This is a genomic window from Pseudomonas sp. Q11 (assembly GCF_024494355.1).
Classification (GTDB): domain Bacteria; phylum Pseudomonadota; class Gammaproteobacteria; order Pseudomonadales; family Pseudomonadaceae; genus Aquipseudomonas; species Aquipseudomonas hefeiensis.
In genome coordinates this window covers 1-107,687 of the sequence record NZ_JAKNQY010000022.1, presented here as the reverse complement: position 1 = coordinate 107,687, position 107,687 = coordinate 1, and the positions used below count along the sequence as shown (strand labels likewise).

The 107,687-nt window shown below is 60.5% G+C and carries 96 protein-coding genes and 1 pseudogene; 70 read left to right on the top strand and 27 right to left on the bottom strand.

The features are described 5' to 3' along the window. The first annotated feature begins 313 nt into the window (after positions 1 to 313). From dsbC to MA884_RS21080, 5 genes are all read left to right on the top strand, one after another. A complete protein-coding gene (dsbC, locus tag MA884_RS21100; protein ID WP_092402674.1) occupies positions 314 to 1,045 on the top strand; it encodes a bifunctional protein-disulfide isomerase/oxidoreductase DsbC in 732 nt (243 codons plus the stop codon). Positions 1,046 to 1,177: 132 nt separating this feature from the next. Continuing rightward, positions 1,178 to 2,482, top strand: a complete 1,305-nt coding sequence (locus tag MA884_RS21095; RefSeq protein WP_047227506.1) for a homoserine dehydrogenase — start codon at positions 1,178 to 1,180, stop codon at positions 2,480 to 2,482. A 146-nt stretch (positions 2,483 to 2,628) separates the two neighbouring features. After that, on the top strand, positions 2,629 to 4,038 hold the full coding sequence (thrC, locus tag MA884_RS21090; RefSeq protein WP_256232333.1) for a threonine synthase: 1,410 nt from the start codon (positions 2,629 to 2,631) through the stop codon (positions 4,036 to 4,038). A 120-nt stretch (positions 4,039 to 4,158) separates the two neighbouring features. After that, the gene (locus MA884_RS21085) at positions 4,159 to 5,529 is read left to right on the top strand and encodes a transporter substrate-binding domain-containing protein (protein ID WP_256232332.1); all 1,371 of its coding nucleotides are present in this window, start codon (positions 4,159 to 4,161) and stop codon (positions 5,527 to 5,529) included. A gap of 186 nt (positions 5,530 to 5,715) precedes the next feature. Then, on the top strand, positions 5,716 to 6,003 hold the full coding sequence (locus MA884_RS21080) for a DUF3509 domain-containing protein (RefSeq protein WP_256232331.1): 288 nt from the start codon (positions 5,716 to 5,718) through the stop codon (positions 6,001 to 6,003). A 323-nt stretch (positions 6,004 to 6,326) separates the two neighbouring features. On the opposite strand, the gene MA884_RS21075 is transcribed toward MA884_RS21080, so the two are convergent. Further along, on the bottom strand, positions 6,327 to 7,526 hold the full coding sequence (locus MA884_RS21075) for a CaiB/BaiF CoA-transferase family protein (protein ID WP_256232330.1): 1,200 nt from the start codon (positions 7,524 to 7,526) through the stop codon (positions 6,327 to 6,329). A 148-nt stretch (positions 7,527 to 7,674) separates the two neighbouring features. Here MA884_RS21075 and MA884_RS21070 point away from each other — a divergent pair, with 148 nt between their 5' ends. The 3 genes from MA884_RS21070 (at position 7,675) to MA884_RS21060 (ending at position 11,570) form a co-directional block, all read left to right on the top strand. After that, positions 7,675 to 8,217 (top strand): YaeQ family protein, encoded by a 543-nt coding sequence (locus tag MA884_RS21070; protein ID WP_256232329.1) that lies wholly within the window; start codon positions 7,675 to 7,677, stop codon positions 8,215 to 8,217. Positions 8,218 to 8,407: 190 nt separating this feature from the next. Then, positions 8,408 to 10,117 carry a single-stranded-DNA-specific exonuclease RecJ gene (gene recJ / locus MA884_RS21065; RefSeq protein WP_256232328.1) on the top strand — a complete coding sequence of 570 codons (1,710 nt, stop codon included), beginning with the start codon at positions 8,408 to 8,410 and terminating at the stop codon, positions 10,115 to 10,117. 346 nt (positions 10,118 to 10,463) lie between these two features. Continuing rightward, the gene (locus tag MA884_RS21060; RefSeq protein ID WP_256232327.1) at positions 10,464 to 11,570 is read left to right on the top strand and encodes an NADH:flavin oxidoreductase/NADH oxidase; all 1,107 of its coding nucleotides are present in this window, start codon (positions 10,464 to 10,466) and stop codon (positions 11,568 to 11,570) included. 204 nt (positions 11,571 to 11,774) lie between these two features. Here MA884_RS21060 and MA884_RS21055 read toward each other — a convergent pair whose 3' ends face one another. Then, a complete protein-coding gene (locus tag MA884_RS21055) occupies positions 11,775 to 13,400 on the bottom strand; it encodes a glucan biosynthesis protein D (RefSeq protein WP_256232326.1) in 1,626 nt (541 codons plus the stop codon). 365 nt (positions 13,401 to 13,765) lie between these two features. Between MA884_RS21055 and MA884_RS21050 the strand changes: the two genes are divergently transcribed. From MA884_RS21050 to MA884_RS21040, 3 genes are read left to right on the top strand one after another with little or no spacing between them, the layout of a single operon-like run. Then, entirely contained in the window at positions 13,766 to 13,951 is a 186-nt protein-coding gene (locus MA884_RS21050; protein ID WP_214915667.1) for a hypothetical protein, read from the top strand. Positions 13,952 to 13,986: 35 nt separating this feature from the next. Continuing rightward, positions 13,987 to 14,280 (top strand): AbrB/MazE/SpoVT family DNA-binding domain-containing protein, encoded by a 294-nt coding sequence (locus tag MA884_RS21045; protein ID WP_189674082.1) that lies wholly within the window; start codon positions 13,987 to 13,989, stop codon positions 14,278 to 14,280. After that, positions 14,280 to 14,681, top strand: coding sequence for a type II toxin-antitoxin system VapC family toxin (locus tag MA884_RS21040; protein ID WP_139051081.1), 402 nt, complete (start codon positions 14,280 to 14,282; stop codon positions 14,679 to 14,681). Before MA884_RS21045 ends, MA884_RS21040 begins: the two co-directional genes overlap by 1 nt. Positions 14,682 to 14,737: 56 nt before the next feature. On the opposite strand, the gene MA884_RS21035 is transcribed toward MA884_RS21040, so the two are convergent. Beyond that, positions 14,738 to 16,162: a gamma-aminobutyraldehyde dehydrogenase gene (locus MA884_RS21035; RefSeq protein ID WP_256232325.1), complete on the bottom strand. Its 1,425-nt coding sequence runs from the start codon at positions 16,160 to 16,162 to the stop codon at positions 14,738 to 14,740. Positions 16,163 to 16,357: 195 nt separating this feature from the next. Here MA884_RS21035 and MA884_RS21030 point away from each other — a divergent pair, with 195 nt between their 5' ends. The 15 genes from MA884_RS21030 to MA884_RS20960 all read left to right on the top strand — a co-directional run bounded on the left by MA884_RS21030 (position 16,358) and on the right by MA884_RS20960 (position 32,965). Continuing rightward, positions 16,358 to 17,071, top strand: a complete 714-nt coding sequence (locus MA884_RS21030; RefSeq protein WP_256232324.1) for a tellurite resistance TerB family protein — start codon at positions 16,358 to 16,360, stop codon at positions 17,069 to 17,071. A gap of 272 nt (positions 17,072 to 17,343) precedes the next feature. Then, complete coding sequence (locus MA884_RS21025; RefSeq protein WP_256232323.1) at positions 17,344 to 18,966, top strand: methyl-accepting chemotaxis protein; 1,623 nt, start codon at positions 17,344 to 17,346, stop codon at positions 18,964 to 18,966. Further along, the gene (locus tag MA884_RS21020) at positions 18,966 to 19,502 is read left to right on the top strand and encodes a chemotaxis protein CheW (RefSeq protein WP_256232322.1); all 537 of its coding nucleotides are present in this window, start codon (positions 18,966 to 18,968) and stop codon (positions 19,500 to 19,502) included. The genes MA884_RS21025 and MA884_RS21020 overlap by 1 nt, the downstream gene beginning before the upstream one ends. Next, positions 19,499 to 20,764, top strand: coding sequence for a protein-glutamate O-methyltransferase CheR (locus MA884_RS21015; RefSeq protein ID WP_256232321.1), 1,266 nt, complete (start codon positions 19,499 to 19,501; stop codon positions 20,762 to 20,764). The genes MA884_RS21020 and MA884_RS21015 overlap by 4 nt, the downstream gene beginning before the upstream one ends. Then, a complete protein-coding gene (locus tag MA884_RS21010) occupies positions 20,761 to 21,432 on the top strand; it encodes a chemotaxis protein CheW (protein WP_256232320.1) in 672 nt (223 codons plus the stop codon). The genes MA884_RS21015 and MA884_RS21010 overlap by 4 nt, the downstream gene beginning before the upstream one ends. Continuing rightward, positions 21,429 to 23,690, top strand: a complete 2,262-nt coding sequence (locus tag MA884_RS21005; RefSeq protein ID WP_256232319.1) for a hybrid sensor histidine kinase/response regulator — start codon at positions 21,429 to 21,431, stop codon at positions 23,688 to 23,690. Before MA884_RS21010 ends, MA884_RS21005 begins: the two co-directional genes overlap by 4 nt. Next, positions 23,687 to 24,697 (top strand): chemotaxis response regulator protein-glutamate methylesterase, encoded by a 1,011-nt coding sequence (locus MA884_RS21000; protein ID WP_256232318.1) that lies wholly within the window; start codon positions 23,687 to 23,689, stop codon positions 24,695 to 24,697. Before MA884_RS21005 ends, MA884_RS21000 begins: the two co-directional genes overlap by 4 nt. 45 nt (positions 24,698 to 24,742) lie before the next feature. Then, entirely contained in the window at positions 24,743 to 25,744 is a 1,002-nt protein-coding gene (locus MA884_RS20995; protein WP_256232317.1) for a diguanylate cyclase domain-containing protein, read from the top strand. Between the two features lie 291 nt (positions 25,745 to 26,035). Further along, positions 26,036 to 27,131, top strand: a protein-coding gene (gene prfB, locus MA884_RS20990; protein ID WP_107321555.1) for a peptide chain release factor 2 whose coding sequence is annotated in 2 segments (ribosomal slippage) — positions 26,036 to 26,107 and positions 26,109 to 27,131 — 1,095 coding nt in all. Because the reading frame shifts where the segments join, the coding sequence is not laid out codon by codon here. 109 nt (positions 27,132 to 27,240) lie between these two features. Beyond that, entirely contained in the window at positions 27,241 to 28,743 is a 1,503-nt protein-coding gene (gene lysS, locus MA884_RS20985) for a lysine--tRNA ligase (protein ID WP_256232316.1), read from the top strand. A 102-nt stretch (positions 28,744 to 28,845) separates the two neighbouring features. After that, entirely contained in the window at positions 28,846 to 29,562 is a 717-nt protein-coding gene (locus MA884_RS20980; protein WP_256232315.1) for a TetR family transcriptional regulator, read from the top strand. Positions 29,563 to 29,716: 154 nt separating this feature from the next. Beyond that, complete coding sequence (locus MA884_RS20975) at positions 29,717 to 30,271, top strand: hypothetical protein (RefSeq protein ID WP_256232314.1); 555 nt, start codon at positions 29,717 to 29,719, stop codon at positions 30,269 to 30,271. A gap of 36 nt (positions 30,272 to 30,307) precedes the next feature. Further along, a complete protein-coding gene (locus MA884_RS20970; protein WP_256232313.1) occupies positions 30,308 to 31,585 on the top strand; it encodes a flavohemoglobin expression-modulating QEGLA motif protein in 1,278 nt (425 codons plus the stop codon). Between the two features lie 148 nt (positions 31,586 to 31,733). Beyond that, the gene (locus MA884_RS20965; RefSeq protein ID WP_256232312.1) at positions 31,734 to 32,639 is read left to right on the top strand and encodes an alpha/beta hydrolase; all 906 of its coding nucleotides are present in this window, start codon (positions 31,734 to 31,736) and stop codon (positions 32,637 to 32,639) included. Then, positions 32,636 to 32,965, top strand: coding sequence for a hypothetical protein (locus MA884_RS20960; protein WP_256232311.1), 330 nt, complete (start codon positions 32,636 to 32,638; stop codon positions 32,963 to 32,965). The genes MA884_RS20965 and MA884_RS20960 overlap by 4 nt, the downstream gene beginning before the upstream one ends. Before the next feature lie 208 nt (positions 32,966 to 33,173). On the opposite strand, the gene MA884_RS20955 is transcribed toward MA884_RS20960, so the two are convergent. The 3 genes from MA884_RS20955 to MA884_RS20945 form a co-directional block, all read right to left on the bottom strand. After that, entirely contained in the window at positions 33,174 to 33,962 is a 789-nt protein-coding gene (locus MA884_RS20955) for an OmpA family protein (protein ID WP_256232335.1), read from the bottom strand. 51 nt (positions 33,963 to 34,013) lie between these two features. Next, entirely contained in the window at positions 34,014 to 34,427 is a 414-nt protein-coding gene (locus tag MA884_RS20950; RefSeq protein ID WP_095974827.1) for a DUF4398 domain-containing protein, read from the bottom strand. A 368-nt stretch (positions 34,428 to 34,795) separates the two neighbouring features. Then, complete coding sequence (locus tag MA884_RS20945) at positions 34,796 to 35,140, bottom strand: pilin assembly protein (protein ID WP_256232310.1); 345 nt, start codon at positions 35,138 to 35,140, stop codon at positions 34,796 to 34,798. Positions 35,141 to 35,329: 189 nt separating this feature from the next. Between MA884_RS20945 and ppc the strand changes: the two genes are divergently transcribed. The 7 genes from ppc to MA884_RS20910 all read left to right on the top strand — a co-directional run bounded on the left by ppc (position 35,330) and on the right by MA884_RS20910 (position 42,769). Further along, positions 35,330 to 37,960, top strand: coding sequence for a phosphoenolpyruvate carboxylase (gene ppc / locus MA884_RS20940; protein ID WP_256232309.1), 2,631 nt, complete (start codon positions 35,330 to 35,332; stop codon positions 37,958 to 37,960). A gap of 291 nt (positions 37,961 to 38,251) precedes the next feature. Continuing rightward, the gene (gene adk, locus MA884_RS20935; RefSeq protein ID WP_256232308.1) at positions 38,252 to 38,902 is read left to right on the top strand and encodes an adenylate kinase; all 651 of its coding nucleotides are present in this window, start codon (positions 38,252 to 38,254) and stop codon (positions 38,900 to 38,902) included. Between the two features lie 93 nt (positions 38,903 to 38,995). Beyond that, positions 38,996 to 39,673: a tRNA (adenosine(37)-N6)-threonylcarbamoyltransferase complex dimerization subunit type 1 TsaB gene (tsaB, locus tag MA884_RS20930; RefSeq protein WP_256232307.1), complete on the top strand. Its 678-nt coding sequence runs from the start codon at positions 38,996 to 38,998 to the stop codon at positions 39,671 to 39,673. Positions 39,674 to 40,030: 357 nt separating this feature from the next. Further along, positions 40,031 to 40,339 carry a hypothetical protein gene (locus tag MA884_RS20925; RefSeq protein ID WP_256232306.1) on the top strand — a complete coding sequence of 103 codons (309 nt, stop codon included), beginning with the start codon at positions 40,031 to 40,033 and terminating at the stop codon, positions 40,337 to 40,339. Continuing rightward, positions 40,339 to 41,199 (top strand): DUF72 domain-containing protein, encoded by an 861-nt coding sequence (locus MA884_RS20920; protein WP_256232305.1) that lies wholly within the window; start codon positions 40,339 to 40,341, stop codon positions 41,197 to 41,199. Before MA884_RS20925 ends, MA884_RS20920 begins: the two co-directional genes overlap by 1 nt. Positions 41,200 to 41,232: 33 nt before the next feature. Then, a complete protein-coding gene (locus tag MA884_RS20915; RefSeq protein WP_256232304.1) occupies positions 41,233 to 42,054 on the top strand; it encodes an oxaloacetate decarboxylase in 822 nt (273 codons plus the stop codon). Positions 42,055 to 42,070: 16 nt separating this feature from the next. After that, the gene (locus MA884_RS20910; protein WP_256232303.1) at positions 42,071 to 42,769 is read left to right on the top strand and encodes an extensin family protein; all 699 of its coding nucleotides are present in this window, start codon (positions 42,071 to 42,073) and stop codon (positions 42,767 to 42,769) included. Between the two features lies 1 nt (position 42,770). Here the strand turns inward: MA884_RS20910 and MA884_RS20905 are convergent, their stop codons facing one another. After that, on the bottom strand, positions 42,771 to 43,391 hold the full coding sequence (locus MA884_RS20905; protein ID WP_256232301.1) for an energy transducer TonB: 621 nt from the start codon (positions 43,389 to 43,391) through the stop codon (positions 42,771 to 42,773). Positions 43,392 to 43,483: 92 nt separating this feature from the next. Between MA884_RS20905 and MA884_RS20900 the strand changes: the two genes are divergently transcribed. After that, positions 43,484 to 44,263, top strand: coding sequence for a class I SAM-dependent methyltransferase (locus tag MA884_RS20900; protein WP_256232299.1), 780 nt, complete (start codon positions 43,484 to 43,486; stop codon positions 44,261 to 44,263). Between the two features lie 250 nt (positions 44,264 to 44,513). Here the strand turns inward: MA884_RS20900 and MA884_RS20895 are convergent, their stop codons facing one another. Beyond that, positions 44,514 to 45,158: a TetR/AcrR family transcriptional regulator gene (locus tag MA884_RS20895; protein WP_256232297.1), complete on the bottom strand. Its 645-nt coding sequence runs from the start codon at positions 45,156 to 45,158 to the stop codon at positions 44,514 to 44,516. Positions 45,159 to 45,252: 94 nt separating this feature from the next. Between MA884_RS20895 and MA884_RS20890 the strand changes: the two genes are divergently transcribed. Together MA884_RS20890 and MA884_RS20885 are read left to right on the top strand one after the other, a co-directional pair. Continuing rightward, positions 45,253 to 46,353: an efflux RND transporter periplasmic adaptor subunit gene (locus MA884_RS20890; RefSeq protein WP_256232295.1), complete on the top strand. Its 1,101-nt coding sequence runs from the start codon at positions 45,253 to 45,255 to the stop codon at positions 46,351 to 46,353. 6 nt (positions 46,354 to 46,359) lie between these two features. Next, positions 46,360 to 49,425 (top strand): efflux RND transporter permease subunit, encoded by a 3,066-nt coding sequence (locus MA884_RS20885; protein WP_256232294.1) that lies wholly within the window; start codon positions 46,360 to 46,362, stop codon positions 49,423 to 49,425. 136 nt (positions 49,426 to 49,561) lie between these two features. Here MA884_RS20885 and MA884_RS20880 read toward each other — a convergent pair whose 3' ends face one another. The 3 genes from MA884_RS20880 to plsB are packed head-to-tail and all read right to left on the bottom strand — an operon-like array spanning position 49,562 to position 53,236. After that, positions 49,562 to 50,251 (bottom strand): DUF4197 domain-containing protein, encoded by a 690-nt coding sequence (locus MA884_RS20880; RefSeq protein ID WP_256232292.1) that lies wholly within the window; start codon positions 50,249 to 50,251, stop codon positions 49,562 to 49,564. Between the two features lie 33 nt (positions 50,252 to 50,284). Next, positions 50,285 to 50,683, bottom strand: coding sequence for a YbaY family lipoprotein (locus MA884_RS20875; protein WP_256232290.1), 399 nt, complete (start codon positions 50,681 to 50,683; stop codon positions 50,285 to 50,287). A gap of 51 nt (positions 50,684 to 50,734) precedes the next feature. After that, positions 50,735 to 53,236 (bottom strand): glycerol-3-phosphate 1-O-acyltransferase PlsB, encoded by a 2,502-nt coding sequence (plsB, locus tag MA884_RS20870; protein ID WP_256232288.1) that lies wholly within the window; start codon positions 53,234 to 53,236, stop codon positions 50,735 to 50,737. A 226-nt stretch (positions 53,237 to 53,462) separates the two neighbouring features. On the opposite strand from plsB, the gene MA884_RS20865 reads away from it, so the two are divergent. Beyond that, entirely contained in the window at positions 53,463 to 53,672 is a 210-nt protein-coding gene (locus MA884_RS20865) for a cold-shock protein (protein WP_003184959.1), read from the top strand. A 183-nt stretch (positions 53,673 to 53,855) separates the two neighbouring features. Here the strand turns inward: MA884_RS20865 and MA884_RS20860 are convergent, their stop codons facing one another. The 3 genes from MA884_RS20860 to dapE form a co-directional block, all read right to left on the bottom strand. After that, positions 53,856 to 54,233, bottom strand: coding sequence for a hypothetical protein (locus MA884_RS20860; RefSeq protein WP_047227549.1), 378 nt, complete (start codon positions 54,231 to 54,233; stop codon positions 53,856 to 53,858). An 83-nt stretch (positions 54,234 to 54,316) separates the two neighbouring features. After that, positions 54,317 to 55,126: a putative RNA methyltransferase gene (locus tag MA884_RS20855; protein WP_256232286.1), complete on the bottom strand. Its 810-nt coding sequence runs from the start codon at positions 55,124 to 55,126 to the stop codon at positions 54,317 to 54,319. Continuing rightward, entirely contained in the window at positions 55,126 to 56,277 is a 1,152-nt protein-coding gene (dapE, locus tag MA884_RS20850) for a succinyl-diaminopimelate desuccinylase (protein WP_256232285.1), read from the bottom strand. The genes MA884_RS20855 and dapE overlap by 1 nt, the downstream gene beginning before the upstream one ends. A gap of 371 nt (positions 56,278 to 56,648) precedes the next feature. Here dapE and tcdA point away from each other — a divergent pair, with 371 nt between their 5' ends. Beyond that, the gene (gene tcdA / locus MA884_RS20845; protein ID WP_256232284.1) at positions 56,649 to 57,467 is read left to right on the top strand and encodes a tRNA cyclic N6-threonylcarbamoyladenosine(37) synthase TcdA; all 819 of its coding nucleotides are present in this window, start codon (positions 56,649 to 56,651) and stop codon (positions 57,465 to 57,467) included. A 168-nt stretch (positions 57,468 to 57,635) separates the two neighbouring features. Here tcdA and MA884_RS20840 read toward each other — a convergent pair whose 3' ends face one another. The 6 genes from MA884_RS20840 to MA884_RS20815 all read right to left on the bottom strand — a co-directional run bounded on the left by MA884_RS20840 (position 57,636) and on the right by MA884_RS20815 (position 62,403). Next, positions 57,636 to 58,040: a SufE family protein gene (locus tag MA884_RS20840; RefSeq protein WP_256232283.1), complete on the bottom strand. Its 405-nt coding sequence runs from the start codon at positions 58,038 to 58,040 to the stop codon at positions 57,636 to 57,638. Continuing rightward, entirely contained in the window at positions 58,037 to 59,242 is a 1,206-nt protein-coding gene (locus tag MA884_RS20835) for an aminotransferase class V-fold PLP-dependent enzyme (RefSeq protein ID WP_256232282.1), read from the bottom strand. The genes MA884_RS20840 and MA884_RS20835 overlap by 4 nt, the downstream gene beginning before the upstream one ends. 179 nt (positions 59,243 to 59,421) lie before the next feature. Beyond that, a complete protein-coding gene (gene dapD, locus MA884_RS20830; protein ID WP_256232280.1) occupies positions 59,422 to 60,456 on the bottom strand; it encodes a 2,3,4,5-tetrahydropyridine-2,6-dicarboxylate N-succinyltransferase in 1,035 nt (344 codons plus the stop codon). A gap of 32 nt (positions 60,457 to 60,488) precedes the next feature. Continuing rightward, positions 60,489 to 60,851 carry an ArsC family reductase gene (locus MA884_RS20825; protein ID WP_256232279.1) on the bottom strand — a complete coding sequence of 121 codons (363 nt, stop codon included), beginning with the start codon at positions 60,849 to 60,851 and terminating at the stop codon, positions 60,489 to 60,491. A gap of 872 nt (positions 60,852 to 61,723) precedes the next feature. After that, positions 61,724 to 62,095, bottom strand: a complete 372-nt coding sequence (locus MA884_RS20820) for a type II toxin-antitoxin system HigA family antitoxin (protein ID WP_116831564.1) — start codon at positions 62,093 to 62,095, stop codon at positions 61,724 to 61,726. A gap of 5 nt (positions 62,096 to 62,100) precedes the next feature. Continuing rightward, the gene (locus MA884_RS20815; protein WP_256232277.1) at positions 62,101 to 62,403 is read right to left on the bottom strand and encodes a type II toxin-antitoxin system HigB family toxin; all 303 of its coding nucleotides are present in this window, start codon (positions 62,401 to 62,403) and stop codon (positions 62,101 to 62,103) included. Positions 62,404 to 62,951: 548 nt separating this feature from the next. Between MA884_RS20815 and MA884_RS20810 the strand changes: the two genes are divergently transcribed. Then, on the top strand, positions 62,952 to 63,314 hold the full coding sequence (locus MA884_RS20810) for a DUF6124 family protein (protein ID WP_256232275.1): 363 nt from the start codon (positions 62,952 to 62,954) through the stop codon (positions 63,312 to 63,314). 322 nt (positions 63,315 to 63,636) lie between these two features. On the opposite strand, the pseudogene MA884_RS20805 reads toward MA884_RS20810, so the two are convergent. The 4 genes and pseudogenes from MA884_RS20805 to map form a co-directional block, all read right to left on the bottom strand. Beyond that, positions 63,637 to 63,938: pseudogene (locus tag MA884_RS20805) on the bottom strand (Fis family transcriptional regulator). A gap of 92 nt (positions 63,939 to 64,030) precedes the next feature. Then, positions 64,031 to 65,230 (bottom strand): succinyldiaminopimelate transaminase, encoded by a 1,200-nt coding sequence (gene dapC / locus MA884_RS20800; protein ID WP_256232274.1) that lies wholly within the window; start codon positions 65,228 to 65,230, stop codon positions 64,031 to 64,033. Positions 65,231 to 65,352: 122 nt separating this feature from the next. After that, positions 65,353 to 68,055: a [protein-PII] uridylyltransferase gene (locus MA884_RS20795; protein WP_256232273.1), complete on the bottom strand. Its 2,703-nt coding sequence runs from the start codon at positions 68,053 to 68,055 to the stop codon at positions 65,353 to 65,355. Between the two features lie 42 nt (positions 68,056 to 68,097). Then, positions 68,098 to 68,880, bottom strand: coding sequence for a type I methionyl aminopeptidase (gene map / locus MA884_RS20790; protein ID WP_047227560.1), 783 nt, complete (start codon positions 68,878 to 68,880; stop codon positions 68,098 to 68,100). Between the two features lie 376 nt (positions 68,881 to 69,256). On the opposite strand from map, the gene rpsB reads away from it, so the two are divergent. The 23 genes from rpsB (at position 69,257) to ispD (ending at position 95,506) form a co-directional block, all read left to right on the top strand. Then, entirely contained in the window at positions 69,257 to 69,994 is a 738-nt protein-coding gene (gene rpsB / locus MA884_RS20785) for a 30S ribosomal protein S2 (protein WP_003198231.1), read from the top strand. A gap of 191 nt (positions 69,995 to 70,185) precedes the next feature. Then, positions 70,186 to 71,052, top strand: coding sequence for a translation elongation factor Ts (gene tsf / locus MA884_RS20780; RefSeq protein WP_256232270.1), 867 nt, complete (start codon positions 70,186 to 70,188; stop codon positions 71,050 to 71,052). Between the two features lie 213 nt (positions 71,053 to 71,265). Continuing rightward, positions 71,266 to 72,009 carry a UMP kinase gene (pyrH, locus tag MA884_RS20775; RefSeq protein WP_003184915.1) on the top strand — a complete coding sequence of 248 codons (744 nt, stop codon included), beginning with the start codon at positions 71,266 to 71,268 and terminating at the stop codon, positions 72,007 to 72,009. Beyond that, complete coding sequence (gene frr / locus MA884_RS20770) at positions 72,006 to 72,563, top strand: ribosome recycling factor (protein WP_256232269.1); 558 nt, start codon at positions 72,006 to 72,008, stop codon at positions 72,561 to 72,563. Before pyrH ends, frr begins: the two co-directional genes overlap by 4 nt. Before the next feature lie 13 nt (positions 72,564 to 72,576). After that, entirely contained in the window at positions 72,577 to 73,332 is a 756-nt protein-coding gene (gene uppS / locus MA884_RS20765; RefSeq protein WP_256232268.1) for a polyprenyl diphosphate synthase, read from the top strand. Then, positions 73,332 to 74,138, top strand: a complete 807-nt coding sequence (locus MA884_RS20760) for a phosphatidate cytidylyltransferase (RefSeq protein ID WP_047227564.1) — start codon at positions 73,332 to 73,334, stop codon at positions 74,136 to 74,138. The genes uppS and MA884_RS20760 overlap by 1 nt, the downstream gene beginning before the upstream one ends. After that, positions 74,135 to 75,325, top strand: a complete 1,191-nt coding sequence (ispC, locus tag MA884_RS20755; RefSeq protein WP_256232267.1) for a 1-deoxy-D-xylulose-5-phosphate reductoisomerase — start codon at positions 74,135 to 74,137, stop codon at positions 75,323 to 75,325. The genes MA884_RS20760 and ispC overlap by 4 nt, the downstream gene beginning before the upstream one ends. 52 nt (positions 75,326 to 75,377) lie before the next feature. Beyond that, positions 75,378 to 76,730 carry an RIP metalloprotease RseP gene (rseP, locus tag MA884_RS20750; protein ID WP_256232266.1) on the top strand — a complete coding sequence of 451 codons (1,353 nt, stop codon included), beginning with the start codon at positions 75,378 to 75,380 and terminating at the stop codon, positions 76,728 to 76,730. A gap of 74 nt (positions 76,731 to 76,804) precedes the next feature. Beyond that, entirely contained in the window at positions 76,805 to 79,180 is a 2,376-nt protein-coding gene (gene bamA / locus MA884_RS20745) for an outer membrane protein assembly factor BamA (RefSeq protein WP_256232264.1), read from the top strand. Between the two features lie 45 nt (positions 79,181 to 79,225). After that, positions 79,226 to 79,729 carry an OmpH family outer membrane protein gene (locus MA884_RS20740; protein WP_047227567.1) on the top strand — a complete coding sequence of 168 codons (504 nt, stop codon included), beginning with the start codon at positions 79,226 to 79,228 and terminating at the stop codon, positions 79,727 to 79,729. A 3-nt stretch (positions 79,730 to 79,732) separates the two neighbouring features. Then, positions 79,733 to 80,788, top strand: coding sequence for a UDP-3-O-(3-hydroxymyristoyl)glucosamine N-acyltransferase (gene lpxD / locus MA884_RS20735; protein WP_256232262.1), 1,056 nt, complete (start codon positions 79,733 to 79,735; stop codon positions 80,786 to 80,788). Between the two features lie 108 nt (positions 80,789 to 80,896). Next, positions 80,897 to 81,337, top strand: a complete 441-nt coding sequence (fabZ, locus tag MA884_RS20730) for a 3-hydroxyacyl-ACP dehydratase FabZ (RefSeq protein ID WP_135843925.1) — start codon at positions 80,897 to 80,899, stop codon at positions 81,335 to 81,337. Continuing rightward, positions 81,334 to 82,110, top strand: a complete 777-nt coding sequence (gene lpxA / locus MA884_RS20725; RefSeq protein ID WP_256232261.1) for an acyl-ACP--UDP-N-acetylglucosamine O-acyltransferase — start codon at positions 81,334 to 81,336, stop codon at positions 82,108 to 82,110. The genes fabZ and lpxA overlap by 4 nt, the downstream gene beginning before the upstream one ends. Positions 82,111 to 82,112: 2 nt before the next feature. Further along, positions 82,113 to 83,243: a lipid-A-disaccharide synthase gene (gene lpxB / locus MA884_RS20720; protein WP_256232259.1), complete on the top strand. Its 1,131-nt coding sequence runs from the start codon at positions 82,113 to 82,115 to the stop codon at positions 83,241 to 83,243. A gap of 11 nt (positions 83,244 to 83,254) precedes the next feature. Further along, positions 83,255 to 83,908 (top strand): ribonuclease HII, encoded by a 654-nt coding sequence (gene rnhB, locus MA884_RS20715; RefSeq protein ID WP_256232334.1) that lies wholly within the window; start codon positions 83,255 to 83,257, stop codon positions 83,906 to 83,908. A 162-nt stretch (positions 83,909 to 84,070) separates the two neighbouring features. Further along, positions 84,071 to 87,592 carry a DNA polymerase III subunit alpha gene (gene dnaE / locus MA884_RS20710; RefSeq protein WP_256232257.1) on the top strand — a complete coding sequence of 1,174 codons (3,522 nt, stop codon included), beginning with the start codon at positions 84,071 to 84,073 and terminating at the stop codon, positions 87,590 to 87,592. 151 nt (positions 87,593 to 87,743) lie between these two features. After that, positions 87,744 to 88,691 carry an acetyl-CoA carboxylase carboxyltransferase subunit alpha gene (locus MA884_RS20705; protein ID WP_256232255.1) on the top strand — a complete coding sequence of 316 codons (948 nt, stop codon included), beginning with the start codon at positions 87,744 to 87,746 and terminating at the stop codon, positions 88,689 to 88,691. Between the two features lie 131 nt (positions 88,692 to 88,822). Continuing rightward, the gene (tilS, locus tag MA884_RS20700; protein WP_256232254.1) at positions 88,823 to 90,124 is read left to right on the top strand and encodes a tRNA lysidine(34) synthetase TilS; all 1,302 of its coding nucleotides are present in this window, start codon (positions 88,823 to 88,825) and stop codon (positions 90,122 to 90,124) included. Between the two features lie 298 nt (positions 90,125 to 90,422). Next, a complete protein-coding gene (locus tag MA884_RS20695; RefSeq protein WP_256232253.1) occupies positions 90,423 to 92,054 on the top strand; it encodes a CTP synthase in 1,632 nt (543 codons plus the stop codon). A gap of 4 nt (positions 92,055 to 92,058) precedes the next feature. Next, positions 92,059 to 92,904, top strand: coding sequence for a 3-deoxy-8-phosphooctulonate synthase (gene kdsA / locus MA884_RS20690; RefSeq protein WP_256232251.1), 846 nt, complete (start codon positions 92,059 to 92,061; stop codon positions 92,902 to 92,904). Between the two features lie 159 nt (positions 92,905 to 93,063). Next, complete coding sequence (eno, locus tag MA884_RS20685; protein ID WP_256232250.1) at positions 93,064 to 94,353, top strand: phosphopyruvate hydratase; 1,290 nt, start codon at positions 93,064 to 93,066, stop codon at positions 94,351 to 94,353. 170 nt (positions 94,354 to 94,523) lie between these two features. Next, entirely contained in the window at positions 94,524 to 94,802 is a 279-nt protein-coding gene (gene ftsB / locus MA884_RS20680) for a cell division protein FtsB (RefSeq protein ID WP_256232248.1), read from the top strand. Further along, the gene (ispD, locus tag MA884_RS20675) at positions 94,799 to 95,506 is read left to right on the top strand and encodes a 2-C-methyl-D-erythritol 4-phosphate cytidylyltransferase (protein WP_256232247.1); all 708 of its coding nucleotides are present in this window, start codon (positions 94,799 to 94,801) and stop codon (positions 95,504 to 95,506) included. The genes ftsB and ispD overlap by 4 nt, the downstream gene beginning before the upstream one ends. Before the next feature lie 135 nt (positions 95,507 to 95,641). Here the strand turns inward: ispD and MA884_RS20670 are convergent, their stop codons facing one another. Continuing rightward, the gene (locus tag MA884_RS20670) at positions 95,642 to 96,538 is read right to left on the bottom strand and encodes a LysR substrate-binding domain-containing protein (protein WP_256232246.1); all 897 of its coding nucleotides are present in this window, start codon (positions 96,536 to 96,538) and stop codon (positions 95,642 to 95,644) included. Positions 96,539 to 96,644: 106 nt separating this feature from the next. Between MA884_RS20670 and MA884_RS20665 the strand changes: the two genes are divergently transcribed. The 8 genes from MA884_RS20665 to rpoS all read left to right on the top strand — a co-directional run bounded on the left by MA884_RS20665 (position 96,645) and on the right by rpoS (position 103,915). Continuing rightward, positions 96,645 to 97,757: an S-(hydroxymethyl)glutathione dehydrogenase/class III alcohol dehydrogenase gene (locus MA884_RS20665; protein ID WP_256232245.1), complete on the top strand. Its 1,113-nt coding sequence runs from the start codon at positions 96,645 to 96,647 to the stop codon at positions 97,755 to 97,757. Positions 97,758 to 97,839: 82 nt separating this feature from the next. Further along, on the top strand, positions 97,840 to 98,694 hold the full coding sequence (gene fghA / locus MA884_RS20660) for an S-formylglutathione hydrolase (RefSeq protein ID WP_256232244.1): 855 nt from the start codon (positions 97,840 to 97,842) through the stop codon (positions 98,692 to 98,694). Between the two features lie 92 nt (positions 98,695 to 98,786). Next, positions 98,787 to 99,260, top strand: coding sequence for a 2-C-methyl-D-erythritol 2,4-cyclodiphosphate synthase (gene ispF / locus MA884_RS20655; RefSeq protein WP_256232242.1), 474 nt, complete (start codon positions 98,787 to 98,789; stop codon positions 99,258 to 99,260). Then, a complete protein-coding gene (gene truD, locus MA884_RS20650; protein WP_256232240.1) occupies positions 99,257 to 100,315 on the top strand; it encodes a tRNA pseudouridine(13) synthase TruD in 1,059 nt (352 codons plus the stop codon). The genes ispF and truD overlap by 4 nt, the downstream gene beginning before the upstream one ends. After that, positions 100,303 to 101,052 (top strand): 5'/3'-nucleotidase SurE, encoded by a 750-nt coding sequence (surE, locus tag MA884_RS20645; RefSeq protein WP_047227585.1) that lies wholly within the window; start codon positions 100,303 to 100,305, stop codon positions 101,050 to 101,052. The genes truD and surE overlap by 13 nt, the downstream gene beginning before the upstream one ends. A 41-nt stretch (positions 101,053 to 101,093) precedes the next feature. After that, a complete protein-coding gene (locus MA884_RS20640) occupies positions 101,094 to 101,729 on the top strand; it encodes a protein-L-isoaspartate(D-aspartate) O-methyltransferase (RefSeq protein WP_171061419.1) in 636 nt (211 codons plus the stop codon). A 226-nt stretch (positions 101,730 to 101,955) separates the two neighbouring features. Next, the gene (locus tag MA884_RS20635) at positions 101,956 to 102,801 is read left to right on the top strand and encodes a peptidoglycan DD-metalloendopeptidase family protein (RefSeq protein WP_256232239.1); all 846 of its coding nucleotides are present in this window, start codon (positions 101,956 to 101,958) and stop codon (positions 102,799 to 102,801) included. A gap of 106 nt (positions 102,802 to 102,907) precedes the next feature. Continuing rightward, entirely contained in the window at positions 102,908 to 103,915 is a 1,008-nt protein-coding gene (gene rpoS, locus MA884_RS20630) for an RNA polymerase sigma factor RpoS (RefSeq protein WP_057451681.1), read from the top strand. Positions 103,916 to 104,409: 494 nt separating this feature from the next. Here the strand turns inward: rpoS and fdxA are convergent, their stop codons facing one another. Together fdxA and mutS are read right to left on the bottom strand one after the other, a co-directional pair. Beyond that, positions 104,410 to 104,733, bottom strand: a complete 324-nt coding sequence (gene fdxA / locus MA884_RS20625) for a ferredoxin FdxA (RefSeq protein ID WP_256232238.1) — start codon at positions 104,731 to 104,733, stop codon at positions 104,410 to 104,412. 142 nt (positions 104,734 to 104,875) lie between these two features. Then, the gene (gene mutS / locus MA884_RS20620; RefSeq protein WP_256232237.1) at positions 104,876 to 107,443 is read right to left on the bottom strand and encodes a DNA mismatch repair protein MutS; all 2,568 of its coding nucleotides are present in this window, start codon (positions 107,441 to 107,443) and stop codon (positions 104,876 to 104,878) included. Between the last annotated feature and the right edge of the window lie 244 nt (positions 107,444 to 107,687).

The following is a 107,687-nucleotide window of genomic DNA, read 5'->3' as shown; positions in this document are numbered from 1 at the left end:
CCCAAACTTATGAACACCCGAGAACCCATGTGGGAGCCCAGCTTGCTCGCGATGACGTGGGCACATTCAGCATGGATGCAAGCTGACCGAGCGCCATCGCGAGCAAGCTCAGCTCCCACAGAGGATGTGTGGTGAGTCCAGGATCTGTGAGCGCCCGTTCCCACAACAAGGCATTCGCCAAATGCCTTGTATCACCGGCATTCGGCCACGCGGGCCTTATGTGGTAGGCTTTGCCGGTTTGCACAGTGGGCGGTTGGAACCCGAATCTGCCGGTCGGCGTTCCCCGTCCCCTTTGTCCGTCTCAGGAGCTCCCATGCGTTTGATCCAGATGTTCACCGCCGCCGCCATTGCGTTGGCCAGTACCGTTGCCATCGCCGACGACGCGGCCGACAAGGCTATCCGCAAGAGCCTGGAAAACCTTCAGATGGAGGTGCCGATCGAAACCATCACCGCCAGCCCCATGTCCGGCCTGTATGAAGTCAAGCTCCAGGGAAGTCGTGTGCTCTACGCCAGCGCCGACGGTCAGTACATCGTCCAGGGCAACCTGTTCGAGCTCAAGGGTGGCAAGCCGGTCAACCTCACCGAGAAGACCGAACGCCAGGGCATTTCCAAGCTGATCAACGGCATTCCGGTTGCCGAAACCGTGGTTTACCCGGCGGTCGGCGAAACCAAATCCCACATCACTGTGTTCACCGACACCACCTGCCCGTATTGCCACAAGCTGCACGCCGAAGTGCCGGAACTGAACAAGCGCGGCATTGAAGTGCGCTATGTGGCGTTTCCGCGCCAGGGACTGGGCTCGCCGGGTGATGAGCAACTGCAGGCGGTCTGGTGCTCCAAGGACAAAAAAGCGGCCATGGACAAAATGGTCGATGGCAAGGAAATCAAGGCCGCCAAGTGCGAAAATCCGGTTTCCAAGCAGTTCGCCCTCGGTCAGTCCATCGGTGTGAACGGTACGCCGGCCATCGTTTTGGCGGACGGCCAGGTCATTCCGGGCTACCAGCCGGCGCCACAAGTCGCCAAACTGGCCCTTGGCGCCAAATGATCATGGGCAGTGCGTTTATGAAGATCACGGCTCGGCGAAAACCTTCGTCGGGCCGTTAAACACAAAGTCGCGTTGCTGCGCGGCTGTATTTCACGGCCGACCTTGCGTCGGCCGTTTCATGGGGAGTCAAGAGTGAATCCGGTCAAAGTAGGCATCTGTGGGTTAGGTACCGTCGGTGGCGGCACCTTCAACGTACTTCAGCGCAACGCCGAGGAAATTGCTCGTCGTGCCGGGCGTGGAATCGAAGTGGCACAAATTGCCATGCGCACGCCAAAGCCTCAGTTCCAGACGACCGGTATTGCGATTACCAACGATGTCTTCGAAGTGGCCACGAACCCTGAGATCGACATCGTCATAGAGCTGATGGGCGGCTATACCGTTGCCCGCGAGCTGGTACTCAAGGCCATCGAGAATGGCAAGCATGTGGTCACCGCGAACAAGGCGCTTATCGCTGTTCACGGTAATGAGATTTTCGCCAAAGCGCGGGAAAAGGGCGTGATCGTTGCGTTCGAAGCCGCCGTGGCCGGTGGCATTCCGGTGATCAAGGCGATCCGCGAGGGCCTTTCGGCCAACCGCATCAACTGGGTCGCCGGGATCATCAACGGCACTGGCAACTTCATTCTTACCGAGATGCGCGAAAAGGGTCGCACCTTCGAAGACGTGCTCGCCGAGGCCCAGGCCCTGGGTTACGCAGAAGCCGATCCGACCTTTGACGTGGAAGGCATCGACGCGGCGCACAAGCTGACGATCCTGGCGTCCATCGCCTTTGGTATTCCGCTGCAATTCGATAAGGCCTACACCGAAGGCATCACCAAGCTGACCACCGCTGACGTGAACTACGCTGAAGCCTTGGGCTACCGCATCAAGCATCTGGGCGTGGCCCGTAGCACCGCCAGTGGCATCGAGCTGCGGGTTCACCCGACCTTGATCCCGGCCGATCGCTTGATCGCCAACGTCAACGGCGTGATGAACGCCGTGATGGTCAATGGCGACGCCGCGGGCTCCACCCTGTTCTACGGTGCTGGCGCCGGCATGGAGCCGACCGCTTCCTCGGTGGTGGCCGACCTGGTGGATGTGGTGCGCGCGATGACCTCCGACCCGGAGAACCGTGTACCGCACCTGGCTTTCCAGCCAGACTCGCTGTCGGATCATCCGATTCTTCCGATCGAAGCATGCGAAAGTGCCTACTACCTGCGGATCCAGGCCAAGGACCACCCAGGGGTACTGGCCCAGGTGGCGAGCATCCTTTCGGAGCGCGGCATCAACATCGAGTCGATCATGCAGAAGGAAGTCGAGGAACACGACGGCCTGGTGCCGATGATCCTGCTGACCCACCGAGTGGTCGAGCAGCGCATCAACGACGCGATCACCGCGTTGGAGGCTCTCCAGGGCGTTGTCGGGCCGGTGGTCCGTATCCGCGTCGAGCATTTGAATTGAAGCAGCTACAAGCGCCAAGCTAAAAGCTGCAAGTTAAATCAATACAGCTGCAAGCCATGAGCTGCAAGTTACAAATAAAAGCCCGGCTGCTTTTAACGTGTAGCTTGCAGCTTGACGCTCGAAGCTCAAACCAAAGGTTTGCCCCCATGCGCTATATCAGCACCCGCGGCCAGGCACCGGCCCTGAATTTCGAAGATGTCCTGCTGGCCGGCCTGGCCACGGACGGCGGCCTCTATGTGCCGGAAAACCTGCCGCGTTTCACCCAGGAAGAAATCGCCTCGTGGGCCGGCTTGCCGTATCACGAACTGGCCTTCCGGGTCATGCGCCCGTTTGTCACCGGCAGCATTCCGGACGCTGACTTCAAGAAAATCCTGGAAGAGACCTATAGCGTCTTCTCCCACAACGCCATCGCACCGCTGCGTCAGCTCAACGGCAACGAATGGGTAATGGAGCTGTTCCACGGTCCGACCCTGGCCTTCAAGGACTTCGCCCTGCAATTGCTCGGTCGTCTGCTGGACTACGTGCTGCTAAAGCGTGGCGAGCGTGTCGTGATCGTTGGCGCCACCTCCGGCGACACCGGTTCGGCCGCTATCGAAGGCTGCAAGCACTGTGAGAACGTCGACATTTTCATCCTGCACCCGCACAACCGTGTCTCGGAAGTGCAGCGTCGGCAGATGACGACGATTTTCGGCGATAACATCCATAACATCGCCATCGAAGGCAACTTCGATGACTGCCAGGAAATGGTCAAGGCCAGTTTTGCCGACCAGAGCTTCCTCAAAGGTACGCGGCTGGTTGCGGTGAACTCGATCAACTGGGCGCGGATCATGGCCCAGATCGTTTATTACTTCCACGCGGCCCTGCAACTGGGCGGCCCGACCCGTTCGGTGTCGTTCTCGGTGCCTACCGGTAACTTCGGCGATATCTTTGCCGGTTACCTGGCGCGCAACATGGGGCTGCCGATCAACCAATTGATCGTCGCCACCAACCGCAACGACATCCTGCACCGTTTCATGAGCGGCAACCAGTACGTCAAGGAAACCCTGCACGCCACGCTGTCGCCGTCCATGGACATCATGGTGTCGTCGAACTTCGAGCGTTTGCTGTTCGACCTGCACGGTCGCAATGGCGCGGCGATTGCCGGCCTGATGGACAGCTTCCGACAGGGCGGTGGTTTCAGCGTCGAGCCTGAGCGCTGGACCGAAGCGCGCAAGCTGTTTGACTCGCTGGCGGTGGACGATGCGCAAACCTGCGAGACCATTGCCGAGGTGTTCGAACAGAGCGGCGAACTGCTCGACCCGCATACGGCCATCGGTGTGAGAGCCGCCCGTGAATGCCGTCGCAGCCTGGATATCCCGATGGTGATTCTGGGTACTGCCCATCCGGTGAAGTTTCCGGAAGCAGTGGAGAAGGCAGGCGTAGGAAAAGCGCTTGAACTACCCGCACATCTTTCTGATTTGTTTGAGCGAGATGAGCGTTGCACCGTGTTGCCCAATGACTTGAAAGCCGTTCAGGCCTTTGTCAGTCAGCATGGCAACCGCGGCAAGCCGCTCTGAGCGCTGAAACCTGTCACATTTTGAAGCCCGTCTCCTGACGGGCTTTCTCGTTTCTGCATGCCAAACTGGTCGGGTTTTCGCCCTTGGAGGGACGGGCGAGTAATCTCGAAGGAAATGCAGATGTTGTTTTTTATCAGACGCAAACCAGCCCTGAGCTGGATGATGGGCCTGGTCCTGGTGTACTGGGCGCAGGGGGCGGGGGCGGCGCAGTTGGCGGCCTATAAAGCGCCACCGTTCGATTCCGGCGAACGGTTGGTGCTGGATCCGCAGGAATTGAAGTGGATCAAGGAGAACCCGCAGGTCATCGTGGCTTCGATGCAATTTCCGCTGTACCTGTTCAAGAATGAGCTTGGGCAGTGGAACGGCCTGAACCACGACATTCTCCAGCGTATTGCGCAAATGACCGGCCTTGAATTCGTGCATCGGGAGTCGTTTTCCCCCGATCAATTACTGGCGATGCTAGAGAATGGCGAGGCCGACATGACGACCACGCTGGCGATGAACGACGAGCGCAGGAATTTCCTGAATTTCAGCCATGCATTTGGCGGTTCTGGCTGGGTATTTGTCGGACGTGACGGGGATTTCGCTCCCCACTCGCTTGAGCAGCTCAATGGCAAGATCCTGGCGTTGCCGGCACGGCATGCGTTGGAGGCGGAAATCAGGCGCGACTACCCGGCCATCGAACTGCGCACGGTCAAGACTTACGGGGAAGCGAGGGCGCTGGTGGAGAGTCGGGAAGCCCACGCCACCATCGAAAATGAAACCGGGGTGCACCTCTACCCGGCGGGACAGTTGCGCGTAGGAAGAAGCCTGGAAGGTAAGTGGGAACCGGACTATCTGGCCGTGCGCCAGGACCTGCTTCCATTGCTGAGTATTCTGAACAAGGCCTTGGAGGCTTTTCCTGCCGAGGAAATGCGTGCGTTGCGTTCCAAGTGGATGGCAGGTATCGCCCCCCGCCAGGCGCCATCGGTCTGGCTGCGGGTGTCCCGTTGGGGTTATTGGTGTGTGATCGTGGTCGTGTTGTTCGGCCTGCTGTCCCTGCTTTGGAACCGCCGCCTGCAGATACAAATCGATCAGCGCCTCAAGGCCGAGGCTGTCCTCAATGATCAGTTGATGCTCCAGAGAGCCTTGATGGATGCCATGCCCGATCCGATTTTCATCCGTGACCTGGAAGGGCGCCTGATCATGTGCAATAAAAGTTACGAAGAGAAGTTCGCGACGCGCTTTGAAAAGCTGCGGGGAACACGGCTGACGGATTCCGCGGTGTTCCCGCCGGCCACCGCCGCGTTGCTGCACGCAGAGGTCATGGAGCAGCTGCGAACGGGGCAGTCCCGGTTCGTCGACCGTCAATTGATGTTCGGTGGTGGATTACGGGATATCTATCATTGGTCGGTGCCTTTTTATGGGGCCGATGGGCAGTTGCGCGGTCTCTTGGGCGGCTGGATTGATGTCGGTCGCCGGTGGAGGCGTGCCGAGCAGTTCCTGGCTTGACGCTGACAGCTCGCTAGGAAAACTCCTTCACACGATGTCTGTTGCTCCCCTGTCATATTGGGCGCGCATGCTCGGTTGAACAGGTTTGGGGCGCACCGGCTCGGTGCGCTAACGAACTTTCTGCTGCGGCTCACGGTCATCTACTGTGAACAAGCAGTTGTTTTCAGACTATTAAAGGGTGAGCGAATGGAAAGTATCAGCCTATTGCTGGGTGAGGCTTTGAGCCCGTATCAGGTCACGCTGACTCCCTCTGGCGCCAAGGGCGAATGCCTGGTCACGCTGAAGAATGCCTCTGGGGCGATCATGGTCGAAAGGATGTTCAACCAGGCTCAGTTGACCGACAAGCGTCAACTGACGGATGTGGTCGATGGACTGCATCGCGATGTACTGATTGCCGAAGGTCGCCTTGAGCCCTGTGTGATAGCCGCGCTGCGTAATCTGGCGCGTGACAAGGTCATGGTTATCCCGAATTGAATGGTCTTTCGTGGGAACCTTCCTACGTCCCGATGAGTCAGACCTGTTACCAGCAAGATCAAGCATTGTGCTCCGGTGCTTGTCGCTTGTGGTACGGACCATGAATGGTCACGTTTAACCCCGAGTTGTCTCCCCACTTCTCGGGGTTTCTTTTTGCCTGGCGTTTAAGGTTTCAGCGTGCTCTGCCGCTGGGCCTTTGTGGGAGCGAGCCTGCTCACGATAGCATCGGGTCAGTAGACTTGATGTTGACTGACCCACCGCAATCGCGAGCAGGCTCGCTCCCACGCTCGTTCTTCAGTGGGCACAGACTTTCGCTCACCGCATCAAATGGCGCCGTCGCTACGCAATTGGGCGATCTGCTGCGCATCGTAGCCAAGTTCCCCGAGCACTTGGGCATTGTGCTCACCCAGTGCCGGCCCCACCCATTCGGACGTGCCCGGAGTGTCGGAAAGTTTCGGTACGATGCCAGGCATCTTGAACGCCTTGCCGTCCGGCAGATTGGCCTGCAGAAACATTTCGCGGGCCAGGAACTGCGGGTCGCTGAGCATATCCTCGGCGCTGAAGATTCGGCTGGCCGGCACTTCCGCCTGGTTCAAGTGCTCGATAACGGTATCGAGCGGGAGTGAGTTGACCCAGCGATCAATGACCCCGTACAGCTCATCGCGGCGGCTGTCGCGACCATCATTGCTGGTCAGTTGCGGGTCATTGGCCAAGTCGTCACGGCCGATGACCTGCATGAAGCGCTTGAAGATCGCATCGCCGTTGGCGCCAATTTGCACGTGCTTGCCGTCGGCACTGGTGTGGATGGACGATGGGGTGATACCCGGCATGATGTTGCCGGTGCGCTCACGGATGAAACCGAACACGTCGAACTCCGGCACCATGCTTTCCATCATGGCGAAAATCGCTTCGTACAGCGCCACGTCCACCACTTGCCCGGTTCCGCCGTTGACCTCGCGATGACGCAGCGCCATCAGTGCACCAATCACGCCCCAGAGGGCGGCGATCGAGTCGCCGATGGAGATCCCGGTGCGCACCGGTGGCCGGTCTTCGAACCCGGTGATGTAACGCAGACCGCCCATGGATTCGCCCACCGCGCCAAACCCGGGCTGATCTTTCATCGGACCGGTCTGGCCGAAGCCCGAGAGCCGCACCATGACCAATTTCGGGTTCAACGCATGCAGCACATCCCAGCCCAGGCCGAGTTTTTCCAGCACACCGGGGCGAAAATTCTCGATCAGGATGTCGGCTTCGCCAATCAGCTTTTTCAGAATCGCCAGACCGTCGGGGTGCTTGAGGTTCAGGGTCAGGGATTTCTTGTTACGCGCCTGAACGAACCACCACAAGGACGTACCTTCATACAGCTTGCGCCATTTACGTAACGGGTCCCCGCCATCGGGCGATTCGACCTTGATCACCTCGGCCCCGAATTCTCCACATATCCGCGAGGCAAAAGGTCCGGCGATCAAGGTGCCGAGTTCGATGACTTTGACGCCCGCAAGGGGTTTGGCAGTAAGCGACATGATGAATCCTGTAGAACAAAAGGCAGAACGAATAGAGCGTTTTATCATAGGCCAGCGTCAGTCGCCGCAGGTTGATGGTCGGCAATTCGTGGAATGCCCGCCTCATCGGTTAGACTTGCCGCCTTTCCTCGTATCAAGAAGCCCGTTCATGGCCCAGCCGTCCACGACCTATAAGTTTGAACTGAACCTCACCGACCTCGACCGTAGTGTGTACGAGAACGTGAAGCAGACCATCGCCCGTCATCCTTCGGAAACCGAGGAGCGTATGACCGTGCGCCTGCTGGCCTACGCTTTCTGGTACAACGAGCTGCTGGCATTTGGCCGAGGTCTGTCGGATGTCGATGAACCTGCGCTGTGGGAAAAAAGCCTGGATGACCGTGTGTTGCACTGGATTGAAGTTGGCCAGCCCGATGCCGACCGCCTGACCTGGTGCTCGCGCCGCACCGAACGCACCAGTCTGCTGGCCTATGGCAGCCTGCGGGTTTGGGAAGGCAAGGTGATCCCGGCGGTAAAAAACCTCAAGAACGTCAACATCGCCTCCGTGCCCCAGGAAGTGCTGGAGACACTCGCTAAGGACATGCCCCGCGTGATCAAGTGGGATGTGATGATCAGCGAGGGGACGATTTTTGTGACCGATGACCGTGGCCAGCACGAAGTCCAGTTGCAATGGTTGCTGGGTGAGCGCGGCTGATCCCGCCGGGCCCTGTAGGAGCTGCCGAGCGAAGCGAGGCTGCGATCTTTCCCCTGGCGCTTGAGTCTCAAGTGAAAGATCAAAAGATCAAAAGATCAAAAGATCGCAGCCTTCGGCAGCTCCTACAGGGCCGAGCAGGAGCAGCAAGTAATCAAAACTCCACAGTTTATAGAGAAATCTCCATCACCCCATGCGCATAGAACCCCGCCAGTTACCCGACACCCTGCCATTCCTCGGTGACCTGCCGCCCTTGTTGACGCGCCTGTATGCGGCCCGTGGCGTGCAGTCCGAGGCTGAACTGGACAAGAGCCTGGCGCGCTTGATTCCTTATCAGCAACTCAAGGGCATCGACGCGGCGGTGGATCTGTTGGTGGTGGCGCTGGAGCAACGCCAGCGCATCCTGATCGTTGGCGACTTTGATGCCGATGGCGCGACGGCCAGCACGGTGGGCATGTTGGGGCTGCGCTTGCTCGGTGCGGCCCATGTCGACTATCTGGTGCCCAATCGCTTCGAGTACGGCTACGGGTTGACCCCGGAAATTGTCGAGGTTGCCCTGACCCGCGAACCGCAGTTGCTGATCACCGTGGACAACGGCATTTCCAGCGTCGAAGGTGTGGCGGCGGCGAAAGCGGCGGGGCTCAAGGTACTGGTTACCGACCACCATTTGCCAGGCCTTGAACTGCCGGCGGCCGATGCCATCGTCAACCCGAACCAGCCGGGCTGTGAATTCCCGAGCAAGGCATTAGCCGGTGTCGGCGTGATCTTTTATGTGTTGATGGCATTGCGGGCGCGTCTGCGCAGCCTTGGCCGGTACGTCAGCAGCCCGCAGCCAAACATCGGCGAACTGCTGGACCTGGTGGCACTGGGCAGCGTGGCGGATGTGGTGCCACTGGACGCCAATAACCGGATCCTGGTGCATCAGGGCCTGGAACGCATTCGTGCAGGGCGCGCCCGCCCCGGCATCAAGGCCATCCTGGAAGTGGCCAGGCGCGATCATTCTCGTATCACCTCCACGGACCTCGGGTTTATCCTCGGCCCGCGTCTGAACGCCGCCGGGCGTCTGGACGACATGAGCCTGGGCATCGAATGTCTGCTCACTGACGACCCAGCCTTGGCGCGGGAGATGGCGGCGCAACTGGACGGCATGAACCAGGATCGCAAATCCATCGAACAGGGCATGCAGCGTGAAGCGCTGGCCCAGCTCAAGGACCTGCCGGTGGAGTCGATGCCGTTCGGGTTATGCCTGTTCGATCCGCAGTGGCACCAGGGCGTCATCGGTATCCTCGCCTCGCGGATGAAAGAGCGTTATTTCCGCCCGACCATTGCTTTTGCCGATGCCGGTGACGGCCTGCTCAAGGGCTCGGGGCGCTCGGTGCCGGGGTTTCATATTCGCGATGCCCTGAGTGTAGTGGCGGCGCAACATCCAACGCTGATCAGCAAGTATGGCGGCCACGCTATGGCGGCGGGGCTGACGTTGGCGCAAGAGAATTTTCCATTGTTCGCCGAGGCGTTCGACGCTGAAGTGCGCCGGCAGTTGCGTGAAGAAGACCTGACCGGGCGCCTGTTGTCGGACGGTACCCTGGCGGTGGAAGAATTCCATCTGGAGCTGGCCCGGGCGCTGCGTCACGCCGGGCCCTGGGGCCAGCATTTTCCGGAGCCGATGTTCCACGGCGTGTTCCAGTTGGTCGAACAGCGCGTGGTGGGCGAACGGCACCTCAAGGTCGTCCTCAAGAGCGAATGCGGTTCGGTGAAGCTTGACGGCATTGCCTTTGGCGTCGATCGCGATATTTGGCCAAACCCCACCGTGCGCTGGGTCGAACTGGCCTACAAACTCGACCTCAACGAGTTTCGCGGCCAGGAAACGGTGCAACTGATGATTGCCCATATCGAACCGCGGTAGATACTCCCCTATCTTGCGTTCGTACTCTGTGGCGAGGGAGCTTGCTCCCGCTGGACGCGCCAGCGTCCCCTTGCGATGTGATGGCTGGAATGCCGGGGCTGCTTCGCAGCCCAGCGGGAGCAAGCTCCCTCGCCACAGGGGTACGCCATTGCGTCACACCGTCGATTTTTAAGTTCTGAACCCTCCCGCCTCTCGGGTTGTCGACTAGGCTCTAAGCACTGCTTGATAGCCCTTGTGACGTCTTGTCGGATTTCTTTGCCCGCGGGGGCGGGTGTTGCACCTTTTGTCACTCGTCGACTTTTCAAACAGAACCCTGGAGCCTGCCCACTGATTCGAGAGGTGCCCCATGAGTCTGCTGCTGGAACCCTATACCCTTCGCCAATTGACCCTGCCCAATCGCATCGCGGTGTCGCCGATGTGCCAGTATTCGAGCGCCGATGGTCTGGCCAATGACTGGCACCTGGTACACCTCGGTAGCCGCGCCGTGGGCGGCGCCGGCCTGGTGTTCACCGAAGCCACTGCGGTCACTGCCGACGGCCGCATCACCGACCAGGACTTGGGGTTGTGGAACGAGGAACAGATCGGCCCCCTGCAACGCATCACCCGCTTTATCACCGCCCAAGGGGCCGTGCCGGGCATACAACTGGCCCACGCCGGACGCAAGGCCAGCACCTGGCGACCCTGGCTCGGCAAGCATGGCAGCGTAAAACCGGAGGAGGGCGGCTGGGTCCCGGTCGGCCCATCGCCGATTGCCTTCGATCCGCAGCACACCCAGCCGATCCAACTGGACGAGGGGCAGATTGCCGGTGTCATCCAGGCGTTCGTGGAGGCGGCCAAACGTAGCCTGACGGCCGGATTCAAAGTCGTGGAAGTCCACGCAGCCCACGGCTATCTGCTGCATCAATTCCTGTCTCCCTTGAGCAATCAGCGGCGCGATCAATACGGCGGCTCGTTCGAGAACCGCATCCGACTGGTGCTGCAAGTAACCGAAGCGGTCAGGGCCGTATGGCCTGAGGAGTTGCCGGTGTTCGTGCGTGTATCGGCCACTGACTGGGTCGAGGATGGCTGGAACCCGGATGAAACCGTGGAGCTGGCGCGGCGATTCAGGGCGCTGGGGGTGGACCTGATCGATGTGTCATCGGGCGGCACCGCCGCGAATGCGGAAATTCCCACCGGTCCCGGTTATCAGACGCGCTTTGCCGAAAGGGTGCGCAAGGAGTCGGAAATCGCCACCGGCACTGTCGGCATGATTACCGAACCGGCCCAGGCCGAGCACATCTTGCGGACCTGCCAGGCCGACATCATTTTCCTGGCCCGCGAACTGTTGCGCGACCCGTACTGGGCGTTGCATGCCGATGATGACCTGGGGGGACGCAAAGCCACGTGGCCGGCGCAGTACCAGCGGGCCACGCATCGGGAACAGCCGATTCATGAATCGGATTTGCGCGATTAAGGGTTAGCTTGAAACAAAAAGCCCCGGTTTTTTAGGCCGGGGCTTTTTATTTATTGGGCTGGAGTATTCGATGGCTGTACCGGCCTCATCGCGAGCAGGCTCGCTCCCACAGTGGATGTGTGTTGTTCACAGAACTTGTGATCTACACCCTACCCTGTGGGAGCGAGCCTGCTCGCGAAGACGTCATCCCTGACGCTACCAAACTTAGGGATACTTACGCTTATCCGGCGCCGGCGGGAAGTACTGGTACAGCCAGGTCTCGCTCAAGGTCCGGTCCTTGGTACGCAGGAACAGGCGCATCTCCACCGGGTCCACGCGGTCATCGGTCGGGTACCAGTCGAAGGTGATGCGGTAACCCTTGATCGCGTCGAGCACCAGCACGTTGAAGTCCTTCACCTCGCCGTGGGAGCAGGTCACCACCGGTTCGATGCCGGTGCCGGGGGGGAGCTGGTCGAGGCCGCCGCCGTTGAAGTCCACGGCAAAGCGCCGGGCCCAGACGGTTGGGTAGTGTTCTCCCGGTGCCCAGCCTTCGATGAAACCGCCCATGCCTGAGCGGGTCGCATTGACCTGGGCCAGCTCGGTGCTCACTGGTGGCAGGGCGCTCCAGTAGAGCTTGTAGCCATAGTTGAGCGACTCACCGGCGGCGACCGGCTTTTTCGGCGTCCAGAATGCGACGATGTTGTCCAGGGTTTCACCGGTGGTAGGAATCTCCAGCAGATCGACCGAGCCTTCGCCCCAGGCCGTTGTCGGTTCGACCCACAGGCTCGGGCGCTTGCTGTACCAGTCCACGGTGTCCTGGTAGCTGGCGAAGTCGTGGTCGGTCTGCACCAGGCCGAAGCCTTTCGGGTTGTTGTCGGCGAAGGCGTTGAACTGCAGGGTGGCGGGGTTGTTCAGCGGACGACAAATCCACTCGCCATTGCCGCGCCACATCGCCAGCCGGTCGGAATCGTGAATTTGCGGGTGGATGGTGTCGCACATGCGCCGTTCAACGGTGCCGCAGCTGAACATGCTGGTCATCGGTGCGATACCCAGTTGCTCGATGGCGGTACGGGCGTTGATGTGGGCATCGATCTCCATCACGACGCGGGTAGGCTGGCAATCGATGTCAAAACGATAGGCGCCGGTGGCGCTGGGCGAGTCGAGCAGGGCGTAGACCACGAAACGGGTACTGTTTTTGTCCGGGATTTCGAACCAGAACTTGGTGAAGTCCGGGAACTCCTCCCGCTTCTTGGCGTAAGTGTCGATGGCCAGGCCCCGGGCTGACAATCCGTACTGGCCGGTGTTGTCCACGGCGCGGAAATAACTGGCTCCCAGAAACGAAACGATGTCGTGCCGGTCCAGCTCCGGCGCCTTGAACACCCGGAACCCTGAGAAGCCCAGATCACCGGTCAACTGCGAAGTGTTGACCGTGGTTTTTTCATAGTTGAACAGCTCCGGGCGGAAGTGCACTTCACGGGCCATGCGGGTCTTGGCGTTGACGCTGTACATGCGCACCGGTTGCTTGAAGCCCATGCCGACGTGGAAAAACTGCACGTCCAACTGACCGTCCAGCTCATTCCACAGCGAGTGGTTGGCGTCGTAGCGAATGGCGTTGAATTGCAATGGGGACATCATCGCCAGTGTCGGCGGCAAGACTTGCTTGGTGTCGACGTAACGGCTCTTGGCCAGTTCCCGGGCCTGTTCTTTCAACCCATTAAAATCGAAAGGACGGGCCTCGCCGTCGGCGGTCCGGTCAGCAGCCCAGGCACGCGCGGCCATGAGCCCTGAGGCCGAAAGCCCGGTGTAGGCCGCGAAAGCCATGGAAGCCTTGAGCAGATTCCTGCGGTGCATAAATACAACCTTTCTGGAAACAATCCCGAGCCTTTCCTGGCAGCAGAGACTGGTAAAGAAGTTCGGACATGCCTTTGGCCAAACGCAACGGACGTTAGAACAGATGCCTGAGAGCTGGATCGGTTCACCGAGGCGCAAAATCATAGGGGATACGTAGGCCGGGAGAGAGAGGAAAGCGTGGTTTAGTTAAATTTCCTTACAGATATTTCCTTTTTTATCGGGTCATTCTGCCATTTTTGACTAATTACTCTAAAACTCCCTTTTCACGGTGTGAATCATCCCTATCCTTTAGCGAGATAGACGTTGAACCCGTGGATTCAGAAGGTGCTATCAAGTTAATTCGACGTACAGAAGGACAAGGCTCAATGACAAAAATACAGGGCATCACCGAATTGCTGGGGATCCTTCCATGCTTGACGAACGCGCGCAGGACACGGCCGCTCAGCATGGACGAACTAAGACTGGTGGAACGCTACCGGGAACTGTCGGAAAACGACCGGATCGCCATGCGTTGCCTGATGGATGCGATGCGCAGTGTTTCAAGGTTTTGAATGAGTGCGGATCAGCGGCGGTTGCGCCCTTAAGCATGAAGTATTACTTTTCTGGAAAAGGTAATACTTCGAAGGAGAACATTGTGTCGACAACGATGACGAGTAAGGGGCAGGTCACCATCCCTAAGCCAATTCGCGATGCGCTGCACTTGATTCCGGGTTGTGCAATCGAGTTTAGTGTCAACGCGCAGGGTGAGGTGGTGCTCCATGCCGGTAAACCCCAAGCAGCGAAGAAAACAGTCCATGATCGCTTCGAAGCCGCCCGTGGTAAGGCGGATATCAAATGGCGCACGGATGAGCTGATGGCGCTCTTGCGTGGTGAAGATTAATGATACTGGTCGACACCAACGTTTTGATTGATGTCCTGGAAAACGATCCCGTTTGGGCTGATTGGTCTATCCAGCAACTGCGTGCCCAATCTCAAGCCCATGACCTTGTCATCAACCCGATTATCTATGCCGAACTGTCTCAGACTTTCTCCACCTTTGAAGCGTTGGATGAGGTTGTTACTGAGCTCGGGCTGCTGATGCAGGAAGTACCTCGACCGGCATTGTTCCTCGCTGGGAAGGCTTTTGTGCGTTACCGGAAGGTAGGGGGCGGAAAAAATAACGTGCTGGCCGATTTCTTTATCGGCGCCCATGCGGCTGTGAATGGCCTGCCTTTGCTCACTCGTGATGCCAAACGCTACCGAAGTTATTTTCCCTCAGTGGCGTTGGTAGTGCCGTCATGACACTTGAACCGCCACGACCAGACTCTGCCGTCCGGCCGTGGTCATCAATCTTTGGCTCAATGCTTGAACATCACATGCCGCACCACCGTGTAGTCCTCCAGCCCATACATGGACATGTCCTTGCCATAGCCGGAACGTTTCTGACCGCCATGGGGCATTTCGCTGACAAGCATGAAGTGGGTGTTCACCCAGGTGCAGCCATATTGCAGGCGTGCCGCCAGGCGATGGGCGCGGCCGATGTCGGCGGTCCAGACTGAAGACGCCAGGCCGTAGTCCGAGTCGTTGGCCCAGGCCAGCACCTGGGCTTCGTCGATGAACGGTGTAACGGACACCACCGGCCCAAAAACCTCGCGCCGCACGATTTCGTCGTCCTGCTGGGCGTCGGCCAACACCGTCGGCTCAAAGAAGAACCCATTGCCGTCCACGGCCTTGCCCCCGGTAATCAGGCGTATATGCGACTGAGCGATGGCCCGTTCGACGAAGCCGGCCACGCGGTCGCGGTGCTGGGCGGTGATCAGCGGGCCCATCTCGGTGTCCTGCGCGGTCTGCAACCCGTACTTGATGCTGGCCACCGCCGCGCCGAGTTTCTCGACGAATTTGTCGTAGATGCCTTGTTGGGCATAGATACGGCAGGCAGCGGTGCAGTCCTGGCCGGCATTGTAGAAACCGAAGGTGCGGATGCCCTCCACGGCCGCGTCAATGTCGGCATCGTCGAAAATGATCACCGGGGCCTTGCCGCCCAGTTCCATGTGGGTGCGTTTGACGCTGTCGGCGGTGCTGGAAATGATGTTCGCGCCGGTGGCGATGGAGCCGGTCAGTGAAACCATGCGCACTTTTGCGTGGCTGACCAACGGTTGGCCGACTGTCTGCCCACGGCCGAACAGCACGTTGAGTACACCCGCGGGGAAAATTTCCGACGCCAGTTCCGCCAGGCGCAACGCCGTCAACGGGGTCTGTTCCGAGGGTTTGAGCACCACGGTGTTACCGGCGGCCAGGGCCGGGGCGATTTTCCAGGCGACCATCATCAGTGGGTAATTCCACGGCGCGATGGAGGCGATAACCCCCACCGGGTCGCGGCGGATCATCGACGTGTGCCCCGGCAGGTATTCGCCACCCGCCGAGCCGCTCATGCAACGGCTGGCGCCGGCAAAGAAACGGAACACGTCGGCAATTGCCGGGATCTCGTCGTTCAGCACGGCGTTCAAAGGTTTGCCGCAATTATCCGATTCAAGCCTGGCCAGTTCTTCGCCGTGGGCTTCGATGGCATCGGCCAGCTTGAGCAGGAGCAGGGAGCGGTCCCTGGGCGGTACCTGGGACCAGCTTTGGAAGGCACTGTCCGCCGCGCGCACTGCGGCATCGACCTGGGCTTCACTGGCTTCGTTGATTTCCACCAGCACCCGGCCCAGCGCGGGGTTGAACACGGCCTGGCCGGGTCCGTCGCCGTTTACCAGGTGGCCATTGATCAGCAGTTTGGTTTGCATGTCCACGCCCTCGTCAAAGCTGTTTTTGCTGCGTTTTTCAGTTGGTTCGAGTCTATATCGTTTTATCGGATTCGCCGCAGCGACAGGAAAATTGGCAAGCAACATCTCGAAGCACTCTCACCGACAGGCGCGGGCACTTTCGAACTAGGCTGATTGCCTTAATGATCCGGTTACCCGAATGCGTGGAGGCAGCAAATGAACACCCGTGGATTGCTCGATCAGCTTCTAAAGTCCGGTCAGGAAATGTTGCAGAACAAGGCTGGCGGCTCCCAAGGCAAGTCATCCGGCGGCCTGGGTGGTTTGCTCGGCGGTGGCGCCGGCAATCTGGGCGGGATGCTCTCCGGCGCGGGTGGCGGGGCGCTGGCCGCCGGAGCCATGGGCCTGTTGCTGGGCAACAAGAAGGCTCGCAAGTTTGGCGGCAAGGCCCTGACCTACGGGGGGCTTGCGGCATTGGGCGTGATCGCCTACAAGGCCTATGGCAATTGGCAAGCCCAGCAGGGCAGTGCGCCGAAAACCGAACCGCAGACGCTGGATCGTCTCCCTCCGGCCCAGGTCGAACAGCACAGCCAGGCGATCCTCACGGCCCTGGTGGCGGCGGCCAAGGCCGATGGCCATGTCGACGAGCGGGAAAAGCAGTTGATCGAAGGCGAATTTACCAAGCTCGACAACGATCAGGAACTGCAACACTGGCTGCACGCCGAACTCAACAAGCCCCTGGACCCCACCGACGTCGCCCGGGCCGCCAGCACGCCGGAAATGGCCGCCGAGATGTACATCGCCAGCGTGATGCTGGTTGATGAGGAAAATTTCATGGAAAAATCCTACCTCGATGAACTGGCGCGCCAGCTCAAGCTGGAGCCCGGCTTGAAGACCGAGCTGGAGACGCAGGTTCGGCAGGCTGCTCTTTGAGTCAGGCCTGACCCCAGGGTAAACATCACCCCCCTGTGGGAGCGAGCCTGCTCGCGATAGCGGTATATCAGTCGACACTATTATTGACTGATGCACCGCCATCGCGAGCAGGCTCGCTCCCACAGGGGTTTTGCATTAACCGCCACATCGATGGCTGGCTTGAGCTTATTGAATAACTGAGCGAATCGCTAAACTCCTCCCGCACCGCCATACAGCCCCAACACCGCCCTCGGCTATACTCCCCAGCATTTCAAAATGCCCGAGGTTGTACTGTGAAGAACTGGACGTTGCGCCAACGCATCCTGGCGAGTTTTGCGGTAATCATCGCCATTATGCTGCTGATGGTGGTCGTCACGTATTCGCGGTTGTTGAAGATCGAGGCCAGTGAAGAAAAGGTGCGTACCTACGCGGTGCCAGGGGTGTATTACAGTTCCATGATTCGCGGCGGCTGGGTCGACAGCTACGTCAAGACCCAGCAGATCGTCGGCCTCTCGGGCCAGCGGGAAATCACTGCCGAGGACAAGGCTCTCTACCAGGGTTACGAGCAGCATCTGCGTGAGGAAATCCAGCACTATCAAAAGCTGATCCAGGACCCTGCCGACCAAGTCTCCTTCGATGAGTTCGAGGTCAATCATCAGGACTTCAACAAAGCCCTGGCGAAGGTTCTGGACCTGTATGAACGCAAGGATTATGAAGGTGCGCAGCTGGCGCTGGAGAAAGAGCTGACGCCGGCATGGCTTGGTGGGCGCGGGCATTTGAACCAGATCATCGAGCGCAACCGGGAACTGGCGGAAAAAGCTGCCCTGACCATCAGTCAGTCGGTAACCGCCGCTGAGGTTGCCATGGGGCTGTCGTTTCTCGTGGCGGTGCTCATTGCCATGCTCTGTGGCCTGTTGCTGATGCGCGCAATCATGGCGCCGATGAACCGCATTGTGGAAATCCTCGGCATCATGCGCAGCGGCGACTTGAGCGGGCGCCTGAACCTTGCCCGTAAAGACGAGTTCGGCGCCGTGGAAACCGGTTTCAACGACATGATGGCCGAACTGACCTCCCTGGTATCCCAGGCCCAACGCTCTTCCGTGCAGGTCACCACTTCGGTGACCGAGATCGCTGCCACCTCCCGCGAGCAACAAGCCACGGCCACCGAAACCGCCGCTACCACTACGGAGATTGGCGCGACCTCTCGGGAAATCGCCGCCACGTCCCGGGATCTGGTGCGCACCATGACCGAAGTTTCCAGTGCTGCTGACCAAGCCTCGGTGGCGGCCGGTTCCGGCCAGCAAGGCCTGGCGCGCATGGAAGAAACCATGCACTCGGTGATGGGCGCGGCGGATCTGGTTAACGCCAAGTTGGCGATCCTCAACGAGAAGGCCGGCAACATCAACCAGGTGGTGGTAACCATCGTCAAGGTGGCCGACCAGACCAACCTGTTGTCCCTCAATGCCGCCATCGAGGCCGAGAAGGCGGGTGAGTACGGTCGTGGTTTTGCCGTGGTCGCCACTGAGGTGCGACGCCTGGCGGATCAGACGGCCGTGGCGACCTACGACATCGAGCAGATGGTGCGCGAGATCCAATCCGCGGTATCCGCCGGTGTGATGGGCATGGACAAGTTCTCCGAAGAAGTGCGCCGTGGCATGGCCGAGGTGCAGCAGATCGGCGAGCAACTGTCGCAGATCATTCATCAGGTGCAGGCGCTGGCGCCGCGGGTGTTGATGGTCAACGAAGGCATGCAGGCCCAGGCCACCGGCGCCGAGCAGATCAACCACGCGCTGGTGCAACTGGGCGACGCCAGCAGTCAGACCGTGGAATCCCTGCGCCAGGCCAGTTCCGCCATCGATGAACTGAGCCAGGTGGCCGTGGGGCTGCGCAGCGGCGTCTCGCGTTTCAAAGTCTGATGAGCGAGTTCGAGGCCAGACGTGGCGCCGCGCCGGCGGCCCGTCAGTCGTTGTTCCTGGTGTTTTGCATCGGCAACGAACGCTACGCCCTGCAAGCCATCGATGTGGTGGAAGTGCTGCCGCGCCTGCCCCTCAAACCGATTGCCCGGGCACCATCCTGGGTAGCGGGCGTGTTTGCCTGGCGCGGCGCGGTGGTGCCGGTGATCGATCTGTGCACGCTGACCTTCGGTCAGAGCGCCCAGGCGCGTACCAGTACACGGCTGGTGCTGGTGCGCTACCGCCCCGACGCGCAGCAGGCGGGGCAGGTTCTGGGGCTGATTCTGGAACAGGCCACCGATACCTTGCGTTGCGATCCGGCGGATTTCCGGCCGTACGGCGTGGACAACCGGCAGGCGCCGTACCTGGGCCCGGTGCGCGAAGACGCGCAAGGCCTGTTGCAATGGGTACGGGTCAATGACCTGCTCGACGAGTCGGTCCGCGCCGTGCTGTTCCCCACGCCGCCGTTGAACTTCGATGACATCGAGGGCCGGCCATGAACAGCGACCAGCGTTTTTTCGATTTCCTCAAGGAACGCATCGGCCTGGATGTCACCTCCGTCGGCACCGCCATCATTGAGCGTGCCGTGCGTCAGCGCATCATTGCCGTGCCAGGGCGAGCCGCGGATCAGTACTGGCAATGCCTGCAACATTCGGCCCAGGAGCAGCAGGCGCTGATCGAAGCGGTGATTGTCCCGGAAACCTGGTTCTTCCGTTATCCCGAATCCTTCGCCACCCTTGCCCGGCTGGCCGTCAAGCGCTTGGCTGAGATCAAACATCTGCGTGCGCTGCGCATCCTCAGTTTGCCGTGCTCCACCGGCGAGGAGCCTTATTCCATCGCCATGGCCTTGCTCGACGCGGGCCTGGGGCCGCATCAGTTCAAGGTGGACGCGCTGGATGTCAGTCCGCTGTCGATAGAACGTGCCAGGCACGCGCTTTATGGCAGAAACTCTTTCCGTGGCGCCGACCTTGGCTTTCGCGAGCGACATTTCAACGCCGAGGCAGAGGGTTATCGCCTCAGCGAGCGGGTGAGTGAACAGGTGCGTCTGCAAGTGGGCAACCTGCTGGATCCGGCGCTGCTGGTGAACGAGTCCCCTTACGATTTTGTGTTCTGCCGCAACCTGCTGATCTATTTCGACCAGCCAACCCAGCAGCAGGTATTCGAGGTGCTCAAGCGCCTGACCCACCAGGACGGCGTACTGTTTATCGGCCCCGCCGAGGGCAGTTTGCTGGGGCGGTTGGGCATGCGTTCGATCGGGATTGCCCAGTCGTTCGCCTTCAGTCGCCAAGGCGCCCCGCAGCCACAACCGCTGCCCGCGTTGATGTCGACTCCGCTGCCGCTTAGCCGGGTCGCGCCCCAAGTCATCCCTCCAGTGGTCCGGCCCCGGCCGTTCGCAGCAAACGTGACCCCGATCACTGAGCCGAAAACCAGCGATGCCGTTACCTTGCTGGCCAATATCGCGGCGCTGGCCAACGCTGGCAAAAGCGCCGAAGCCCGAGCGGCCTGTCAGCAGTACTTGCGCAGCCATGCGCCGGCGGCCCAGGTGTTCTATTGGCTGGGGCTGCTGAGCGACATGGCCGGCAGTGCGCTTGAGGCCCAGGGTTTTTATCGCAAGGCGCTTTATCTTGAACCGCAACACGCCGAGGCCCTGGTGCATCTGGCGGCGCTGTTGGCTTCTCAGGGAGACGCGGCCGGAGCCCGTCGATTGCAGGATCGCGCCGCTCGCAGCGGGCGCACGGCTGACAGTGAGCGTAAACAATGAGCGGTTCGGCTGATTACCACCTGACCCATGACGATGCCCGGGCCATCGACGATTGCTGGAATCGCATCGGGGTGCACGGCGATAAATCCTGTCCGTTGCTGGCCGAGCATATTCATTGCCGAAATTGCTCGGTGTATTCGGCGGCTGCTACCCGCTTGCTCGACCGCTACACCTTGCAGCACGTCGACCGGGACCTGGCCCACGCGCCGCTGGACACCGAGATCGTCACACGCTCGCTGTTGATGTTCCGTCTGGGCGAAGAGTGGCTGGCCCTGACCACCCGCAGTCTGGTGGAAGTGGCGCCGTTGCAGCCGATTCATTCGCTGCCCCACCAGCGTTCGCGGGCGTTGCTGGGCGTGGCGAATGTGCGCGGGGCACTGGTGGCCTGCCTGTCGCTGGTGGAACTGCTGGACCTGGAGCCCGGTGGGACGACGGCTCCCGGCGCACGGGTCATGCCGCGCATGTTGATCGTCGCGGCCCAGGGTGGTCCGGTGGTGGTGCCGGTGGACGAGGTGGATGGCATTCACGCCATCGATGAGCGTGTCCTGGCCGCTGCCTCGCCTTCGGCGGCCAAGTACACCCGCGGTGTATTGCAGTTCAAGGGCCGCAGCCTGCGCTGGCTGGACGAAGAACAGTTGTTGTCCGCCGTGACCCGGAGCCTGTCATGACCCCTGACCAGATGCGCGACGCCTCGTTGCTGGAGTTGTTCAGCCTGGAAGCCGAAGCCCAGACCCAGGTGCTCAGCGCCGGCCTGCTGGCCCTGGAGCGCGATCCGACCCAGGCCGATTACCTTGAATCGTGCATGCGCGCGGCCCATTCCCTCAAGGGCGCGGCGCGGATCGTTGGAGTGAACGCCGGGGTCAGCGTGGCGCATGTCATGGAGGATTGCCTGGTCAGCGCCCAGGAGCGCCGCCTGGTCCTGCGCGCCGAGCACATCGACGCCTTGCTGCAAGGCACCGACCTGTTGACGCGAATTGCCACGCCGGGCAACAGCGTCGGAGCCCAGGACGTCGATGCGTATGTGGCGTTGATGGGGCAACTGCTCGATCCTGCCGCTGCGCAGACGTCTGTCGTGGCACCGCGAGGCGAGATGCAAGCCGAGCCCGTTCGCGTTGAGCAGGCCGAGGCAGAGCCGCTCGCGCCAACGGAACCGCTCCCCAAAGGTAAGCGGGTGATCGAAGGTGGCGAGCGGGTCTTGCGGGTCACCGCCGAGCGCCTCAATAGCCTGTTGGACCTGTCCAGTAAATCCCTGGTGGAAACCCAGCGCCTCAAACCCTGGCTGGCGGCGATGCAACGGCTCAAACGCCAGCAGGGCAATGGCTTGCGGGCCTTGGAGGCGCTGAGTGTGCACCTCAAGGAGCATGCTTTGAGCCTGCAGGCCGAGGAAGCGCTCAACGACGCCCGCCGCTTGTTGGCCGAAACCCAACAGTTGCTGGCGCAGAAAACCGCGGAGCTGGACGAGTTCGCCTGGCAGGCCAGTCAGCGAGCCCAAGTGTTGTACGACACGGCGCTGGCCTGTCGCATGCGACCGTTTGCCGATGTGCTGTCCGGCCAGACGCGGATGGTCCGTGACCTGGGTCGCAGCCTGGGCAAACAGGTGCGCCTGGAGATTGACGGCGAGAAAACCCAGGTCGATCGCGATGTGCTGGAAAAACTCGAAGCGCCGCTGACCCATTTGCTGCGCAACGCCGTGGACCACGGCATCGAATCCCCGGAGCAACGCGTGCTGGCCGGCAAGCCCGCCGAAGGCCTGATCCGTTTGCGCGCGTCCCATCAGGCCGGCTTGCTGGTGCTGGAACTGGCGGACGACGGCGCCGGTGTGGACCTGGAGCGGGTGCGGCGCAGCGTCGTCGAACGCGGGCTTTCCCCTGAGCAGACCGCCGCCAATTTGAGCGAAGAGGAACTGCTGACGTTCCTGTTCCTGCCCGGCTTCAGCCTGCGCGACACTGTCACTGAAGTGTCCGGACGTGGTGTCGGCCTGGATGCTGTCCAGCATATGGTCCGCCAGTTGCGCGGCGCGGTGGTACTGGAGCAGACGGCGGGCGAGGGCAGCCGCTTCCATCTTGAGGTGCCGCTGACGCTCTCGGTGGTGCGCAGCCTGGTGGTGGAAGTCGGCGAGGAGGCCTACGCCTTTCCCCTGGCCCACATCGAGCGCATGTGCGATCTCGCCCCCGAGGACATCGTGCAGGTCGAAGGTCGTCAGCACTTCTGGCACGACGGGCGGCATGTCGGGCTGGTCGCCGCCACTCAGTTGCTCAATCGCCCAGCATCGCAGAACAGCGGCCGGGCGCTCAAAGTCGTGGTGATCCGCGAGCGCGAGGCGATCTACGGCGTGGCGGTAGAACGGTTCATCGGCGAGCGCACCCTGGTGGTCCTGCCCCTGGACGAACGCCTGGGCAAGGTCCAGGACATCTCCGCCGGGGCCTTGCTGGACGATGGTTCGGTGGTGCTGATCGTCGATGTCGAAGACCTGCTGCGCTCGGTGGACAAGTTGCTCGACACCGGGCGCCTGGAACGCATCGCCCGCCAGAACCAGACGCAGGCCCCACGCAAGCGAATCCTGGTGGTGGACGATTCCCTGACCGTACGCGAGCTGCAACGCAAGCTGTTGCTCAATCGTGGTTATGACGTGGCGGTGGCCGTGGACGGTATGGACGGCTGGAACGCGCTGCGAGCGGAGGATTTCGACCTGCTGATCACCGACATCGACATGCCGCGCATGGACGGCATCGAGTTGGTGTCGCTGTTGCGGCGCGATAACCGTCTGCAGTCGCTGCCGGTGATGGTGGTGTCCTACAAGGACCGCGAAGAAGATCGTCGCCGTGGCCTGGATGCCGGCGCTGACTATTATCTAGCCAAGGCCAGTTTCCATGATGACGCCTTGCTTGATGCGGTCGTCGAATTGATCGGAGGAGCACGCGCTTGAAGATCGCCATCGTCAATGACATGCCCCTGGCGGTCGAAGCCCTGCGCCGTGCCCTGGCGTTCGAGCCGGCGCACCAGCTGGTCTGGGTGGCCGCCGACGGTGCCGAGGCGGTTCAGCGCTGCGCCGAATACACCCCGGACCTGATTCTGATGGACCTGCTCATGCCGATCATGGATGGCGTGGAGGCGACCCGGCGGATCATGGCCGAAACCCCGTGCGCCATTGTGATTGTCACCGGTGACAGCCAGCAGAACGTTCACCGGGTGTTCGAAGCCATGGGGCATGGCGCGCTGGACGTGGTTGATACACCTGCCCTGGGCGTCGGCAATCCCGCGGACGCGGCGGCACCGCTGCTGCGCAAGATCACCAACATCGGCTGGCTTATTGGTGAGCATAACCCCCGTGAACGCTCCGTACCGGCTGCGCAGCGGGTTTCGGTGTCACGCAATAGCCTGGTGGCCATCGGATCGTCGGCGGGTGGGCCGGCGGCGCTGGAGATCCTGCTCAAGGGCCTGCCACGTCATTTCGCCCCGGCCATTGTGCTGGTCCAGCATGTGGACGAGGTGTTTGCCGCAGGCATGGCCCAATGGCTCAGTAGTGCGTCGGGCCACAAGGTCCGCCTGGCCCGGCATGGCGAACCGCCGCAAAGCGGTACGGTGCTGTTGGCCGGCACCAACCACCATCTTCGCCTGTTGAAAAACGGCACCCTGGCCTACACCGCTGAACCGGTCAACGAGATCTATCGACCCTCCATCGACGTGTTTTTCGAGAGTGTCGCCCACTTCTGGAGCGGTGACGCGGTCGGCGTTTTGCTCACTGGCATGGGCCGCGACGGTGCCCAAGGGCTTAAACTCATGCGCCAGCAGGGCTATCTGACCATCGCCCAGGACCAGCAAAGCAGTGCGGTGTACGGCATGCCCAAAGCGGCCGCGGCCATCGACGCGGCGGCTCAAATTCTTGCGCTGGACCACATGGCGCCACGGTTGGTGGAGATTTTTACCCAATGAACCCCCTCGGCAACCTTGTCCACAGCCGTATTCAGGTGAGCTCCCATGAATGATTTACAGCTCGACGATTTCAAGCGCGACGAGAACGCGGCCATGGTCCTGCTCGTCGACGACCAGGCGATGATCGGCGAGGCGGTGCGACGCGGGCTGTCGAACGAAGAAAATATCGACTTTCACTTTTGCGCCGACCCGCACCAGGCCGTCGCCCATGCGGTCCGCATCAAGCCCACGGTGATCCTCCAGGACCTGGTGATGCCCGGTCTTGACGGCTTGAGCCTGGTGCGCGAATACCGTAACCATCCGGCGACCCGGGATATTCCGATCATTGTCCTGTCCACCAAGGAGGAACCGCTGGTCAAAAGCGCGGCGTTTGCCGCCGGGGCCAACGATTACCTGGTCAAGTTGCCGGACAACATCGAGCTGGTGGCACGCATTCGCTATCACTCGCGGTCCTACATGATGCTGTTGCAACGCGACGCGGCCTATCGCGCCCTGCGGGTCAGCCAGCAGCAATTGCTCGACACCAATCTGGTGCTGCAGCGGCTGATGAATTCCGACGGCCTGACCGGGCTGTCCAACCGTCGACACTTCGATGAATACCTGGAGCTGGAGTGGAGAAGGGCGCTGCGGGACCAGTCCCAGCTCTCGCTGTTGATGATCGACGTGGATTACTTCAAGTCCTTTAATGACAATTTCGGCCATCTGGAAGGGGACGAAGCCCTGCGCAAGGTCGCCACGGCGATCCGTGATGCGTGCAGTCGTCCCTCCGACCTGCCGGCCCGTTACGGCGGTGAAGAGTTCGCCCTGGTACTGCCCGGCACCTCGCCTGGCGGCGCCCGATTGATGGCAGAAAAACTGCGCCAGAGCGTCGTCGCCCTGAACATCCCCCACATCACGCCTCATGAGGGGGCGAACCTGACGGTCAGCGTCGGCGTCTCGACCTTCACGCCACAGCAGGGTGGCGATTGCCGGCAACTGATTTCGGCGGCGGACAAAGGGCTGTACATGGCCAAGCACAATGGGCGTAATCGGGTGGGGATCGAATAGTTCGTCCGGCCGGCCGGAGAGTTCTTGTGGCGAGGGAGCTTGCTCCCGCTGGGCTCTGTAGGAGCTGGCGAAGCCTGCGATCTTTTGATTTTTGATTTTTCACTTGAGACTCAAGTGGCTGGGAAAAGATCGCAGCCTCGCTTCGCTCGACAGCTCCTACAGGCCCAGCGGGAGCAAGCTCCCTCGCCACAAGGAATTGGTGTTCCTAAAGCCGCCAGGCGGGCTGCCGCTGACGCTTGATTACGTTATACTCGCCGGCTTTCAAAAGTTCGCCAACGAGTGCTGCCCGCCATGGAAATCAACCCGATCCTGAACACCATCAAGGACCTGTCCGAGCGCTCCGAAACTATTCGGGGGTATCTTTGACTACGATCAAAAGCATGAGCGTCTGACCGAAGTCAATCGCGAGCTTGAAGATCCGAATGTCTGGAACAACCCGTCGTACGCCCAGGAGCTGGGCCGCGAGCGCGCTGCGCTGGCGCAGATCGTCGAGACCCTGGACGAAATGTCCAGCGGCCTGGCCGACTGCCGCGACCTGTTGGACATGGCTGTCGAAGAAAACGATGAAGGTGCCGTCGGCGATGTCGTCGCCGAGCTGACACGCCTCGAGGAGGCGTTGGCCAAGCTGGAATTCCGGCGCATGTTCAGTGGCGAGATGGACGCCAACAACGCCTACCTGGACATCCAGGCCGGTTCCGGCGGCACCGAAGCCCAGGACTGGGCCAACATCCTGCTGCGCATGTACCTGCGCTGGGCCGACAAACGCGGCTTCGACGCGACCATCATGGAACTGTCGGCCGGTGAAGTCGCCGGGATCAAGGGTGCCACCGTACACATCAAGGGCGAATACGCCTTTGGCTGGCTGCGTACCGAGATCGGCGTGCATCGCTTGGTGCGCAAAAGTCCGTTCGACTCCGGTAACCGTCGTCACACGTCGTTCTCGGCGGTGTTCGTTTCGCCGGAAATCGATGACAACATCGAAATCGACATCAACCCGTCGGACCTGCGCATCGACACCTACCGTTCCTCCGGGGCCGGTGGACAACACGTTAACACCACCGACTCGGCCGTACGGATTACCCACGTACCGACCAACACCGTGGTCAGTTGCCAGAACGAACGCTCCCAGCACGCGAACAAAGACACCGCGATGAAAATGCTGCGGGCCCGTTTGTACGAGCAGGAAGTGCAGAAGCGCAACGCGGCGTCCCAGGCACTGGAAGACACCAAGTCGGACATCGGCTGGGGTCACCAGATCCGTTCGTATGTACTCGACGCCTCGCGGATCAAGGACCTGCGCACCAGTATCGAACGCAGCGACTGTGACAAGGTGCTCGATGGCGACATCGACGAATACCTGATCGCCAGCCTCAAACAAGGGCTGTAACGCGACACCCATGCGGCGGGCAGGCACGCTTCCACCCAGGAGCGAGGCCTGGCCGCAAACTCCGGCCCGGGGCCGGGGGCAACGAACCTGTGATGGAATCTTTAAAGACATGAGCGACCTAGAACTCGACCCGCAAGCCCTGCAACAGGAAGAAAACTCCCTGATCGCCCTGCGCAAGGAAAAGCTTGCTGCCGAGCGCGCCAAGGGCCAGGCCTTCCCCAACGACTTCCGCCGCGACGCCTACTGCGATGCCTTGCAGAAACAGTACGCGGACAAAACCAAGGAAGAGCTGGCCGAGGCGGCGATTCCAGTCAAGGTTGCCGGTCGTATCATGCTCAACCGTGGTTCGTTCATGGTGATCCAGGACATGACCGGTCGCATCCAGGTCTACGTCAACCGCAAGACCCTGCCGGAAGAAACCCTGGCCGCCGTCAAGACCTGGGACCTGGGTGACATCATTGCCGCCGAAGGCACCCTGGCCCGTTCCGGCAAGGGCGACCTGTACGTCGAAATGACCAGCGTGCGCCTGCTGACCAAGTCCCTGCGTCCGCTACCGGACAAGCACCACGGCCTGACCGACACCGAGCAACGCTATCGCCAGCGTTACGTCGACCTGATCGTCAACGAAGAGGTGCGCCAGACCTTCCGCGTGCGCTCGCAGGTCATCGCTCATATCCGTAGCTTCCTGATGAAGCGTGACTTTCTCGAAGTCGAAACGCCGATGCTGCAGACCATCCCCGGCGGCGCGGCGGCCAAGCCGTTCGAAACCCACCACAACGCCCTGGACATGGAAATGTTCCTGCGTATCGCCCCGGAGCTGTACCTCAAGCGCCTGGTTGTGGGTGGCTTCGAGAAAGTCTTCGAGATCAACCGCAACTTCCGTAACGAAGGCGTTTCGACCCGGCACAACCCCGAGTTCACCATGCTCGAGTTCTACCAGGCTTACGCCGACTACGAAGACAACATGGACCTGACCGAGGAACTGTTCCGCGAGCTGGCGCAACTTGTGCTCGGTACTACCGACGTGCCGTACGGCGACAAGGTGTTTCATTTCGGCGAACCGTTCGTGCGCCTGTCAGTGTTCGACTCGATCCTCAAGTACAACCCGGACATCACCGCGGCCGACCTGCAAGACATCGACAAGGCTCGCGCCATCGCCAAGAAGGCCGGTGCCAAGGTGCTCGGCTTCGAGGGTCTGGGCAAGCTGCAAGTGATGATTTTCGAGGAGTTGGTCGAGCACAAGCTGGAGCAGCCGCATTTCATCACCCAGTACCCGTTCGAAGTGTCGCCGCTGGCCCGTCGCAATGACGAGAATCCAAGCGTGACCGACCGTTTCGAGCTGTTCATCGGTGGTCGCGAAATCGCCAACGCCTACTCCGAGCTCAACGACGCAGAAGATCAGGCAGAGCGCTTCATGGCCCAGGTGGCCGACAAGGACGCCGGCGACGACGAGGCCATGCACTACGATGCCGATTTCGTTCGCGCCCTTGAGTACGGCATGCCGCCGACGGCCGGTGAAGGCATCGGCATCGATCGCCTGGTGATGTTGCTGACCAACTCACCGTCGATCCGGGATGTCATTCTTTTCCCGCACATGCGGCCCCAAGCGTAAGTGTTTCAATTAAAAAGCCGCCTCGAACAGGCGGCTTTTTATTGCCTGTCTGGTACAAACGTATCAAGTGGTTACTTTTGAAATAGTGAGGAAAGACCTGTCGTGAATCGTGCAATGGCTCCAGAAGGTGCAGCGGGCGTCGCCACTGCTGTCGCTGAAAGTGTTCAGTACCAGGGTCGCAAGGCCAGCCGACAGGGCAGTGAACAGCGTCGCCAGGAGATTCTCGATGCGGCCATGCGCATTGTGGTGCGCGATGGTGTGCGGGCGGTGCGCCACCGTGCGGTGGCCGCCGAAGCGGGTGTGCCGTTGTCGGCCACGACTTATTATTTCAAGGACATCGATGACCTGCTCACCGATACCTTCGCCCAGTACGTGGAGCGCAGCGCGGCGTTCATGGCCAAGCTGTGGACCAACAATGAAGGCCTGCTGCGGGAGATGGTTGCCTACGGAGACGGCAGCACTGAATCGCGCTCGCAGCTGGCGGACGACATCGCCCGGATGACCGCCGACTACGTGCAGCATCAATTGCACAGCCGGCGCGAATACCTGATGGCGGAACAGGCATTTCGTCAGGAAGCGCTGCTCAACCCGCGCCTGGCGGAGCTGGTGCGTTCTCACCAGCAGATCCTGTTGCACGGCACTTGTCAGTTTTTCCAGGTTTTGGGCTCGCGCGAACCCCAGCAGGATGCCAAAGTGTTGACGGCTATTATCGGACGGATGGAATATCAAGGCTTGCTCAATGGCGCCGAGCCGGTAGCGGCAGAAGAAATGCTCGGCATCCTGACCCGCTACATGCATTTGGTGCTGGCGTCGGTTTAGTTTTTCAGGAGCACCACATGTGGCGAGGGAGCTTGCTCCCGCTGGGCTGCGTAGCGGCCCCTTTTGTGAGCGCTGCGCACTCAAGCGGGAGCAAGCTCCCTCGCCACAAAGGCTCCTCACAAAGACTAGGCGTCGTATGCCATAGGGAGTTCAAATGAAAGCCTGGCGTGCCGTTGTAATGGCCGTGTCGTTGCTGCTGCTCAGTGGCTGCCTGGTGTCCTTCAAGGCACCGTTGCCCGACAGCGAAGCCGCGCCCAAAGGCCTGGTCGGCCACTGGACCAGCACCAACGCCTGGGGCGAGCCGCTCAACCTGGAGTTGGCCGAAGTGGGCCCGCGCCGTTATCAAGCCATCACGTACTTCAGGGCCAAGCCTCTGGAGCGCGAAGCCATCCCGGTGACCGTCTCCCGTCACGGCAGCCGCTGGTATCTGTCGGCCAAGGTGCCAGCCCGCTATGGAGGGCATTTTGTGATCGCCGGTTTCGAACTGACCGACAAGCAGGAACTGGTGATCTACAACCTGGATATGGATCAGATCAACCAGGCCATCGGCCAGAAGATCCTCAGCGGCCAGCCGAACCAGAGCGAAGAAGGTGATGGCGTGCTGGTGGACAGCGACATGGATACGGTTTTCCGTTACCTCGACGACCCGGCCAACTCCGATGTGTTCTCGGAGGCCGTGCGCTACCAGCGGTTGGTCAAATCCCAATAATTGCAACAAGCGGACGTTTTTTCACAGGAGTTCCGGGTGGACGATTACCAGCAGACGATACGCACCTTGTCCGATCGCATTGTGCTGGCGCAAACGCCGATTCGCATTCTCGACGCAGTAAAGTGGGACGAGAACATCCGCAAGGGTTTCCTCAAGGCCAAGGGCAAGGAAATGCCCGCCGTGGACCGCGACTACTACCTCAACCGGCCGCTGGCTTTCGATTCCAGCAAAGTGAAGCTGGAATTCCAGAACATCGAACGCGACATCACCCGTCAGCTTGGGCAGTTCAACCCGGTCGGCCAGATCATGCGTCGCATGTGCAAGGAATACCGCATGGTGGTGCGCATGCTCGAAGCGCGTGGCACCGAGGATTTCGGGCTGATCTCCCAGGAGTTGTACGGCGCTGCCTCCGATGCGTTCCATGCCGGCGACCCGACCCTGGCTGATCTGGGCTTGATGCTGTCCGATTACCTGAACAACATCGACGGTCGTGGTGACCTCAAGGACGAACCGAAGATTCTGACCGCCCAGGACGCTGTCAGCCTGCTGCAGCATCGACTCAACCGGGTCTTTGGCGAAGCCGAGGAAACCATCCGGGTGTTCGAGTCCGACGGGATCGTGGCCGATGCTGCGGCCGGCGCCGACTACATCAAGATCCGTACCGATGCGATGTTCAACGACCGTGACGTTCGGGCCCTGGAAGTCCATGAAGGCCTGGTACACGTGGGCACAACCCTCAACGGCCTGAATCAGCCGATCTGCACCTTCCTGTCCAAGGGCCCACCCTCGTCCACCGTGACCCAGGAAGGCCTGGCGATCCTGATGGAGATCATCACCTTCGCCTCTTACCCCAGTCGCCTGCGCAAGCTGACCAATCGCACCCGCGCCATTCACATGGTGGAGGAGGGGGCAGACTTTCTGCAGATATTCGAGTTCTTCCGTGAGCAAGGCTTTGAGATGGGCGAAAGCTACGGCAACGCCAGCCGGGTTTTCCGTGGCTCGGTGCCGACCGGTCTGCCATTCACCAAAGACTTGTCCTACCTCAAGGGCTTCATCATGGTTTACAACTACATTCAGCTGGCCGTACGCAAAGGCAAGCTGGAGCAGGTGCCGCTGTTGTTCTGCGGCAAGACTACCCTTGAAGACATGCGCACGATGCGCCAACTGGTGGACGAAGGCCTGGTCGTGCCGCCCAAGTACCTGCCGGAACAGTTCCGCGACATGAACGCGCTGTCGGCCTGGATGTGTTTCTCCAACTTCCTGAACCACCTGAGCCTGGACCGGATCGAAGCGGATTATTCCAATATCCTCTGAATACAATGTGGTTGAAAATGTGGGAGCGAGCCTGCTCGCGATAGCGGTAGAACGGTCAGCATCCATGTTGACTGGAACATCGCAATCGCGAGCAGGCTCGCTCCCACAGGGGACGGTGTTTCATTTATTTTTTGCGAGGTTTCACCGGATGCGAACCCTCGGCATCTTATGCCTGCTGCTGACCCTGAGCGGTTGCAGTTCCCTGCTGTTCTACCCCGAACGCGGCCTGCCTTTTACCCCGGAACAGGCCAAGCTCGACTACCGCGACGTCACCCTGACCACCGCCGACGGTGTCAGGCTCCACGGCTGGTGGCTGCCGGTCAAACAAGGGGTGGAGGTCAAGGGCACCGTACTGCACTTGCACGGCAACGGCGGCAACCTGGCCTGGCATCTGGGGGGGAGCTGGTGGTTACCGGAGCAGGGCTACCAAGTGTTGATGGTGGATTACCGCGGTTACGGCCGGTCCGAAGGCGAGCCGAGCCTGCCGGCGATCTATCAGGACATCGACGCAGCATTCAAATGGCTCGACCAGGCGCCTCAGGTTCAAGGCAAGCCGCTGGTGTTGCTCGGCCAGAGCCTGGGTGGCGCGCTGGCGGTGCATTACCTGGCCGATCATCCCGAGCGTCAGCAGCAACTCAAGGCCCTGGTGCTCGATGGCGTGCCCGCCAGTTATCGCGATGTGGGGCGTTTCGCCCTGAGTACTTCATGGCTGACCTGGGCGTTGCAGGTGCCGCTGTCCTGGCTGGTGCCGGACGGTGACAGTGCAATCGGCTCGGTGGCGCAGCTGAAGGGCGTACCGAAATTGATCTACCACAGCCTCGATGATCCCATCGTGCCTCTTTCCAACGGCATCCGTCTGTATCAAGCTGCGCCGCCACCCCGGGTCCTGCAACTGACTCGCGGTGGACACGTGCAGACATTCGCCGACCCGGTCTGGCGGACGGTGATGCTGCGCTATCTCGACGACCCCTGGCACTTCGACGGTCTGCGCCGCCTGGGCGAGATCCCGAATTATCCGAAATCATCCGTTGAATCTTCAGAGAGCCCGCAATGAGCGAAGAACGTAACGCCATCCCCCTGGTCATCACCGGTATCTGCAGCATCCTCGGCACCGTCGCGGTGCTCTGGTACTACGGCTACCTGCACTTCGCCAAACCCGAGGATGCGTTGCTGCTCAACGAGTTCACGATGCTCAAGACCGTGCCGGGCGAAGATTACAAAGTCGCCCTGGAGCCTGCACCGCAAGTCGCCCAATGCATCGATGGCGTGCTGGTGCTGTTCGACACCGAACAGAAAGGCCTGACCGGCGTGCTGATCAATGAGAAGAAGCGTGCGGTGCGGTGCATGGGGCAGGAGACGCCGCAGAAGCTTGAGCCGTAGGCCATTTCAAGAACGCCACAATTTCCCCCTGTGGGAGCGAGCCTGCTCGCGATAGCGGCGGGTCAGCCAATGCAGATGCAACTGATCCACCGCTATCGCGAGCAGGCTCGCTCCCACAAGGTATGTGTTCAGCCCCGAAATAGTGTTTGGCATGAAAAAGCCCCGCCTGATCAAGTCAGGCGGGGCTTTTTCAGTTGCAGTCAGCCGATCAGTTGGCGCTCATGGTCGAGCGCGGGGCGACTGGCTGGTTGTCGTTGGAGATGGTCACCTCCACCCGACGGTTCATCGCACGGCCCGAGACGCTGGTGTTGTCCGCCACCGGGAATTCCTTGCCGTAACCCTGGGTCACGATGCGCGCCGGGTCGACGCCCATTTTCACCAGAGCCATTCGTACGGAGCTGGCGCGGCGCTCGGACAGCGACTGGTTGTAGGAATCCGAACCGGTGCTGTCGGTGTAGCCTTCGACAATCACCTTACGGTCGGGGTTTTCCTGGAGGAACTGCGCCAGCTTGTTCACGTTGACCAGGCCGCTGGAACGCAGATCGGACTTGTTGGTGGCGAACAGCACGTCACCGAAGGTCACCAGCGTACCGCGTTCGGTCTGCTTGGCGTTGAGGCTGTCTTGCAGTTGCTTGATCTGCGCGTTACGGGCTTCAAGAAGTGCACGGGCGCGTTCGTCACCGGCGTTTTTCAGCTCGGCTTCGGCGGTGCGCAGGGCGATGGTCTGCTTGGCCACTTCCACGCGCTGGTTGGTCAGGTAGGCCAGTTGGTCAACCTTGGCTTCGTCTTCCTTGTCCATGTAGGCCTTGTCGGCCTTGGCCAGGAAATCGGCGGCGTCCTTGGTTTCCAGGGCGGCAACTTTGGTCGCTGCCGGGTCGGCTTGCAGGCCGTTATAGTTGGTCCGGGCCTGTTCCAGATTCGCGTTCGGATCGGTGGAGCACGCGGCCAGCGATACGCAGGCGGCCAGCAGGGCGGGGATCATCAAATGTTTGTGCATCATAGTCTGTCGTCCTTTTATCAATGAGAAGTACGTCGTGGCGTGAACGGCTTACTGAACCTTGTTCATGCCTTCCTGACGCAGTTCCTGAACCCCTTTCTGGGAATCCTTGAGCGCCTGTTCGGCCTTGGCGGCCTGGGCCTTGCGCTCGGCGACGCGGGCGTCCCACTCGGCCTGCTCGGCCAGACGCTTGGCTTCTTCATAGTTCTTGTCGTGCATCGCGATCTCGGCCTGCTTGAGCTTGTCCTGGGCCGACTTCATTTCCACGGCGGCGAATTCGGTACCGCCGGCGCTGACGGCGCTGTTGACCGCCGATTGGGTCACTGCGTACTGCTCCGAAGGCGGGTTGCCGGCGCAACCGGCGAGAATGAAGCTGCTACCGATAGCCAGGGCAGCCAACTTCAGGCCGCGCAGGCCAGTGGACGAGGGTTTGGCAGTGCAGGTATTCATAGGCTTCAACTCCATTGGAAAACTCCTGAAAAAACTACAGATCCATGCTGGGACCGAAGCTGTGACGTCTGTTCCGGCGCTGGCGCCAGGGCGTGTTTATTTAAACGACCGTTCCAGTATGGTTACTCGGTGTGACCCGAGGCGTTTTTCAAAAGTTCAGCGAGGGATGGCCAATCGCCAAAAGAATTACTGACTGATTGGTCAACGCCAGAAAAGCTGAACTTTCAAGACGCGCAGCGGTATTCGCGGCCTGGGAGGCATGCGTTTTTTTGTGGGGGGGGGGGACGCGTGTAGGAACTGCCTAAGGCTGCGATCTTTCGCTTGAGGCTCAAGCGTCAGGGGAAAGATCGCAGCCTCGCTTCGCTCGACAGCTCCTACACGAATCAGTGCTTGGACTTGTCGTTCTGCGAGGAAAGTTGATGCAGATGACGCCGTGACAGCGCGAGAAAGCGCGGAGTCGGGCCGACGTCTTCGTAGAGCGGGTCACCCTCTTCATCGGTGGCCACCACTTGCGAACCCTTGATGTAGGGGAAGCTGGCTTCCAGTTCTTCCAGCGCCGCCCCGATCAATTCGCCGAGTAATTCCTCGGGCTGGCGCTTGGGGTACATGTCGCAGATCGCCGCCAGCCGTGCGGCCGCCTCCACGTCAAGATGAATGGTGTAGCCGGTCTGGGTCAGGCAACCCTTGGCGTTTTCTTCCCAATGCTGGGCGAGCTCACGGATTTTCATGATGGCCTCAATAGCCCGCGGATGGCAGGCGCGCAGAATGACAAGCCGTTGTGTGGCTTACTGTTGAGACTAGCTTTGTCCGACAAGGTTTAATGTCCCCTCGTCGCTTGTCATAAACGTCTTGCGTCGGCACTCTCTCTTGAGCGTCTAACCCAAGAGCTGTCCGGACCTTTTGCTGGAGAACTGCTGATGACCGATATCGATGCACGCTTGCGCGAGGATGTTCACTTACTCGGCGAGCTGTTGGGCAACACCATCCGCGAACAGTACGGGGATAAGTTTCTCGACAAGATCGAGCAGATCCGCAAGGGCGCCAAGGCCGATCGACGCGGCTCCATGGACGCCGAACTCAGCGCCAGCCTCAACCAGTTGGGCGAGGACGAACTGCTGCCGGTAGCGCGGGCGTTCAACCAGTTTCTCAACCTGGCCAACATCGCCGAGCAATACCAACTTATTCACCGGCGCGAAGAGTCCAGGCCCGCACCGTTCGAGACGCGGGTGCTGCCTGAACTGCTCGCGCGATTGCGGTCCGAAGGCCATGGCGCTGAGGCCCTGGCGCGGCAATTGGGACGGCTGGAAATCGAGCTGGTGCTCACCGCCCACCCCACGGAAGTGGCCCGGCGCACGCTGATCCAGAAGTACGACGCCATCGCCGCGCAATTGGCGGCCCAGGACCACCGCGATCTCACCAGCGCCGAGCGCGCGCAGATCCACGAGCGCCTGCAACGGCTGATCGCCGAAGCCTGGCACACCGAAGAAATACGCCGCACCCGGCCGACCCCGGTGGACGAGGCCAAGTGGGGCTTTGCGGTGATCGAGCATTCGCTGTGGCAGGCCATTCCCAACTACCTGCGCAAGGCCGATCAGGCCCTGCACGCCGCCACCGGCTTGCGCCTGCCGCTGGAGGCGGCACCGATCCGTTTTGCCTCGTGGATGGGCGGCGACCGGGACGGCAATCCGAATGTCACCGCCGCCGTGACCCGCGAAGTGCTGTTGCTGGCGCGGTGGATGGCGGCGGACCTGTACCTGCGTGACGTCGATCACCTGGCCGCCGAGCTGTCCATGCAAAAGGCCAGCGAGGCTCTGCGCGCCCAGGCCGGTGACAGCGCTGAACCCTACCGTGCCGTTCTCAAGCAATTGCGCGAACGTCTGCGCGCCACGCGCAATTGGGCTCACACCTCGTTGACCGCCCCCACACCGGCTTGCGCCGAGGTGCTGCAAAACAACCGCGAACTGCTGGACCCGCTGGAGCTTTGCTACCAGTCCCTGCACGAGTGCGGCATGGGCGTGATCGCCGACGGGCCGCTGCTCGACTGCTTGCGCCGGGCGGTGACGTTCGGGTTGTTCCTGGTGCGGCTCGATGTACGCCAGGACTCCACGCGCCACAGCGCAGCCATGACTGAAATCACTGACTACCTGGGCCTGGGCCGCTATGAGGACTGGAGCGAGGAGCAGCGCATCAGCTTTCTGCTGGAGGAGCTGAACAACCGGCGTCCGCTGCTACCCGCTCATTTCAAACCGTCGGCCGATACGGCGGAAGTCCTGGCCACGTGCCGGGAAGTGGCTGCGGCGCCGGCGGCATCCCTGGGTTCTTACGTGATCTCCATGGCCGGTGCGGCTTCCGATGTGCTGGCCGTGCAGTTGCTGTTGAAAGAGTCTGGTGTGTTGCGGCCCATGCGGGTGGTGCCGCTGTTCGAGACCCTGGCCGACCTGGACAACGCCGGGCCGGTGATCGAGCAATTATTGCTGCTGCCGGGCTATCGCTCGCGGCTGCAAGGGCCTCAGGAGGTGATGATCGGCTATTCCGATTCGGCCAAGGATGCTGGCACCACGGCAGCGGCCTGGGCGCAGTACCGGGCTCAGGAACGACTGGTGGACATTTGCCGCGAACAGCAAGTCGAACTGCTGTTGTTCCATGGCCGCGGAGGCACTGTTGGGCGTGGCGGAGGTCCGGCTCATGCGGCGATTCTGTCGCAACCGCCGGGCTCGGTGGCCGGGCGATTCCGCACCACTGAACAGGGTGAAATGATTCGTTTCAAATTTGGCCTGCCGGACATCGCCGAACAAAATCTCAATCTGTACCTGGCGGCGGTACTGGAAGCGACGCTCCTGCCACCGCCGCCGCCCACACCCCAGTGGCGTCACCTGATGGATGAACTGGCTGCCGACGGGGTCAAGGCTTACCGCGCCGTGGTGCGGGAAAATCCGCAATTCGTCGAGTATTTCCGCCAGTCCACACCGGAGCAGGAACTGGGCCGTCTGCCCTTGGGCAGCCGACCGGCCAAGCGCCGGGCCGGAGGCATCGAAAGCCTGCGGGCGATCCCCTGGATCTTCGGCTGGACCCAGACCCGCCTGATGCTGCCGGCCTGGCTCGGCTGGGAAACCGCCCTGGGCAAGGCACTGGAACGCGGCGAGGGCGAACTGCTGGGGCAGATGCGCGAGCAATGGCCGTTTTTCCGCACCCGCATCGACATGCTGGAGATGGTGCTGGCCAAGGCCGACGCGGACATTGCGTGCTCCTACGACGAGCGTTTGGTGGAGCCTGGGCTATTACCGTTGGGCGAGCATTTACGCGACCTATTGTCGCAGGCCTGTTCCGTGGTCCTGGGGTTGACCGGTCAGTCGCAGCTACTGGCACATAGCCCAGATACGCTGGAATTCATCCGCCTGCGCAATACCTACCTCGACCCGTTGCACCTGCTGCAGGCCGAACTGCTCGCCCGTTCGCGGCAGCAGGATGTTGCCCAGGGCAGCCCCGTAGAACAGGCGCTTCTGGTGTCTGTGGCGGGGATTGCCGCCGGTTTGCGCAACACCGGCTAAGGTTAAGCGGCGTACCGAAACGGCCCGTCCGGTGTCCCCCGGACGGGGGCCGGAAGGGGAGGCAGCAGGTCGGCCAGGCGACAGTTTGTTGTCCGGTTGCGACGATCGCTACCTCCTCCAAAGGTCGCGTCGGGCGCGGGTTCCTTCGACTTTCGGCGGCTTGTGTGGGTCGGGCCTGCTGTGTATCTTGATCAGCCTTTGGCCGTTTGGGCGGTCACGATCCTGTTTTTCCGAGATTGGCCCCACGAGGCGAATCCGAGCGTTTACATAAAAAAATTGAGGAGCACATCGATGCGCGTCATTCTGCTGGGAGCTCCCGGGGCCGGTAAAGGTACTCAGGCAAAGTTCATCACCGAAAAATTCGGTATCCCGCAAATCTCCACTGGCGACATGCTGCGTGCCGCGGTCAAGGCCGGCACCGAGCTGGGCGTCAAGGCCAAGAGCATCATGGATGCCGGCGGCCTGGTGTCGGATGACCTGATCATCGCGCTGGTCAAGGATCGCATCGCTCAAGCCGATTGCGCCAACGGCTTCTTGTTCGACGGTTTCCCGCGCACCATTCCGCAAGCCGAAGCCTTGGTCTCGGCCGGCGTGGAACTGGATCACGTTGTCGAAATCGCCGTCGACGACGAGGAGATCGTTCAACGCATTGCCGGTCGTCGTGTCCACGAGCCGTCCGGCCGTGTCTACCACACCGTCTATAATCCACCGAAGCTCGCCGGCAAGGACGACATCACTGGTGAAGCGCTGGTGCAACGCAAGGACGACACCGAAGAAACCGTGCGCCATCGCCTGTCGGTCTACCACTCCCAGACCAAGCCGCTGGTGGAGTTCTACCAGACGCTGTCCACCAAGTCCCAGGGCAAGCCCAAGTACAGCCACATCGCGGGCGTTGGTTCGGTTGAAGCGATCACCGGCAAGGTGCTTGAAGCATTGAGCTGAAAAGTCTGCTGTGCAGCAATAACAACGGCCCGCTTGCGGGCCGTTGTTGTTTATACTGGCGCACTTTTCCCCACCTGATTTACGGACACACCGATGAGCACCTTGCTGGCCCTGGATACCGCGACTGAAGCTTGCTCCGTTGCCTTGCTGCACGACGGCAAGGTCACGAGCCATTACGAGGTAATCCCGCGCTTGCACGCCCAGAAGCTGCTGCCGATGATCCAGCAATTGCTGCGTGATGCGGGCACCACCTTGCAGGCGGTGGATGCGATTGCCTTTGGTCGTGGACCGGGCGCGTTCACCGGCGTGCGCATTGCCATCGGCGTGGTGCAGGGGCTGGCGTTTGCCCTGGAGCGGCCGGTGTTGCCAGTGTCCAACCTGGCGGTACTCGCCCAGCGCGCCTTGCGTGAACAGGGCGTCAGTCAGGTTGCGGCGGCCATCGATGCGCGCATGGACGAGGTGTATTGGGGCTGTTACAGCGAGACCGACGGCGAGATGCGCCTGGTCGGCGCAGAGGCGGTGCTCCCCCCCGAAGCGGCGGCTTTGCCTGCCAACGCCAGCGGCGAATGGTTCGGCGCCGGCACCGGTTGGGGCTACGGCGAGCGGATTGCGGTCACCCTCAGCGGCCAGGACGCCTCGATGCTGCCCCATGCCGAAGACTTACTGACCCTGGCACGCTTTGCCTGGGAACGCGGCGAAGCCATCCCGGCCGACGATGCGCAACCGGTGTACTTGCGGGACAAGGTCGCAACGCCCAAATCCGAGCGCTAAACCCAGGCTTTGTGGGACAAGGTTGCAACGCCCAAATCCGAGCGCTAAACCCAGGCTTTGTGGGACAAGGTTGCAACACCCAAATCCGAGCGCTAAACCCAGGCTTTGTGGGAGCAAAGCTTGCTCGCGATACGGGCGCCTCGGTTCCCCGGCAGGCCGCATCATCTTCATCGCAGGCAATCCTTGCTCCCACAACGTCATTTGCTCCCTCAAAAGTCACGCCCAATGTTACCAGTCGTCATTTTTTCGGGCCGTTTTTAAACCTTTTTGACTTTATGTGCTCTAGTTATCACTTGCGCATTTGCGCGGCTGTGAAAGTGCCGCTAAATTGCCATCATTGATACCGAGCATTCTGTTATGCGTATAGACGGCGTTTCATCCCAGTCCTATCCCATCAAGCGCAGGCCTCGTGCCAGCAATGTCGCTGCGGATGAGTCCTTTGAGGACATCAATGGCGAACTGGAATTTCCGTCCGAAGAGCAACTGGCAGCCCGCGCTGCCAAAGCCTCGGCACAACGCCTGAGCAATCTTCCCGCCCGTCAGCAAGACATGCTGTATCACCGCGCCATGAGCCGCAGTGTATCCACGGCCCTGGCCAGCTACCTGAGCACTGCCGGTTTCGTCGATTGGGATATGGAAGTGCTGGGGCTCGACCTCTACATCTGATGGGGCTGCCTTACTACCTGGGCTGCCCGTCCTGGAGCGAAAACGCCTGGCGCGATTATCTTTATCCGCAAGACGCCAAAAGCTCTGATTTCCTGAAACTCTATTCTCAAGTGTTCAACGCCGTGGAAGGCAATACGACCTTCTACGCCAGCCCCTCTGCGGCCATCGTGCAGCGCTGGGCCGAGACCATGCCCGCGGAGTTTCGCTTCACCGCCAAGTTGCCCGGTGACATCAGCCACAATGGCGATTTGCGTGAGCACCTGACGGCCATCGAAACCTTCGTGCAATTGCTCAGCCCCCTGGGCGAACGGGTTTCACCGTTCTGGTTGCAGCTATCCAAGGCCTTTACCCCGAATCGACTGCCGGAGCTGGCGGGTTTCATCGACGCTTTTGAGCGCCCCTTGGCCGTTGAGGTCCGTCACGCTGACTTCTTTGCCAAGGGCGATGCCGAACGACAGCTCAATCGCCTGCTGCTTGATCGTGGCGTGGAACGCATCTGTCTGGATCCCCGGGCATTGTTCAGTTGCACCTCGACCGATCCTGCCGTGCTCCATGCCCAATCGAAAAAACCGCGCGTACCGCCCCGGCCGACAGCGTTCACCCACTGCCCGCAGGTGCGCTTCATCGGCCACCCGGAGCTGAAGGCCAACGAGCCGTTCCTGACGCCCTGGGTGGAGAAAATCGCCGGGTGGATCGAAGAAGGGCGCACGCCTTATATCTTTCTGCACACCGCCGACAACTTGCTGGCGGCTAAACTCGCGCAACACTTTCATAGCCGATTGATGAGCCGTTTGCCTGGCTTGCCGGCCCTGCCTGAGCTATACAGAGAGCCCGCCGCCGAGCAACTGGGTTTGCTCTGAGGCGAAAATTTCCTCTGCCAAGGAGCAATTTCCATGGATGCGCAAACCCGTCGAGCCCAGGCGTTCAAAGCCCTGCATGAACGCGAAGGCGCGTTCGTCATTCCCAACCCGTGGGACGCCGGTTCGGCAAAGATGCTTGCCAGCCTCGGCTTCGAAGCCCTGGCCACCACCAGTGCCGGTTACGCTTTTTCCCTGGGACGACCCGATGGTGCGGCGGGGCTGGATGACACCCTGGCCAATGTCCGGGCGATTGTGGCGGCCACTGACCTGCCGGTGGCGGTCGATCTGGAGAACGGCTTCGCCGATGCCCCCGAAGCGTGCGCCAGCAACCTGGTCCGCGCGGCGCAGGCCGGTGCGGTGGGTGGCTCGATCGAAGATGCCACGGGGCGCGCAGACAGCCCGATCTATGGCTTCGAGCAGGCTGTGGCGCGGGTAAAGGCCGCGGTCGACGCGGTGCGCGGTTTGCCGTATCCCTTTGTGCTGACCGCCCGGGCGGAAAACTTCCTCCACGGTAATCCCGATCTGGATGACACGATTCGCCGCCTGAAGGCCTTCGCCGACGCCGGTGCCGACGTGCTGTACGCGCCGGGGTTGAGCTCGGCCGAGCAGGTGCTGGCGGTGGTCCAGGCGGTGGCGCCGAAACCGGTGAATGTGTTGATGTCCGGGGCGCTGGACCTGACGGTCCCACAGTTGAGCGCAATGGGCGTCAAGCGCATCAGTGTCGGGTCCGCGCTGGCCCTGGCGGCGTATGGCGAGTTTTTCCGCGCCGCCGAGGAAATCCGCGAGCAGGGCTCGTTCACCTTCACTCGTCGTTCGATGCCCTTCAACCAGGCCAACCAGCTATTCAAGGGTTGAGGCCCGAGGCGTCGTCGTGCGGGTTTTGAAAGGTTTTACGCTATTGGTGCTGGTCGTTGGCGTCGCAGTGCTGGGGGTGTGGCGCGGCTGGCTGTCGGTGCCACCGCAGTGGAATCCCTGGGCGCCCCTGGACGTCAATACGCCGCCAAACCTGCTGACCCGTTACAAACTCATGGCCCTGCGCAACGATCCGCAACTGTGCGACCAGGCGCTCGCTACCTCGGGGCTGCGGGTCACTCGCCAGGCCGACAGCAGTCCCAAGGCCAGTTGCCCGCTGAGCAATGTGCTGAGGGTGCAGGGCGGCGAGGTGGCGTTGAGCAGCAGTTTCCTCGCCAGTTGCCCGCTGGCCGTTGCGTTCGCCTTATTTGAACGTCATGCGTTGCAGCCTGCGGCGCTGGCGACCTATGGGCAGAAAGTGATGCGGGTCGATCACCTGGGCAGTTTCGCCTGTCGCAACATGTACGGTCGTGAGAGCGGCGCGCGCAGCCAGCATGCCACGGCCAGTGCGCTGGATATCGCCGGGTTTCGCCTGGAGGACGGCCGCCAGGTAAGCGTGCTCAAGGACTGGCCAAAGGACAACAGCCACGCCCAATTCCTGCGACAGGTGCGCGACGGCGCCTGTGACATGTTCAGTGTGGTCTTGAGCCCGGATTACAACGCGGCGCACCGTAACCATTTTCATCTGGATGTCGGGCCGTGGTGGATTTGCCGTTGACTCAGGCGGCGATGCGCAGGTTCTGCAGCACGATCGGGCGTGCCCAGCGGGTATCGAAGTCCAGTTGCTTCTGCTGTACCACCAGCTCCTCTTCCGGGAATGGTGGGAACGGCTTGTCCAGCAGGTCCAGTTCGAATTCGGCAATCGGCAGGTGCAGTGGACGTGGCTGAGGCGCTGGGCCCGGTTCTGGCAGCGGTTGGCCGGCGGCAAGAACCAGAGGGCGAACCCAGTTGCTTTCGAAGGTCTGTTGTTTTTGCTGGGTGGCGATTTCTTCCGGCGGGAACGGCGGGAAGGGTTTGTCCAGCAGGTCGAGTTCAAATTCAGCGATTGGCAGGAACAGCGGCTCAGGCGGTTTGACCGGGGTTTCTGTCACTTGGCAGTTGCGCTGGCTGACAATGTGCTCAAGCAATTCGGCGCCGAGGGTCGGTTCAACAGCCTCATCGAGGGCAACTGGCTGGTAGCTGCCAGGGGCCGGTGCGTTATCACCCAGTTGATCGGCCAGGGCCCGGGCAAAAAAATCCTGCCACAGGTGACTGACGCCGCTCAGGGCTTGGGTGTTGCGCAGGCTGTAATCGCCGTAAGGGGAGATGACGCCTATCGATGTGGATTGAATGTCTGACATTGTTCTCGGTCGACGCTCAGCTCTGGCAAAATGCCGTTCACCGTTGTTATCGGCCGTTTTTGCCGATCCTTAATTTTTTGGGCGTGTTTTCCATGAGTGATCAACCCGCGGCCTGCCGCATCCATGTCGAGGCTCTGGCCCCGGCCTTCCAGCCGCAGGCCGAGCACTGGGCACAGCGCCTTGGCCTGCCATTGCAGGACGATGGCGAGTTTGCCTTGCAGGTCGGCGAGCATGGGTTGCAATTGCAGCAACTGGGGCTGGACGCGCCGGGGCCGGTGCGGGTGGACTTCGTCGAAGGCGGCGCGGCTCATCGCCGTTTGTACGGCGGCGGCAGCGGCCAGATGATCGCCAAGGCCGTTGGTGTCGCCCAGGGCGTCCGTCCGCGTGTGCTGGATGCCACGGCCGGGTTGGGCAAGGATGCGTTTGTGCTGGCCAGCCTGGGCTGTGAAATGAGCCTGATCGAGCGCCAGCCGCTGATTGGCGCATTGCTTGAGGATGGTCTGGCGCGAGGCGCGGAGGATTTCGACGTGGCGCCGATCATGGCCCGCATGCGTTTGCTCAAGGGCAACTCCATTGAGGTGATGCGCAACTGGCAAGATGAGCCGCCCCAGGTGATCTACCTTGACCCGATGTTCCCTCATCGTGAGAAAACGGCCCTGGTGAAGAAAGAGATGCGCCTGTTCCGGCCGCTGGTGGGCGACGATCTGGACGCGCCGGCGCTGCTGGCTGCGGCCCTGGCCCTGGCGACTCACCGGGTCGTGGTCAAGCGTCCGCGCAAGGCACCGTGTATCGAAGGGCCAAAACCCAGTCACGGGCTTGAGGGTAAATCCAGTCGCTACGACATCTATCCCAAGAAGGCGCTCAAGGCCTGAGACCGTGTCGCCTGCATCGCGAGCAGGCTCGCTCCCACAGGGGCGGTGGTGGGCGCAGATTCTGTGAACAACCTCGATCAAACTGTGGGAGCGGGCTTGCTCGCGAAAGCGTTGGGTCAGTCGGTGAAGGTGTTGAATGTGCCGGCGTCTTCGCGAGCAAGCCCGCTCTCACAGGATTTGATGAGCACCACAGATCCAATGTGGGAGCGAGCCTGCTCGCGATGAGGCCCGCCCAGTCGGCGAGAATCTATCAGGTGATCTGCGGCCGATAAGCCCGTATGAACAACCCCACCACTTCCTCGACATGAGCCTCGGCCGCTGCGGCTTCCAACGGCGCGCCGCAGCCATACAACAAGCGGAAATTCGCCGCGCCCTTGATCAGGCAGAAGAAGTGTTCCGCCGCATTGCGCGGTTTGTCGATGCTCAGGGCGCCGCTCTGGTTGACCTTGGTCAGCAGCCTTTCCATGCCTGAGAGCATCCGTTGCGGCCCGGCTTCGAAGAAGATCGTCGACAGCTGCGGGTCCTGGCTGCCCAAGGCCATGATCAACCGATGCAGGTTCACCGATTCGTCGCTGTTGATCAGTTGGTGGAAACCACGGGCAATGTTCAACAGCACATGTTCGATCGGCACGCCGTCTGGCCATTCGAAGAAAAGCGGCGGCACTTGCTCTTCACACTTGGCCACCACGGCAGCGGAAAACAGTGTTTCCTTGTCGTTGAAGTGGCTGTAGACCGTCAGCTTCGACACGCCTGCCTCGGTGGCGACCGCGTCCATGCTGGTGTTGGCATACCCCAGGCTCACAAAGAGTTTTTTTGCCGCGTCGAGGATGGCCTGGCGCTTGGCCAGATCCTTCGGACGGCCTGGGCCGTTAGGAGGTGAAAGATTGTTCGACATTATTCGCTTTTAATACTGGACTGGTGAGTTTGCTATTAATAACATACTCGTCAGTATAATTATTCCAAGCACCATTAGCGAAAGGTCACTCGCCATGTTCCGCTATGCCTTGCCCCTCGCCCTGCCAGTGAGCCTGGTTTTTTTATTGTCTGCGTGTGGTCAGGACGAACCGGTGCCCCTTGCCGTGCGCCCCGCCATGGTGGTGCAGCCAGAGCCTTCGGGCCAGGCGACAGACAGTTATCCGGGTGAAGTCAGGGCGCGATTCGAGCCAGACCTGGCCTTTCGCATTGGCGGCAAAGTGAGCCGACGGCTGGTCGAAGAGGGCCAGCGGGTCAAGGCCAACCAGCCCCTGGCCGAGCTCGACCCCCAGGATGTGCGCCTGCAACTGGAAGCGACCCGCGCCCAGGTCGCTGCCGCCGAAGCCAACCTCAACCTGGTGCGCGCTGAACGTGATCGCTACAAAACCTTGATGGAACGGCAGATGGTCAGCCGCTCCCAGTACGACAACGCGGAAAACCTCTACCGCTCTGGCGCCGCGCGGCTCAAGCAGATCAAGGCTGAGTTCGATGTCGCCAGCAACCAGGCCAGTTACTCGGTGTTGCGTGCGCCCCAGGATGGCGTGGTGGCTCGGCGTTCCGTGGAGGTTGGGCAGGTGGTGTCGGCCGGTCAAACCGTATTCACCCTCGCCACCGACGGTGAGCGTGAAGTGCTGATCAGCTTGCCGGAGCAGGGCTTTGGCCGGTTCAAGATTGGCCAGCCGGTCTCGGTCGAGCTATGGAGCCAGCCTGATCAGCGTTTCAGCGGACGCATTCGCGAACTTTCGCCAGCCGCCGATCCCAGATCCCGTACCTTCGCCGCTCGCGTTGCCTTCACCGCTGGCAGTGTTCCCGCTGAGCTGGGCCAGAGTGCCCGAGTGTTTATCCAGACCGGCGACCAGGTGTCGCTGTCGGTGCCGCTGTCTGCACTCACCGCCGAGAACGGCGCCACTTACGTGTGGGTCGTCAACGGTAATAACACCCTGAAAAAAGCTCCCGTGCGCGTCGGCTCTTTTGGCGAAAAAACCGTTCCGGTACTTGAAGGGCTGAGCCCCAATGACTGGGTTGTCGCAGCCGGTGTGCATGTACTCCTCGACGGTCAGCAGGTGCGGCCGGTGGATCGCTCCAACCGCGTGGTCAATCTGGCGGCCAAGGAGTAATCCCCGATGGGCTTCAATCTTTCCGAATGGGCGCTGCGTAACCGCCAGATCGTACTGTTCCTGATGTTGCTGCTGGCAATCGTCGGCGCGCTTTCCTACACCAAGCTCGGCCAGAGCGAAGACCCGCCGTTTACCTTCAAGGCCATGGTCATTCGCACCAACTGGCCGGGGGCCACGGCCGAGGAGGTTTCTCGCCAGGTCACCGAACGCATCGAAAAGAAACTGATGGAAACCGGCGATTACGAAAGAATCGTCTCGTTCTCCCGTCCGGGCGAATCCCAGGTGACCTTCATGGCCCGCGATTCCCTGCATTCGGCGCAGATTCCCGAGTTGTGGTACCAGATCCGCAAGAAGGTCAGCGACATCCGTCACACCTTGCCGCCGGGCATCCAGGGGCCGTTTTTCAACGATGAGTTCGGCACCACCTTCGGCAATATCTATGCGCTGACTGGCGATGGTTTTGACTACGGCGTGCTCAAGGATTACGCCGATCGCATCCAGATCCAGCTGCAACGGGTCAAGGATGTGGGCAAGGTCGAACTGCTGGGTTTGCAGGACGAGAAAATCTGGATCGAACTGTCGAACGTGAAGCTGGCGACCCTCGGCGTGCCGCTGGCGGCAGTCCAGCAGGCGTTGGAAGAGCAGAACGCAATATCGACCGCGGGCTTTTTCGAAACCGGCAGCGAGCGAATCCAATTACGGGTATCGGGAAATTTTCAGACAGTAGAAGAGATCCGCGACTTTCCCATTCGCATCGCTGATCGTACGTTCCGTATCGGCGATGTCGCGGATGTGCATCGCGGTTTCAACGATCCGCCGGCCCCGCGCATGCGCTTCATGGCCGAAGATGCCATTGGTCTGGCCGTGGCGATGAAGGACGGCGGCGACATCCTGATCCTGGGCAAGGCCCTGGAGGCGGAGTTTGCTCGTATCCAGAACAACCTGCCGGCCGGCATGCAATTGCGCAAGGTTTCGGACCAGCCGGCGGCGGTGAAAACCGGCGTCGGCGAGTTTGTTCAGGTGCTGGTGGAAGCGCTGACGATCGTGTTGCTGGTGAGCTTCTTCTCCCTCGGGCTGCGCACCGGGATGGTGGTCGCCCTGGCCATTCCGCTGGTGCTGGCGATGACCTTCGCCGCGATGTATTACCTGGGCATCGGTCTGCACAAGATTTCCCTTGGTGCGCTGGTGTTGGCGCTGGGCCTGCTGGTGGATGACGCGATCATCGCGGTCGAGATGATGGCGATCAAAATGGAGCAGGGCTTCGACCGGATCAAGGCCGCCAGCTATGCCTGGACCAGCACGGCATTCCCGATGCTCACCGGGACGCTGATCACCGCTGCGGGTTTCTTGCCGATCGCCACGGCGCAATCGGGCACCGGCGAGTACACCCGTTCGATTTTCCAGGTCGTCACCCTGGCGCTGCTGGCCTCCTGGGTGGCCGCAGTGGTGTTCGTGCCGTACCTGGGGGAAAAGCTGCTGCCGGACCTGGCGAAAATTCATGCCGCCAAACACGGCACCGCTGATGGCCAGTTCGACCCCTACGGCACGCCGTTCTACCAGCGTGTCCGGCGCTTGGTGGAGTGGTGCGTGCGGCGGCGCAAAACCGTCATCGTGTTGACCGTGCTGCTATTTTTGGGCTCGGTGGCGCTGTTCCGTTTCGTGCCTCAGCAGTTCTTCCCGGCCTCGGGGCGGCTGGAGCTGATGGTCGATCTGAAGCTGGCCGAAGGCGCCTCCCTGAGTAACACCGCCGAGCAGGTCGAGCGCCTTGAAGCGCTGCTCAAAGACCACGCGGGCATCGATAACTACGTGGCTTATGTCGGCACCGGTTCACCGCGCTTCTACCTGCCGCTGGATCAACAACTGCCGGCACCCAGCTTCGCCCAGTTCGTGGTGCTGGCCAAGACCATCGAAGACCGCGAGCCCCTGCGCAGCTGGTTGATCACCACGTTGAACGAGCAATTCCCGGCCCTGCGCTCGCGGGTCACACGCCTGGAAAACGGCCCGCCGGTTGGTTATCCGGTGCAGTTTCGCGTGACCGGTGAGCACATCGAACAAGTCCGGGCCCTGGCGCGGAAAGTGGCGACCAAGGTCCGTGAAAATCCGTACGTGGCCAACGTGCATCTGGATTGGGAAGAGCCTAGCAAGGTGGTGTACCTGAACGTCGATCAGGACCGCGCCCGAGCGTTGGGTGTGAGTACGGCTAACCTGTCGAGCTTTTTGCGCAGCTCCCTCACCGGCTCCAGCGTCAGCCAATACCGGGAAGACAACGAACTGATCGAGATTCTGCTGCGCGGTACGGTGCATGAGCGCACCGAATTGTCGCTGCTGCCGAGCCTGGCGGTGCCGACCGACAATGGCACAAGCGTTGCGCTGTCGCAGATCGCGACGCTGGAGTACGGCTTCGAAGAAGGCGTGATCTGGCACCGCAATCGACTGCCAAGTGTGACCGTGCGGGCCGATATCTACGGCAAGGAACAACCGGCGACCCTGGTGCAGCAGATATTTCCGACTCTGGACCCGATTCGCGCCGAGCTGCCGGACGGTTATCTGCTGGAAGTGGGCGGCACGGTAGAGGACGCGGCCCGAGGCCAGCAATCGGTGAATGCCGGCGTGCCGCTGTTCATCGTGGTGGTGTTGACGTTGTTGATGCTGCAACTGCGCAGTTTCTCCCGCACGGCCATGGTGTTTCTCACCGCGCCTCTGGGACTGATCGGCGTCACGCTGTTCCTGCTGGTGTTCCGTCAGCCGTTCGGTTTTGTCGCCATGCTGGGCACCATCGCCTTGTCGGGGATGATCATGCGCAACTCGGTGATCCTGGTGGACCAGATCGAACAGGACATCAAGAGTGGGCTCGCCCCTTGGCAGGCGATCATCGAAGCGACTGTGCGACGGTTCCGCCCGATTGTGCTCACCGCGCTGGCGGCGGTACTGGCGATGATCCCGCTGTCACGCAGCCTGTTCTTTGGCCCGATGGCGGTGGCGATCATGGGCGGGCTGATCGTGGCGACGGCGTTGACGCTGTTGTTTTTGCCGGCGTTGTATGCGGCGTGGTTCAGGGTCAAGAAGACCTGACACGATCCTGATAGCACTGAAGATCGAATGTGGGAGCGAGCCTGCTCGCGATGGCGGAATATCAGTCAACACAGATGTTATGGCTGATACCGCTATCGCGAGCAGGCTCGCTCCCACAGTGTTTTTGCGCTGAATCTCAGAGCGTACCAAACACCTTCTTCGCCAAACTGCTCGCCGCCGCCGCAGGGTTCTGGCGGATAGTGGCTTCCTGCTTGCCGATCATCTCGAACAAGCCGTCCAGTGCCTGTTCGGTCACGTAGTTTTCGATGTTGGCGCTTTTCGCGTCCAGCACCCCGAAGGTCGCCGCCTGGCCTGCGAACGTGTTGTATTTCTGCGCCAGGCCGACCTTGTCGGTGGCTTGTTTGACGATGGGCAGGAACTTGGCGCGAATCTGCTCGCGGCTGCTCTTGTTCAGGTACTGCGTGGCGGAATCGTTGCCGCCGCTCAAGATACCCTTGGCATCGCTCACGCTCATGTTCTTCACGGCATTGACCAGGATCGGCTGAGCCTGGACCACAGCGGCTTCAGCGGCCTGGTTCATGCTGGTTTCCAGTTGTTCGACCTGGTCCCCCATGCCAAAGGCTTTCATCTTGCTGGCGACTTTACCGAGCTTGCCCGGCAGTTCGATCTTCACGTCCGGGTTGTTGCTGAAGCCCCCAGGAGTGCCCAGTTGCTTGACCGCTACTTGGGCGCCTTGGGTCAGTGCGTCCTTGAGGCCGCCGGTGGCATCCTTCTGCGAGAGGTCGGCCAGGGACAGGGCCATGGTGTTGGCGCAGAACAACAGGCCGGCACACAGGCTGGTGAAACGGAGCGTAGAGCGGAGCATGGCAGCTTCCTTGAAGAAAATTTGAAAGAGAAATCAGCGTGCGGCGTTGACGCGGATCTTCAACGGCTGGGGATCTTTGCCATCAAGCTGCACGGTGTGTTGTTCGGTGGTGATGAACATCAACTGGCCGTCCGCTTCAATGCGCGCGCTCACGGCATAGCGATGGCCGGGCTTGACCTGTGCCGGATCATAGCTGAGGTGAAAGGGCAGCGGGACCTGACCCTTTACCGGGCCGCTCTGTTCATCGAGCACCACTGCGGGGGCGTCGGCCAGGGAAACGTCCTGCAGGCTCACGCTTAAGACAGCGGTGGGTGGCAGGGCGATGCGCTGCAGGTAGAACACTTCGCCGTCGAGGCTGTTTTTGCTCGCCAGCGGTGCGCTGGAGCAGGCGCTGAGTAACGTGGCAACGGCTACGAGAAGAAGCTTTTTCATTGGGGGATTTCCATATTGGGGGCGCCAGAGAGAACCTGGCGCCTGTGGGAGTCAGTCCGCAGCCACCGGGGTGACCTGATCTGCCGCATCTTCACTGCGATGCAACGCCACCTGACGGATCGACAAACGGATCTCCGCCGGCAGGACCCGCTTGGCCGCACCTTCGGCCAGTTCACCCAGCAGCTCGTGATAGCTTAGCTTGCCTGCTTCGTCTCGGCGCAGCACGTCCAGGTCCAGCATTGTCTGGATGAAATGCCGGAACAGGCTTTTGTCGAAGAATTCCGGTGCGTTCAGGCCATGCAGGATCGACAGGCGCTGGGCCATGACCGTGCAGAGGTCTTCCAGTTCTTCGGCGCTGATGCTGTTCTGGCCGCTGTTGAGCAGCAGGGAGACGGTCATGTAGAAGCGCTGCAGGGTCTGCGCGATGCTTTTGGACAACAGGGTCAGCAGCACGAAATGCCGCGAACTCGGCGCCGGACGCAGGTACAGGTCTTTTTCGAAACGCAGCAGCCCCTGTTCGACGAACGCTTCGAGCCATTGGTCGACCACGGCGTCCAGTTCTTCCAGTGACCAGCGAATGAACAGCTCCGATTGCAGGTAGGGGTACAAGGCACGGGTGTAGCGCAGGATCTGTTCGCGGCTCATCCGCGAAGTGCTCTGGAAAAAGCTCGCCAACAACGCCGGCAGGGCGAAGATATGCAGCACGTTGTTGCGGTAGTAGGTCATCAGCACCGCATTCTGCTCGTCCAGATACAGAATTTTGCCCAGGGCATCGCTCTGTTCCGACAGCAGCTCCATGCCTTTGACGTGCTCGATCAGCGCTCGACCATCGCCCTCGGGCAACGTCGTGTGGGGCGAGTACGGTACCTTGCGCAGCAGCGCCAGGTACAGGTCCAGCACCCGGGCCATGGCACGGTCGTCGAGGGCCAGACGGCTGGTGGACAGCAGCGCCAGGGCGACCAGGTTGACCGGGTTGATGGCCGCGGCTTCGTTCAGGTGCCGGGCCACCCGCTCTCCGAGGCGATGGGTGGTTGCGTTGAGCCAGGCCGGTTTGAATTGCGGGCCCAGCTCCTGTTGGCGCCAGCCCGGCTGTTCGCCGTCGAGAAACTCCGCCAGTTTGATCGGCTCGCCGAAGTTCACCGCCACCTGGCCGAAGCGTTGCTTGAGGGCGCCGATGACCTTGAAAATGTCGAAGATCGATTCTTTCTTCTTGCTCGCCCCCCGCAGTTCACCCAGGTAGGTGCGGCCTTCCAGGACACGCTCATAGCCGATGTAGACCGGCACGAACACGATAGGCATGCGCGATGAGCGCAGGAAGCTGCGCAAGGTGATGGCGAGCATGCCGGTCTTGGGTTGCAGCATGCGCCCGGTGCGCGAGCGACCGCCCTCGACGAAATACTCCACCGGGAAGCCTTTGGTGAACAGCGTGTGCAGGTATTCGTTGAACACCGCGGTGTAGAGCGGGTTGCCCTTGAAGGTGCGGCGCATGAAAAACGCCCCGCCACGGCGCAACAGCCCGCCGATCACCGGCATGTTGAGGTTGATGCCGGCGGCGATGTGCGGAGGGGTCAGGCCGTTGCGAAACAGCAGGTACGACAGCAGCAGGTAGTCGATATGGCTGCGGTGGCACGGCACGTAGATGACTTCGTGGCCCTGGGCGACTTTCTGCACGCCTTCGATGTGGTTGACCTTGATGCCGTCGTAGATCTTGTTCCAGAACCAGCTCAGCACCACTTCCAGGAAGCGGATCGCGGTGTAGGTGTAGTCCGAGGCGATTTCATTGCCGTAGCGCAGTGCCTGGGCCTTGGCTTTTTCCGGGGCGATTTTTTCCCGTTCGGCCTCGTCGGCAATCGCCTGCTTGACCAGTGGCTGGTTCAGCAGGCCTTTGACCAGATTGCGTCGGTGGGAAATATCGGGGCCAATGACCGCCGCTTTCAAATTGCGGAAATGTACCCGCAGGATCCGCTGGGCCATGCGCACGGTGCGTTCGTGGCCCTTGTCGTGCTCGATCAGTTCGCGCAGATGGATCGGCGCGGAAAACTGCACGCGGGTCTTTCGCCCCAGGATCATGATGCTCAGCAAGCGGCGCAGGCGGCCAGTGACGGCCCAGCTGTCGGCGAACAACAGCTTCCACGGGCTGGATTCGCTGTCGGGCGACTGCCCCCAGAACACGCTGACCGGGATGATCTGGGCGTCTTCGGCGGCGTTGTGGGTCAGGGCATTGACCAGCCGCGTCAGGGGCGGCGGCGCGCCACGTTTGTCCTGTCGGCCGAGCCAGTCCGGCGCTGGGGTCAGGTAGAAAAACGCCGCCGGTTCCAACAGGTTGCCCACGGACACCGGCAGTACCGGGCGGGGCAGGCCGGCCTTGGTGCACTCGGTGTCGAGCACCGCCAGGTCGGTGAGCGAAGGGTCTTGCAGGACGTAGAACACCGGACGACTGCGGTCGAGGTTGAGGGTGAAGGACGATTGGTTGATCGTCTCGGAGCGAACCCAGAGGTACAACAGTCGGCGCAGGGTGCCAAACACAAGACGGCGGAACGGGGAGCGGGTCATACGGCTTCTGCATGAGTGGATAAGATAAAGCGGCGGCTAGTGTGCCGGATTCGTCGAAAATCGGCAAAAAAGCGCCGAAGTAAAGTCAGTTGAGAGTTTTTGCGTCTGTCATATACTCGGGCGGCTGACTGCCTCTGCCTTCCTCGTGGACGGCCGGACGGCGGCGAAGATCGTACGGCTTTCCCTCGAAAGGCCGACTTAAAAATAAAAATGGGAGTGAGCAATCATGGCAGCACGCGAAACCGGCAATGTGAAGTGGTTCAACGACGCCAAAGGCTATGGCTTCATCCAGCGTGAAGGCGGGGCGGATGTATTCGTGCATTACCGCGCGATCCGTGGCGAAGGCCACCGTTCACTGACTGAAGGCCAGCAGGTCGAGTACGCGGTGGTGGAAGGGCAGAAGGGCTTGCAGGCTGAGGATGTGGTGGGGTTGTAATCCACTCTTGAAGCCATAGCAGATTCCCCTGTGGGAGTAGATCCCCCTGTGGGAGCAAAGCTTGCTCGCGACAGTGGTAGGTCAGCTTGCATCAATGTTGAATGTACTTCAGTCATCGCGAGCAAGCTTTGCTCCCACAGTGCTCCCGCATTGGGATCTGCTTTCACATTGGAGTTGGCTGCGTCACGCGGTCTTCCAGGTAATCTCTTCTTCCCCATCGGCACTGATGCGAATCCAGCGATCGGCCGATTCCTCACCTTCTTCTTCCACCCACGAACCGGGCGCACAACGCACTTCGACGTTCAGCGCGGCAAAGGCTGCGCGGGCGCAGGCGATGTCGTCTTCCCACGGGGTCTGGTCGCTTTCCAGGTACAGGCTGTTCCATTTTCCCACGGCCTTGGGCAGCCAGGTCACCGGGATATCACCGGCCTTGCACTTGTAGGTCTGGCCTTTCTGGACCCAGTCGCTGCACGGGCCCAAGGCCTGGCCGAGCCAGGCGGCAATGGCCTTGTGATCGACGTCGGCGTCTTTGAGGTAAATTTCGATATCGGGTTGGCGCATGGATGTCCTCACTGCGGTCTTGAAAAATCCATTCGCGGATTTAACTGGCCTCCGGCGGTTGCCCGAGGCCGGGAATCAAAAAGTTATTGAAGAACGAAATAATCGTAGCGCATCGACACCGTGACCTCGAACGGCTCGGTCTGCTCGATCACGCTGGCGCGGCGTTCAGCGCTGGCGCGCCAGCCGTGGGGCGTCATGGCCAGCAGGTTGGCGCGGTCCTGGCCGCTGTCGAGCGTCAGCTTGAATTCGAGGGTTTCGCTGTGATCGAGCACCATGCCCGGCGGCACCAGGGCCAGGTGTTTGTCATCAGTGTACTGGCGCACTTCGTCGTACAGTCGTTCGCGCAACTCCATCAGGTGGCCGCTGGTCGGGCCGACCTTCATCAGGCCGCCACCGGGGCTGAGCAGGCGTTTGGCTTCCTGCCAGCCCAGCGGGCTGAACACGCTGGCCAGGAACTGACAGCAGCCGTCCGCCAGGGGGACGCGGGCCATGCTGGCGATCAACCAGGTCAGCCCTGGATCGCGTTTGCAGGCGCGCTTGACCGCTTCCCGGGAAATATCCAGGGCGTAGCCATCGGCATCGGGCAAAGCGTTGGCGATTTGTGCGGTGTAGTAGCCCTCGCCACAGCCGATGTCCAGCCAGCGCCCGGGTGCGCGTTCGGCGGCCAGTTCGGCCAGGCGTCGGGCGACCGGGGCGTAATGCCCGGCGTTGAGAAAGTCGCGACGGGCCTCGACCATGGCCTGATTGTCGCCGGGGTCGCGGCTGTTCTTGTGCTGCACCGGCAACAGGTTCAGATAACCCTGTCGTGCCCGGTCAAACCGATGCCCGGCCGGGCAGGCCACGCCGTTGTCTACCGTGTTCAGCGGTTCACTGCAGATCGGACAGGCGAGCATCAGGCGAGCAACTTGATCAGCGTCTTGTAGTAGATCTCGGTCAGCACGTCGAGGTCGGCCGCCAGCACGCGTTCGTTGACTTGGTGGATGGTCGCATTGACCGGCCCCAGTTCCACCACTTGGGTGCCCATGGTGGCGATGAAGCGACCGTCGGAAGTACCACCGCTGGTGGACGCTTTGGTCTCGCGGCCGGTGACATCCCTGATGCTCGAAGACACGGCGTCCAGCAACGCACCCGGCTCGGTCAGGAACGGCAGGCCCGACAGCGCCCAGTCGATGTGCCAGTCCAGTTGATGCTTGTCGAGGATGTCGGCGACGCGCTGTTGCAGGCCTTCGACGGTGGACTCGGTGGAGAAGCGGAAATTGAACACCGCCTCCAGGTCACCGGGGATCACGTTGGTCGCGCCGGTGCCGGAGTTAAGGTTGGAAATCTGGAAACTGGTCGGCGGGAAGAAGTCGTTGCCGTGATCCCAATGCTCGGCGGCCAACTCTGCCAGCGCCGCAGCCGCCAGGTGGATGGGGTTTTTCGCCAGGTGCGGGTAGGCCACGTGGCCTTGCTTGCCGCGCACGGTCAGTTTTGCGCCGAGGGAGCCGCGGCGGCCGTTCTTGACCACGTCACCCACCAGGGTGGTGCTCGACGGCTCGCCGACGATGCACCAGTCCAGGCGTTCCTGGCGGGCCTTGAGGCGCTCGACCACGGCCTTGGTGCCGTGGTGGGCCGGGCCTTCTTCATCGCTGGTGATCAGAAAAGTGATCGAGCCCTTGTGGTCCGGGTAGTCGGCGACGAACCGTTCGGCCGCCACCACCATTGCCGCGAGGCTGCCTTTCATGTCCGCCGCGCCACGGCCGCAGAGCATGCCGTGTTCATCGATGACCGCATCGAACGGGTCGAGCTGCCAGGCCTGCACCGGGCCGGTCGGCACCACGTCGGTGTGCCCGGCGAAACACAGCACCGGGCCGTCATGCTTGCCATGGCTGGCCCAGAAGTTATCCACATCCTCGATGCGCATCGGCTCGAGCGTAAAGCCCGCACTGCCCAGGCGCTGCATCATCAGTTTCTGGCAATCGGCATCCACCGGCGTCACGGACGGACGGCGGATCAGGTCGCAGGCGAGTTGCAGGGTCGGCGAGAGGTCGGCGTGGGCCGTCATGGAAAACTCCGAAAGCTGGAAAGAAGATCACAGTCCATGTGGGAGCGGGCTTGCTCGCGAAGGCGTCATCACTGACGCTAAAAGCTTCGCGAGCAAGCCCGCTCCCACAGGTACTGAGTTCGACCGTTGGATTTTATTCGGTCGAGGCTTACAAAATGGCGGTTATCTTATAGCAAAACGACCACCATGGGCCCCCGGGACGGGACAGGTGGAGCACAAAAACTGTGGGAGCGAGCCTGCTCGCGATAGCGGTGGATCAGCCGGCATTTATATTGACTGAACTGACGCTATCGCGAGCAGGCTCGCTCCCGCAGAGGTTTTGCTTAAATTGCCGCGACAAAGCCCTATAATGCGCGCCGGTTTTTGGGGTAATGGTCATGAGTACAGAAGATCCACGGTTTGCCGGTATCGCCCGTTTGTATGGCATCGAAGGCCTGGACCGCCTGCGGGCGGCCCATGTGGCGATTGTCGGGGTGGGCGGCGTCGGTTCCTGGGCCGCGGAAGCCATCGCCCGTTGCGGCGTGGGTGAGATTTCGCTGTTCGACCTGGACGATGTCTGCGTCAGCAACGCCAATCGCCAACTGCACGCCCTGGACAGCACCGTCGGCAAACCCAAGGTCGAGGTGATGGCCGAGCGCTTGCGCGGCATCAACCCCGACTGCACGGTGCATGCGGTGGCAGATTTCGTCACCCGCGACACCATGGCCGAATACATCACGCCGAACATCGACTGCGTGATCGACTGCATCGACAGCGTCAACGCCAAGGCGGCGCTGATCGCCTGGTGCAAGCGCCGCAAGATCCAGATCATCACTACCGGCGGTGCGGGCGGGCAGATCGACCCGACGCTGATCCAGGTGTGCGACTTGAACCGCACGTTCAACGATCCGCTGGCCTCGAAAGTGCGTTCAACCTTGCGTCGCGACTACGGTTTCTCCCGCACCGTGACCCGCCACTACAGCGTGCCCTGCGTATTCTCCACCGAGCAACTGCGCTATCCGAAGCCGGACGGCAGCATTTGCTTGCAGAAGAGTTTTGTCGGCGACGGCGTCAAGCTCGACTGCGCCGGTGGGTTTGGCGCGGTGATGATGGTGACCGCGACATTCGGCATGGTCGCGGCGACCAAGGCTGTGGATAAGATTGTGGCGGGGGTTCGGCGGCCGGCTGACCGGGTTAAACCCGGGCAGTAACGGCTTTTGTGGCGAGGGAGCTGGGCTCTGTAGGAGCTGCCGAAGGCTGCGATCTTTTGATTTTGATCTTTCGCTTGCGATTCAATTGTCTGGGACAAGATCGCAGCCTCGTTGCACTCGACAGCTCCTACGGGCGCAGTCCAGCGGGAGCAAGCTCCCTCGCCACGGTTATTGCGTCAATTCGCGCATCCGCTGTAGGACTGCATTCAACCCATTGCTACGCGATGGCGACAGCTGCCGCGACAATCCCAACTGATTGAACCAATCCGGCAAATCCACCTGCTGTAACTCATCAGCGGACAACCCATTGACCCGCGCCAGCAGCAACGCCACCAACCCCCGGATCAACCGCGCATCGCTGCTGGCGGAGAACTGCCAGTGCCCGTCGTGTAACTGACCCACCAACCACACCTGGCTCTCACAGCCGTGGACGAGGTTGGCCTCGCACTTGTCCGCATCGCTCAGGGGCGGCAGACGCTCGCCCCATTGCATCAGCAGCCGGGCGCGCTGTTCCCAACCAGCTGCGTCCTGAAAAACTTGCAGCGCTGCGGTCGCGTCGACTGGCAGCCTCATCGGAGCAACTCCAGGGCCTGGTCCAGCGCCTCGAAGAAGCGTTCGATATCGGCGGAGTCGTTGTACAGCGCCAGCGACACCCGAATTGCTCCCGATAGCTTCAGGTGCTTGAACAGCGGCATGGCGCAGTGATGCCCGGCACGTACGGCGATGCCTTGTTCGGTCAGCAAGTGGGCCAGGTCGGCGTTGTGCACGCCTTCGACCACGAAGCTGGCCAGGGCCAGGCTCGGATTGCCTACCAGGCGTACGCCGTTGCGCGCCAGCAGCCCGCGGAGCAGGTAGTCATGCAGCGCTGCTTCATGGTCGCTGACCGCCTGCGGGTCGAGGCCGGACAGGTAGTCGAGGGTCGCGCCCAGGCCAATCACACTGGCAATCGGCGGCGTGCCGGCTTCAAAGCCCAGCGGCGCCGGGCGGAACGTGGCGCTGTGGTAGTCGGCCTGTTGCACCATCTCCCCGCCGAACTGCCAATGACGCAGTTGATGAAGCGCTTCGGTGCGGCCGAACAACACGCCCAGTCCTTCAGGGCCATAGAGTTTGTGGCTGGAAAATACATAAAAGTCGCAGCCCAGTGCCTGCACATCGTGACGGCCATGAACCACGCCCTGGGCGCCATCGATCACTGTCAGCGCGCTTTGGGCCTTGGCCAGGGCCAATAGCGCTGGTAAGGGCTGCCAGGTGCCCAGCACGTTGGACAGCTGGCTCACCGCCAGCAGGCGCGTACGTGGCCCGATCAGTTCGGCGGCGGTGCTGATATCGATCACTCCATCGGCATCCAGCGGCAACACCACCAGCGTCAATGCACGACGTTCGGCCAGTTGTTGCCACGGCAACAGGTTGGCGTGGTGTTCCAGGGCGCTGATGACGATTTCATCGCCCGGATTGAAAAGATGTTCCAGCCCGTAGGCCAGAAGATTCAGCGCCGAAGTGGCGCCATGGGAGAAGACGATTTGCCCGCAATCCCCGGCATTGAGCCATTGCGACACTTTGACTCGGCTGTCTTCGAACGCCTGGGTCGCGTGGGCGCCCGGCAAATGCTGCGCGCGGTGCACGTTGGCCGCGCCATTGGCGTAGTAATGCGCCAGGGCGTTCAGCAGGGCTTGGGGTTTTTGCGTGGTGGCGGCGTTGTCCAGGTAGGTCTGGCCTTGCCGTTGCAGGGCGGCGATGGCCGGAAAGTCGGCGCGCCAGGGAGAGGGAATCAACATGCTTTCGGGCCCTGCTGGAATGACGCCGGACCCTGCGGGAGCGGGCTTTTTTTTGTGGGAGCAAAGCTTGCTCGCGATGAACGATGACGCGGTCTCACCGTAAACCGTGTCGCTGCCATCGCGAGCAAGCTTTGCTCCCACAAAAAAGCTCGCTCCCACAGGTGAGGGTGTGAAGCGGCTTAGTTGTGGGCGTGCAGTGCAGCGTTCAGTTCGATGGCCGACTTGTGAGTCTTGCATTCCACCGCGCCGGTCTCGGAATTGCGACGGAACAACAGGTCGGGCTGGCCGGCCAGTTCGCGGGCCTTGACCACTTTGACCAGTTGGTTGTTTTCATCCAGCAGGGCGACTTTGGTGCCGGCGGTCACGTACAGGCCCGACTCCACGGTGTTGCGGTCACCCAGCGGGATGCCGATGCCGGCGTTGGCGCCGATCAGGCAGCCTTCGCCAACCTTGATCACGATGTTGCCACCGCCCGACAGGGTGCCCATGGTCGAGCAACCGCCGCCTAGGTCCGAACCCTTGCCAACGAACACACCAGCCGATACACGGCCTTCGATCATGCCCGGGCCTTCGGTGCCGGCGTTGAAGTTGACGAAACCTTCGTGCATCACCGTGGTGCCTTCGCCCACGTAGGCGCCCAGGCGGATCCGCGCGGCATCGGCGATACGCACGCCGGCCGGGACCACGTAGTCGGTCATTTTCGGGAACTTGTCCACCGAGAACACTTCCAGCAGCTCGCCGCGCAGACGGGCTTCGAGCTGGTGCTCGGCCAGTTCGCCCAGGTCGATTGCGCCCTGGCTGGTCCAGGCTACGTTCGGCAGCAGTGGGAAAATACCGGTCAGGTTCAGGCCGTGAGGCTTGACCAGGCGGTGGGACAACAGATGCAGCTTGAGGTAGGCCTCGGGCGTGGAACTCAGTGGTGCGTCTTCAGCCAGCAGGGTGGCGACCAGCGGCTTGTGGCTCTCGGCCAGACGGGTCAACAATGCGGCTTGCGCGGCATCGACGCCCTTGAGCGCGTCAGCCAGTTGCGAAGCCTGGGCGGTGGTGAAGGTGATGGCCTGGTTGCCTTCGCTGTAACCCAGAACCGGCGCGATGGCCTTGACGATCTCGGCCGAAGGGTTGAGCAACGGTTGGGCGTAGAACACTTCCAGCCAGGTGCCTTGACGGTTTTGTGTGCCGACACCGAAGGCCAGGCTGAACAGGGTACTGGACATGAAATTACCTCTACAAAATGGACTGGGCAGGTTTACTTGATCTCTGCCGCATAAATATCTGGCTTGAAGCCAATCAGGGTTCGGTCACCGAGATCAAGCACCGGGCGCTTGATCATCGAGGGTTGGGCGAGCATCAGTTCGATGGCTTTCGTCTGGTCGAGATCGGCTTTGCGTTCGTCGTCGAGTTTGCGAAAGGTCGTACCGGCACGGTTCAACACCACTTGCCAGCCATGCTCGTTGCACCATTGGGTCAGGTGCTCACGGTCAATGCCGGCGGTTTTGTAATCGTGAAAGTCGTAGTGCACAGCGTGATCATCGAGCCAAGTGCGCGCCTTTTTCATCGTGTCACAGGCTTTGATGCCGAAAAGGTGCAACGTTTTGCTTGAAGCGGTCAAGGAATTGCCCCCTTTGCAGGTGCTGGAAATAAAAGGTGAAGGATTATGCCATGACCGGACGGTTTCGCGACGGCCCAGATCGGTATGCACTCAAACCTGTAGAGCGAGCCCTGTGGGTGAGCCTGTGGGAGCAAAGCTTGCTCGCGATACAGACGACACGGTTCAACGGCAAGACTGCGCCATCGCTCATCGCGAGCAAGCTTTGCTCCCTCCGGCTCATTCCATAGGGCGGGCTGCGACATAGGTGTAACGGTCAGGCTAATGCTAGGCGGTTAATATGGCACTTCAACGGCAAGCTGTTGCTGGATGTGTGTAGTTGGCATTGCAAGGCGGACCTAGCCTTATGATGGGCTTTACAAGATGTACACCCTTCTCTAATGTTTGCCACGAGTGTGCATGAGCCTCCCCGCTCGTTAAATCCAGATGAGGCCTGCGTAGCACCGCCCATGGTCAGCCCGTAAAGGGTAAGTAATGGGATGGTTAGGCAGCGGCTAACCCCTCAACCTTTTGGTTGTTGATGCTCCATGAGGGCCTACTGGCCCTATCTATTCTTGAAGCCGAGCGAAAGTTCGGCTTTTTCTTGCCTGTCTTTTGCGCCCCAAGATCAGACTCTGGGGCTGGCTTAGTGCGGGTACATCCCTATCCTCATAAAAAGCAAAGCCGCCCGAAGGCGGCTTCAATCGACACGCAGTTGAGCTTATTCCGGCCCGTCTGCGTGGCTGGGTCAACCCCGATAGGGATCCAGAGGGTCAACAATTTGCGATCATCGAGATCACATCCGTTTTCTGATCCTTACCCTAACGACAAAGCCCGCAGATGTGGGCTTTGTCGTTTCTGGAAGACATAAAAAGCCCGGACTGTCCGGGCTAGTATCAGGCAGCTTTTACTGGCTTTATCAGGCTTTCTGCTGGAATGCCGAACATATCGTGAAGCTTCCAGATCATGGGCAGAGTTAACGAGCGCTTACGGTTGAGCACCTCGTATACGCGGTTCGTTTTTCCGATAGCGGGAGCAAGATCGGCTGCAGTGAGTCCGGATTGCTCCATTCGAAATTTGATGGCTTCAATTGGGTCAGGCAGATCCACCGGGAAATGCTTGGCTTCGTATGCCTCGATCAGAGTGACCATGACTTCAAAAGCATCGCCTTCCGGGGTGCCAAGTTCAGGCTCATTCTCAAACAGGGGAGAGATCTCTTTGAGAGCTACCCGGTATTCTTCATCGGTGCGGATTGGGCGAATGTTCATGATGATTACTCCATTTCCACGGTGTTTGCGTCGATCTCATCGTACCGACGATGAGTGCCGACAAACTTGATGTACACAGCGCCGAAGCGGTAGGCAATGGCGACCACCAGGCGGTAGTCGTTACCCTTGATGTTGAACACCACGCGGCGACTCTTGAGAATGCTTGCGTTACCGTATTGCGCCTTGACGTCATTTGGGTTGGTCCAAGTGGCTTTTTTGGCATCGTCAATCCAAGCCTTAAGCTGCTGTTCGGAATCTGGGTATTTCTCCCAGAAGGCTTTCAGATGACTGATGGCGATAATTCTCATGGGTGAGAATGTAGTCCCAAGATGGGACTTTTGCAAGCGTTCACAAGCAACAGCTTGCAGTCCTGCCGGGCACTCATCCTTAACCTCATAAAAAAGCAAAGCCGCCCGAAGGCGGCTTCAATCGACACGCAGTTGAGCTTATTCCGGCCCGTCTGCGTGGCTGGGTGGACCCAGACTCCTGCCAGCTTTCGCTGATGACGGGGGCGATCATGGCTACTGGTATCAGCGAATTCAAGCGAGCTTGATTCTTGAAACAGGGCTGCATGAGTTTTGTTGAGGTGTTAAACCCGTAAAGTCAAGGGCTTGCTTTGATGAGGTGCGTTTTATTTCTTTTCTTGTCTGAGCAAGCGCTTGTGGTCTGTCAGACGCACCGAAGTTTCCGACAAGTTTTTAAGGTTGTCCGTCGGAAGCGAGGGCTCTAGCCTCTGGGTGTCGCTGCCAATTCAGTGACCGGACGTGAGAATCCGAACAAAACCCTCTAGGAGCACGGGCTTCTGCGTTATCCAAGCGCGGGGCTTTACATACTTCAGCTCTAGGGAGCAATTTTGATGGACAAGAAAGAGACTCAAAACGCACCAAAGCCCGCATCCACTTTCCCCTATGGCGACTACGCCCCAGAAAAGCTGCAAGAGGCGGCTGACCGTGTGTTGGACCAATACCTCAAACCTGACGACAGCAACTCAGAACCCAAGCCTTCAGTACAGCTATTCACTGTGGCTGACGGTATCGACACCGAAGTGTTGCTGGCCAATCTCAGCGAAACCCTGGCTTCGGCCAATGCAATGCTCAATGACCTTGCCTTCGATCAGGACGGCTCGCGACGACATGTAGCGTTGGGAGTGGCCCAGATGATTGAGTTGGGGCTGTTGTTGGCGAACAAGTGCCTGGATCGGGTAGAGCTTCGGACTTGATGCAATAAGTGCCGGCCTCATCGCGAGCAAGCTTTGCTCCCACAGGAGGCGGGTGTCGATCACAAACTTTGTGAACAACACCAAACCACTGTGGGAGCAAAGCTTGCTCGCGATAAATCGAAAGGCAAACACAAAAATACCTGTGAAGCACTGGACCTGTGGCGAGGGGATTTATCCCCGCTGGGCTGCGCAGCAGCCCTAAAGCAGTGAACTCAATCTTCCTGGCACACCGAGTTGGCTGGTTTGGGGGTCGCTTCGCAGCCCAACGGGGATAAATCCCCTCGCCACAGACGCGGCGGCCACTCCCTCTCCACAACAGCGCTTATGCGTGAGCCTCTTCCTGCTCAGGAACCAGCCACACTTCCACTCTCTGACCCAATGCACGTGCCGCTAGCAGGCGTTGCCAGCGTCATTCCCGCATCGTTCTGATTCAGTGCTCGGTCAACAGCGGTGCGACTACTGAGCACCCGCTGTGTCAGGGTCTTTTTGATCACTTTCTAACGCGTCATTTGCCTCGGTCATCTGCCAAGAAATGATGCGTTTGAGCGCAACTGCGCAAACCTCTTCGGCGATGCCTTGCTCGGTGAGGAAGTCGTCAAAGTCAGATCCGATGTGCTTGGTCATTCTCAGTGACTCGGTCGGTACAGAGGTTGCTGGGGCCGCTGCGCAGCCCAGCGGGGATAAATCCCCTCGCCACAACAGCCCCGGTACCGCCATCAACCCCGACGTTGGATGAACGCGCGAATCCGCTCCGCCGCTTCCACGCATTCAGCCAATGGCGCAACCAGGGCCATGCGCACGCGTCCGGCGCCTGGGTTGACGCCATCCACATCGCGGGACAGGTACGAACCCGGGACGACGGTCACGTGTTCCTGTTCGAACAGGTCCCGGCAAAACGCCGCGTCATCGCCCGCCACATTCGGCCATAGGTAGAAACTGCCGTCGGGGCGTTGCACGTCCAGTACCGGGCTGAGGATCTCCAGCACGGCGTCGAACTTCTCCCGGTACAGCGCGCGGTTGGCCCGTACGTGCACTTCGTCGTTCCACGCGGCGATGCTCGCCAGTTGGGTCTGAACCGGCATCGCGCAGCCGTGGTAGGTGCGGTACAGCAGGAAACCCTTGAGGATGTCCGCGTCGCCAGCGACGAAACCCGAGCGCAGGCCGGGCAGGTTGGAGCGTTTGGACAGGCTGTGGAACACCACGCAGCGCTTGAAATCCTTGCGACCGAGTTCGACGCAGGCGCTGAGCAGGCCTGGCGGCGGGGTCTGTTCGTCGAAGTACAGTTCGCTGTAGCACTCGTCCGCGGCGATGACGAAGTCATGTTCGTCAGCCAGGGCGATGAGTTTCTTCAGCACATCCACCGGGATCAGCGCCCCGGTCGGGTTGCCCGGGGAGCACAGGAACAGGATCTGGCAGCGTTTCCAGATGTCCGGCGAGACCGCATCGAAATCCGGGTTGAAGCCGTTCGCGTCCAGACACGGCAGGTAGTGCGGCTTGGCCCCGGCCAGGAACGCCGCGCCTTCGTAGATCTGATAGAACGGATTGGGGCTGACCACCAGGACATCGTCGCCACGGTTGACCACCGTCTGGGTGAAGGCGAACAAGGCTTCACGGGTGCCATTGACCGGCAGCACATGGCGCGCCGGGTCCAGCCAGCCGTTTGGCACGTTGAAGCGGCGCTCGCACCAACCGGTGATGGCCTCACGCAACTCCGGGATGCCGAGGGTGGTTGGGTACACCGCCATCTTTTCCAGATTGCTGGCCAGGGCTTCAGCCACGAAGCTGGGCGAGCGGTGCTTGGGTTCGCCGATGGACAACGCGATGGGGCGTTTGTCGGGGTTGGGCGTGACGCTGCCGAGCAAGGCGCGGAGCTTTTCGAACGGGTAGGGCTGGAGCTGGGACAGGGCGTTGTTCATCGGGGGCCTCGTTCAATGTGGGAGCGAGCCTGCTCGCGATAGCGGTGTGTCAGGAAACATCAATGCTGGATGTTCCGCCGCCATCGCGAGCAGGCTCGCTCCCACAGGGGAAATGTGTTCGTTCAGATATTGATGCGCATCAGGTTGGTATCAGGTTCCTGGTTGACGCTCAGGTGCCGGACGATGGCGTCCTGCAGGCGGCTGCACAGTTGCGGATCGGATAGCGGCTGGTTGTGAGCGTCGGTGATGAAAAACACGTCTTCCACCCGTTCGCCGAGGGTGGCGATCTTGGCGTTTTGCAGCGACAGGTCGAACTCCAGGAAAATATGGCCGATCCGTGCCAGCAGGCCCGGGCGGTCCGGGGCGCTGAGCTCCAGCACCGTGACCTGGCGCTGGGCGTCGTTGTGGATCGTCACCTGGGGCGCAAAGGCGAAATGCTTGAGTTGGCGCGGCACCCGGCGCTGGATGATGGTTGGATAATCCGCCGGGTTGTGCAGGGCCTCGGTGAGACCGTCGCGGATCTGTTTGACCCGCGCCGGGTTGTCGCCAATCGAATCGCCATCGGTGTCGAGCACAATGTAGGTGTCGAGGGTGAACTGGCTGCTGGAGGTAATGACCCGGGCGTCGTGAATGTTGAGGTTGAGCTGGTCCATCGCCGCCACGGTCACAGCGAAGAAGTCGTGCTGGTCCGGGGCGTAGATGAAAATCTGCGTGCCGCCCTCGAACTCGCGCTGGGTGGTTTCCTTGATCAGCACCAACGGCCCGCCATCGGCCGGTTGCTGCAAAATCGCGTCGCTGTGCCAGGCTACGTCGCCGGCGGTGTGGCGCAGGAAATAGTCATCGCCCAACTGCGACCAGAGCTGCTCGACATCGTCCGGATCGGTGCCACCGCGCACCAGGATGTCCAGGGCGGCGCTTTGGGTGCGACGGATCTGTTCTTCGCGGTCCACCGGGTTTTCCAGGCCGCGGCGCAAGGCACGTTTGGTCTCGGTGTAGAGCTGGCGCAACAGACTGGCGCGCCAGGAGTTCCACAGGCTCGGGTTGGTGGCGTTGATATCGGCCACGGTCAGCACATAGAGGTAGTCAAGGCGTGTTTCATCGCCGACGATCTGAGCGAAGTCGTGGATCACCTGCGGGTCGGACAGGTCCTTGCGCTGGGCAGTGGTCGACATCACCAGGTGATTCTGCACCAGCCAGACGATCAGTCGGCTGTCCCAGACCGGCAGTTGGTGCCGCTGGCAGAACGCCTCGGCATCCACCGCGCCGATTTCGGAATGATCGCCCTGGCGACCCTTGCCGATATCGTGATAAAGCCCTGCCATGTAGATCAGTTCGGGCTTGGGCAGCTTGCCCATGAGCTTGCTGGCCAGCGGGAATTTTTCCGATACCTGGGTGTATTGCAACTTACGCAGGTGCTTGATCAGGTTCAGGGTGTGGGCATCGACCGTATAGATGTGAAACAGGTCGTGCTGCATTTGCCCGACGATGAAGCCGAACTCTGGCAGATAGCGCCCCAGGATCCCGTAGCGGTTCATGCGCCGCAGGTTGCGGTGCACGCCGATCTTGCACTTGAACAGCTCGATGAACAGGCTGGTATTGCGGATATCGTGGCGGAAGTCGTCATCGATCAGGTGACGATTTTCCCGCAGCAGGCGAATGGTGTCGGCGCGTACGCCCTTGATTTCTGGCTGCTGGGCCATGAGCACGAAGATTTCGAGCATGGCGAATGGCGTGCGGCGGAACACGTTGGCGCTACGCGCTTCGATGTAACCGTCATGCAGTTGAAACCGTGAGTTGATCGGTTGTGGTGGCGCTTCGTCCTGGGACGCGAGGATGACTTCCTCGAAGTGCTGGATGATCAGCTCGCTGAGCTGGGCGATGCTCATCACCACCCGGTAGTACTGCTGCATGAAGTTTTCGATGGACTGCTTGGCATCCTGCCCCTCGAAACCCAGCAGTCCGGCGATGGAGCGCTGGTGATCGAACAGCAGGCGGTCCTCGGAGCGCCCGGCCAGCATGTGCAGGGCGTAGCGCACTTTCCACAGGAATTCCTGGGACGAGGCCAGCAGGGCGTTTTCGCTTTCCACCAGGAAGCCTTCGCCAGCCAGGGCCCGCAGGTTCAGCGTGCCGTACTGGCGACGGGCTACCCACAGGATCGTCTGGATGTCCCGCAATCCGCCAGGGGAGCCTTTGACGTTGGGTTCCAGGTTGTACTCGGTGTCGTTGTACTTGTGGTGGCGGGCCTTTTGCTCGGCACGTTTGGCCAGGAAAAAGTCCTTGCTCGGCCACATATGCGCCGTGCTGGTGACCTCGAGCATGCGCTGGCGCAGGTGCTCGGGGCCGGCGATGGTGCGGCTTTCCATCAGGTTGGTGATCACCGTCAGGTCGGCACGGGCCTCGTCGGCGCACTCCTGCACCGAGCGCACGCTCTGACCGACTTCCAGGCCGATGTCCCACAGCAGCGTCAGAAAACGCTCGATGGAGTCGCGGAAAACTTCATGGTCGGCGCTGTCCAGCAGGATCAGCAAATCGATGTCGGAATAGGGGTGCAGTTCGCCGCGCCCGTAGCCACCCACCGCCACCAGGGCAATGTCGGCATCTTCGCTCCAGTTGAACTGCTCCCAGGCCTTTTGCAGGATGTTATCGACGAACCAGGCGCGGTCTTCGATCAACCGGCGAATATCCCGTCCATTGCGAAAGCGTTGGTCGAGTACTTCGTGGGCCTGGCGGATCGCCTTCTTGAAGGCCGATATGGGGCTTGCCTTCAGGGCCAGTTCAGCCTGGAACTGGCCGCGGTCGAAGAGTTCGGGATCCACCTGCGGCATCGAATGGCTTTCCTTTCTTTCTATCTATAGCTGGGTTGTGGATCAGGCGGAAACGCGAGCGATGGTGTCGTCGCTGCGCAGGGTGAAGATCTCGTACCCAGTCTCGGTAACCAGCAAGGTATGTTCCCACTGGGCCGACAGCTTGCGGTCCTTGGTGATGGCGGTCCAGCCGTCGCCCAGTACCTTGGTGTCGGCGCGGCCCTGGTTGATCATTGGCTCGATGGTGAAGGTCATGCCCGCTTGCAGTTCCATGCCGGTGCCGGCACGGCCGTAGTGCAGGATTTGCGGTTCTTCATGGAACACTTTGCCGATACCGTGGCCGCAGAACTCGCGGACCACCGAGAAACCATTCTTCTGCGCGTGTTTCTGGATCACTTCGCCGATGTCTCCCAGGCGGCAGCCCGGTTTCACCAGTTCAATGGCCATGTACATGCATTCCTGGGTGACTTTTGACAGGCGTTGGGCCCATTCCGGCACGTTGCCGACATGGAACATGCGGCTGGTGTCGCCGTGGTAGCCGTCCTTGATGACGGTGACGTCGATGTTCAGGGTGTCGCCATCCTTCAACGGCTTTTCGTTGGGGATACCGTGGCAGACCACGTGGTTGATCGAGGTGCAGATCGACTTCGGGAAGCCCTTGTAGTTGAGCGGGGCAGGGATGGCTTTCTGCTCATTGACGATGTAGTCGTGGCAGATCCGGTCCAGTTCTTCGGTGGTAACGCCCGGCTTGACGTGTTCGGCAATCATTTCCAGCACGTCGGCGGCGAGTTTGCCGGCGACACGCATTTTTGCGATGTCCTCGGGGGTTTTGAGGGTAACGGTCATACAGGCTCTCTCTGCGCCCGACGGCGCTGTTCAAAACGAAATGGGCGGCGGATGATGACCCCGGCGGCCCTGAAAAACGCGATTCTAACAGACGAGCAGCGCAAATCCGCGCCTGCATGCATCGCTTCTCTCTATCAAAGGCTGTATCCACAGGCAATGAAAGGGCAGTGGGAGCGGTGCTTTGCCAGGTTTTCAGGATCTGTGTTCCGTTTTCGCCCTTGCTGTGGTATAAAATGCGCCGCTTTCCGGGGATGACCCCGCAAGCTTAAATCCACACACGTGTCGACACGATGACCTGGGTGCCTTCGGCTTATATAGGCCGCTGGTTGGTCATTGGGATACGTGGAGGCCAAACCCGACTTATCAAGGAACTATCATGTCCCAAGTCAACATGCGCGATATGCTGAAGGCCGGTGTGCACTTCGGTCACCAGACCCGTTACTGGAACCCGAAAATGGGCAAGTACATTTTCGGCGCGCGTAACAAGATCCACATCATCAACCTTGAAAAAACCCTGCCAATGTTCAACGAGGCACTGACCTTCGTAGAGCGCCTGGCCCAGGGCAAAAACAAGATTCTGTTCGTCGGCACCAAGCGTTCCGCTGGCAAGATCGTTGCTGAAGAAGCAGCACGTTGCGGTTCGCCGTACGTCGATCACCGCTGGTTGGGCGGCATGCTGACCAACTTCAAGACCATTCGCGCTTCCATCAAGCGTCTGCGTGACCTTGAAGTCCAGTCCGAAGACGGTACTTTCGCCAAGCTGACCAAGAAAGAAGCGCTGATGCGCACTCGCGATCTTGAGAAGCTGGACCGCTCCCTGGGCGGTATCAAGGACATGGGCGGTCTGCCTGACGCACTGTTCGTGATCGACGTTGACCACGAGCGCATCGCGATCACCGAAGCCAACAAGCTGGGTATCCCGGTCATCGGCGTTGTCGATACCAACAGCAGCCCGGAAGGCGTTGACTACATCATCCCAGGCAACGATGACGCCATTCGCGCCATCCAGCTGTACATGGGTTCGATGGCAGACGCTGTTATCCGTGGTCGCAACAACGTTAATGGCGGCACCGAAGTCTTCGCTGAAGAAGCTCCGGCAGCAGCCGCTGAGTAATTGACGCCCTGGCGTTGACTCAGTAAGCAAAAAGGGGGCTTGGCCCCCTTTTTGCCACCTCGAAAACCATTTGTCAGCAGCGCAGCTACAGCATCTGTAACGTGCAGCGGCTAACAAGGGTGGTTCGGGAAGAATTGCACGCCCGTTCAATCGGGTGGAATGGTTGAAAACCTATCCAAGAGGATTTTGAAATGGCAGAGATTACTGCAGCGTTGGTCAAAGAACTGCGCGAGCGTACCGGCGAAGGCATGATGGACTGCAAGAAAGCCTTGACCAAGGCTGGCGGCGACATCGAGAAAGCCATTGATGACATGCGTGCTTCGGGCGCCATCAAGGCTGCCAAGAAAGCTGGCAACGTTGCCGCTGAAGGCGCTATCGCCATCAAGGACGACGGCAAGGTCGCCGTTCTGCTGGAAGTCAACTCCCAGACCGACTTCCTGGCTCTGCAGGATGACTTCAAAGCATTCGTCGCTGCCAGCGTCGAAAAAGCCTTTGCTGACAAACTGACCGACGCAGCCCCGCTGATCGAGTCTCAGGAAGAAGCGCGCCTGGTCCTGGTTGGCAAGACCGGTGAGAACGTCAACATCCGTCGCCTGGTTCGCGTTGAAGGTGACGTGGTCGGTACCTACCTGCACGGCAACAAGATCGGTGTTGCGGTCGTCCTGAAGGGCGGCGATACCGAGCTGGCGAAAGACATCGCCATGCACGTGGCTGCAACCAACCCTGAGTTCCTGCTGCCTACCGACGTTTCGGCTGAAGCGATCGAGCGCGAGAAGAGCGTTTTCCTGCAGCTCAACGAAGAGAAGCTCAAAGGCAAGCCTGCTGAAATCGCAGAAAAAATGGTCAGCGGCCGTATCTCCAAGTTCCTGGCCGAAGCCAGCCTGGTTGAACAGGCTTTCGTCAAGAACCCGGAAATCAAAGTCGGCGACCTGGCGAAGAAAGCCGGTGCTGAAATCGTTTCTTTCACCTACTTCAAAGTAGGCGAAGGCATCGAGAAGCCGGTTGACGACTTCGCTGCTGAAGTTGCTGCCCAGGTAGCTGCTGCCAGCAAGCAATAAGACGGTTTCCACAACTGTCGCCCAGAAGAGGCTGCCCGCTTAACGCGCGCAGCCTCTTTTTGGATGGGGATGCCGATTTTTATTGGTTTCCTGTCGGAACTGGCTTACAAAGCCGTGTTCCGATGGCGCTGTGTCAGCGTCAGACTAGAGTGAACCCAGGCTGCAAACAGCTTGAAAGAATTTTCGAAAATTACGCCGCAGGAGAGATTCGCAATGGCTCAGCAGGGCAGTGGTTATCAGGCTCGCTATAAACGCATTCTACTCAAGCTTAGCGGCGAGGCCCTGATGGGCTCGGAAGAGTTCGGGATCGATCCGAAAGTGCTGGATCGCATGGCGCTGGAAGTCGGCCAGTTGGTGGGGATCGGCGTTCAGGTCGGCCTGGTCATCGGCGGCGGCAACCTGTTTCGCGGTGCAGCGCTGAGCGCGGCCGGCATGGATCGGGTTACGGGCGACCACATGGGCATGCTGGCCACTGTGATGAACGCCCTGGCTATGCGCGATGCGCTGGAGCGTGCCAATATCTCGGCCATCGTAATGTCGGCCATCTCCATGGTCGGCGTGACCGATCACTACGACCGCCGCAAAGCCATGCGCCACCTCAATGCCAAGGAAGTGGTGATTTTTGCCGCCGGCACCGGTAATCCGTTCTTCACCACGGATTCGGCCGCCTGCCTGCGAGCGATCGAGATCGATGCCGATGTCGTGCTCAAGGCAACCAAGGTCGATGGCGTCTATACCGCTGACCCGTTCAAAGACCCGCATGCCGAGAAGTTCGATCATCTGACCTACGATGAAGTACTGGATCGCAAGCTGGGTGTCATGGACCTCACGGCTATCTGCCTGTGCCGCGACCACAAGATGCCGCTACGCGTCTTTAACATGAACAAGCCCGGCGCCCTGCTGAATATCGTGCATGGTGGCGCCGAAGGAACACTGATCGAGGAAGCACAACAATGATCAACGAAATCAAGAAAGACGCTCAAGAGCGCATGCAGAAATCCGTGGAGTCGCTGGCACACAACTTCGGTCGCATTCGTACCGGCCAGGCGCACCCAAGCATCCTGGAAGGTGTGATGGTGCCGTACTACGGTTCTGATACCCCGATCAAGCAAGTGGCCAACATCACCGTCAAGGATGCACGTACCCTGCAAGTCGTTGCCTTTGAACGCAACATGCTGGGCGCGGTCGACAAGGCCATCGGCAGTGCCGGCCTGAACCTGAACCCGACCAACCTGGGTGAGTTGCTGCTGATTTCCATGCCGGCCCTGACCGAGGAAACCCGCAAGGGCTTCACCAAGCAGGCCCGTGATGTGGCTGAAGACGCCCGCGTCGCCGTGCGTAATATCCGCCGTGATGCCAACAGTCAGCTCAAGGACCTGGTCAAGGAAAAGGAAATCAGCGAAGACGAAGAGCGTCGCGCCACTGGCGAGATTGATGACCTGACCAAGAAGTACGTGGCTAAAATCGACGCGGATTTGGCGCAGAAAGAAAAAGACCTGATGGCCGTATAAGGGTCTCGTTTTCATGGAAAAGACCAAGCAGGCCGTGCCGTTCGCGGTTCCGCGCCACGTGGCGATCATCATGGACGGCAATAATCGCTGGGCCAAGAAGCGCTTTATGCCTGGCGTTGCCGGGCACAAGGCGGGGGTCGATGCAGTTCGCGCGGTCATCGAGGTGTGCGCCGAAGCTGGGGTCGAGGTATTGACCCTGTTCGCCTTCTCCAGCGAGAACTGGCAGCGTCCGGCCGATGAAGTCAGTGCCTTGATGGACCTGTTCCTCAAGGCCCTGCGGCGTGAGGCCAAGCGCCTCAACGACAACAGTATCAGCCTGCGGATTATTGGTGATCGCTCGCGCTTTCATCCCGAGTTGCAGGCGGCAATGCGCGAAGCCGAGGCCGCCACGGCGGGTGCCGATCGGTTCGTCCTGCAAATTGCTGCCAACTATGGCGGTCAGTGGGACATCGCCCAGGCGGCCCAACGGCTCGCGCGGGAAGTCCAAGCCGGGCATCTGCGGCCGGAAGACATCACGCCTGAGCTGTTGCAGACCTGTCTGGCCACTGGCGACTTGCCATTGCCTGACCTGTGCATTCGCACCGGTGGCGAGCATCGCATCAGCAACTTCCTGCTCTGGCAGCTGGCCTACGCTGAGCTGTACTTCTCCGACCTGTTCTGGCCGGACTTCAAACACGAAGCCATGCGCACGGCGCTGGCCGATTTCGCTTCCCGTCAGCGTCGTTTCGGTAAAACGAGCGAACAGATCGAAGCTGGAGCCCGGGTTTAATGCTTAAACAACGAATCATCACCGCCCTGATCCTGCTGCCCATCGCCCTGGGTGGATTCTTCCTGCTTGAAGGTGCCAGTTTCGCGCTGTTCATCGGGTTGGTCGTGACTTTGGGGGCGTGGGAGTGGGCGCGCCTGGCGGGTTTCCCCGCGCAGTCTGCGCGCGTGGCCTACGCCGTGGCCGTGGCGGCGATGCTGTTCGTCATGTACCTGGTGCCGGGTATCGCGCCCTGGGTGCTGGGCGCAGCGGTGTTGTGGTGGGCCACGGCGACTTTCCTGGTGTTGACCTATCCGCGGACCACGCATCATTGGGCCGGCGCTGCCGCGAAGCTGGTGATTGGCCTGCTTATCCTGCTACCGGCCTGGCAAGGGCTGATCTGGATCAAGCAAGGCCCGTTGGGCAACTGGCAGATCATGGCCGTGATGGTGTTGGTCTGGGGTGCGGATGTCGGTGCCTATTTCTCCGGGCGGGCGTTTGGCAAGCGCAAGCTTGCGCCCAAGGTCAGTCCTGGCAAGAGTTGGGAAGGGGTCTATGGAGGCCTGGCCTTGAGCCTGGTGATCACGGCCGTGGTCGGCGTCGTGCGCGAGTGGAGTGCCGGGCAGTTGTTGATGGGCCTGTTTGGCGCCGCCCTCATCGTGTTTGTTTCGGTGGTCGGCGACCTGACCGAAAGCATGTTCAAGCGTCAGTCCGGCATCAAGGACAGCAGTAATCTGCTGCCCGGCCATGGTGGGGTGCTGGATCGCATCGACAGCCTCACCGCTGCGATTCCGATCTTTGCCGTGTTGTTGTGGATGGCGGCATCGTGAGTCGCCCTCAATACATCACCGTCCTGGGGGCTACCGGTTCGATTGGTCTGAGTACGCTTGACGTCATCGGCCGGCACCCGGAGCGCTACCAGGTGTTTGCCCTCAGTGGTTTCACTCGCTTGAGTGAGTTGCTGGCGCTGTGCATACGCCACACCCCGCGGTTCGCCGTGGTGCCCGAGGCTGGCGTTGCGCGGGCCTTGCAGGACGACTTGCGAGCGGCAGGCTTGCCTACCCGTGTGCTGGTGGGGGAGGAGGGTTTGTGTCAGGTGGCCTCCGATCCTGAAGTCGACGCGGTGATGGCGGCGATTGTCGGCGCGGCGGGCTTGCGTCCGACGCTGGCGGCGGTGGAGGCTGGCAAGAAGATCCTGCTGGCCAACAAAGAGGCCTTGGTAATGTCCGGCGCGCTGTTCATGCAGGCGGTGCGCAAAAGCGGCTCGGTGTTGTTGCCCATCGACAGCGAGCACAATGCGATTTTTCAATGCATGCCGCAGGACTTTTCCCGCGGCCTGGGCGCGGTGGGGGTCCGGCGGATTTTGCTGACAGCTTCCGGCGGCCCGTTCCGGCAGACTCCGCTGGAAGAGTTGGTGCATGTTTCACCGGAGCAGGCCTGTGCTCACCCGAACTGGTCCATGGGACGCAAGATTTCCGTGGACTCGGCCAGCATGATGAACAAAGGCCTGGAACTGATCGAGGCTTGCTGGTTGTTCGATGCCAGGCCTTCCCAGGTCGAGGTAGTGATTCACCCGCAGAGCGTGATCCACTCCCTGGTTGACTACATCGACGGTTCGGTACTGGCCCAGTTGGGCAACCCGGACATGCGCACCCCGATCGCCAATGCACTGGCCTGGCCTGCGCGGATCGATTCGGGCGTGGCGCCGCTGGACCTGTTTGCCATTGCCCGCCTGGATTTCCAGGCGCCGGACGAGCAGCGCTTTCCATGCCTGCGTCTGGCGCGACAGGCGGCCGAGGCGGGCAACAGTGCTCCGGCCATGCTTAACGCCGCCAATGAGGTGGCGGTTGCAGCGTTTCTCGACGGACGTGTCCGTTACCTCGAGATCGCGAGTATCATCGAGGAGGTCTTGAACCTCGAGGCCGTGGTTTCGCTCGATGACCTTGATGCGGTATTCACGGCGGACGCCAGGGCTCGCGAGCTGGCGGGCCAATGGTTGAAGCGCCACGGGCGTTGAGGCTGCGGTACGTTAGCCAGGATTGTCCTGGGCAGGATTGCGGAGAAAACAGATGAGCGCGCTCTATATGATTGTCGGCACCCTGGTTGCATTGGGGGTGCTGGTCACTTTTCACGAATTCGGTCATTTCTGGGTCGCGCGTCGCTGTGGCGTCAAGGTTCTGCGTTTTTCCGTCGGTTTCGGCATGCCGCTGCTGCGCTGGCATGACAAAAAAGGCACCGAATTCGTTGTGGCGGCCATTCCGCTGGGCGGCTACGTGAAGATGCTCGACGAGCGCGAAGGTGAAGTGCCCGCCGATCAGCTCGACCAATCCTTCAATCGCAAGACCGTCCGTCAGCGTATCGCCATCGTGGCGGCGGGGCCGATTGCCAACTTTTTACTGGCCATGGTTTTTTTCTGGGCCCTGGCCATGTTGGGCAGCGAACAGGTGCGGCCGGTCATCGGCGCGGTCGAGGCTGGCAGCGTAGCCGCACGGGCGGGTCTGGGCGCGGGCGAGGAAATCGTCGCCATCGACGGCGAGCCCACCTCGGGCTGGGCGGCCGTGAATCTGCAATTGGTGCGGCGTCTGGGCGAGAGCGGCTCGTTGCAGTTGGTGGTGCGTGAGCAAGGTTCGACGACGCAGTCGCCTCGCGAACTGGTGCTGGATAACTGGCTCAAGGGTGCCGACGAGCCGGATCCGATCCGTTCCTTGGGCATTCGGCCTTGGCGACCTGCGTTGCCGCCGGTGCTGGCCGAGCTTGATCCGAAAGGCCCGGCCCAGGCAGCAGGCCTGAAGACCGGTGATCGGCTGCTGTCGCTCGATGGCCTGCCGGTAAGCGACTGGCAACAGGTGGTCGATTCGGTTCGCGTACGTCCTGATACCAAAATTGTGCTGCGCGTCGAACGCGATGGTGCTCCAATTGACGTCCCGGTAACCCTGGCCGCCCGTGGCGAGAGCAAGGCGCCGACCGGTTATCTGGGCGCCGGCGTCAAGGCCGTCGACTGGCCGCCGGAGATGGTCCGCGAGGTCAGCTTCGGCCCTGTGGCGGCGATTGGCGAGGGCGCGCGTCGTACCTGGACCATGAGCATCCTGACCCTCGATTCGCTCAAGAAAATGTTGTTCGGCGAGCTCTCGGTAAAAAACTTGAGTGGACCGATAACCATTGCTAAAGTGGCGGGCGCTTCTGCCCAGTCGGGCGTCGCTGATTTCCTGAATTTCCTTGCTTATCTGAGCATTAGCCTGGGGGTTCTGAATTTGCTGCCCATTCCGGTACTGGATGGGGGGCATCTGCTGTTTTATCTGATCGAGTGGGCGCGTGGTCGTCCCTTGTCGGATAGGGTGCAAGGTTGGGGGATACAGATCGGTATCAGCTTGGTGGTCGGGGTTATGTTGCTTGCCTTGGTCAACGATTTGGGTCGTCTGTAACGCTTCGCTGAATTGCGAATCTGCCGCATTTTGCGGCAGTTTGTTTATTGCCAGTTGGAATAAGAAAGGACTTCATGAAACGTCTGCTGCTAACTGCGGTTCTCACCGTATTGATGATCGCCGAAGTTCACGCCGAGTCCTTCACTATCTCTGATATTCGCGTCAATGGCCTCCAGCGGGTCTCCGCGGGTAGTGTCTTTGGTGCCTTGCCGTTAAACGTCGGCGAGCAGGCGGATGATCGGCGCCTGGTGGAGTCCACTCGTGCGCTGTTCAAAACCGGCTTCTTTCAAGATATCCAACTGGGTCGTGACGGCAATGTCCTGGTCATCACGGTAGTTGAGCGGCCATCGGTCGCCAGTATTGAGATCGAAGGCAACAAGGCGATCTCCACTGAAGACCTGATGAAGGGCCTCAAACAATCCGGCCTGGCCGAAGGCGAAATCTTCCAGCGCGCCACCCTCGAAGGTGTTCGTAACGAGTTGCAACGCCAGTACGTTGCCCAGGGCCGTTACTCGGCCACCGTCGACACCGAAGTGGTACCGCAGCCGCGCAACCGCGTAGGCCTTAAGGTCAACATCAATGAAGGCACCGTTGCGGCCATCCAGCACATCAACGTGGTGGGCAACACCGTTTTCCCGGATGAAGACCTGATCGACCTGTTCGAGCTCAAGACCACCAACTGGCTGTCGTTCTTCAAGAATGACGACAAGTACGCCCGCGAAAAACTCTCCGGTGACCTGGAGCGCCTGCGTTCCTACTACCTGGACCGTGGCTATATCAACATGGACATCGCTTCGACCCAGGTGTCCATCACCCCGGACAAGAAGCACGTCTACATCACCGTCAACGTCAACGAAGGCGACAAGTACACCGTTCGTGACGTCAAGCTCAGCGGTGACCTGAAGGTCCCTGAAGACCAGGTCACGTCGCTGCTGCTGGTGCAGAAGGGCCAGGTGTTCTCGCGCAAGCTGATGACCACCACTTCCGAACTGATCACCCGGCGCCTGGGTAACGAAGGTTATACCTTCGCCAACGTCAACGGCGTGCCTCAGCCACACGATGAAGACCATACCGTCGACATCACCTTCGCCGTGGATCCGGGCAAGCGTGCCTACGTCAACCGCATCAACTTCCGTGGCAACACCAAGTCCGAGGACGAGGTGCTGCGCCGTGAAATGCGCCAGATGGAAGGTGGCTGGGCGTCGACCTACCTGATCGACCAATCCAAGACTCGTCTGGAACGCCTGGGCTTCTTCAAGGAAGTCAACGTCGAGACTCCGGCAGTGCCCGGCGTCGATGACCAGGTCGATGTGAACTACAGCGTTGAAGAGCAAGCTTCCGGTTCGATCACCGCCAGCGTCGGTTTTGCCCAGAGCGCCGGCCTGATCCTCGGCGGTTCGATCACCCAGAACAACTTCCTGGGTACCGGTAACCGGGTCAGCGTCGGCCTGACCCGCAGCGAATACCAGACCCGCTACAACTTCGGCTTCGTCGACCCCTACTGGACTGCAGACGGTGTGAGCCTGGGCTACAACGCCTTCTATCGCACCACTGACTATGACGAGCTCGACTCCGACATCTCCAGCTATGCCGTGGACAGCCTGGGTGCAGGCGTCAACGTGGGTTATCCAATCAGCGAGACTTCGCGGCTTACATTCGGTCTCACCGCCCAGCAGGACGAAATCAGCACCGGGCGTTATACCGTTGACGAGATTTTTGACTTCGTTGAAAAGGAAGGCGACAAGTACCTGAACTTCAAGGCGTCTGTCGGATGGTCCGAGTCGACCTTGAACAAAGGCGTGCTGGCGACCCGTGGCCGTTCCCAGAGCCTGGTATTGGAAACTACCACCCCTGGCAGCGACCTCTCGTTCTTCAAGCTCGACTATCGTGGCCAACTGTTCCAGCCGCTGTCTGATAATTACACCATGCGTTTGCACACTGAGCTGGGTTATGGCGACGGTTATGGTTCCACCGACGGCTTGCCGTTCTACGAGAACTACTACGCCGGTGGTTTCAACTCGGTTCGTGGTTTCAAGGACAGCACCCTTGGCCCGCGCAGTACGCCGAGCAGGGGCACCAACCCGGGAACCATACGTGATCCGGACCAGGATCCGCTGCCGTTCGGTGGTAATGTCTTGATCCAGGGCGGTGTCGAGCTGTTGTTCCCGATGCCGTTCGTCAAGGATCAGCGCTCCTTGCGTACCTCGGTATTTTGGGACGTGGGTAACGTATTCGACTCCTCGTGCGAGGACACCACCAATACCGACGGCAGCAGGTCCAATACCAAGTGCAACGACATCGGCCTGAGCAACCTGGCAAGTTCCGTGGGCGTGGGTGTGACCTGGGTCACCGCGCTGGGTCCTTTGAGCTTCGCCCTGGCGATGCCGATCAAGAAACCGGATGACGCTGAAACTCAAGTGTTCCAATTCTCCCTCGGCCAGACGTTCTAAGCGTTTGACCCAAGATAACGACAATGGATTTTGTAGGAGTACATCGTGCGTAAGTTGACTCAATTGGTTCTCCTGGCGACCTTGATGGTCGCAGGTCCGGCTTTTGCCGACATGAAGATCGCCGTACTGAACTATCAGATGGCCCTGCTGGAATCCGACGCGGCGAAAAAATATGCCGTGGACGCCGAGAAAAAGTTCGGCCCGCAACTGACCAAGCTCAAGAGCCTGGAGAGCAGCGCCAAGGGTATCCAGGATCGTCTGGTCTCCGGTGGCGACAAAATGGCCCAGGGCGAGCGTGAGCGTCTGGAGCTTGAGTTCAAGCAAAAGGCCCGTGACTTTCAGTTCCAGTCCAAGGAGCTGAACGAAGCGAAAGCCGTTGCCGACCGCGAGATGCTCAAGCAGCTCAAGCCAAAGCTCGACAGGGCGGTGGAAGAAGTCATCAAGAAAGGTGGTTTTGACCTGGTGTTCGAGCGTGGCGCAGTGATTGATGTCAAACCTCAGTACGACATCACGCGCCAGGTTATCGAGCGCATGAATCAGCTGAAGTAATCCATGACAGCGACTATCAAGCTCGGCCAGTTGGCCGAGTTCCTTGGCGCCACCCTGCGTGGCGACCCGGAGAAGGTCATCACTGGGCTAGCCACTTTACACGAGGCTGGCCCAGCTCAGTTGAGCTTCCTGGCAAACCCTCAATACCGCAAATACCTGGCTGACAGCCGGGCCGCAGCGTTATTGCTCAAGCCCGCCGATGCCGAAGGGTTCGCAGGCGATGCACTGATCGTCCCGGATCCTTATCTGGCGTATGCGCGGATTTCACATTTGTTTGACCCCAAGCCCAAGTCGGCGCCCGGTATCCATCCCAGCGCGGTCATCGCGGCGGATGCGGTGGTTGATCCCATGGCCAGCATCGGTCCTTTTGTCGTCATCGAAAGCGCAGCCCGGATCGGCGCCGGCGTTACGTTGGGTGCCCATTGCTTCATAGGCGCGCGCTGCGAGATCGGTGAAGGTGGTTGGTTGGCTCCGCGGGTCACGTTGTATCACGACGTGCGAATCGGCAAGCGGGTCGTGATCCAGTCTGGCGCGGTATTGGGCGGTGAAGGTTTTGGTTTTGCCAAGGAGAAGGGGATCTGGCAAAAGATCGCCCAGATCGGCGGCGTTACTGTCGGCGACGACGTGGAGATCGGCGTCAACACCGCGATCGACCGTGGTGCCCTGGCTGATACGGTCATTGGCAATGGCGTCAAGCTCGACAACCAGATCCAGATCGCCCACAACGTCCAGGTCGGTGACCATACCGCCATGGCCGCCTGCGTAGGCATCTCCGGCAGCACCCGGATCGGCAAGCACTGCATGCTCGCCGGTGGTGTGGGGCTGGTGGGACACATCGATATCTGTGACAACGTATTCCTCACCGGAATGACCATGGTGACTCATTCGATCACCGAACCGGGTGCTTATTCTTCCGGTACGGCGATGCAGCCGGCGGCCGAATGGCGCAAGAGCGCGGCCCGAATCCGCCAGCTCGATGACATCGCGCGGCGTCTGCGTCAGTTGGAAAAGCGTGTAGGGGACGTGACCCCTGACGGTAATGCTTCATCAGATGGCTGATACCATTTCCATATCAAGTGTGCACAGCCGCTAGACTGCCTCCTTGATTTGCTAGAGGGGCGCGCGTCGATCGTGCGCTTCCAATCTTTACATAGGCTTCCCCCCGAAATGATGGACATCAACGAGATTCGCGAATACCTGCCTCACCGTTACCCGTTCCTGCTGGTGGACCGGGTGGTGGAACTTGACGTTGAAGGCAAGCGGATTCGCGCCTACAAGAATGTCAGCATCAACGAACCGTTCTTCAACGGTCACTTCCCCGCGCATCCAATCATGCCCGGCGTGCTGATCATCGAAGCAATGGCTCAGGCTGCCGGGATCCTTGGTTTCAAAATGCTCGACGTGAAGCCTGCCGACGGCACGCTTTATTACTTCGTCGGTTCCGACAAGCTGCGTTTTCGCCAGCCGGTCACCCCGGGCGATCAACTGATCCTCGAAGCCAAATTCATCAGTTGCAAGCGCCAGATCTGGAAGTTCGAATGCCAGGCTTCGGTAGACGGCAAACCGGTCTGCTCCGCTGAAATCATCTGTGCGGAACGCAAACTATGAGTTTGATTGACCCTCGCGCAATCATCGATCCGGCGGCCGTCCTGGCCGCGGATGTCGAGGTCGGCCCATGGTCGATCATCGGCCCAGGTGTGGAAATCGGCGAGGGTACGGTGATTGGTCCCCATGTAATACTCAAGGGGCCGACCCGGATCGGTCGGCACAATCGCATCTACCAGTTTTCTTCGGTAGGCGAGGACACGCCCGATCTCAAGTACAAAGGTGAGGAAACCCGTCTGGTCATTGGCGATCACAACGTGATCCGCGAAGGCGTGACGATTCACCGTGGCACCGTGCAGGATCGTTCCGAAACGACCCTGGGCGACCATAACCTGATCATGGCCTACGCCCACATCGGTCATGACAGCGTCATTGGTAACCACTGCATCCTGGTCAACAACACCGCGTTGGCCGGCCATGTGCACGTGGACGACTGGGCGATCCTGTCCGGGTTTACGTTGGTCCATCAGTATTGCCATATCGGCGCCCACAGCTTTTCCGGTATGGGCACTGCCATCGGCAAGGACGTCCCGGCCTATATCACCGTGTTCGGTAACCCGGCTGAAGCCCGCAGCATGAATTTCGAAGGCATGCGCCGTCGTGGTTTCAGCGAAGAAGCGATCACGGCGCTACGGCGCGCCTACAAGGTTGTGTACCGCCAGGGGTTGACCGTCGAGCAGGCACTCGCCGAACTGGCCGAGGCTTCGGCGCAATTCCCGGAAGTCGCGATATTCCGCGACTCCATCCAGTCCTCGACTCGCGGCATCACTCGCTAACCATGGCTAACTTGCGTATAGCACTGGTGGCGGGAGAGGCTTCCGGTGACATTCTGGGCGCCGGTCTGATGCGCGCGCTCAAGGCGCAGCACCCCGCGATCGAGTTCATCGGTGTGGGCGGACCGTTGATGCAAGCCGAAGGGCTGACGTCCTACTTCCCGATGGAGCGCTTGTCGGTGATGGGACTGGTTGAAGTATTGGGACGCCTGCGCGAGTTGCTGGCTCGCCGCAAGAAGCTGATCGCGACCCTGGTCGACGAAAAACCGGATGTGTTCATTGGTATCGATGCGCCGGATTTCACCCTCAATATCGAACTCAAGTTGCGCCAGGCCGGTATCAAGACGGTGCACTACGTCAGCCCCTCGGTCTGGGCCTGGCGGCAGAAGCGTGTGTTGAAAATCCGCGAAGGTTGCGACCTGATGCTGACACTGCTGCCGTTCGAAGCCCGATTCTACGAAGAGAAGGGCGTGCCGGTACGGTTTGTCGGGCACACCCTGGCCGATACCATTCCTCTGGAGGCCGACCGTGAGGGGGCTCGCCAAGCGTTGGGGCTACCCGACGGTCCACTGGTGGCCTTGATGCCCGGCAGCCGTGGCGGGGAGGTAAGTCGCCTGGGGGGCTTGTTCTTCGACGCAGCCGAGCGCCTGCGGGCGATGCGTCCCGGCGTACGTTTCGTCCTGCCCTGTGCCAGCCCGCAACGCCGGGCTCAGCTTGAAACACTGCTGGCCGGCCGTGATCTGCCAGTCACGCTGCTCGACGGCCGCTCCCATCTCGCACTGGCTGCGTGTGATGCCGTGTTGATTGCGTCCGGCACTGCTACCCTTGAGGCGTTGCTGTACAAACGCCCGATGGTGGTCGCCTATCGCCTGGCGCCGCTTACGTTCTGGATCCTCAAGCGCATGGTCAAGAGCCCCTACATCTCCTTGCCGAACCTGTTAGCCCAGCGCGTGTTGGTGCCAGAACTGCTGCAGGACGAGGCCACCGCCGATGCGCTGGCCAATACGCTGTCGCCCTTGATCGATGGCGGCCAGGAGCAGACCCGGGGCTTTGACGAAATTCATCGTACCTTGCGTCGCGATGCCTCGAACCAGGCCGCTGACGCGGTTTTGTCCCTGATTGGCGCCAAACAATGAGTAACGTGAAATTGCAGATGGGCCTGGACTTCAATCTGGTCGCTGAAGTTGAAGAGCTGGTGGCCGGTGTTGATGAGGTAGGCCGTGGCCCTTTGTGCGGTGCGGTGGTGACGGCGGCGGTGATTCTCGACCCGAACCGGCCCATCCTGGGCCTCAACGATTCGAAGAAACTCACTGAAGCCCGTCGTGAAAAGCTCTACGACGAAATCTGTGAGAAAGCCCTGAGCTGGTGCATTGCCCGGGCCGAAGTCGAAGAAATCGATGAGCTGAATATCCTGCACGCCACCATGCTGGCCATGCAGCGCGCCGTGGAAGGCCTGCACATCACGCCGAAACTGGCGATGATCGATGGCAATCGCTGCCCGAAACTGTCGATGCGCGCCGAAGCGGTCATCCAGGGTGACGGTAAGGTGCCGGCCATCGCGGCGGCATCGATTCTGGCGAAGGTCAGCCGTGACCGGGAAATGAGCGCCTTCGAATTGATCTACCCGGGCTACGGCATCGGCGGTCACAAGGGCTACCCGACGCCCGTTCATCTGGAAGCCCTGGCACGCCTTGGGCCGACGCCCATCCATCGGCGCTCGTTCGCGCCGGTGCGGCTGGCTTATGAAGCCCGTAAAGGTCTGATGGAACGCTCGCCCATCGCGGGACCCCCCGCCCTGTAGGAGCTGCCGCAGGCTGCGATCTTTTGATCTTTTGATCTTTTGATCTTTTGATCTTGGATCTCAAGATCAAAAGATCGCAGCCTGCGGCAGCTCCTACATGTTTTCCCCAAGGCTCGGTACAATCCGGGCCTTGTTGTTTTCATGACTTAACGCAGGATCACTATGCCGGCTTCATTCGTTCATCTACGCCTGCACACTGAATACTCCCTGGTCGATGGCCTGGTGCGGATCAAGCCACTGGTCAAGACCCTGGTGGGCATGAACATGCCTGCCGTGGCGGTCACCGACCAGAACAACATGTGTTCGCTGGTCAAGTTCTACAAAAATGCCATGGGCGCCGGGATCAAGCCGATCTGCGGGGCCGACCTGTGGTTGTCGAACAAAGACCCGGATGCGCCGCTGAGCCGCATCAGCCTGCTGGTGATGAACGCCGTGGGTTACCGCAACCTCACCGAGTTGATCTCCCGCGGCTTTATCGATGGTCAGCGCAACGGCTCGATCATCATCGAACGCGAGTGGGTAGCCGAGGCCAGCGAAGGGCTGATCATGCTGTCGGCGGCCAAGGAGGGTGAGATCGGCCTGGCCTTGCTCAGCGGCAACGCCGAAGAAGCCGAAGTGCTGGCCCGCGATTGGATGGCGGTGTTCCCGGACCGCTTCTACATCGAGGTGCAACGCACCAATCGGCCCAACGACGAAGAACACCTGCATGCCGCCGTGGCCCTGGCCGACCGGATTGGCGCGCCTCTGGTGGCGACCAACGACGTGCGATTTATCAAGCAGGAAGATTTCGAGGCCCACGAAACCCGTGTCTGCATCGGCGAAGGCCGGGCGCTTGATGATCCACGTCGCCCGAAGAACTACAGCGATCAGCAATACCTCAAAAGCGCCGAGGAAATGGCCGAGCTGTTCAGTGACCTGCCGGAAGCGCTGGAAAACACCGTCGAGATCGCCAAGCGCTGCAACATCGATGTGAAGCTGGGCAAGCACTTCCTGCCCAACTTCCCGATTCCCGATGGCATGACCATCGACGAGTATTTCCGCAAAGTGTCTTTCGACGGCCTGGAAGAGCGCCTGAGCGTCTTGCTGCCCAAGGACACCACCGAAGATTACGAAGCCAAGCGCCAGGTCTATGTCGACCGGCTGAATTTCGAGCTGGATATCATTATCCAGATGGGCTTTCCCGGTTACTTCCTGATCGTGATGGACTTCATCCAGTGGGCCAAGAGCAACGGCGTGCCGGTGGGGCCGGGCCGTGGATCGGGTGCCGGTTCGCTGGTGGCCTACGTCCAGAAGATCACCGACCTCGACCCGCTGGAATATGACCTGCTGTTCGAACGTTTCCTCAACCCGGAACGGGTTTCCATGCCCGACTTCGACGTCGACTTCTGCATGGACGGCCGCGACCGGGTGATCGATTACGTGGCCGAGAAATACGGCCGTAACGCGGTGAGCCAGATCATCACCTTCGGTTCCATGGCCGCCAAGGCTGTGGTGCGCGACGTGGCGCGGGTGCAGGGCAAGTCCTATGGCCTGGCCGATCGCCTGTCGAAGATGATCCCGTTCGAAGTCGGCATGACCCTGGAAAAAGCCTACGAGCAGGAAGAAATCCTGCGGGACTTCATCAAGGTCGATGAAGAGGCTGCGGAAATCTGGGAGATGGCCCGCAAGCTCGAAGGCGTGGTGCGTAACGTCGGCAAGCACGCCGGTGGCGTGGTGATCGCGCCGACCAAGCTGACTGACTTCTCGCCGATCTATTGCGATGAAGAAGGCGACGGCCTGGTGACCCAGTTCGACAAGGATGACGTCGAAGCAGCGGGCCTGGTGAAGTTCGACTTCCTCGGCCTGCGCACCCTGACGATCATCGACTGGGCACTGAAAACCATCAACCGCGACCGGGCCAAGGTCGGCGAAGCGCCACTGGACATTGCCTTTATTCCGCTGGATGACAAGCCGACCTACAGTCTGTTGCAAAAAGCCGAAACCACGGCAGTGTTCCAGCTTGAATCCCGGGGCATGAAGGAGCTGATCAAAAAGCTCAAGCCCGACTGCCTGGAAGACCTGATCGCACTGGTGGCCCTGTTCCGTCCGGGCCCGCTGCAATCGGGCATGGTGGATGACTTCATCAACCGCAAGCACGGGCGCGCCGAACTGGCGTATCCGCACTCGGATTATCAGTACGAAGGCTTGAAGCCGGTGCTGGCACCGACCTACGGCATCATCCTGTATCAGGAACAGGTGATGCAGATTGCCCAGGTCATGGCCGGTTATACCCTTGGCGGCGCGGATATGCTGCGTCGGGCCATGGGTAAGAAAAAACCCGAGGAAATGGCCAAGCAGCGCGGTGGTTTCATTGACGGTTGCGCCACCAACGGCATCGACCCTGACCTGGCCGGTAACATCTTCGACCTGGTGGAAAAATTCGCCGGTTACGGTTTCAACAAATCCCACTCGGCCGCCTACGGCCTGGTGTCCTACCAGACCGCCTGGCTGAAGGCCCATTACCCGGCGCCGTTCATGGCGGCGGTACTGTCGGCGGATATGCACAACACCGACAAGGTCGTGACCTTGATCGAAGAAGTGCGGACCATGAAGCTGCGCCTCGACGCGCCGGACGTGAACGCTTCGGAGTTCAAGTTCACGGTGAACGACGAAGGCCGCATCATCTATGGCCTCGGCGCGATCAAGGGCGTGGGCGAGGGACCGGTGGAAGCCATCACCGAAGCCCGTCAGGACGGACCGTTCAAGGACCTGTTCGATTTCTGCGCCCGGGTCGACCTCAAGCGCATCAACAAGCGCACCCTCGACGGCTTGATCCGCAGTGGTGCCCTGGACCGGCTCGGGCCTTACTTCCAGGATGAGCCCAAGGCCTACCAGGCCAACATCGACCGCAACCGCGCGGTGTTGCTGGCGGCCATGGAAGAAGCGATCAAGGCCGCCGAGCAAACCGCGCGTACCCACGACAGTGGCCACGCCGACCTGTTTGGCGGGTTGTTCGTCGAGGAAGATGCCGATGTCTACGGCAATCACCGCAAGGCCAAGGAACTGACCCTCAAGGAGCGTCTCAAGGGTGAGAAGGATACCTTGGGCCTGTACCTCACGGGGCATCCGATCGACGAATACGAAGGCGAGATCCGCCGGTTCGCCCGCCAGCGCATCATTGATCTGAAGCCGGCGCGTGACACGCAAACCGTCGCCGGTATGATCATTGCCCTGCGGGTAATGAAAAACAAAAAGGGCGACAAGATGGGCTTCATCACCCTCGACGACCGCTCCGGGCGCATCGAGGCGTCGTTGTTTGCCGAGGCGTTCCATTCGGCCCAGTCGTTGTTGCAGACCGACGCGATGGTGGTGGTGGAAGGTGAAGTCAGCAACGACGATTTTTCCGGTGGCCTGCGGCTGCGGGTCAAGCGGGTGATGAGCATGGAGGATGCCCGGACCAACCTGGCCGAGAGCCTGCGCCTGAAATTGCAGACCCAGGATCTCAAGGGCGATCAGCTACGCTGGCTGGGGGAGTTGTTCAAGCGCCATCGCGGTGCTTGCCCGATTACCATGGAGTACGTGCGCCCCGACGCCAAGGCTGTGCTGCAGTTCGGCGAAGGCTGGCGGATCGATCCGGCGGATGCGTTGATTCAAGCCTTGCGTGACCAGTTCGGCAAAGACAACGTCTTCCTCCAATACCGTTGACGGCCAGGTGCCACTCCTGAACCTTGGAGCGGCCCTGATCTCGACCCGAATTTTTAATCTCGACCTGAACGCGCCTCTCCCTTAAGGTAGGGCGCGAATAGACAACCGGCCGGCCCAAGCTCTCTTGGACGTCGACCCAAGACGGACGCCTATGAACCCGAATTTTCTAGATTTCGAACAGCCGATCGCCGACCTGCAAGCCAAGATCGAAGAGTTGCGCTTGGTCGGTAATGACAATTCGCTGAATATCGGCGATGAAATCTCTCGTCTGCAGGACAAAAGCCGCACGCTGACCGAAGACATCTTTGGCAAGCTGACCAGTTGGCAGATCGCCCGCCTGGCGCGTCACCCACGTCGTCCATACACCCTGGACTACATCGACCACATCTTCACCGAGTTCGATGAGCTGCACGGCGATCGGCATTTCTCCGACGACGCCGCGATCGTCGGTGGGGTCGCCCGTCTGGACGACCAGCCAGTGATGATCATCGGCCACCAGAAAGGCCGGGAAGTACGCGAAAAGGTGCGCCGCAACTTCGGCATGCCGCGTCCGGAAGGCTATCGCAAGGCTTGCCGCCTGATGGAAATGGCCGAGCGCTTCAAGATGCCGATCCTGACCTTTATCGACACGCCTGGCGCTTATCCTGGCATCGACGCCGAAGAGCGCAACCAGAGCGAAGCGATCGCCTGGAACCTGCGCGTGATGGCGCGACTGAAAACCCCGATCATCGCTACGGTGATCGGCGAGGGTGGTTCCGGCGGTGCGCTGGCCATCGGCGTCTGCGATCAGTTGAACATGCTGCAATATTCCACTTACGCGGTGATCTCGCCGGAAGGCTGCGCCTCGATCCTGTGGAAAACCGCCGAGAAGGCACCGGATGCCGCCGAAGCCATGGGCATCACCGCTGAACGTCTCAAGGGCCTGGGGATCGTGGATAAAGTGATCAGCGAGCCGGTGGGCGGCGCTCATCGTGATCCGGCCGCGGCTGCTGCACTGATTCGCGCCGAGCTGAGTTCGCAACTGTCGATGCTCAAGCATTTTGACAACGACGCGCTGCTGACCCGTCGCTATGAGCGGCTGATGAGCTACGGTCTCTGATCCGACTGTAATACCCATGTGGGAGCGAGCCTGCTCGCGATACGGTTTAACATTCAACAAATGAGTTGACTGATATACCGCCATCGCGAGCAGGCTCGCTCCCACAGTTGTTTGTGCCAAGGCTGACTCCTATGAACTCCAGCGCGGATCTGCCAACCCGGCTCCTCACAAAGCTATCCTCCTGGCGCAACGCTGCCACCTGGCGCATCGCCTTCTCCGGTGGCCTCGACTCCACCGTCTTGCTGCACCTGCTCGCGTCTCTCTCCAAAACCCAAACCCTGCCACCGCTAAGTGCTATCCACGTCCATCATGGCCTCCAGGCTGTGGCCGATGCATGGCCGGAGCATTGCCGCTCGGTCTGCGAGGCCCTTGGGGTGCCGCTGCAGGTGATCGAAGTGCAAGTCCAGCCCGGCGCCAGTGTCGAGCGCGCCGCCCGGGAGGCGCGTTATGGTGCCTTCGGGGCGGTGCTCCGCAGCAATGAAGTGCTGCTCACCGGCCAGCACCGCGACGATCAGGCTGAAACCCTGTTGTTTCGCTTACTGCGTGGAGCGGGCGTGAGGGGGTTGTCGGCCATGCCTGGACAGCGCCCCTTGGGGATGGGCCAACTGGTGCGGCCACTGCTTGATGTGACCCGTGCGGAGCTTGAAGCCTACGCGACGCAGCAGGGCTTGAGCTGGATCGAAGACCCTTCCAACGACGATCACCGGTACGCACGCAATTTCCTGCGCCAGCGGGTTTTCCCGGTATTGACCGAGCAGTGGCCCCACGCGGCGGTGGCCCTGGCGCGCAGCGCTGCGCACATGGGTGAGGCCCAAGGCTTGCTGGCTGACCTGGCGCGAATCGATCTGGACCGAGCCATCACGCCCTGCGCGTTCGACTGGCTTGGGTTGCGGTCGCTTGAGATGGCCCCGTTGCAAGCCTTGTCCCCGGCCCGTCAGCGCAACGCGTTGAGTCATTGGTTGGTGTCGATGACGACGCTGCCCGACAGCGATCACTGGTCCGGCTGGGACTCACTACGCGATGCGGCGCACGATACGAGGCCGATCTGGCGGTTGGCTGATGGTGAACTGCACCGGACCGGTGGTCGCGTCTGGTGGTTATCCGACCGCTGGCTGCGACCGGTCGCGGGCGCCGTAGAATGGACGCTGACTGCTCAAGCATTGGACCTGCCAGACAACGGCAAGGTGACCTTCGACGGTAAAATTCCCGACGGACCGCTCTGCGTCCGCTATCGTCAGGGGGGCGAGATCATGACGGTGCCCGGCCGCGGTCACCGGGACCTCAAGCGTTTGCTCAACGAAAGCGGCGTGCCGGCGTTTGCGCGCGGTCGATTGCCGCTGCTGTATCGCAACGAGCAATTGCTGGCGGTGGCCAACGTGCCAGGACTCGACAGCGGCATTGATGGTAACTGGCAACTGATCTGGCAGCCATGAAACCAAGATCTGGGTTTGAGCTGAAAGGGGCTTTCCGGTAGACTACGCTCCCTTCTTGATACAACTTCTGTGGATTCGCCTGAATTGCAGGAGTTGCCGATTACCAAGCAGTCTTTGCTGGGCGATTCCAAAAAATGTGTAGCGAGCAACGTACCGGTGATTTCACTTCCGGTCTGTCCCAACGCGGCGGTTTTTTTGAAAGGTGCACTGTGATTAATGCAGGTGATCGGGGGCTTCGGCCTTCCTTCGCTTTCCCCGGCGGCTCGGACCGCTTTAACGCAGACTTCTAGGGTTTTTCATGACGCGCTACATATTCGTCACGGGCGGTGTTGTTTCTTCATTGGGGAAAGGCATTGCCTCGGCTTCATTGGCGGCCATCCTGGAGGCGCGGGGACTTAAGGTCACCATGCTCAAGCTGGACCCGTACATCAACGTCGACCCGGGCACCATGAGCCCGTTCCAGCACGGTGAAGTGTTCGTCACCCACGACGGCGCCGAGACCGACCTGGACCTGGGCCACTACGAGCGGTTCATCCGCACGACCATGACCCAGAACAACAACTTCACCACCGGTCGTGTCTACGAGCACGTGCTGCGTAAAGAGCGCCGTGGTGATTACCTGGGTGCGACCATCCAGGTCATCCCGCACATCACCGACGAAATCAAGCGCCGCATCATCAAGGGTGCCGGCGACGCCGACGTGGCGATGGTCGAAATCGGCGGCACGGTGGGTGACATTGAGTCCCAGCCGTTCCTCGAAGCCATCCGCCAGTTGCGTTTTGAAATCGGCGCCAAGCGCGCGATGCTGATGCACCTGACCCTGGTTCCCTACATCGCCACTGCCGGCGAAACCAAGACCAAGCCCACCCAGCACTCGGTCAAGGAGCTGCGCTCCATCGGGCTGCAGCCGGACGTGCTGATCTGCCGCTCCGATCACCCGATCGATATTTCTTCGCGTCGCAAGATCGCCCAGTTCACCAACGTTGAAGAGCGTGCGGTGATCGGCCTGGAAGACGCTGACACCATCTACAAGATCCCGGGCATCCTGCACTCTCAGGGCCTGGACGATTTCGTCGTTGAGCGTTTCGGTCTGCAGTGCGCCAGCGCCGACCTGTCCGAGTGGGAAGCGGTGGTCGATGCCAAGCTCAACCCGGAACACGAAGTCACCATCGCCATGGTCGGCAAGTACATGGAACTGCTGGATGCCTACAAGTCGCTGATCGAGGCGATGAGTCACGCCGGTATCAGCAACCGCACCAAGGTCAACCTGCGCTATATCGATTCCGAAGACATCGAGAACCAGGGCACCGGTCTGCTCGAAGGAGCCGATGCGATTCTCGTGCCGGGCGGCTTTGGCCTGCGGGGCGTGGAAGGCAAGATCACCGCTGTTCAATACGCTCGCGAAAACAAGGTGCCTTACCTGGGCATCTGCCTGGGCATGCAAGTGGCGGTCATTGAGTTCGCCCGTAACGTGATGGGCTGGAAGGACGCCAACTCCACCGAATTCGATCGCGCCAGCGGCCACCCGGTCGTGGGCCTGATCACCGAGTGGGAAGATGCCACCGGTGCCGTGGAAGTACGCACCGAAACCTCCGACCTGGGCGGCACCATGCGTCTTGGTGCCCAGGAGTGCCTGCTTGAAGCCGGCTCCAAGGTGCACGATTGCTACGCCAAGGATGTGATTGTCGAGCGTCACCGTCATCGCTACGAAGTGAACAACAACCTGCTGCCGCAACTGATCGAAGCCGGCCTGAAAATTTCCGGTCGTTCCGGTGACGGCGCGCTGGTGGAAGTGGTCGAAGCGCCGGATCACCCATGGTTCGTTGCTTGCCAGTTCCACCCCGAGTTCACCTCGACGCCACGGGACGGTCACCCGCTGTTCAGTGGTTTCGTGAAAGCCGCTTTGACTCAACACCAGAAGAAGGCATAAAACGATGGCCCAGAAGATCATTCGCGTCGGCGACATCGAGATTGCCAACGACAAGCCCATGGTGCTGTTTGGCGGCATGAATGTGCTGGAAAGCCGCGACATGGCGATGCAGGTCTGCGAGGAGTACGTGAAGGTCACCCAGAAACTGGGTATCCCTTACGTCTTCAAGGCCAGCTTCGACAAGGCCAATCGCTCATCCGTGACCTCTTACCGTGGCCCAGGCCTGGAAGAGGGCATGCGCATCTTCCAGGACATCAAGCAAGCCTTCGGTGTGCCGATCATCACCGACGTCCACGAGCCTGAGCAGGCCGCGGCCGTCGCCGAAGTCTGCGACATCATCCAGCTGCCGGCCTTCCTGTCGCGCCAGACCGATCTGGTAGTGGCGATGGCCAAGACCGGCGCGGTGATCAACATCAAGAAGGCCCAGTTCCTTGCGCCCCAGGAAATGAAGCACATCCTGAGCAAGTGCGAAGAGGCCGGGAATGACCAGTTGATCCTCTGCGAGCGTGGTTCGAGCTTCGGCTACAACAACCTGGTGGTGGACATGCTCGGCTTCGGCATCATGAAACAGTTCGAATACCCGGTGTTCTTCGACGTGACCCATGCGCTGCAAATGCCGGGCGGTCGTTCCGATTCCGCCGGCGGACGTCGCGCCCAGGTCACCGACCTGGCCAAGGCCGGCATGAGCCAGTCCCTGGCAGGTCTGTTTCTTGAGGCCCATCCGGACCCGGACAATGCCAAGTGTGACGGCCCTTGTGCCTTGCGCTTGAACAAGCTGGAACCGTTCCTGTCTCAGCTCAAGGCGCTGGACGAACTGGTCAAGAGTTTTCCGACGATAGAAACCGCATAACGCGGTTTTCTCCGGTAAAGTACCGCTCGATTATCGCTCTGGCCCGCTGGCCGCACTGCTTTTGTGGGAGCATGGCTTGCCAGCGATGACGTCCTTCGGGCCCGTCGTCGGCAAGCCTTACTGTTACAGCGTTTCGTCAACTTTGGAGTGTTTACAACAATGGCAAAAATCGTCGACATCAAAGGTCGTGAAGTTCTCGACTCCCGTGGCAACCCCACTGTTGAAGCGGACGTGCTTCTCGACAACGGTATCATCGGCAGCGCCTGCGCGCCGTCCGGTGCATCCACTGGCTCGCGCGAAGCGCTGGAGCTGCGTGATGGCGACAAGAGCCGTTATCTGGGCAAGGGCGTGCTCAAAGCCGTCGCCAACATCAATGGTCCGATCCGTGACCTGTTGCTGGGCAAGGACCCTGCTGACCAGAAAGCCCTCGATCACGCGATGATCAAGCTCGACGGTACCGAAAACAAAGCCACCCTGGGTGCCAACGCAATCCTCGCCGTGTCCCTGGCTGCTGCCAAGGCCGCTGCCCAGGACCAGGACCTGCCGCTGTACGCACACATTGCCAACCTCAACGGTACCCCGGGTGTCTACTCGATGCCGGTGCCGATGATGAACATCATCAATGGTGGCGAGCACGCCGATAACAACGTCGACATCCAGGAATTCATGGTGCAGCCGGTGGGCGCCCAGTCCTTCTCCGAAGGCCTGCGCATGGGCACCGAGATTTTCCATCACCTCAAGGCTGTGTTGAAGGCCCGTGGCCTGAGCACTGCCGTTGGCGACGAAGGCGGTTTCGCCCCGAACCTGGCGTCCAACGAAGACGCGCTGAAAGTGATTTCCGAAGCCGTGGCCAACGCCGGTTACAAGCTGGGCACCGATGTGACCCTGGCCCTGGACTGCGCGGCCAGTGAGTTCTTCGAAGACGGCAAGTACAACCTGTCCGGTGAAGGCCAGGTATTCACCGCCGAAGGCTTTGCCGACTACCTCAAGGGCCTGACCGAACGCTACCCGATCATCTCCATCGAAGATGGCCTGGACGAGTCCGACTGGGCCGGCTGGAAAATCCTCACCGACAAGATCGGCGAAAAAACCCAGCTGGTGGGCGACGACCTGTTCGTGACCAACACCAAGATCCTGAAAGAAGGCATCGACAAGAAGATCGCCAACTCGATCCTGATCAAGTTCAACCAGATCGGCACCCTGACCGAAACCCTGGAAGCCATTCAGATGGCCAAGGCTGCCGGTTACACTGCCGTGATCTCCCACCGTTCCGGCGAGACCGAAGATTCGACCATCGCCGACTTGGCCGTGGGCACTGCGGCAGGCCAGATCAAGACCGGTTCGCTGTGCCGTTCGGACCGCGTTTCCAAGTACAACCAACTGCTGCGTATCGAAGAGCAGTTGAAGGGTAAGGCCAAGTACAACGGTCGTGCCGAGTTTCGCGGTTAAGCGGTAGATGGTAAAAAGACACCGGATAGTGTCGAAAAAGTCGCAGTAGCGGCGGTTTTGCCTCTAATCTGATGCCTTATCAAGCACAAGCCTGGTTTTTCCAGGCTTCGTGCTATCAGACGCTTCAAAGTGTGGCATGGCTGTCTTTTTCACTGGATACCTGAGATTCGATGCGCAGTCCCAATTGGTTGTTTCTTGTCTTGCTCCTGTTGCTGGCTGGCCTGCAGTACCGCCTTTGGGTGGGTAATGGCAGCCTGGCGCAAGTGGCCGACCTGACTCAGCAGATTGCCGAACAGCATGCCGAGAACGAGGCGTTGCTGGAGCGTAATCGGGTAATGGACGCCGAAGTGATGGAACTGAAGAAAGGCATGGAGACCGTTGAAGAACGGGCTCGTCATGAACTGGGCATGGTCAAGGAGGGCGAAACCCTCTACCAGTTGGCCCAATGAGTATCCGCTTGCCGGCCTTCTGGGCCGTGATTCCTGCCGCAGGCGTGGGAGCCCGCATGGCTGCGGACCGTCCCAAGCAGTACCTGCAACTGGATGGGCGCACAATTCTCGAACACAGCCTCGGCTGTTTCCTCGATCATCCGACCGTAAAAGGCGTGGTGGTCAGTGTTGCACACGATGACCCTTATTGGCCGACCCTGGCTTGTGCCGGTGACCCACGCATCCAGCGCGTGGACGGCGGTGAACAGCGTTCGGATTCGGTGCTCAATGCCTTGCTGCATCTTCACGGGCAGGGTGCCGACGATTACGATTGGGTGCTGGTGCACGACGCCGCCCGGCCCAACCTGGCCCGCGACGATCTGGACACCTTGCTCCGCGAACTGGCGAACGATCCGGTCGGCGGACTTTTGGCTGTCCCGGCGCGCGACACTCTCAAGCGAGTCGACAAGCACGGACGTGTGGTGGAAACCGTTGACCGCAGCGTCATCTGGCAAGCCTACACACCGCAAATGTTTCGTCTCGGTGCCTTGCACCGGGCCCTGGCCGACAGCCTGGTGGCGGATGCGCTGATTACCGATGAAGCGTCCGCCATGGAGTGGTCGGGGCAAGCGCCACGGCTGATTGAAGGGCGGGCCGATAACCTCAAGGTCACACGCCCTGAAGACCTGGAGTGGTTGCGCCAGCGTTGGGCGAATCGCCATTAAGTGAAATCGCCATCGCGAGCAGGCTCGCTCCCACAAGGGACTTTGGCTGTACACAAAATTTGTAGCCGCTGAAAATCCAGTGTGGGAGCGAGCCTGCTCGCGATAGCAATCGCTCAGATAACATAGAAACCAGTGTTACCCCCGATACTCCGGCCGCTGGGCCAACCCCTCCTTCAAGTAATCCACCAACTTGCGCACCTTCGGCGACAAATGCCGTTGCTGCGGATACAACGCCCACACCGCTGTATTCGGCGGCTGGTGAGCCTCTAACAGCGATATCAACGCCCCGCTGTGCAAATGCTCCAACACGTAATAATCCGGCAACTGACACAATCCCACCCCTTGCAAAGCCGCATCCAGCACCGCCTGCCCACTGTTACAACGCCAGTTTCCCTGCACTCGTTGCGAAAATTCCCGGCCGTTCTGCTCCAGTTGCCAGATGTCGGAGCTGCCGATCAGGCAATTGTGGCGGCTCAATTCCGACAAGCTATGGGGCCGACCGTAGCGCTCCAGGTAGGACGCCGATGCGCACAGGTACATGCGCCGTGGCGCCAGGCGCGTGGCAACCAGACGTGAGTCTTGCAAGCGACCCAGGCGAATCGCCAGGTCCAGTCCTTCGTGAACCAGATCGAGGGGGCGGTTGCTCAGTTCGATGTCCACCCGCAATTGCGGATAGAGCGTCATGAACCGTGTCACCAGCGGCACAATGAACCGCTCGCCGTAGGCCACGGCACAGGTCATGCGCAGCATGCCCTTGGGTTCGCTGGTGAGGTCGCCCACCGCCCGCAGTGCTTCTTCGCGTCCGTCCTGCAGACGCTGGCAATGCTGCAAGAAGGTTTGACCGGCCTCGGTCAAGGTGACTCGGCGGGTACTGCGATACAGCAGCCGTGTCTGGAGACGTTCTTCAAGTCGTACGATTTGTCGACTGATATGGGAAGACGAAACCCCGAGACGTTCGGCAGCAGCGGTGAACTGACTGCATTCGGCCACGGCGACGAATTCGTCGATCCCTTCCCAGCGGTTCTCGGACATGAATGATTATCCCTGTGGAGCAATAATGTTTTGCTTTTGGTTGGATTATTCATCCTCCGGTGAGGGATTACACTCCTTGTCTTGTTTTTATTTGCTGGAGACTCCCATGATCAAGTCACGCGCGGCCGTTGCCTTCGAGGCCAAGAAACCCCTGGAAATCGTTGAAGTCGACGTCGCCATGCCCAAGGCGGGAGAAGTGTTGCTGCGCGTGGTGGCGTCCGGTGTCTGCCACACTGATGCCTACACTTTGTCGGGCGCCGATCCGGAAGGGATCTTCCCCTCTATCCTTGGCCATGAAGGCGGCGCCATTGTCGAAGCCATCGGTGAAGGTGTGACGTCGGTTGCGGTGGGCGATCACGTCATTCCGCTGTACACGCCGGAATGCGGGCAGTGCAAGTTCTGTAAATCGGGCAAGACCAACCTGTGTCAGGCGATTCGCGCCACCCAAGGCAAAGGCCTGATGCCGGATGGTACCTCGCGCTTTTCCTACAAGGGCGAGACGATTTTCCACTACATGGGGACCTCGACGTTCTCCGAATACACCGTATTGCCAGAAATCTCCGTCGCGAAAATCCCCAAAGAAGCGCCGCTGGAAAAAGTCTGCCTGCTGGGTTGCGGCGTCACCACCGGTATCGGCGCGGTCATCAACACCGCCAAGGTCAAGCCGGGTGACACCGTGGCGATCTTCGGCCTGGGCGGCATCGGCCTGTCGGCAGTGATTGGCGCGGTGAAGGCCAAGGCCTCGCGCATCATTGCCATCGACATCAACCCGGCCAAGTTCGAAATCGCCAAGCAACTGGGCGCCACCGATTGCGTCAACCCGAAAGATTTCGACCGTCCGATCCAGGAAGTCATCGTCGACATGACGGACGGCGGCGTGGACTTTTCCTTCGAGTGCATCGGCAATGTGCAGTTGATGCGCGCCGCGCTGGAGTGCTGCCACAAGGGTTGGGGCGAGTCGGTGATCATCGGTGTGGCCGGGGCTGGCCAGGAAATCGCTACCCGTCCGTTCCAGTTGGTGACCGGGCGCGTCTGGCGCGGATCAGCGTTTGGCGGCGTGCGCGGGCGCAGCGAATTGCCAAGCTACGTGGAAATGGCCGAGAAGGGCGAGATTCCGCTGGATACTTTCATCACCCACACCATGGGCCTGGAAGATATCAACAAGGCGTTCGACCTGATGCATGAAGGCAAGAGCATCCGCACCGTTATTAATTTCTAAGGAGCAGCCATGAGCTTCAAGCCACAAGCTGCAAGTCGGTTCACCGCCACTTGCCGCTTGAAGCTTGTCGCTTGCAGCTGAAATGCCAATGAACCTTGAAAACATTTCCTGCCAGAAAAGCTTTGGCGGCTGGCACAAGCGCTACCGGCACCGTTCCGACGTGCTCGGTTGTGACATGGTGTTTGCCGTGTACCTGCCGCCCCAAGCCGAGCAGGGTGGCAAGTTGCCTGTGGTGTATTGGTTGTCCGGCTTGACCTGTACTGACGAGAACTTCATGCAAAAGGCCGGAGCCCAACGCATGGCCGCCGAACTGGGCCTGATTATTGTCGCGCCGGACACCAGCCCGCGCGGCGCCGACGTGCCGGGCGATCCGGACGGTGCCTGGGACTTCGGCCTGGGGGCGGGGTTTTATCTGAACGCTACGCAGGATCCGTGGGCGCGCCACTATCGGATGCATGACTATGTGGTGCAGGAATTGCCGGCCTTGGTCGAAGCGCATTTCCCCGCCTCGGATAAACGCGGCATCAGTGGTCATTCCATGGGTGGTCACGGCGCGCTGGTCTGCGCCTTGCGTAACCCGGGGCGTTACCGCTCGGTGTCGGCATTTTCGCCGATCAACAATCCGATGGATTGCCCGTGGGGGCAGAAGGCGTTCTCTCGTTACCTGGGGGAAGACCGCTCGAAGTGGCGTGAGTGGGATGCCTGTGCATTGATCGCTGAAGCTGAGGAAAAGCTGCCGTTGCTGGTGGATCAGGGCGATCGCGACGATTTCCTGGCCACGCAACTCAAACCCGAGGCCCTGCAACAAGCGGCCAAGGCTGCCGGTCATCCGTTGGAGTTGCGCCTGCAACCGGGTTACGACCACAGCTACTTCTTCATCGCCAGCTTCATTGAGGATCACTTGCAACATCATGCCCACGCTTTAGGGGGCTCTTAGTCTGATTCCCCTTGGCGGGGGAGCTAATTGAGGGCGCTCCCCACGCTGAATGCAGGTAGAATCACGCCCTGACAAAAATCGGGGCGTTTTTTATGCGTATTGGCCACGGCTACGATGTTCACCGTTTCGCTGAAGGCGACTTCATTACTCTGGGCGGCGTGCGTATTGCACACAGCTTCGGGCTGCTCGCGCATTCTGACGGTGACGTCCTGCTGCACGCCTTGAGCGACGCCTTGCTTGGCGCGGCCGCGTTGGGTGATATCGGCAAACATTTCCCCGACACCGACCCGCAATTCAAGGGCGCCGACAGCCGGGTGCTGCTGCGCCATGTGGTCTCGCTGATCCACGCCAAGGGCTGGAAAGTCGGCAATGTCGATAACACCATCGTCGCCCAGGCACCGAAAATGGCACCGCACATCGAAGCGATGCGTCGGTTGATTGCCGAGGACCTGCAAGTAGAGCTGGACCAGGTCAACGTGAAAGCCACCACCACCGAGAAACTTGGTTTCGTCGGTCGCGAAGAAGGCATTGCCGTTCATAGCGTTGCCTTGTTGCTGCGCTCATGACCGAACTGGAACTATTGGGCCCCCGTGCCTACGGCGAGTCGTTGGGCAGCGCAGTGCTCAAGGCCACTGCTGAAGATTTCCAGGTCGACGAAGTGCTCGACATCCCGCTGACGGGCGAAGGCGAGCACTTATGGATCTGGGTTGAAAAACGCGGTTTGAACACTGAAGAGGCTGCCCGGCGAATTGCCAAGGCCGCCGGCGTATCATTGCGCACCGTCAGTTATGCCGGTCTCAAGGACCGCCAGGCGCTGACTCGCCAGTGGTTCAGCGTCCAGTTGCCGGGCAAGGCCGACCCGGACCTGTCGGCGGCAGAAAACGAAACGCTGAAGATCCTCAAGACCGGTCGCCATAAACGCAAGCTGCAACGCGGCGCGCACTCGGCCAATGGCTTTACTGTGCGCCTGACCCAGTTCCAGGGCGATCCGGCGGCTATCGATGCGCGTCTGCAACAGATCGCCCGCCTGGGCATTCCCAATTATTTCGGCGCCCAGCGCTTCGGGCATGACGGCGGTAACCTCGTCGATGCCCGCGCCTGGGCGGCGCGCAAGGCTTTGCCGGAACAGCGCAATGTACGTTCGCGACTGTTGTCCACCGCCCGCAGTTTTCTGTTCAACCGGGTGTTGGCGGCTCGGGTGGCCGATGGCACCTGGCAGCAAGCGCAGGTGGGCGACCTGCTGGCCTTCACCGACAGCCGCAGTTTTTTTCCCGCTGGCGAGGCCGAGTGCAGTGACCCGCGCCTGGCGATTCTCGATTTGCACCCCACCGGGCCGCAGTGGGGCGAGGGACCTTCGCCTGCCGCCGGCGCGGTCCATGATCTGGAGCAGGCCATCGCCGAGGCCGAGGCCGATTTGCGCGACTGGTTGATAAACGCGGGAATGAGTCACGAACGTCGCATCCTGCGACTGCCCATTGGCGGCCTGTCGTGGCATTATCCCTCGCTAGACACTCTGCAACTGGAATTCGTCCTGCCGGCCGGATGTTTCGCCACTGTCTTGGTGCGCGAACTCGTCGATCTGGTGCCGGTGGGGCAGACGGACAGCCCATGCGTATTCTGATTTCTAACGACGACGGGGTGACAGCACCCGGCCTTGCCGCGCTTTATGCTGCGCTGGCGGATTTTGCCGAATGCGTGGTCATCGCCCCGGACCAGGACAAAAGCGGCGCCAGCAGTTCGCTGACGCTCGACCGACCATTACACCCGTGCTATCTGGATAATGGTTTCATCAGCCTCAACGGCACCCCGACCGACTGTGTGCACCTGGGCCTCAACGGCTTGCTGGAGCGCGAGCCGGACATGGTGGTTTCGGGCATCAACCTGGGGGCCAACCTGGGGGATGACGTGCTTTATTCCGGCACTGTGGCCGCCGCCCTTGAAGGCCGTTTCCTCGGACATCCGTCGTTTGCCTTTTCGTTTGTTTCGCGGCAAGTCGATAATTTGCCTACGGCCGCGTACTTCGCCCGCAAGTTGGTCGAGGCCCATGGCGAACTGGACCTGCCGCCGCGTACGGTGCTGAATGTGAACATTCCGAACCTGCCACTCGATCACATCCGGGGTATCCAGCTCACTCGCCTGGGTCACCGTGCCCGCGCGGCCAAGCCCATGCAGGTGGTCGATCCCCGGGGCAAGGCCGGCTATTGGATCGCCGCCGCCGGTGATGCCGAGGATGGCGGGCCAGGCACCGATTTTCATGCAGTGATGCAAGGCTATGTCTCGATAACCCCGTTGCAGCTGGATCGGACCTTCAACGATGCTTTTCGAACGCTCGATGGCTGGCTGGAGGGGCTGCGCTGATGGCTCGTGAGCAAGACGATATACTGCGCCGCGGAATCGGCATGACCTCCCAGCGTACCCGGGAGCGGCTGATTCAACGGCTCTATGAAGAAGGCCTTTCCAACGCCCAGGTGCTGGAAGTGATTCGCCGCACCCCTCGGCATTTGTTCGTCGATGAAGCCTTGGCCCATCGCGCCTACGAAGACACCGCATTGCCGATCGGCCACAACCAGACCATTTCCCAGCCTTATATGGTGGCCCGCATGAGCGAGTTGCTGCTGGAGGCGGGGCCGCTGGACAAGGTGTTGGAGATCGGCACCGGCTCGGGTTACCAGACGGCGGTGTTGTCGCAGTTGGTGGAGCGGGTATTTTCCGTGGAGCGGATCAAGGTGCTGCAGGATCGCGCCAAGGAACGCCTGGTGGAACTGAACCTGCGCAATGTGGTGTTTCGTTGGGGCGATGGCTGGGAAGGCTGGCCGGCCCTGGCACCTTATAACGGCATCATCGTCACCGCCGTGGCCACTGATGTGCCCCAGGCCTTGCTGGATCAACTCGCGCCCGGTGGGCGGTTGGTGATTCCGGTGGGGGCTGGTGAAGTTCAGCAGTTGATGCTGATCGTGCGCGAAGAACAAGGTTTTTCACGCCACGTGCTGGGGGCGGTGCGGTTCGTTCCGTTGCTTAACGGGCCCTTGGCCTGAGCATTTATAAACAGACGCTGAATTCCGTGGCATGGGTTGTGTCATACACCGGCACTGATCAGTTAACTGTTGATTGGTTAAACGGATTGCAACGGCGTCGAGCAAACGTGTGCGTCGGTGCCTCGCGCTTCATTAATAGAAGTGGGATGGCGGCCAGCTATATTTGTAATACCGTTGCCTGCACAGGCAGTTTCCAATTTTTCAACCACCACAAAGGGAGCGGCGGGTGAGTCTCACAGTCATTGCGCAGCGTATGGGTATCACGAGCTTTCAGCGCCTGGTGACTGGCCTTGTCTTGAGTACTGTGCTGGTCGGTTGCTCCAGTACCCCGTCGGGTAACGTCCGGGTTGTCGATCGCACCCACGCGACGCCTCAACGTCCTACAGTAACGACCGGTCAGTATGTAGTCCGTCGCGGCGATACGCTGTTTTCCATCGCTTTTCGCTATGGCTGGGACTACAGAGCCCTCGCGGCGCGAAACAACATTCCTGCGCCTTATACGATTCATCCGGGTCAGAGAATTCGCTTTGATGGTCGTAGTGGTTCAACGCCTACTGCGGTGGTCACTCAGTCAGGTTCGACAGCTTCGTCGTCGAGTAAAACGACGGTGATTCGCCGCCCGGTCGGTGCCGCAACGGCAACCGTACCGTCCGTCGCGAGCAAACCGGCGCCTGCTCCGACGCCTGCGGCAGGCCCCAGCCCGAGCGGCTGGGGATGGCCTTCTAATGGCGTTCTGATTGGAAAATTCTCTTCAAACGGTAGTTTGAATAAAGGAATTGATATCGCCGGGGATTTGGGACAGCCTGTTTTAGCCGCGTCTGATGGTACGGTTGTGTACGCCGGGAGTGGTTTAAGGGGCTACGGCGAACTCGTGATCATCAAACACAGCGATACCTACGTCAGTGCCTACGGTCACAACCGCAGGCTGTTGGTTCGGGAGGGGCAGCAGGTCAAGGTCGGGCAAAAAATTGCCGAAATGGGATCAACGGGAACGGACCGGGTGAAACTGCATTTTGAGATTCGCCGACAAGGTAAGCCAGTCGATCCGCTGCAATTCCTGCCACGTCGTTGATTTGATTGTCAGCCTGTTCCGTCACGTAGAGGGAACAGGCTCCAGCGTTGCCAAGGATAAAGGCGTCGCTTGAGCTTGAGGTCGAACTCACCAAAGGACTATAACAATGGCTCTCAGTAAAGAAGTGCCGGAGTTTGACATCGACGATGAGGTTCTCCTTGTGGAGACTGGCATCGCTATGGATTCGATGTCGAATGATGAAGGAGCGACTCCACCTTCCGTTCGCGCCAAATCCAAACACTCCGCTTCACTTAAACAGCATAAGTATATCGATTACACCCGGGCGCTGGACGCCACTCAACTGTACCTCAACGAAATCGGCTTCTCGCCGCTGCTCTCCCCCGAGGAAGAAGTTCATTTTGCGCGCCTGTCGCAAAGTGGCGACCCAGCCGGGCGAAAACGCATGATTGAAAGTAACCTGCGCCTGGTGGTGAAAATCGCCCGACGCTACGTCAATCGCGGACTCTCGCTGCTGGACCTGATCGAAGAGGGTAACCTGGGGCTGATTCGCGCTGTCGAGAAATTCGACCCCGAGCGAGGCTTCCGTTTCTCGACCTACGCTACCTGGTGGATTCGTCAGACCATCGAGCGGGCGATCATGAATCAGACCCGGACCATCCGGTTGCCGATCCATGTGGTCAAGGAACTGAACGTCTACCTGCGGGCTGCCCGTGAACTGACCCAAAAGCTCGACCACGAACCCTCTCCTGAAGAAATCGCCAACCTGCTGGAAAAACCGGTGGGCGAGGTCAAGCGCATGCTTGGGCTCAACGAGCGGGTTTCCTCGGTTGATGTTTCACTGGGACCAGACTCGGATAAAACCCTGCTGGACACGCTCACCGATGACCGACCTACCGACCCGTGCGAGCTGCTTCAGGACGATGACTTGTCCCAGAGCATCGACCAGTGGCTCTCGGAGCTCACGGACAAGCAACGGGAAGTGGTGATTCGCCGCTTCGGCTTGCGCGGTCATGAAAGCAGCACCCTTGAAGATGTGGGCCTGGAGATTGGGCTGACCCGTGAGCGGGTCAGACAGATCCAGGTCGAAGGCCTCAAGCGTCTTCGGGAGATCCTGGAGAAGAACGGCCTGTCGAGCGAGTCGTTGTTCCAATAACGGCAACGCACGCGGAATAGGAAAAGCCCCGACTGTTTCGGGGCTTTTTCGTTTCTGTGGCGGCTGTTTCAGTGCTTACGCTGTTTGTCGGCATGGCGTGTAAGCTTTTGCCTAGTGTTGCGTAAGCGTTTGGTTTCCCGTTCGAGGGATAGACGTCTATAAAGATCGTCGTATTTTTCATATCATATTGATATATAAGAGTATTTTTTTGTATTTCAATGCTGTGACAGGGCCAGGCGACGGCGGTGGGCCAATTGCACTCGCCGGGAAAAATACTAATATCAGTCCTGTGTCGACGGACAGACACACCTGTCACGGATGATGGGGAGGAAGGACATCGCAGGATGCGATTCATCAGGATGATGAAAAGGATCAAAGGGATTAGGGAAAAAATGTGGGCGGGTCAAACCGCCCCTTTTTTTTGCCTGCGATTTATTGAAACCGAGAAAACAAAAAGGCCCGCAAGGGGCCTTTTTCAACGAGCGCAAGTGATATCAGCGTTCGAGGTCTTTGAGCTTGTCTGTCTTGCCATCCCACTCTTTGGCGTCTGGCAGCTCGTCTTTCTTTTCGGTGATGTTTGGCCAGATTTCCGCCAGTTCGGCGTTCAGCTCGATGAAGTTCTCCATGCCGGCCGGCACTTCGTCTTCAGAGAAGATGGCATTCGCCGGGCATTCCGGTTCACACAGGGCGCAGTCGATGCACTCGTCCGGGTGAATGACCAGGAAGTTCGGCCCTTCGTAAAAGCAGTCCACCGGACAGACTTCTACGCAGTCGGTGTACTTGCACTTGATGCAGTTGTCGGTGACGACGAAGGTCATTTCTAATTCTCTCCTCAGGCGGCGGCAGCGGAACCCCTTCACGGTGGGCTCGCCAGGTTCGGGAGCGATAGTCTGCGAACCAGGCTAATAGCCCGCAGCATCCCAAACCGCGCGAGATTCTACCAGCTTGAACGCCTGTGCGTTAGATCCGTGTCTTCAATGTATAAAGCAATTCAAGTGCCCGACGTGGCGTCAGGTCGTCCAGATCCACTTTGGCCAGTTCATCGAGCACCGGATGCGGCAGGCTGGCGAACAGGTCGCTCTGTTGCGGAGCGGCCGGTTTGCCTTTGCTCGGGCGCGGTGTTTCGTGGGGCAGACTGGTGGTTTCCAGGCGGCTCAGGTGCTCGCGGGCACGGCTGATCACTTCGCTGGGTACGCCGGCCAGTTGCGCGACTGCCAGGCCGTAACTCTGGCTGGCCGGGCCGGGCAGCACATGGTGCAGGAATACGATGCGCTCGTTGTGCTCGGTGGCATTGAGATGCACGTTCGCCACCAGTGGCTGGCTTTCCGGCAGTACGGTCAGCTCGAAATAGTGGGTGGCGAACAGTGTGTACGCCCGCAGGTGCGCCAGCCGTTCGGCCGCTGCCCAAGCCAGGGACAGGCCGTCGAAGGTGCTGGTGCCGCGTCCGACCTCGTCCATCAGCACCAAGCTGCGTTCGGTGGCGTTGTGCAGGATGTTCGCGGTTTCGCTCATTTCCACCATGAAGGTCGAGCGCCCGCCGGCCAGGTCATCGCTGGAACCGATCCGGGTGAAGATCCGGTCCACCAGGGACAGCTCGCAGCTGGCTGCCGGCACGAAACTGCCGATGTGGGCCAGCAGCACGATCAACGCAGTCTGGCGCATGTAGGTGGATTTACCGCCCATGTTCGGGCCGGTGATCACCAGCATGCGGGTGTTGTCATCCAGGCTCAGGTCGTTGGCCACGAACGGCGTGGTCAATACCTGTTCGACCACCGGGTGACGACCCTGGGTGATGCGCATGCAGGGCTCGCTGACAAACCGCGGGCAATTAAGGTCCAGGTTCAAGGCGCGTTCGGCCAGGTTGCTTAGCACGTCCAGCTCCGCCAGGGCGCCGGCGGTGTCCTGCAGCGGTGGCAGTTGGCTGATCAAGTCTTCGAGCAGCGCTTCATAGAGCATCTTTTCCCGGGCCAGGGCGCGGCTCTTGGCCGACAGCGCTTTGTCTTCGAACGCTTTGAGTTCCGGGGTGATGAAACGCTCGGCGCCTTTGAGGGTCTGGCGGCGAATGTAATCAGCCGGCGCCTGTTCGGCCTGTTTGCTCGGCAATTCGATGAAATAACCGTGGATGCGGTTGTAGCCGACCTTGAGATTGGCCAGGCCGGTGCGGGCTTTTTCCCGGGCTTCGAGGTCGATCAGGAACTGACCGGCGTTCTCGCTCAGCGATTGCAGTTCGTCGAGTTCGGCGTCGTAGCCGGTTTTCAGCACGCCGCCGTCACGGATCACCGCCGGCGGGTTATCGATAATGGCTTTTTCCAGCAGCGCGGCCAGCTCCGGGTAAGTGCTGGTGGTGAGCGCCAGTTGCTGCAGATGCGGTGCTTCCAGGTCGGTCATCGCCACCTGAAGCTCGGGCAGGGCGCCGAGGGCATCGCGCAGGCGCGCCAGGTCGCGGGGGCGGGCGTTGCGCAGGCCGATACGCGCCAGGATTCGCTCGATGTCACCGATTTCCTTGAGCTGCGGTTGCAACTGCTCGAAGCGATAACGGTCCAGCAAGCAGGTGATGGAAGTCTGGCGCGCCAGCAGCACCGTCAAATCCCGCAGCGGACGGTTCAGCCAACGGGTCAGCAGACGGCTGCCCATGGCAGTCTGGCAGCGATCGACCACCGATTGCAGGGTGTTGTCGCGCCCGCCGGCCAAGTTGGTGTCCAGTTCCAGGTTGCGTCGGCTCGCGCCGTCCAGCACCACGGTGTCATCCAGGCGCTCATGACGCAGGCTGCGCAAGTGGGGCAGGGCGGTGCGCTGGGTTTCCTTGGCGTAGGCCAGCAGGCAACCGGCAGCGCCGATGGCCAGGGTCAGGTTTTCGCACCCAAAACCTTTGAGGTCCTGAGTGGAAAACTGCTGGCAGAGACTTTTCAACGCCGAGTCACGCTCAAAATCCCACGGCGCCCGACGACGCACGCCACGGCGTTTTTCCGCCGGCAGGTCTTTGGGCCAGTCATCCGGGATCAGCAGTTCAACCGGATTGACCCGTTCCAGCTCCGCCAGCAGGTTTTCCCAGCCCTTGATCTCCAGCACCGAGAAGTTGCCGCTGGTGATGTCCAGCACCGCCAGGCCAAACAGGCGCTCATCCCCCAGGACCGCGGCGATCAGGTTGTCCCGGCGTTCATCCAGCAAGGCTTCGTCACTGACCGTACCCGGCGTGATGATGCGTACCACCTGGCGTTCCACCGGCCCTTTACTGGTGGCCGGGTCGCCGACTTGTTCGCAGATCACCACGGATTCGCCGAGCTTGACCAGCTTCGCCAAGTAACCTTCCGCCGCGTGGTAAGGAATCCCACACATCGGAATGGCCATGCCTGCCGATTGCCCACGCGCCGTCAGGGTAATGTCCAACAACTTGGCGGCCTTCTTCGCATCCTCATAGAAGATCTCGTAGAAGTCGCCCATGCGGTAGAACATTAGCTGATCGGGGTGCTGATTCTTCAGGCGCCAGTATTGCTGCATCATGGGCGTGTGGGAGGACAGATCGTTCACGGCTGTATTCATTGGTGTCAGGCAAACTCGTTGAAAGGTGTGGGGCAAAAGGAGGGGCATTGGCCCGGCTTTTCCGCGATGGGCGCAAGGTTAACATGGGCGGTCGGGGGGACCCAGGGATGAGTGGTTTTTGGGATTGGGTGTATATCCGTTGCTGCGGTAACGGCTGCTTATGGTTCCGCTTTTACAGCGGGTCACTTTCGAAAATCCGGAAGCCGGCCCAGGCGAAAGTAACCAAAGCGCT

Excerpts from the sequence above, each read along its gene's own strand:
- dsbC (WP_092402674.1), top strand. The coding sequence starts at position 314 with ATGCGTTTGATCCAGATGTTCACCGCCGCCGCCATTGCGTTGGCCAGT.
- thrC (WP_256232333.1), top strand. The coding sequence starts at position 2,629 with ATGCGCTATATCAGCACCCGCGGCCAGGCACCGGCCCTGAATTTCGAA.
- MA884_RS21085 (WP_256232332.1), top strand. The coding sequence starts at position 4,159 with ATGTTGTTTTTTATCAGACGCAAACCAGCCCTGAGCTGGATGATGGGC.
- MA884_RS21080 (WP_256232331.1), top strand. The coding sequence starts at position 5,716 with ATGGAAAGTATCAGCCTATTGCTGGGTGAGGCTTTGAGCCCGTATCAG.
- MA884_RS21075 (WP_256232330.1), bottom strand. The coding sequence starts at position 7,526 with ATGTCGCTTACTGCCAAACCCCTTGCGGGCGTCAAAGTCATCGAACTC.
- MA884_RS21070 (WP_256232329.1), top strand. The coding sequence starts at position 7,675 with ATGGCCCAGCCGTCCACGACCTATAAGTTTGAACTGAACCTCACCGAC.
- recJ (WP_256232328.1), top strand. The coding sequence starts at position 8,408 with ATGCGCATAGAACCCCGCCAGTTACCCGACACCCTGCCATTCCTCGGT.
- MA884_RS21060 (WP_256232327.1), top strand. The coding sequence starts at position 10,464 with ATGAGTCTGCTGCTGGAACCCTATACCCTTCGCCAATTGACCCTGCCC.
- MA884_RS21055 (WP_256232326.1), bottom strand. The coding sequence starts at position 13,400 with ATGCACCGCAGGAATCTGCTCAAGGCTTCCATGGCTTTCGCGGCCTAC.
- MA884_RS21050 (WP_214915667.1), top strand. The coding sequence starts at position 13,766 with ATGACAAAAATACAGGGCATCACCGAATTGCTGGGGATCCTTCCATGC.
- MA884_RS21045 (WP_189674082.1), top strand. The coding sequence starts at position 13,987 with ATGAAGTATTACTTTTCTGGAAAAGGTAATACTTCGAAGGAGAACATT.
- MA884_RS21040 (WP_139051081.1), top strand. The coding sequence starts at position 14,280 with ATGATACTGGTCGACACCAACGTTTTGATTGATGTCCTGGAAAACGAT.
- MA884_RS21035 (WP_256232325.1), bottom strand. The coding sequence starts at position 16,162 with ATGCAAACCAAACTGCTGATCAATGGCCACCTGGTAAACGGCGACGGA.
- MA884_RS21030 (WP_256232324.1), top strand. The coding sequence starts at position 16,358 with ATGAACACCCGTGGATTGCTCGATCAGCTTCTAAAGTCCGGTCAGGAA.
- MA884_RS21020 (WP_256232322.1), top strand. The coding sequence starts at position 18,966 with ATGAGCGAGTTCGAGGCCAGACGTGGCGCCGCGCCGGCGGCCCGTCAG.
- MA884_RS21015 (WP_256232321.1), top strand. The coding sequence starts at position 19,499 with ATGAACAGCGACCAGCGTTTTTTCGATTTCCTCAAGGAACGCATCGGC.
- MA884_RS21010 (WP_256232320.1), top strand. The coding sequence starts at position 20,761 with ATGAGCGGTTCGGCTGATTACCACCTGACCCATGACGATGCCCGGGCC.
- MA884_RS21005 (WP_256232319.1), top strand. The coding sequence starts at position 21,429 with ATGACCCCTGACCAGATGCGCGACGCCTCGTTGCTGGAGTTGTTCAGC.
- MA884_RS20995 (WP_256232317.1), top strand. The coding sequence starts at position 24,743 with ATGAATGATTTACAGCTCGACGATTTCAAGCGCGACGAGAACGCGGCC.
- lysS (WP_256232316.1), top strand. The coding sequence starts at position 27,241 with ATGAGCGACCTAGAACTCGACCCGCAAGCCCTGCAACAGGAAGAAAAC.
- MA884_RS20975 (WP_256232314.1), top strand. The coding sequence starts at position 29,717 with ATGAAAGCCTGGCGTGCCGTTGTAATGGCCGTGTCGTTGCTGCTGCTC.
- MA884_RS20965 (WP_256232312.1), top strand. The coding sequence starts at position 31,734 with ATGCGAACCCTCGGCATCTTATGCCTGCTGCTGACCCTGAGCGGTTGC.
- MA884_RS20960 (WP_256232311.1), top strand. The coding sequence starts at position 32,636 with ATGAGCGAAGAACGTAACGCCATCCCCCTGGTCATCACCGGTATCTGC.
- MA884_RS20955 (WP_256232335.1), bottom strand. The coding sequence starts at position 33,962 with ATGCACAAACATTTGATGATCCCCGCCCTGCTGGCCGCCTGCGTATCG.
- MA884_RS20950 (WP_095974827.1), bottom strand. The coding sequence starts at position 34,427 with ATGGAGTTGAAGCCTATGAATACCTGCACTGCCAAACCCTCGTCCACT.
- MA884_RS20945 (WP_256232310.1), bottom strand. The coding sequence starts at position 35,140 with ATGAAAATCCGTGAGCTCGCCCAGCATTGGGAAGAAAACGCCAAGGGT.
- ppc (WP_256232309.1), top strand. The coding sequence starts at position 35,330 with ATGACCGATATCGATGCACGCTTGCGCGAGGATGTTCACTTACTCGGC.
- adk (WP_256232308.1), top strand. The coding sequence starts at position 38,252 with ATGCGCGTCATTCTGCTGGGAGCTCCCGGGGCCGGTAAAGGTACTCAG.
- tsaB (WP_256232307.1), top strand. The coding sequence starts at position 38,996 with ATGAGCACCTTGCTGGCCCTGGATACCGCGACTGAAGCTTGCTCCGTT.
- MA884_RS20925 (WP_256232306.1), top strand. The coding sequence starts at position 40,031 with ATGCGTATAGACGGCGTTTCATCCCAGTCCTATCCCATCAAGCGCAGG.
- MA884_RS20920 (WP_256232305.1), top strand. The coding sequence starts at position 40,339 with ATGGGGCTGCCTTACTACCTGGGCTGCCCGTCCTGGAGCGAAAACGCC.
- MA884_RS20915 (WP_256232304.1), top strand. The coding sequence starts at position 41,233 with ATGGATGCGCAAACCCGTCGAGCCCAGGCGTTCAAAGCCCTGCATGAA.
- MA884_RS20905 (WP_256232301.1), bottom strand. The coding sequence starts at position 43,391 with ATGTCAGACATTCAATCCACATCGATAGGCGTCATCTCCCCTTACGGC.
- MA884_RS20900 (WP_256232299.1), top strand. The coding sequence starts at position 43,484 with ATGAGTGATCAACCCGCGGCCTGCCGCATCCATGTCGAGGCTCTGGCC.
- MA884_RS20895 (WP_256232297.1), bottom strand. The coding sequence starts at position 45,158 with ATGTCGAACAATCTTTCACCTCCTAACGGCCCAGGCCGTCCGAAGGAT.
- MA884_RS20890 (WP_256232295.1), top strand. The coding sequence starts at position 45,253 with ATGTTCCGCTATGCCTTGCCCCTCGCCCTGCCAGTGAGCCTGGTTTTT.
- MA884_RS20885 (WP_256232294.1), top strand. The coding sequence starts at position 46,360 with ATGGGCTTCAATCTTTCCGAATGGGCGCTGCGTAACCGCCAGATCGTA.
- MA884_RS20880 (WP_256232292.1), bottom strand. The coding sequence starts at position 50,251 with ATGCTCCGCTCTACGCTCCGTTTCACCAGCCTGTGTGCCGGCCTGTTG.
- MA884_RS20875 (WP_256232290.1), bottom strand. The coding sequence starts at position 50,683 with ATGAAAAAGCTTCTTCTCGTAGCCGTTGCCACGTTACTCAGCGCCTGC.
- plsB (WP_256232288.1), bottom strand. The coding sequence starts at position 53,236 with ATGACCCGCTCCCCGTTCCGCCGTCTTGTGTTTGGCACCCTGCGCCGA.
- MA884_RS20865 (WP_003184959.1), top strand. The coding sequence starts at position 53,463 with ATGGCAGCACGCGAAACCGGCAATGTGAAGTGGTTCAACGACGCCAAA.
- MA884_RS20860 (WP_047227549.1), bottom strand. The coding sequence starts at position 54,233 with ATGCGCCAACCCGATATCGAAATTTACCTCAAAGACGCCGACGTCGAT.
- MA884_RS20855 (WP_256232286.1), bottom strand. The coding sequence starts at position 55,126 with ATGCTCGCCTGTCCGATCTGCAGTGAACCGCTGAACACGGTAGACAAC.
- dapE (WP_256232285.1), bottom strand. The coding sequence starts at position 56,277 with ATGACGGCCCACGCCGACCTCTCGCCGACCCTGCAACTCGCCTGCGAC.
- tcdA (WP_256232284.1), top strand. The coding sequence starts at position 56,649 with ATGGTCATGAGTACAGAAGATCCACGGTTTGCCGGTATCGCCCGTTTG.
- MA884_RS20840 (WP_256232283.1), bottom strand. The coding sequence starts at position 58,040 with ATGAGGCTGCCAGTCGACGCGACCGCAGCGCTGCAAGTTTTTCAGGAC.
- MA884_RS20835 (WP_256232282.1), bottom strand. The coding sequence starts at position 59,242 with ATGTTGATTCCCTCTCCCTGGCGCGCCGACTTTCCGGCCATCGCCGCC.
- dapD (WP_256232280.1), bottom strand. The coding sequence starts at position 60,456 with ATGTCCAGTACCCTGTTCAGCCTGGCCTTCGGTGTCGGCACACAAAAC.
- MA884_RS20820 (WP_116831564.1), bottom strand. The coding sequence starts at position 62,095 with ATGAACATTCGCCCAATCCGCACCGATGAAGAATACCGGGTAGCTCTC.
- MA884_RS20815 (WP_256232277.1), bottom strand. The coding sequence starts at position 62,403 with ATGAGAATTATCGCCATCAGTCATCTGAAAGCCTTCTGGGAGAAATAC.
- MA884_RS20810 (WP_256232275.1), top strand. The coding sequence starts at position 62,952 with ATGGACAAGAAAGAGACTCAAAACGCACCAAAGCCCGCATCCACTTTC.
- dapC (WP_256232274.1), bottom strand. The coding sequence starts at position 65,230 with ATGAACAACGCCCTGTCCCAGCTCCAGCCCTACCCGTTCGAAAAGCTC.
- MA884_RS20795 (WP_256232273.1), bottom strand. The coding sequence starts at position 68,055 with ATGCCGCAGGTGGATCCCGAACTCTTCGACCGCGGCCAGTTCCAGGCT.
- map (WP_047227560.1), bottom strand. The coding sequence starts at position 68,880 with ATGACCGTTACCCTCAAAACCCCCGAGGACATCGCAAAAATGCGTGTC.
- rpsB (WP_003198231.1), top strand. The coding sequence starts at position 69,257 with ATGTCCCAAGTCAACATGCGCGATATGCTGAAGGCCGGTGTGCACTTC.
- tsf (WP_256232270.1), top strand. The coding sequence starts at position 70,186 with ATGGCAGAGATTACTGCAGCGTTGGTCAAAGAACTGCGCGAGCGTACC.
- pyrH (WP_003184915.1), top strand. The coding sequence starts at position 71,266 with ATGGCTCAGCAGGGCAGTGGTTATCAGGCTCGCTATAAACGCATTCTA.
- frr (WP_256232269.1), top strand. The coding sequence starts at position 72,006 with ATGATCAACGAAATCAAGAAAGACGCTCAAGAGCGCATGCAGAAATCC.
- uppS (WP_256232268.1), top strand. The coding sequence starts at position 72,577 with ATGGAAAAGACCAAGCAGGCCGTGCCGTTCGCGGTTCCGCGCCACGTG.
- MA884_RS20760 (WP_047227564.1), top strand. The coding sequence starts at position 73,332 with ATGCTTAAACAACGAATCATCACCGCCCTGATCCTGCTGCCCATCGCC.
- rseP (WP_256232266.1), top strand. The coding sequence starts at position 75,378 with ATGAGCGCGCTCTATATGATTGTCGGCACCCTGGTTGCATTGGGGGTG.
- bamA (WP_256232264.1), top strand. The coding sequence starts at position 76,805 with ATGAAACGTCTGCTGCTAACTGCGGTTCTCACCGTATTGATGATCGCC.
- lpxD (WP_256232262.1), top strand. The coding sequence starts at position 79,733 with ATGACAGCGACTATCAAGCTCGGCCAGTTGGCCGAGTTCCTTGGCGCC.
- fabZ (WP_135843925.1), top strand. The coding sequence starts at position 80,897 with ATGATGGACATCAACGAGATTCGCGAATACCTGCCTCACCGTTACCCG.
- lpxA (WP_256232261.1), top strand. The coding sequence starts at position 81,334 with ATGAGTTTGATTGACCCTCGCGCAATCATCGATCCGGCGGCCGTCCTG.
- lpxB (WP_256232259.1), top strand. The coding sequence starts at position 82,113 with ATGGCTAACTTGCGTATAGCACTGGTGGCGGGAGAGGCTTCCGGTGAC.
- dnaE (WP_256232257.1), top strand. The coding sequence starts at position 84,071 with ATGCCGGCTTCATTCGTTCATCTACGCCTGCACACTGAATACTCCCTG.
- MA884_RS20705 (WP_256232255.1), top strand. The coding sequence starts at position 87,744 with ATGAACCCGAATTTTCTAGATTTCGAACAGCCGATCGCCGACCTGCAA.
- tilS (WP_256232254.1), top strand. The coding sequence starts at position 88,823 with ATGAACTCCAGCGCGGATCTGCCAACCCGGCTCCTCACAAAGCTATCC.
- MA884_RS20695 (WP_256232253.1), top strand. The coding sequence starts at position 90,423 with ATGACGCGCTACATATTCGTCACGGGCGGTGTTGTTTCTTCATTGGGG.
- kdsA (WP_256232251.1), top strand. The coding sequence starts at position 92,059 with ATGGCCCAGAAGATCATTCGCGTCGGCGACATCGAGATTGCCAACGAC.
- eno (WP_256232250.1), top strand. The coding sequence starts at position 93,064 with ATGGCAAAAATCGTCGACATCAAAGGTCGTGAAGTTCTCGACTCCCGT.
- ftsB (WP_256232248.1), top strand. The coding sequence starts at position 94,524 with ATGCGCAGTCCCAATTGGTTGTTTCTTGTCTTGCTCCTGTTGCTGGCT.
- ispD (WP_256232247.1), top strand. The coding sequence starts at position 94,799 with ATGAGTATCCGCTTGCCGGCCTTCTGGGCCGTGATTCCTGCCGCAGGC.
- MA884_RS20670 (WP_256232246.1), bottom strand. The coding sequence starts at position 96,538 with ATGTCCGAGAACCGCTGGGAAGGGATCGACGAATTCGTCGCCGTGGCC.
- MA884_RS20665 (WP_256232245.1), top strand. The coding sequence starts at position 96,645 with ATGATCAAGTCACGCGCGGCCGTTGCCTTCGAGGCCAAGAAACCCCTG.
- fghA (WP_256232244.1), top strand. The coding sequence starts at position 97,840 with ATGCCAATGAACCTTGAAAACATTTCCTGCCAGAAAAGCTTTGGCGGC.
- ispF (WP_256232242.1), top strand. The coding sequence starts at position 98,787 with ATGCGTATTGGCCACGGCTACGATGTTCACCGTTTCGCTGAAGGCGAC.
- truD (WP_256232240.1), top strand. The coding sequence starts at position 99,257 with ATGACCGAACTGGAACTATTGGGCCCCCGTGCCTACGGCGAGTCGTTG.
- surE (WP_047227585.1), top strand. The coding sequence starts at position 100,303 with ATGCGTATTCTGATTTCTAACGACGACGGGGTGACAGCACCCGGCCTT.
- MA884_RS20640 (WP_171061419.1), top strand. The coding sequence starts at position 101,094 with ATGACCTCCCAGCGTACCCGGGAGCGGCTGATTCAACGGCTCTATGAA.
- rpoS (WP_057451681.1), top strand. The coding sequence starts at position 102,908 with ATGGCTCTCAGTAAAGAAGTGCCGGAGTTTGACATCGACGATGAGGTT.
- fdxA (WP_256232238.1), bottom strand. The coding sequence starts at position 104,733 with ATGACCTTCGTCGTCACCGACAACTGCATCAAGTGCAAGTACACCGAC.